The 104,361-nt window shown below is 48.8% G+C and carries 63 protein-coding genes (1 of these 63 cut by a window edge); 16 read left to right on the top strand and 47 right to left on the bottom strand.

Annotated features, from left to right (window positions below; translation table 11 throughout):
* Positions 1–177: 177 nt before the first annotated feature.
* From AB4124_RS22185 to AB4124_RS22175, 3 genes are read right to left on the bottom strand one after another with little or no spacing between them, the layout of a single operon-like run.
* Complete coding sequence (locus tag AB4124_RS22185) at positions 178–861, bottom strand: hypothetical protein (RefSeq protein WP_441974177.1); 684 nt, start codon at positions 859–861, stop codon at positions 178–180.
* A complete protein-coding gene (locus tag AB4124_RS22180; protein WP_076321908.1) occupies positions 858–1,748 on the bottom strand; it encodes an ABC transporter ATP-binding protein in 891 nt (296 codons plus the stop codon). Before AB4124_RS22180 ends, AB4124_RS22185 begins: the two co-directional genes overlap by 4 nt.
* Positions 1,748–2,116, bottom strand: a complete 369-nt coding sequence (locus AB4124_RS22175; protein WP_009591066.1) for a GntR family transcriptional regulator — start codon at positions 2,114–2,116, stop codon at positions 1,748–1,750. Before AB4124_RS22175 ends, AB4124_RS22180 begins: the two co-directional genes overlap by 1 nt.
* 234 nt (positions 2,117–2,350) lie before the next feature.
* Here AB4124_RS22175 and AB4124_RS22170 point away from each other — a divergent pair, with 234 nt between their 5' ends.
* The 3 genes from AB4124_RS22170 to AB4124_RS22160 all read left to right on the top strand — a co-directional run bounded on the left by AB4124_RS22170 (position 2,351) and on the right by AB4124_RS22160 (position 6,267).
* Positions 2,351–3,484 carry a phosphodiester glycosidase family protein gene (locus tag AB4124_RS22170; RefSeq protein WP_441974176.1) on the top strand — a complete coding sequence of 378 codons (1,134 nt, stop codon included), beginning with the start codon at positions 2,351–2,353 and terminating at the stop codon, positions 3,482–3,484.
* Between the two features lie 190 nt (positions 3,485–3,674).
* Complete coding sequence (locus AB4124_RS22165; RefSeq protein WP_441974175.1) at positions 3,675–5,846, top strand: restriction endonuclease fold toxin; 2,172 nt, start codon at positions 3,675–3,677, stop codon at positions 5,844–5,846.
* Positions 5,847–5,865: 19 nt separating this feature from the next.
* A complete protein-coding gene (locus AB4124_RS22160; protein WP_441974174.1) occupies positions 5,866–6,267 on the top strand; it encodes an immunity 7 family protein in 402 nt (133 codons plus the stop codon).
* Positions 6,268–6,423: 156 nt separating this feature from the next.
* Here the strand turns inward: AB4124_RS22160 and AB4124_RS22155 are convergent, their stop codons facing one another.
* The 4 genes from AB4124_RS22155 to pxpB all read right to left on the bottom strand — a co-directional run bounded on the left by AB4124_RS22155 (position 6,424) and on the right by pxpB (position 9,610).
* Positions 6,424–7,062, bottom strand: coding sequence for a pyroglutamyl-peptidase I (locus AB4124_RS22155; RefSeq protein WP_339265786.1), 639 nt, complete (start codon positions 7,060–7,062; stop codon positions 6,424–6,426).
* Positions 7,063–7,127: 65 nt separating this feature from the next.
* Positions 7,128–7,886, bottom strand: a complete 759-nt coding sequence (locus tag AB4124_RS22150; RefSeq protein WP_441974173.1) for a LamB/YcsF family protein — start codon at positions 7,884–7,886, stop codon at positions 7,128–7,130.
* Between the two features lie 6 nt (positions 7,887–7,892).
* Positions 7,893–8,894 (bottom strand): biotin-dependent carboxyltransferase family protein, encoded by a 1,002-nt coding sequence (locus tag AB4124_RS22145; RefSeq protein ID WP_441974172.1) that lies wholly within the window; start codon positions 8,892–8,894, stop codon positions 7,893–7,895.
* Positions 8,891–9,610 carry a 5-oxoprolinase subunit PxpB gene (gene pxpB / locus AB4124_RS22140; protein WP_441974171.1) on the bottom strand — a complete coding sequence of 240 codons (720 nt, stop codon included), beginning with the start codon at positions 9,608–9,610 and terminating at the stop codon, positions 8,891–8,893. Before pxpB ends, AB4124_RS22145 begins: the two co-directional genes overlap by 4 nt.
* A 234-nt stretch (positions 9,611–9,844) precedes the next feature.
* Here pxpB and AB4124_RS22135 point away from each other — a divergent pair, with 234 nt between their 5' ends.
* Positions 9,845–10,021 carry a hypothetical protein gene (locus AB4124_RS22135; protein ID WP_213644387.1) on the top strand — a complete coding sequence of 59 codons (177 nt, stop codon included), beginning with the start codon at positions 9,845–9,847 and terminating at the stop codon, positions 10,019–10,021.
* A gap of 83 nt (positions 10,022–10,104) precedes the next feature.
* Here AB4124_RS22135 and AB4124_RS22130 read toward each other — a convergent pair whose 3' ends face one another.
* The 7 genes from AB4124_RS22130 to yqeK form a co-directional block, all read right to left on the bottom strand.
* On the bottom strand, positions 10,105–11,316 hold the full coding sequence (locus AB4124_RS22130) for a VWA domain-containing protein (RefSeq protein ID WP_441974170.1): 1,212 nt from the start codon (positions 11,314–11,316) through the stop codon (positions 10,105–10,107).
* 3 nt (positions 11,317–11,319) lie between these two features.
* Positions 11,320–13,692, bottom strand: coding sequence for a DUF5682 family protein (locus AB4124_RS22125; protein WP_441974169.1), 2,373 nt, complete (start codon positions 13,690–13,692; stop codon positions 11,320–11,322).
* Positions 13,671–14,774 (bottom strand): ATP-binding protein, encoded by a 1,104-nt coding sequence (locus AB4124_RS22120; RefSeq protein ID WP_339290548.1) that lies wholly within the window; start codon positions 14,772–14,774, stop codon positions 13,671–13,673. The genes AB4124_RS22125 and AB4124_RS22120 overlap by 22 nt, the downstream gene beginning before the upstream one ends.
* A 15-nt stretch (positions 14,775–14,789) precedes the next feature.
* Positions 14,790–16,652, bottom strand: a complete 1,863-nt coding sequence (locus tag AB4124_RS22115) for a HEAT repeat domain-containing protein (RefSeq protein WP_441974168.1) — start codon at positions 16,650–16,652, stop codon at positions 14,790–14,792.
* A 26-nt stretch (positions 16,653–16,678) separates the two neighbouring features.
* Entirely contained in the window at positions 16,679–18,109 is a 1,431-nt protein-coding gene (locus tag AB4124_RS22110) for an SWIM zinc finger family protein (protein ID WP_441974167.1), read from the bottom strand.
* A gap of 350 nt (positions 18,110–18,459) precedes the next feature.
* A complete protein-coding gene (locus AB4124_RS22105; protein WP_441974166.1) occupies positions 18,460–19,191 on the bottom strand; it encodes a metallophosphoesterase family protein in 732 nt (243 codons plus the stop codon).
* Positions 19,192–19,213: 22 nt separating this feature from the next.
* Positions 19,214–19,849 (bottom strand): bis(5'-nucleosyl)-tetraphosphatase (symmetrical) YqeK, encoded by a 636-nt coding sequence (yqeK, locus tag AB4124_RS22100; RefSeq protein WP_430205612.1) that lies wholly within the window; start codon positions 19,847–19,849, stop codon positions 19,214–19,216.
* A 438-nt stretch (positions 19,850–20,287) separates the two neighbouring features.
* On the opposite strand from yqeK, the gene AB4124_RS22095 reads away from it, so the two are divergent.
* From AB4124_RS22095 to AB4124_RS22085, 3 genes are all read left to right on the top strand, one after another.
* Entirely contained in the window at positions 20,288–21,544 is a 1,257-nt protein-coding gene (locus tag AB4124_RS22095; RefSeq protein ID WP_441974165.1) for an ABC transporter substrate-binding protein, read from the top strand.
* 81 nt (positions 21,545–21,625) lie between these two features.
* A complete protein-coding gene (locus tag AB4124_RS22090; protein ID WP_441974164.1) occupies positions 21,626–22,585 on the top strand; it encodes a carbohydrate ABC transporter permease in 960 nt (319 codons plus the stop codon).
* A gap of 16 nt (positions 22,586–22,601) precedes the next feature.
* On the top strand, positions 22,602–23,423 hold the full coding sequence (locus AB4124_RS22085) for a carbohydrate ABC transporter permease (protein ID WP_076321923.1): 822 nt from the start codon (positions 22,602–22,604) through the stop codon (positions 23,421–23,423).
* 228 nt (positions 23,424–23,651) lie between these two features.
* On the opposite strand, the gene AB4124_RS22080 is transcribed toward AB4124_RS22085, so the two are convergent.
* On the bottom strand, positions 23,652–25,232 hold the full coding sequence (locus tag AB4124_RS22080; RefSeq protein ID WP_441974163.1) for an MDR family MFS transporter: 1,581 nt from the start codon (positions 25,230–25,232) through the stop codon (positions 23,652–23,654).
* Between the two features lie 166 nt (positions 25,233–25,398).
* Between AB4124_RS22080 and AB4124_RS22075 the strand changes: the two genes are divergently transcribed.
* The gene (locus tag AB4124_RS22075; protein WP_430104753.1) at positions 25,399–26,628 is read left to right on the top strand and encodes an aminopeptidase; all 1,230 of its coding nucleotides are present in this window, start codon (positions 25,399–25,401) and stop codon (positions 26,626–26,628) included.
* A 107-nt stretch (positions 26,629–26,735) separates the two neighbouring features.
* Here AB4124_RS22075 and AB4124_RS22070 read toward each other — a convergent pair whose 3' ends face one another.
* The 10 genes from AB4124_RS22070 to fabD all read right to left on the bottom strand — a co-directional run bounded on the left by AB4124_RS22070 (position 26,736) and on the right by fabD (position 78,577).
* On the bottom strand, positions 26,736–31,958 hold the full coding sequence (locus AB4124_RS22070; protein ID WP_441974162.1) for an S-layer homology domain-containing protein: 5,223 nt from the start codon (positions 31,956–31,958) through the stop codon (positions 26,736–26,738).
* Positions 31,959–32,770: 812 nt separating this feature from the next.
* Entirely contained in the window at positions 32,771–33,334 is a 564-nt protein-coding gene (locus tag AB4124_RS22065) for a DUF1697 domain-containing protein (RefSeq protein ID WP_430104757.1), read from the bottom strand.
* Positions 33,331–34,728 (bottom strand): protoporphyrinogen oxidase, encoded by a 1,398-nt coding sequence (locus tag AB4124_RS22060; protein WP_441974161.1) that lies wholly within the window; start codon positions 34,726–34,728, stop codon positions 33,331–33,333. Before AB4124_RS22060 ends, AB4124_RS22065 begins: the two co-directional genes overlap by 4 nt.
* Positions 34,729–35,266: 538 nt before the next feature.
* On the bottom strand, positions 35,267–36,010 hold the full coding sequence (locus tag AB4124_RS22055; RefSeq protein WP_379404241.1) for a GTP pyrophosphokinase: 744 nt from the start codon (positions 36,008–36,010) through the stop codon (positions 35,267–35,269).
* A 348-nt stretch (positions 36,011–36,358) separates the two neighbouring features.
* Entirely contained in the window at positions 36,359–37,339 is a 981-nt protein-coding gene (locus tag AB4124_RS22050; protein ID WP_076321929.1) for an acyltransferase domain-containing protein, read from the bottom strand.
* Between the two features lie 17 nt (positions 37,340–37,356).
* Entirely contained in the window at positions 37,357–38,034 is a 678-nt protein-coding gene (locus AB4124_RS22045) for an MBL fold metallo-hydrolase (protein WP_372238791.1), read from the bottom strand.
* 72 nt (positions 38,035–38,106) lie between these two features.
* Entirely contained in the window at positions 38,107–56,115 is an 18,009-nt protein-coding gene (locus AB4124_RS22040; protein ID WP_441974160.1) for an SDR family NAD(P)-dependent oxidoreductase, read from the bottom strand.
* Positions 56,112–66,446, bottom strand: coding sequence for an SDR family NAD(P)-dependent oxidoreductase (locus AB4124_RS22035; RefSeq protein WP_441974205.1), 10,335 nt, complete (start codon positions 66,444–66,446; stop codon positions 56,112–56,114). Before AB4124_RS22035 ends, AB4124_RS22040 begins: the two co-directional genes overlap by 4 nt.
* A 15-nt stretch (positions 66,447–66,461) precedes the next feature.
* The gene (locus AB4124_RS22030) at positions 66,462–76,175 is read right to left on the bottom strand and encodes an SDR family NAD(P)-dependent oxidoreductase (protein WP_441974159.1); all 9,714 of its coding nucleotides are present in this window, start codon (positions 76,173–76,175) and stop codon (positions 66,462–66,464) included.
* A 20-nt stretch (positions 76,176–76,195) separates the two neighbouring features.
* Positions 76,196–78,577 carry an ACP S-malonyltransferase gene (gene fabD / locus AB4124_RS22025; RefSeq protein ID WP_441974158.1) on the bottom strand — a complete coding sequence of 794 codons (2,382 nt, stop codon included), beginning with the start codon at positions 78,575–78,577 and terminating at the stop codon, positions 76,196–76,198.
* Positions 78,578–79,043: 466 nt separating this feature from the next.
* Between fabD and loaP the strand changes: the two genes are divergently transcribed.
* Positions 79,044–79,619, top strand: a complete 576-nt coding sequence (loaP, locus tag AB4124_RS22020; protein ID WP_076321935.1) for an antiterminator LoaP — start codon at positions 79,044–79,046, stop codon at positions 79,617–79,619.
* 77 nt (positions 79,620–79,696) lie between these two features.
* On the opposite strand, the gene AB4124_RS22015 is transcribed toward loaP, so the two are convergent.
* From AB4124_RS22015 to AB4124_RS21985, 7 genes are all read right to left on the bottom strand, one after another.
* Positions 79,697–80,599, bottom strand: a complete 903-nt coding sequence (locus AB4124_RS22015) for an EamA family transporter (protein WP_430205382.1) — start codon at positions 80,597–80,599, stop codon at positions 79,697–79,699.
* 169 nt (positions 80,600–80,768) lie between these two features.
* A complete protein-coding gene (locus tag AB4124_RS22010) occupies positions 80,769–82,517 on the bottom strand; it encodes an RNA polymerase sigma factor (protein WP_441974157.1) in 1,749 nt (582 codons plus the stop codon).
* A 171-nt stretch (positions 82,518–82,688) separates the two neighbouring features.
* Entirely contained in the window at positions 82,689–84,059 is a 1,371-nt protein-coding gene (locus AB4124_RS22005) for an LLM class flavin-dependent oxidoreductase (RefSeq protein ID WP_441974156.1), read from the bottom strand.
* A gap of 54 nt (positions 84,060–84,113) precedes the next feature.
* Positions 84,114–84,926 (bottom strand): ABC transporter permease, encoded by an 813-nt coding sequence (locus tag AB4124_RS22000; RefSeq protein WP_441974155.1) that lies wholly within the window; start codon positions 84,924–84,926, stop codon positions 84,114–84,116.
* Positions 84,923–85,783 (bottom strand): ABC transporter permease, encoded by an 861-nt coding sequence (locus AB4124_RS21995; protein WP_441974154.1) that lies wholly within the window; start codon positions 85,781–85,783, stop codon positions 84,923–84,925. Before AB4124_RS21995 ends, AB4124_RS22000 begins: the two co-directional genes overlap by 4 nt.
* 37 nt (positions 85,784–85,820) lie before the next feature.
* The gene (locus AB4124_RS21990; protein ID WP_430205391.1) at positions 85,821–86,840 is read right to left on the bottom strand and encodes an aliphatic sulfonate ABC transporter substrate-binding protein; all 1,020 of its coding nucleotides are present in this window, start codon (positions 86,838–86,840) and stop codon (positions 85,821–85,823) included.
* 69 nt (positions 86,841–86,909) lie between these two features.
* Positions 86,910–87,686 (bottom strand): ABC transporter ATP-binding protein, encoded by a 777-nt coding sequence (locus tag AB4124_RS21985; protein ID WP_339290581.1) that lies wholly within the window; start codon positions 87,684–87,686, stop codon positions 86,910–86,912.
* A 494-nt stretch (positions 87,687–88,180) separates the two neighbouring features.
* On the opposite strand from AB4124_RS21985, the gene AB4124_RS21980 reads away from it, so the two are divergent.
* Positions 88,181–88,753, top strand: coding sequence for a thymidine kinase (locus AB4124_RS21980; RefSeq protein WP_441974153.1), 573 nt, complete (start codon positions 88,181–88,183; stop codon positions 88,751–88,753).
* Positions 88,754–88,803: 50 nt separating this feature from the next.
* Positions 88,804–89,016, top strand: coding sequence for a hypothetical protein (locus AB4124_RS21975; protein ID WP_071220380.1), 213 nt, complete (start codon positions 88,804–88,806; stop codon positions 89,014–89,016).
* 196 nt (positions 89,017–89,212) lie between these two features.
* Here AB4124_RS21975 and AB4124_RS21970 read toward each other — a convergent pair whose 3' ends face one another.
* Complete coding sequence (locus tag AB4124_RS21970; protein WP_076321941.1) at positions 89,213–90,079, bottom strand: YitT family protein; 867 nt, start codon at positions 90,077–90,079, stop codon at positions 89,213–89,215.
* Positions 90,080–90,187: 108 nt separating this feature from the next.
* Positions 90,188–90,796, bottom strand: a complete 609-nt coding sequence (locus AB4124_RS21965) for a TetR/AcrR family transcriptional regulator (protein WP_441974152.1) — start codon at positions 90,794–90,796, stop codon at positions 90,188–90,190.
* 116 nt (positions 90,797–90,912) lie between these two features.
* Here AB4124_RS21965 and AB4124_RS21960 point away from each other — a divergent pair, with 116 nt between their 5' ends.
* Both AB4124_RS21960 and AB4124_RS21955 read left to right on the top strand, forming a co-directional pair.
* On the top strand, positions 90,913–91,179 hold the full coding sequence (locus AB4124_RS21960) for a hypothetical protein (protein WP_441974151.1): 267 nt from the start codon (positions 90,913–90,915) through the stop codon (positions 91,177–91,179).
* Positions 91,180–91,367: 188 nt separating this feature from the next.
* Positions 91,368–92,021, top strand: a complete 654-nt coding sequence (locus AB4124_RS21955; RefSeq protein WP_441974150.1) for a TVP38/TMEM64 family protein — start codon at positions 91,368–91,370, stop codon at positions 92,019–92,021.
* A gap of 87 nt (positions 92,022–92,108) precedes the next feature.
* On the opposite strand, the gene AB4124_RS21950 is transcribed toward AB4124_RS21955, so the two are convergent.
* From AB4124_RS21950 to AB4124_RS21920, 7 genes are all read right to left on the bottom strand, one after another.
* Positions 92,109–92,990, bottom strand: a complete 882-nt coding sequence (locus tag AB4124_RS21950) for a GNAT family N-acetyltransferase (protein ID WP_441974149.1) — start codon at positions 92,988–92,990, stop codon at positions 92,109–92,111.
* Positions 92,991–93,191: 201 nt separating this feature from the next.
* Positions 93,192–93,587 (bottom strand): monovalent cation/H(+) antiporter subunit G, encoded by a 396-nt coding sequence (gene mnhG, locus AB4124_RS21945; RefSeq protein ID WP_379404261.1) that lies wholly within the window; start codon positions 93,585–93,587, stop codon positions 93,192–93,194.
* Positions 93,571–93,864: a Na(+)/H(+) antiporter subunit F1 gene (locus AB4124_RS21940; RefSeq protein WP_076321947.1), complete on the bottom strand. Its 294-nt coding sequence runs from the start codon at positions 93,862–93,864 to the stop codon at positions 93,571–93,573. Before AB4124_RS21940 ends, mnhG begins: the two co-directional genes overlap by 17 nt.
* Positions 93,861–94,340, bottom strand: a complete 480-nt coding sequence (locus AB4124_RS21935) for a Na+/H+ antiporter subunit E (RefSeq protein ID WP_076321948.1) — start codon at positions 94,338–94,340, stop codon at positions 93,861–93,863. Before AB4124_RS21935 ends, AB4124_RS21940 begins: the two co-directional genes overlap by 4 nt.
* Positions 94,341–94,345: 5 nt before the next feature.
* Positions 94,346–95,827 (bottom strand): Na+/H+ antiporter subunit D, encoded by a 1,482-nt coding sequence (locus AB4124_RS21930; RefSeq protein ID WP_379404837.1) that lies wholly within the window; start codon positions 95,825–95,827, stop codon positions 94,346–94,348.
* Entirely contained in the window at positions 95,820–96,158 is a 339-nt protein-coding gene (locus AB4124_RS21925; protein WP_071220369.1) for a Na(+)/H(+) antiporter subunit C, read from the bottom strand. Before AB4124_RS21925 ends, AB4124_RS21930 begins: the two co-directional genes overlap by 8 nt.
* 2 nt (positions 96,159–96,160) lie before the next feature.
* Positions 96,161–99,019 (bottom strand): Na+/H+ antiporter subunit A, encoded by a 2,859-nt coding sequence (locus tag AB4124_RS21920; RefSeq protein ID WP_441974148.1) that lies wholly within the window; start codon positions 99,017–99,019, stop codon positions 96,161–96,163.
* A gap of 242 nt (positions 99,020–99,261) precedes the next feature.
* Here AB4124_RS21920 and AB4124_RS21915 point away from each other — a divergent pair, with 242 nt between their 5' ends.
* Entirely contained in the window at positions 99,262–99,471 is a 210-nt protein-coding gene (locus AB4124_RS21915) for a hypothetical protein (protein WP_441974147.1), read from the top strand.
* 18 nt (positions 99,472–99,489) lie between these two features.
* Here the strand turns inward: AB4124_RS21915 and AB4124_RS21910 are convergent, their stop codons facing one another.
* The 3 genes from AB4124_RS21910 to AB4124_RS21900 all read right to left on the bottom strand — a co-directional run bounded on the left by AB4124_RS21910 (position 99,490) and on the right by AB4124_RS21900 (position 100,745).
* Positions 99,490–100,116 (bottom strand): DedA family protein, encoded by a 627-nt coding sequence (locus tag AB4124_RS21910; protein WP_441974146.1) that lies wholly within the window; start codon positions 100,114–100,116, stop codon positions 99,490–99,492.
* 121 nt (positions 100,117–100,237) lie between these two features.
* Positions 100,238–100,513 (bottom strand): hypothetical protein, encoded by a 276-nt coding sequence (locus AB4124_RS21905; RefSeq protein ID WP_430131303.1) that lies wholly within the window; start codon positions 100,511–100,513, stop codon positions 100,238–100,240.
* 28 nt (positions 100,514–100,541) lie between these two features.
* Positions 100,542–100,745 carry a hypothetical protein gene (locus AB4124_RS21900; protein ID WP_098746414.1) on the bottom strand — a complete coding sequence of 68 codons (204 nt, stop codon included), beginning with the start codon at positions 100,743–100,745 and terminating at the stop codon, positions 100,542–100,544.
* Positions 100,746–100,968: 223 nt separating this feature from the next.
* On the opposite strand from AB4124_RS21900, the gene AB4124_RS21895 reads away from it, so the two are divergent.
* Positions 100,969–101,778 carry a hypothetical protein gene (locus tag AB4124_RS21895; protein WP_441974145.1) on the top strand — a complete coding sequence of 270 codons (810 nt, stop codon included), beginning with the start codon at positions 100,969–100,971 and terminating at the stop codon, positions 101,776–101,778.
* 46 nt (positions 101,779–101,824) lie between these two features.
* Positions 101,825–102,025 (top strand): hypothetical protein, encoded by a 201-nt coding sequence (locus AB4124_RS21890; RefSeq protein WP_441974144.1) that lies wholly within the window; start codon positions 101,825–101,827, stop codon positions 102,023–102,025.
* Positions 102,026–102,121: 96 nt separating this feature from the next.
* On the opposite strand, the gene AB4124_RS21885 is transcribed toward AB4124_RS21890, so the two are convergent.
* The 3 genes from AB4124_RS21885 to AB4124_RS21875 form a co-directional block, all read right to left on the bottom strand.
* A complete protein-coding gene (locus tag AB4124_RS21885; RefSeq protein ID WP_441974143.1) occupies positions 102,122–102,967 on the bottom strand; it encodes a M23 family metallopeptidase in 846 nt (281 codons plus the stop codon).
* Positions 102,968–103,214: 247 nt separating this feature from the next.
* Positions 103,215–103,694 carry a hypothetical protein gene (locus AB4124_RS21880; RefSeq protein ID WP_441974142.1) on the bottom strand — a complete coding sequence of 160 codons (480 nt, stop codon included), beginning with the start codon at positions 103,692–103,694 and terminating at the stop codon, positions 103,215–103,217.
* A gap of 220 nt (positions 103,695–103,914) precedes the next feature.
* On the bottom strand, positions 103,915–104,361 hold the 3' portion of the coding sequence (locus tag AB4124_RS21875; RefSeq protein WP_441974141.1) for a hypothetical protein. Its footprint extends 570 nt past the window's final position; the window shows 447 of its 1,017 coding nt (coding positions 571–1,017); its start codon lies beyond the right edge, outside the window; it ends in the stop codon at positions 103,915–103,917.

The raw sequence follows: 104,361 nt of genomic DNA, 5'->3' as shown, positions 1-104,361 counted from the left end.
CAGCCGTACAGAATATGAAGAAGATGGCGATCCACCTGGATCGCCTGGAAAACAGGGGGTAATCCCCTATTTTCCCTTTTGATGTGACCACTTGATATGTAAGAAACCCTGTACTTTGAAAAAAGTACAGGGTTTCTCGACAATCTGAGACGTCCGAGTAATCGGACGTCTTTTGCCTTACACCGAGCTTTTACGAATCGAGCGGTAGCTGACGAGTGCGAGGATAACCGAGATGGGAATGAGCCACAGGGACAATTCAAAGGCAGTATGTTTGATAACCCAGTCAATCACTTGCCCCCACCAGCCGTATTGGGTAACCAGAACGCTGGCCCCCGACAATATAATGAAATAGGCCGCAAACATGACAAAAGTCTTAATGCCGCGATGACGAAGATAGAACACGCCGATTCCTATCCCGATAAAGGCAAATGTAAGAAGCAATATGAAATAAATGATGAATTGTTCAAATAACGTGCCGTCATTCAAATACGGCAGTTTGAAGAACGATATCCGGTCTCCCCAAGAACTCGTAAAGCGTTCAATTTCGGCTAATGCCAATAATATAATCGACGTTATGACGCTGTACGCTACCACCATCAGAACAGAGCCCAGATAGAAGTCCGTTCTTCGAATGCTGAATCCGAGGGAAAAGGGAAACAGCTGCAGCACCGATACAAGAGCCGCGATAAACACATAGATAAAGATTGTTGCCAATCCCCCGGCATAGAACGCTTCACCATTAACCAACACGCTGATAATGTAGTTGATCAGAAAGCTGAATGCCGTGATGGCCCAGGGCAAATAAAACCAGGATAGTTTCTGTCTCGAATAAATATGGATTACGCCAGGAATTCCGTTCATGGTTGGATCCCCACCTTTTCGCGCTTAGTTAAATATACGATCAATTGTTGAAGGGAAACGGGGGTTGTTTCTAAGCCCAATTCCTCCGCCTCTTTATGCAACTTCGTTGTCGCGCTGCCCATCACCGTGACGGATAACATGGAAGCGAACGACTCCCGATGTATCACTTCCAGCCCTTGGATAAACGATTCAACCGTTCCGGAGGGACCGACGATCTTAAACGCACGTCCCCGCAAGTCATCCGTAGCATCGTCAAGTAAAATTCGGCCGGAATCAATGACGATAATATGCTCCAGCAATCTGCTAACCTCATCAATCAAATGCGTGGACAGAATAATCGTGCGCGGATGATTGGTGTAATCCTCGATCAGATGATCATAGAACAGCTCTCTGGCCACGGCGTCGAGTCCGAGGTAAGGCTCATCAAAGATCGTGATCGGTGCTCGGCTGGCGAGTCCGACAATGATGCCTACCGATGAGAGCATGCCGCGGGACAATCTCTTTACGAGTCGTTTCATAGGCAGCCGGAATACCTCGATCAGTTTGTTTGCATATGCCGCATCCCAATTCGGATAAACGTTAGCGGCAATTCCCATAACGTCCTTGACCGTAAAGATATCCGGATATTTCTGGCCTTCCTTAATGAAGCATACCTGCCGGATCACCTTCTGATTTTCGTATGGATGCTCTCCGAATACGCGAATCTCCCCTTGGCTTGGGAACAGCTGCGCCGTTATCATCTGCATGATGGTCGTTTTGCCCGCGCCGTTCCTGCCAAGCAATCCATAGATCTTATTCGCCTCAATGGTAAAGCTCACATTATCGACAGCCGTCGCATCCTTGTATGCCTTGCTCAAATTCTTGACTTCGATCACGGTTTGGCTCATCAGTCTTGCTCCCCTCTGCGGATCATTTCCGATAATTGATCTTTGGTAATCCCAAGTTTGGCCGCTTCCTTAACCATGGCGACCACGTACTGTTCATAAAACTCCGTCTTGCGCTTCTCCATCAGCAGTTCACGAGCTCCAGAAGCTACAAACATGCCAATCCCCCGTTTCTTGTACAAAATCCCTTGATCCACCAGCAGATTTACGCCTTTGGCAGCCGTTGCCGGATTGATCTGGTAAAAGGCTGCAAACTGATTCGTTGATGGAACCTGTGTCTCCTCAGGCAGCCGGGCTTCGATGATGTCGTCTTCAATTTTGTCGGCAATTTGCATGAATATCGGTCTGCTGTCATCAATCTGAAATGCCATTTACCTCACCAACTTTCATTTATAACCTTCATTGCATCATTGGTTAGTTACTCATGTAATTAACCATATAAGAGATGGGGTTCATTGTCAATGGGTTATCGGAATTTATTTACAAAAACAAGACAGGAATTGGACTTTTGTCCTAAATAAATAGTCCTTATCTTCCGATAAAGTATAGGCACAAATCCTGCGTTGCCCAATACAGATAAAGAGAAGAGGAGCTTGAGAGGAAACATGAAAAGAATTATTGCAATCGTTGTACTAGCCATGCTGACGGTAATAACGCCGCTGTATGCCGCATCCGCACCCAAGAATTTGGCTTATGTGGATAAGAACAGCCAATCCTATATTTCGATTGGGGTACTCAAGACCTATGACGGCGTAAAGGTGGCGTATACAGCCGCTGAAAAAAAACTCACTATTACTCGCGAAGATACAGCTCTCACGCTATACCTGGGCAGCCTCAATGCCTATGTAAATGGCAAGAAGGTTCAGGCTAAAGCAGCCCCGTTCTCCGAGAACGGCTCCACCTATGTACCGCTGCAATTTGTCAGCCAGCATCTGGGCTTGCAGCTATCCTGGAGCCATAATAGATCTACCCTGAACATCACGGATGGGAATGTAGCAAACACGCTCCCTGTTCTATCGGGAACATTAATATCCAGCCAAACCAAGCCCGTTACGACGGTTAGGAAAACCTTCAAGGTGGGCTCCCGTTCCTTCAGTGCACAGGTGGTTACCGTTTCACTTCTCCATCCGAAGGTGGAACTGGACGTCGTTCTGGCAGGCAATAAAGCAGGGAAGGTCGAGGATTTGCGCAGTATAGCCAAGCGTAGTAACGCCGTAGTGGCTATAAACGGTACGTTCTTTGATGCCTACACTTCCGGCGCATACAAAGCGCCTTACGGCTATTTGGTCAGCAAAGGCAATATTTTGCACAAGGCCTCGGGGGATAATCGGACGATCTTCACCTATGACAGCAACAATCTGGCCACCATGATTCCTGGACTTGATTTCAGATCCATATATGATGCCGGACATTTGGAAGGGGCACTTCAAGGTGGCCCGCGTCTACTGACTGACGGCAAGGTAACCCTGGATGTCAAGAAGGAAGGCTTCAAAGATCCAAAGATTCTAACAGGCGGCGGCGCACGAAGCGCGCTCGGTATCACGAAGGATCATAAGCTGATTTTGTTAACGACAGGCGGGGCAACCATTCCACAGCTTGCTGAAATTATGAAACAAGCTGGGGCCTACCAAGCGATGAATCTGGATGGTGGTGCCTCCAGCGGCTTGTATTATAATGGATCTTACTTAACGGCCCCTGGGCGTCAGGTCAGTAATGCCATCGTCGTAAAATATAAATAGTTACCTCCTCTCCCCTGGTTATCCGGATATTCTGCCGGCTAATCAGGGGGTTTCTTTTTAGGCAGCACTACCTCTGCTTGGAGCCGCATATGCTGATCAAGAAAATGTTTCACGAAGAGGACCCATTGTGTAAATATATAGCAAACTGTCTTTTGTGAACGTTCTAAGCTAATGGTTCATTCAGCGGGGGGTGGATTCCATTACATCGTCTATTGCGGTCATTCGGACGAGAATTAGAGACACGGTGGAGGGGATATATCGGGTTTGGAGGGAATGGATTGGGAGATACCCTTTCATTGCCAAAGTGTATCACTTATTTTCCTGGCTTTCCCTGCTGGTGCTCGTTTTAAGTCTGATTCTGATTGAAGAATCGCGGACCATGCTTGTTCAATATTTGTGGTCTTTCTACGTACTGCTGCAATTTTGGCTGCTTAGCCGAAGCAAAACCGTTACCTGGAAGCAGGTCAGCTTGTTTGTTTTCTCAGGGATTCTTTTGGTCATTCCCTTGACCAATGGGACCATGCAGGGACTTCATTTGATTTTTGGAGGACGTACTAACGACACATGGTCATTCGCCGTCATGACCCCAGTCGTTGAGGAAGTCTACAAGCTATTGCCGCTGGGACTGTATTTATTTTTTTCAAGAAGAGCTACTTCGTTAAGTCTGAGCGATTATGTTGTATTAGGGGCTGCTCCCGGCATTGGCTTTCAATTTATGGAGGAGCTGTCGAGGCGCTTAGTCCAAAGCAATTACGGGGTGTCTTTTCTAGGCGGCAAAACGCTCCATTGGGAGTTCTTCGATTTATTTCCGGGCTACTTCGAGGAAAGTTTTATTCCGACCATGATGAATGTTACGCATCCTGTACATAGTGCTATGATCGCACTCGGAATTGGCATCGCTTTCCGGTACGCCAAACGCCTCTCACGCTGGGCCTATGCATTTCCGGCTTTCCTTCTGCTATGGGCTATCCTGAATCATGCAGCCTGGAATGGACAGAACCGGCTGCCGGAGTGGGTGCTGACTATTCATGAATGGACCGGTGAGGGCTACCGAACCGAAGGCTTCTTCCTGGTCCTGCTGGTTGCAGGGTTGTTCATCGACTATTTCGATCTGCATCGAATCCGTGACCGTCTTCCCGTTCTGAAGGGTGAGGCCCTCATCAACCCATTAACGGAGTGTTGGCAGATGACGCGGGCTCTCTTTACGGATAGGAAACGCCTCGGTTACTTGATTGGATTCTACCGAGAACGACGCGAGCTCGGATACTCGATATTGTATGGCAATCTCGAAGCAGCAGGCCAAAGGGATCAGGTCCAGGAAAATGTAAGAAAGTATACTGCCGTTCTGGGAGCCATCGGCATTCTCATGCTTGCTGCCGGGATTCTGTCCAGTATCGGCGCTTCGATGACAGCTGGCGACTCCTCTTGTTTCGCGTGCTTGTTCGACTCACTCCAGAACTGGTGGGACCGGCTTAGCGGCTGGGAACAAGCGGGTATGATATTGGGAGCCTTTGCCCTTTCCCTGCTGTTTGTGAGCTTCTGGCCCGCTCTTGGTATTGCCATGACCGGTGCAGGCATTGCCGGTGGCGGACACGAAATTGCCGGATACATCCGCGACCCGAAGAAACTGCTATCCCCACAAAATGCGGCCGCTGCCGTGATAGCCGTTATCCTCAGCCGGATTCCGATAGGTAAAGGGGTATCTTGGCTGTCCAATAAGCTGGGTCCCCGTGCAAGAAGGTGGCTGGATACGCTTTCCGAGAAAGTCGGTTTGAAAACGCGCGATGAGCCGGATACTCCCTCTGGCCGATCTCGCGATGATCGAAAGCCTGACGGTACCAATGAACAACCGGAAGAGAATCCGCGGAAGCCAGATGATGACCATGAGAATAAACCTGATGAAGATAAGCCGAATCCAGATAAGCCTGACACCGAAAAGCCGGATGAAGATAAACCTAAAGACAAACCCGATGAAGATAAACCTGACGAAGCTGAAGGAACACCGCAAGAGGTGCCGAGATATTCCGGAGAGCTGCAGAAGGTTAACAAGCCGGATGCTGCCGCGGATGCGCTTGCGGAGCGACTTGGCGGAGAATCGAGAATGAAGTTTGATTCCGACCCGATCGGGCGGGAATTCGACGCGGTTAGCGATGAATATATTGCTCAGACCAAGCCAGCCCTGCAGCAGGTTAACAAAAAAGTCCGTGATCAAATGAAAGCGACCTTTGAAGCAGCGGAGCAAACCGGAAGGAAGGTCTATTATCATTTTGAAGGGGAGCCTGTCCAATCGGTTATTGACAAATTACATGAATACAGCCAAAGATATGGAATAGAAGTCCACATTGATACCGATCCATTATAACGACAAGGAGTGAGCATTCATGTATGAATTTCACGGCTGGGCTACTATCCAGGAAAATCCTGCGGAAGCGGATGCCGGGCAGCTCGACATGATTATTCAGAAAATACAGCTTAAGATGACCGAATTTGCATGGGGCAGCGGCTTGCTATCCTTAAATGCGGCTAACGGCTTCTATTACCTTCATGTCGGAGGTTTTACGAACCGCAAGGGAGCCGAAGCTGCCGAGATCGTGGCGCTGTACCAATTGATTGGCGAAATCGCTCCCGGTTCATACGGTCTCCTGTATACCAGAGATGATGAGAATCTGGAGGGTTATGATAACGAGTTCCGGGTTCAGGTGCTGGCACGCGGACAATTACGGGAACAACACGATCCGTTTCTCTCCCCTTGCGTCCCGGTAATCGAAGATGCAGTCGATTAATGACATGATGTATAGAGTTAGAAAATAAAAAAAGATCCCGTTACTCGCTATGTCATGATGTTCTCATGGATGGCGGGTTACGGGATTTATTGTTTGTTAATCATGTATTCGATCATGTATCTACAACTCATTGCGTAAGGGCTGAGCGACCGTGACTTAAGCTCGTCCGTTCAATTCATCCATCGTGGCCTGTACGATGATGCGCAGGCCTTTCAACATCGTTTCATGGGATAAAGTCGGCAAGGACGGCTTCTCCACGGCCATCTCTATCGAAGCCGGAAAATGCACAAATCCGCCAATGGCAGATTTTTGCTTAAGGCGAATATCGTTCAAAATCGCATACATCGTATTATTGCAGATATACGTTCCGGCTGTATTGGATACCGTAGCTGGAATTCCCGCTTCCTTCAACCGGTTGACCATCAAACGGATGGGAAGGGTTGAAAACAGTCCGTCCGGTCCGTCAGCGTCTATGGGCTCGTCTTGAGGTCTTACACCCCGATTATCCGAAATCGTCGATTCCGGCGGTATATCCTTGATATTAATGGCGATCCGCTCCGGTGTAATGGCGGTCCGTCCACCCGCTACGCCGCAGGCAATGACCGCATCGGGCTCGTATGCCTTCATCTGTTGCAGCAGTATTTCCGCACACTCATCGTAATGTACGGGAAGCAGCAGCGTTCTGATCTCTGCACCGGGGAAGGATTCGTGCTTGATCTCCTCAACCAGTCTCTCCGTTGGATTGATAGAGCTTCCGCCAAATGGTTCAAAGCCTGAAATTAATATTTTTAGCATATATCATATCTCCTGTACTCGTTTATGTAAGCTGCCGGGTCACGAAAATAGCATCCTAACTTTTATTATAGCAGCGCTTGAACGCTTACGCCTTCTGCTTCAAGCCGTGAACGCAAGGTGCTGGCGAATAACGATGCATTCGCGCCATCTCCATGAATGCAGACGGTATCTGCCGTAATGGGAATCACCTTGCCGCTCAGAGAAACTACCACTCTGTCTTTCACCATCCGTACGACTTGCGTAACCGCAGCTTCGGGATCCGTTATCATGGCATCCGGCAGATGTCTCGGCGTGAGGGTGCCGTCATCCTGGTAGGTACGATCCGCAAACACTTCGCTTGCTGTGCGAAGCCCTGCCCTTTCCCCCGCCGCGATTAACTCGCTGCCCGCCAACCCATACAGAATGAGTGTCGGATCGATATGCTTGATCGCCGATGCAATCGCATCCGCAAGGGGTCTGGAGATTGCTGCCATATTATACAGGGCACCGTGAGGTTTTACATGCTGCAGCCCAGACCCTTCCTGTATCGCAAAAGCCATCAGGGCTCCAATCTGATAGGTTACCATGTCATAAGCTTCGGCAGGCGTTATCTCCATTCTTCTTCTTCCGAAGCCAGCCAGATCGGGCAAGCCAGGGTGCGCACCGATTGCGGCACCGCTCTCAATCGCTTGACGGACCGTTGCCCTCATGACCGCCGGATCACCTGCATGAAATCCGCAAGCAATGTTTGCCGAAGTTATACAGCGAAGAAGCTCCGTATCATGGCCTAACTTGTAAGCACCGTAGCTCTCTCCCATATCGCAGTTCAGGTCCACTCGAACCATGCTGACTCACCACTCCTTTAATTTAAACTTGATCATGGCCTCCAACATTCGAAACTCTCGAACGTGAGCCGTATAAAGCTGTTCTGCTTCTGCCAACGAAATACCCGCAAAACGAATTGCTGCCCCAGGAGACAGCTGAGCGATCAGCGAAATATCAACGGTCGCCACTTGCGCAATTTTGGGATAACCTCCAAGCGTCTGCCGATCCGCCATTAGAATGATGGGCCGGCCATCTGCGGGTACCTGTACCGTTCCAAGGGCTACCGGCTCGGATATATATTCCTTTGCGTAACTCAATTGAAGCTGCGGACCGGACAACCTGTAACCCATACGGTCCGATTGCGGAGTTACGGTGAACTGTTCTTCGAACAGCGCCTGCTTGCTGATGGCGTCAAAGTCATCATATTGACGCCCTTTCAGCACGCGTATCACCGCCTCCTGCCCTGAACCAGGATACCCTTCAGCAGAGACGGCCCAATTCACGGTGAGGAAACCGCCGTAATCATCAAGGTAGCGTTCAGACATGACCAGAGGAAGCTGAGAAGGATGAGCAAATAGTGTATCTCCTTTCTTCAACGGCCTCCCTTCATATCCTCCGATTCCGGCCCTTAAATACGTACTCCTGCTGCTCATTACCTGGCAGACATCAAATCCGCCCGATACAGCCATATAAGCGCGGCAACCCGTTACCGGCTGTTGAAAGCTCAGAACACGGCCCGCTTTGATCAGCACGGGACGCCACATTGGAACTTTCACACCTTCAATCGAGGGTGATAGATCCCCGCCTGTAATGGCAACCCACCGATCGCTATGAAATTCAACCGCGAATCCTGACCATGTAATTTCCAGAACGGCCTGTTCATTCTCATTGCCAACTAGTCGATTGGCGATCCGATAAGCGGAATTATCCATTGCTCCTGCCGTGATAATCCCGTATCTGCCGTAACCCCGTCTTCCCGCATCCTGAAGAGTAACAAGAAGTCCCGACTTTAGTACGGTTATACTCATTGGCCCACTTCCCTTAACCGTTCAAATTCCTCAACTTGAATAGGCCGAAACCGGATATATTGCCCGCTCTTCAACAGCGTTGGCGGCTCGGCTTCGGGACGAAATAAAACGAGCGGCGTCCGGCCGATAATCTGCCACCCGCCCGGCGTTTCGATCGGATAAATGCCGGTTTGCGTGCCGGCGATTCCTACGGATCCAGCCGGGATTTGCAGCCGGGGAGTCTGTTTCCTCGGTGTCGCAATCTGCTCCGGGATACCTCCGACATAGGGGAAGCCGGGCGCGAATCCGATCGCATAGATTAAGTAATCCTGCCCGGAATGAATACGAATGACATCCCTGGGAGATAGGTGGTTCTGCTGAGCCACTTCGTCCAGATCCGGCCCATAGTCGCCCCCATAACAAACCGGAATGTCAACAACCTCATATTTCGTGATGGTCTTCTCGCAAGCTTCCGCCTCCATCCGCTGCTCCAGCATCGAACAGACGTAAGCAAACACGGTATCGAACCTCTCTGGCTTGCCGATCTTATCATAATCATAGTAAACCGCTACGCTCGTATACGAAGGGATGCATTCGATCCAGCCTGGAAAAGGGTTCTGTTCCATTCGCCTCGTCATAGCTGTGACCTGGCGATGCACCTTCTCGCTCACGATGTCTTCGAATTGAACGAGAACAGCCGAATCCCCTAAAGGGAAGAACGAATAAGACTTGCTCATAGTACATTCTCCGTTCCATATGTACTGCGGATTATCGTCAAACATTGAACGATTATTCCTATGATAGCAGAGAAACAGGCATCCGTTGAATATGAAGTTAAATATTTGACGATAGAATCAGGAACAGCTGACTCTGACGGATCTGGCCAAGCGTCAATGCTGTCTTTCTGTATAATTTTAGGGAATGGTTGGCAAAATACAGAAGACGTACTTTGATAAGGAGGTGCCGCCAACATGAGCCAACAAAACCATAACAGTAACGAACCGACAAAAGCAGAAGTTCAAACCACGAAATTGAACAAAATGCCGATTCCAGGTGAATTTGACACCGAAATCTCCGCAGAAGAAGCAGCCGAGGTATTTAAACAGCAGCAGCCAAACGCTGGTCATAGCTCCGAGAATCAACAATAATACAAGTAGAAGACCTCACGGAAGATCCGTTGTTTACAGGATCGTCTGTGAGGTCTTTTTCGCGCTCCGTTTATATTTCCGATTCATATCCCCTTGGTGCCTAACCTCTTCGCTAATTCCGCCAGATCATGCCCTTTAAGGGCGCCTTCCACCAGCTGCGGTAGAAGTGCAGGGGTGCACGCAAAGCAAGGTGTCCCGTCTCTGGACAGTAATTTGGCTACCTGCTCATCATAGAACGGCTTTCCCTCGTCGGATAATGCGAGGAGACACATCGTCTTGACTCCCGCTTCCCGCAGTTCACGCATTCGCCGGATCAGTCCGGCTTGATTGCCGCCTTCATACAGATCCGAAATGATGATAAACAGAGTCTTTTTCGGCTCTTCAATAAACTGCTCGCAGTAAGCGACCGATTTATGAATATCCGTGCCGCCGCCGAGCTGGATACCGAATAACATATCCACCGGATCATTGGCACACTGCTCCGTCAGGTCAACGACCTCCGTATCAAATACGACCACACGGGTGTCGAGCGAGGGTATGCTTGCAAATATGGATCCGATAACGGAAGCCCAGATGACGGATTCCGCCATGGAACCGCTCTGGTCGATATCCACGATAACGGTCCATTCTTTGCTCCGTCTTGCCCTGTCAAAATAATAAAAACGCTCCGGCACGATCTGCTTGCGGTCCGCATCATAATTTTTCAGATTTCGCTGTATCGTCCTCTTCCAGTCAATACCGCTGAGCGAAGGAAGCGGTGTATGCTGTCTGCGGTTCAAGGCACCTGTCACAGCCCGGCGAATATCTTCCTGCAGACGCTGGACAAGCTCATCCACAACCGCCTTCACCAGCAGGCGCGCCGTATCCTTGGTTTTCTCGGGAATCTTGCCTTTCAGGGACAGCAGAGTGCCAACCAGCTGTATATCCGGCTTGACGGTAGCCAGAACCTCCGGTTCAAACAGCAGCTGCTTCCAGCCCTTTCGTTCCATGGCATCATTCTGGATAATGGACACCACGTCTTCGGGAAAAAAGGAGCGGACATCCCCCAGCCACTGCGCAAGCCGGGGAGCCGACTTTCCTTGCCCGGCTGCCCGCTGCCCCGCGGACACACTTCCAGCTTCCGCCCCGCCGTCCGTATTATCATAAATCGCGGCCAGCGCACGGTCCATAATCATTTCTTCCTCCGACAGCTGTATGCTTTCCCCGGCGCTATAGCCCGCTAGCTGAGGTTCAGCCGACTGGCCCAGAATGAGCCGCCAACGCGATATTTGGTTTGGTTCCGGTATGCAGCTCATATCCTAAAAGTCCTCAAAGTCAAAATCATTCAAATCGTCAATCATCTTCGCTTCTTCCTCCTTCAGGTCACCGGTCAAAATCTCGGCGGCCTGCTCTGCATTCACACCCCATAGCTCGCCAAGCAGCTCGGCAATCATCGTCTTCTCCTTCGCCGAAAAGCTGCTGAACGCCCGGCGCAGAAAAACAAGCGCACGAGTGAATTCATCATCCTCCAGGGACTGGATATATTCATTCAGCTGCTCCCACAGACTTAACCGGGAGAGAAGGGCATACCGGTTCCGCATCGATAAGCCTTCAAACCATCCTGCTCCCAAATCGGCCGGAATGCCGGGGGATAATCTGCGCGAAACTTCTTCGGCACACTGCCCGGCGGAAATTGCATTCCGCTCCATCAAAACCGCACACGCATATCCTGACAACCGGGCGTTCAAGTCATCTCTTTCGGACAAATGCCCGAGCTCTTGCAGCCAAAGTTCCTCATCCACCTGCTCCGCATGCTCCATGGCGACACTGTTCAGCTCATTCATGGCGGTTATCATCGGGCCTGATACCTCGTCGCTGCACTGGCTGCCATCGAGCAAAAACAAGCAAGCGCGCATAAAGAGCTGCTGCAGCAGCGGTACTAGCGGCTCCGTATCCATCCGCCTGATCCCGCCGAAACGGATCAGCACGGATAACTCCCGGGAAGCTGCCGCAATCTGAACGACATCGCGGCTGTCCACAGCAAGCTTTTGCAGGGTCTGCCGACCCGCTTCCATCTGATGAATCATCCCGCATTCATAGGCGATCCGGATCAGCGTAGAGGCTTCGGCAATCGAGCTGCAGCCCGCCAGCTTTTGCTGGAGCATATAAGCGGCAGCCACCTCTACCGTCTCCCCCAGCAGCGTCGATTCAACGACCTGAATTTCAACCTCCGGTGCCCATTGCACAACCCAGTGCTCGGCCCACGCACCTTGCTCCTGCCCGCTGGGCCTGGCTTTAACAAAATCAATTCCCAAGAGCTTCAAGCGATGAAACAAAAAGGACCGGTTCAAATCGAGATACGCGGACTCTTTCGAGGTTACTCTCCGGTTCTCGCGCAAATCCAAGATTAAATCGTTGGCAACAACCGATTTATACTTCTCCAGCTTCAGCCTCTTCAGCTGACGGTTCAGGTCGTCCTGGATCGGGGTCTGGCTGACGCCTTCCGCCAGTTCGCCGATCGCCGTGCCGATCTCCACACGTGCAAGCTCCTCTGCCACGACGGCAAGTTCGCCGCGCCCAAGCAGCGTCTGGGCCGCATCCCGCAAATCCCGCAGTGTCGGGAGACCGCCCCCGTGGAGCGCTGCCAGCGACTCCGCCAGCCGGACGGCTTCGATCACCTCCGCCGTGGAGCGGTGGGTACCGTTCTTTCTCATCGAGCCCGCCACCATGGATAAATAATGATGCGGCAATTCCGCTAAAGAGCCCTCCTTCATTCGTTCCCACATCATCTCAAAATAATGGGGAGCGATATTTCCGGCACCATAACCGGAAATGGACGACAGCTTATAATAGGAATATGGCATTAGCGTCAGCTTGGTTATCCGGGAAGGAAGCTGATTCAATTCCTCGTCGCTCATCGGACTGGACAAATCGCTAAGGGCCGAGGCATGGTAAGCCCCGCACACGACTACAATGCGCTCGGGGTTATGCCCCGCCGCAATCGCTTCAACAATCTGACGGCGCATATACGACTCCCGGACGGCATTGTAGGCGTATTCCACAGTATCCTCACGCCGCTCTTTTTCCTCCGACAGTTCTCTCATCTGCATGGAAAAAGCCGATATGGATTTCCGGTAAGATCCTTCGCTCAAATTATGTTCGTAACTCCGCTCCCAGTACATATCGTAATCGTATTCGCCGGCAAGCTCGGCAATCCGCTCATATACGGATTTTTCGTCCGGCCGGCTCTCGTCCATCGGCTCAGCTGGTCCCGAGCCGGATCCATGATCCTCGCCTCCAAGCTCTTCCCCGTCCGCTTCACCCTCCGAGCTGCGGCGCAGCTCCTGCATGCAAACGGCTGTGGATGAGGGCAGATCGATGAATGCCGCATAAGCTCCGCGCTTCTGCGCCCACCTCATGGCCTGATATTCCGGGGAGTATACCGCAAAAGGCCACAAAATCGTTCGTACGGGCAGTTCTTCGGTAAACGCCAATATGGCTATCGGCGGCTTCGTTGTTGCCTGGGTCAGATGACGTATTTCCCCGCTTGCATCCGCGGGCCCTTCGATGAGCACCGCCGTAGGGTTGATCTCATCCAGAAAATCCAGTACATGCTTCGCACCGGCGGGCGACAAATGCCGAACTCCAAAAACATGTATGCCGGCAGCATTCACTGGTTGATCTCCTTGCATGCGTTATATAAGCCCCGCCACTCGGTCCCGCGTTTCTTCATGATATTATCAAGATATTCCTTCCATACGAGCCGGTCTTTATCATCATCCTTAACAATCGCCCCTTGAAGTCCCGCTGCCAAATCCTCGTCCGTCAACTCACCGCTGCCAAAACTCGCAGCCAGCGCCATGCTGTTTGTCAGGAGCGAAATCGCTTCGGCCGTCGAGATCACCCCGGCCGGGGACTTCACCTTTTCCTTTTTATCCAGCGTCATGCCGCTGCGCAGCTCACGAAAGATCGTCACAACCTTGAGCAGTGCTTCATCTGCGGGAGCAGCAGCCTGCAGATCATAAGAGGAGGCAATCTCCGACACCCGTTTCTTTACGATTTCGATTTCGGTATTCAGATCCGCTGGAGCGGGAAGAACGATAATATTGAAACGGCGCTTGAGCGCCGTTGACATCTCATTGACCCCGCGGTCTCTGGTATTTGCAGTGGCGATAATAGAGAAGCCTTTCCGGGCATTCATTTCTTTACCGAGCTCAGGCACCGATATCGTCTTTTCGGACAAAATGGAGATCAGCGCATCCTGTACCTCCGAAGCGCAGCGGGAAATCTCTTCAAAACGGGCTATCCCTCCCGATTCCATCGCCCGCATGATCGGACTCTGCACCAACGCTTCGGGAGTCGGGCCTTGTGCAAGCAGCATGGCATAGTTCCACGAATACCGGACATGCTCTTCACTCGTTCCTGCCGTTCCCTGAACGACCAGCCCGGAATTCCCGTAGATCGCTGCCGCCAGATTTTCGGACAGCCAGGATTTGGCCGTACCTGGTTCCCCGATCAATAATAGAGCACGGTCGGTTACCAAGGTAGCGACCGCCATCTCGATCAGCCGCTTGTTCCCGATATATTTAGGCGTGATCTCCGTTTTGCCTGCCTTGCCGCCGACGATAAATTTGAGTACGGATTGCGGCGACATCTGCCATCCGGCAGGAATGTTCCCGGAATCCTCCTTACGCAGCGCTTCCAGCTCGTGACGGAACAGTATTTCCGCGGGCTGCCGCATGATATCTTGTAATTGCTCTTGGCCTGCTGCCATGGGCGTTTCACTCCTTTAAATGTCTTGTTCCTTCATCATCCGAAGGATGTAACGAAGCTGATCCTCGGCGTTGTCCCGATAGTTGCCCAGCGCCGCATGAACGCGGTCATAATACCCTGCAGGCAATCGGCAAAGCTGCTTGAAAATAAATGGTTCAATCATGTAACAGTCGTGATTGCGCTTATCTTCCAGTGCGGCCACGATAGCTTCAAATAACGCTTCATCCTTCATGCCGGAACGAACAAGCCCCATGATGATCAAATTGGCAAAACGGTTGCGGAATTCCGGAGAATTCTTCAGCTTCGCCTGTAAATAAGACTCTGCTTTGTGATGTCCCCGGCGGGCGAACGCACTTACCAGCGCAAGCTCATCCTGCTCGATAAACAACTCCAGCCATCTGTCATCCCAGCTTGCTTGCAGCTGCTCCTGCGGGAGCATTTCCACATAATACGTGTAGCTCTCCTTCCCCGTAAACGGCATGACTTCCTCATATGGTTTATACTGCCGATGGATAACCATATCCGACAGGGTGTCCAAAAGCCTTTTTCGTTCTTTGGTCGCGTTGCCAAGCGACGAGGAGGCGAAGCCTTGCATCAGAACGTCCTTGTATTGTTCATATACGCGGTCCGGCGGCAGCACGCGCGCGGCTTTTTGGAATACCTCGCGGACATATGAGCTGCTATGTCTGTATTGCTCCAAATCGTTCTCCGCGTTTTGGCGAAGCAGTTCCCTGGCTTCCTCGGAATCCACGCGATTCATGTAAATGACCGCTTCATTTATAAGGTATGTCCAGCCCAAAGACTTGATATATAAGGAATATTGCTGAAGCACGTTCCGGTATAGCTCTTCGAGCGCCGGACTTTGTTTGTCGTGCAGTGCCCACAAGCAGCGCTTCACCTTGCTCCAGCTCTCCTCCAGCTTTTGCTTGTCATCCGGAAATTCGGAAACCGCTTGAAGCTCGGCGGACATATCTCGTACAAGCCAATCCGTCAACAAGACGGAACGGCATTTGCCCAGGGCAGGGTTAACCAGCTCTTTGTCTTTTCCTTGAGCGGCTTCATACAATCGCTCCACAGCCTGATCCGAACCGTTCTCGGCCAGTGCGCCATAAGCCGCTTCTCGGATGACTTTCTTCTTGCTCTTGCTCCATTCCATCAGATCAGCTTCATACTCTTCGTAGCGGGCAAGCAATTTAATCGCCATGCACCGCACCTCATCGCTACCGATCTCGGCCGCTTGTCGGATCAGCTCCGCCATTTCCTTGCCGTCGGTTTTAGCCATCACCTTCAGCTTCCGCGACTCCGACCTTCCGCCTGCGGGATCAAAGCTTTCCAGCAGAAATGGAATGATTTCCGGGCCATACGACGGCAATATCTCATTGGCCGCAAGCTCTCCAATCTCCACATAAGGGTCATTCAAGGCTTCAATCGCAAGGTATACCAGCCGGAAATCCCGGAACAAGCCCTCCTTCCATGCTTCTTCTATGATCTCGTAACGACCGCCGCCCGTTGTGGTCAGCGCTGTCTGTACAGCGGAAAGCTTGCGGAAGGATAAATGGGATGACAGTGAAACCGGATGATGCTCTACCGGGTGGAGCTCTCCTTCAGGGGCTGTCGTTCCTTGCGTATGCAGTACGGAGCTCAACAGCTGGTTCAAATCCTGAAGCAGCTGTGCCGACGGAGTCTCCTTCCCGGATTCCGGTTCGATTAAAGCGCTGATTCCTTCACCCAATCTCTTGAACACGGTAGCGCGCTCTCCAAGCTGCTGAAACTGCGGCACCAGCCGCTTGAGGCGAAAGTCGCCGGCTGCGAGTTCGCTGCCGGCAATATATAAACGCCTAACCTCCTGGTTAAGCTCCTGCAATAATGCCGTACTCATGGTCGTTCCTCCTTCGTTAACCCTGCTCAGTACAACAGCCGGATGATTTCGGTATTCGTAATAATGGTCAGCGGCTGCGCCAAAAGACGGCCCGTCGTCAGGCTGTGCTCAAACATAACCAGCATGGAGACGCCGCTCAGCTTCTCCTCCGGCAGATACCGCAGCATTGGTACCGTCGATTGTAAGAATACGTCGCCAAGTGCAATCGATTGTCCGGCTTCATCCGTGATGGCATATTGGCCTTCGTCATTCCGGCTGATCCGGGAAACATGAAGCAGTATCACGGGCTGACTGTCAGCGAGCGGATTTTTCAGCTGGTTCTTTACTTTTTTAACGGCTTCAGCATAAGAACACGCTGCATATTCGTGAATCCAAACCAAATCCTCCCCGGTCACCGGAGTTGAAGCCATCTCTTCAAAGCGGACCCGTCGGTTCATGTCCCCCGGATAACGGTAAAGCACTGGGATTCGGGCTTTTTCGAAAAAGCTGTCTTCCTCACGCATCAGCTTGGCGGCCTTATAGGGACGGTACTGAATCGTTCGGTGAATTTCGCCGCTGTCCTTTTGAATCCAGTACCCGATATCCACATGCTCCAGCCGTGCATCGTCGGCATAACTCAGAAAGGAAAGCTGTATCAACTCCGCCTGTTCGCTTACGAGTCCGAAACTTTGCAGCTCCGTCAGCTGCCAGGCATGCCCCAGCCATTCCTCAATCGTCGACTCATGGTCCAGCGCCATATCCGGATCCTCAAGCTTTGAAGCCAGGTATTGTCTGCCTTTTTTAATGATTGCATTCATAACGGCAAGCTGCTCAACCGCATATGTATAAGCTTTCTCCTGGTCTTTGTCCGACAACACCAGCGCCAGGCGGCGAAGTTCCGACTGAGCACCCGATAAATAATAGTTGCCCATCTGCTTTACATGTTCCTGGATCAGCTTTTGTTCCTTTTTATCCAATGTTCCTAATCCGTTCCGGATCAACGAGTGGATCAGCTTCTCCAATACGTCCAGACCTTCCAGCTGCGCATTGATTTTCTTTTTTAATGCCGATTTGTTGACCTTCTTCGGTTTGGGTGCTGCCCCTTCGGCAGATTCTTTGAGCTTGCGCTCTTCCCGCTTCTCCGCTTTCTCCCGCTTGGCGGCCAAATCCTCCGGTACCTCGGCGGATGAAAACGACGCTCCGCCCGCATACGCATAAAGCAGTCCAAGCACATGCTTGCACGGAAACTGCCGGCTCGGGCAAGTACACCGCATAACCGGCTTCTCCGGTACCGCAAAATCGGCAGACGGCTGGTAGTCGGAACTTCCGCTGCCTGCACACGTGCCAAAAAGTACGGCATGATCCTCCGAATGATGGAGCTGCAGAAACCGCCCTTTTTTGACAAGCCCCTGTCCATTCTTTATGGCTGCACTATTCGGTGCCTGCGAATCGATCCATGACTCTGTAATCTCAACCAAACTCATACCCTCCTAAATCAAGTCGCTGCTGGTCATGCACAGCAAAATTATCCATTACTCTTAATCATATCGAATCTGCGGCTGACTCCCTACCCTTCTTAAGACCTATTTAAGAACATTCATTCCTATTTAATCGATCACCTTCATCCTTTAATAGATAATAATGTAAAATGAATTTATGCGATGGGTGCCATAAGAAAAACGTCTATCGACGTACTTTCTCAGTAGACAGACCGTATTTAGCGGAAGTTTTTCTTGCGAGATAAGGATGCTAAATCTTGGAAGTTTATACTTTCTTATCTCTTAAAAAAGAGCCGGCATAACCGGCTCTTCAGAAATCGATATTATCCTTAGTCTTTCCTTACTTGATACCGCCCCGTTCTAACCTCGAGAATATATTCCTCAGGGGAAGGCATGCCGGATTCCAAGGCATCCTGTACGGCTTGATCAATAGGGTATGGCACGCGAATAAATTGAATATTGAAAGGAGCCGGATCTTCGCTGTCATAGATTCCGTCCAAAATGACATAGGAGGCTTCAGGCATTTCGAGGGGATTGCCAACGCTGCCAGTATTAAACAGCGTTCTCCCGTTTAGATGCTGGTGATATGCGTTATGAATATCCGCGTAACCGGCGACGTCCGCGATTCTCGGGTCACCGCACAGCGTGGAACTGTGAAACAAGGTTTCCAGCTTCTCCTGGTCATCCCATGGTTGTATTCGTTCGTACACGCTGCGGGGCGATGCATGAAACAACCGGATCCATTTACCGCTCATCATGAACTCAAGGATATACGGAAGTTCGGCAAGATATTGAAGCCTCTCGCTTCCAAGTCGATGCTGATGCCATTGGAGGACCGGATCATCGGTTTCCTTACCTATAAAGTCGTCCCAATTCCCCTTGATGACTTGCTGGCAATGGGTTCTGACCAGATCAACCGCGATATCTCCGTGCGGGCCTTTCCCAATCAAATCACCCAGGCAATAGATGGTTTCGATTCCGCGTTGTTTGATATCCTTCAGAACGGCCTCCAAGGCAGGAATGTTTCCATGTATGTCGGAGATTAATGCAATTTGCGTCAATGAACCCGCCTCCAAACTTCGTTTATTTCGGATTGCCGAGGTTATGGTTTAGTGAATCCCGTAATTCATCATATGCGTCTCGAAGCCAAGGATGGACTACCTTCAGCAATTCACGCCGATTCCATAAGTATTGAATATATTCAAATGCGGCATGATCCAGCGAGGTTTGCAACTGCTCCGTAATCTCCTCTAAATACGGGGGGATTCCCGTTTGATCCCATTCCATCTTATCCGCGACGAACAGTACCTTATCTAACAATGTAGCCTTGGATCTTAACGTCGTATGGCAACCAACAGCGTTCAAGATTTCAGGTTCTGTAATTTTGAACAAATCCTCGGCCATATATGCCGATATTTTCTGATGGATGATCATGGGGAATTGCTCTTCTTCAGGAAATACTTCCACCCCGATCTCGCGGGCTACTTGAATGCGGACATGATTCGGAAAAACGGCGCTAATATCATGCAGATACCCGGCATATTCAGCAGCGGTCGGATCGGCGCCATAGAGAACAGCAATTCTGCGGGCTTCCTCCCCCACTTTCAGAACATGCTCTGCTGTCTTTGGACATTGGTGTTTCTGCAGAAAGGAGGCCACGTCATTCCTAAGATTCCCGGTGAGCTCGTGTTCCCCAAGCTCACGGTAGGAGCTGATGATCAAGCGACGGTTATGCGGGTCATTCACTCTTTTCACCTCACCTAACTTCCTTGAATTTACCAATCTAGCACTTCATTTTCCATACAATATTAACTTATACTGAGAATAGTTTGAAGCTATTATACAAGAAAGTCAAAGAAAGGAGGTCATCCGATTCTAAAACTCATCGACCGAACCCATTCGGGCAGGTGATGCGGGATATTAACGACGAGCATGACATAACGAACCTACGTAAGGAGGAAGCAATGATATATTAGAAAGTCTTGATCGATCCGTGATATTGCCCCCGGGTTGTCCATTTATTATTCCTTTTTATGGAATGTTTCGATTTTTAGTCTAATGTTTATAAACGTAATCATATATTTATACTCACGCAAGCTTGGTAACTGAATAAGATTTAAGCATCACCGACTTCACCACGTTAGGAGGCTGACGATAGTGAATACACGCAGGATGGTTAGCTTGGGGTTACTGATTCTTGTTATGATCATCAGCGGGTGCGCTGGAAATGTTTCCACAGAAAAAACGAAAACGCTTACACTTTGGTACTGGAACCGAAGCCTGGACGATGAGTTGATTAAGTCCGTAGAAAAGGAGTTTCCGGGGATCCGGATCGATGCGCAAAAAATCGGTGGCGACTTCAAATCGAAGCTAAAAACAACGCTGGCGGCTGGTTCCGGAGGACCGGACATCGTCGCTTTTAACGACTGGGTGGCAGAGCTGTTTACGAGTTCGGATCGTTTCTACGATCTGTATGAGCTGGGCGCCAAGGAGATTGAGCCGGAGTTCCTGGATTGGAAATGGAAGCTTGGCGTTACCCCGGAAGGCGCCATGATTGCCCTTCCGATCGATACGGGGCCAACCGCCCTATACTACAGGGCAGATTTGTTCGGGGAAGCCGGGCTACCGACCGAACCAGAAGATGTCCACGCGCAGCTCGGCACCTGGGATCAATATTTCGAAGCTGGGCAGAAGCTGCAGGAGCATTTTAATCAAAAAGTAAAAATGCTCGACAACATCACTAACATTTACACACAAATGAATGCTCAGTCTGAACGCATATATTTTGCCGAGGACAATACGTTTATCGGCGAAACACCTGAATCCTCCATGAAGACGGCCTGGGATACGGCGGTGAAGGCTTCACAGATGAAGCTAAGCGCCAACACTAATACTTCCTCCTCAGAATGGAATGCCGCCATGAACAATGGACGGGTCGCTTCCTTTGTCGGTGCGGTGTGGATGAAGGAAATATTGATGCAGGCGGCGCCGGATACCAGCGGTAAATGGAGAGTAGCACGCGCCCCTGGCGGGGACGGCAACAATGGCGGCTCCTTCCTCGCCATCATGAAGACGAGTAAATATCCGCAGGAAGCATTTGAAGTAATGAAATATATTCAGAATCCGGAAAATCAGGTTCAATCCTTCAAGAAGATCAACCTTTTCCCTTCCGCCAAAGACGCGCTGGATGCCCCCGTGATGAAGGAGCCCGAGGAATTTTTCGGGAATCAGGCAACTGGCGAGGTGTTCTCGGACTCTGCGCGTAACGTCAAACCTGCTTATTTCGGTGGTAAATTCGCTAATGTAAACGGCATTGTCAATAGAGAGCTGTCATCCGTTGCACTCCAAGGCAAAAATCCTGATAAAGCCTGGGAAGACGCGCTGGCCAGAGTCAAAAAAGAACTGCTGCGCTAAACGCGGATCCGGTTCTTACCTGTATGTTTCTCGATTGCTAAAAGTACTTAAATACCAACCGCTCGAGGAGGTTACAGTACGATGGATAATCCAATGCTGAATCATACGCCCGTGGAACAGAAGCCTGTTCCTAAGCATCCGAAATCACAAGACCGACTGTCAGCACAGATATGGAAACACCGCAAAGAATATTTGGCGATTTCCCCTTTTTACATTCTATTTGCCATATTCGGGCTCTTTCCGATTGCCTTCTCGATGTTCCTGTCCTTTCAGAAATGGGACGGCATCGGCGAGATGACCTACAACGGGCTGGGCAACTACCAATTCATGCTCACCGATCCGGAATTCTGGAGAGCCGTCGGCAACACGCTGCTCATCTGGATCTACTCCACGATACCGATGCTGTTCATTGCGCTGGTCGTTGCCTTCCTGCTTAATGCATCGTTTGTCCGGTTCCGCACCTTCTTCCGGATCGGTTATTTCCTGCCGAACGTTACCTCACTCGTGGCGGTTGCCATCGTATTCGGCACCGTATTCTCGAACAATTACGGCCTTCTCAACTATATTCTGTCCTTGCTCGGCCTGAACTCTATCGAGTGGTTGAATAAGACACGGGGCATACAGCTCGCCATTTCGGTCATGGTCATATGGAGATGGGCAGGGTATAACGCCATTATCTATCTTGCCGGGCTGCAGAGCATTCCGACCGTCCTGTACGAAGCAGCCAAGATCGACGGAGCCTCCGGCATTCAATCCTTTTTCAAAATCACCATTCCAAATCTAAGACCCATCATTCTCTTCACGGTCATCACCTCGACCATCGGCGGCATGCAGATCTTCACCGAACCGCAGGTGCTTGTCGGCAATGATGGCGGCGTCAGCGGCGGCGGTATGACCATCGTCCTCTACCTGTACCGTGAAGCCTTCGTGAATAACTATTTCGGATATGGCGCTGCCGTCGGCTGGGGAATGTTCCTGCTCATTGCCCTCTTCTCCATCGTAAACTGGAAAATGGTGCAGGGCAGTCCGTCCAATGACTGAAATGGGGGTGAATCGTATGTTCAAATGGAAATCCTTATTCCTTCACATCGGGTTAATCGCCGGACTGCTGCTGTCGATTTTCCCCTTCTACTGGCTGCTTGTCATGGCAACGCGAACCACTTCGGACATTTACAGCTTCCCCCCGAAACTATGGTTCGGTCCTCACTTGCTTGATAACGTGTCGAGAGTGCTGAGCAGCATTGATTTCTTCGGCGCCTTCTGGAATACCCTGTTTGTTGCTTCCGCTTGTACGCTGTTAGTCTTATTCTTTGATTCCCTGGCCGGATTCACGTTCGCTAAATTCCAATTCCCAGGCAAAAAATGGCTGTTTGTGCTGCTGCTTGCCACCATGATGGCGCCTGCCCAGTTGTCCCTGGTACCTTCGTTTGTCATTATGGCAGAGTTCGGATGGGTAGGAACTTATAAAGCGTTGATCATTCCCGGAATGGTAAACGCCTTCGGAATCTTCTGGATCAGACAATATGCACAGGAGTCGGTACCCTCAGAGCTGCTAGATGCAGGCAAAATCGACGGCTGCGGATTCTTCCGCCTCTACTGGAATATATCGCTGCCGATTCTGCGTCCCGCCTTATCATTCCTGGCCGCCTTCACGTTCATCGGCGTATGGAATGACTACCTGTGGCCGCTTATTATTCTAAATGATGAGAACAAATTCACTTTGCAGGTTGCGCTCTCCTCATTGAACGGAATATACACGACCGACTATTCGATGGTCATTGCCGGTACGCTGCTAGCCGTCATTCCACTGATCGTTATGTTCCTGTTCATCAGCAAGCAATTCATTTCCGATATTGCAGCAGGTGCCATTAAGAGTTAACGGTAAGAGGGGTGTCCCAAAAGGTCTTGGATCTGACGGGATGCCCTCTTATTCAGTTAAGGGCAACCGGCCGAAAAGCAAGAAATTGCGGTGCAAAGAATAACATCCTGAGCACCGCCATTACTTCATAGGACATGGTTTTCAACCTGACGAACCATCAGTCCAATGAGCAAATCCGTTTATGAGACAAATCATTTTGATCCGGGTCATATCGCCATACCGTAACCGCTACGGCACCATCACCAGCTTTTCATTATCCGGAGTTTCTCCCTCCTCTTCTGAACCAACCACCGCCTCTCTCTTTAACTCCGCTGTTTCATCCAACTTTTTGCGCCCCATTAACGTTGCTGCCGCAAGCGCTAATGCTGCAGGAACGATAGCCCAGGCAAATGTAATGGCAATGGAGGAAGCGAGGTTGTCGGAGATCGGTTTGAGCAGCTCTGACGGAATCAGCGACCTTGCCTCCGGCGCCAATAAGATGTGGGGATCCTTCAGATCGAATCCTTCAGGAAGTCCGCCGTTGTTCACTCCTCCCGATGACAGGGATCCGGTGAAGGATCGGCTCTGTATCAACCCGAACACGGTTATTCCAATGGTCATTCCAAGCGATCGCGTGAAGTTAAAGGTCGAACTCGCCATCCCGCGCTGTTTATAGGATAAGCCATGCATGACGGCTGTACTCAGCACGGAGAACGATCCGCCGATGCCAAGCCCGATCAGTACCATGTATAGGGTTACGATGAACCTGCTGGATTCCGCAGTTAGCGTCGAAGCGAGCACCATCCCTCCCGTGAACAGGACAAGCGTCGGGATCATGATGTTGCGATACGATATTTTACTCATCAGAAAACCGCTGATTGTAGCCGTGATGACCGAACCCACCATCATTGGCAACAGGACGAGCCCCGAGTTCGTTGCGCTTCCACCGAGTACCCCTTGAATGAAAATCGGAATATAAACGGAAGCCACGATGAACGATCCTCCGCTGAATAAACCGCACAGCACACTGGACGTATAGAGTTTATTCTTGAATAAACGAAAGGAAATAATCGGTTCCTGCGCCCTTCTCTCAGCAAGCACGAAGAGAACCAGCATGACAAACGCCATAGCAAACAACGCCAGGATAATCCAGGAGTTCCACGCCAACTGCTTGCCGCCAAGCTCTAAAGCAAACATGAAACAGATGACGCCCGTCAGGAGTGTAGCGGCTCCCATCCAATCAATCGGCTGCTTGGAACGTTCATGTGATTCCTTATAAAACAGCGTGACCATCATGAAAGCCACGATGCCGATTGGCAAATTAACATAGAATATCCACTGCCATGTAATATGATCCGTAATATACGCACCTGCAAGCGGTCCGAATATGCTGGATAATCCGAACACGGCTCCGAATAACCCGGTGAGCTTACCCCGCTTTTCGAGGGGAACCGTATCGAACATAATAGCGAATGCAATCGGGATCAGCGCACCGCCGCCGATGCCTTGCACGGCACGATATAGCGCCAGTTCTGTAATGGAGTTCGCCGTACCGCACAGTACGGAACCCAGCATAAATACAATCATCCCGAATACAAAGAACTTTTTGCGACCGTACATGTCGGACAACTTGCCAAAGATCGGCATTCCCGCAAGCTCAGCGACCATATAAGCGGAAGTCACCCATACGAAATGATCAAGTCCTCCGAGCTCCCCGACGATATTCCCCATTGCGGTCGCTACGATTGTATTGTCCATGGAGGCCATTAAGATGCTGAGCAGCAGGCCTGTGAGCACGATGGGCAATTTGTTGGTCGATTGTGTCTTCACGTTCTCATACACTCCTTCTAAGTAGGTTTCTTTCTTTACTGTCGTTATTGTAATTCAGAAAATATGACAGCTGACTGTCACACTTTTGTCCTGATTCCACTTTTTTTCGAACACAGAGGAAACATGTTAAAATAGAGTGTACATCTGAAATGGAGGAAATCTACATATGGATAATTTCGAGAAAAATCTGGAGAAATACGCGGAGCTGGTCGTTAAGGTAGGCGTAAACGTTCAACCGGGCCAAGTACTGATTGTCAATGCTCCAATCGAAACCGTAGAGTTGACACGCCACATCGTGGCCAAAGCATACGATGCAGGCGCCAAATATGTGCAAGTCGACTGGGATGATGAGAGAATCACCCGCATTCGCTACGAGAAAGCACCCGCTGACTCTTTCGGTTATTATCCGCAGTGGCAGGCCGACGCCATGCAGCAGCTTGCAGAAGGTGGAGGAGCCATTCTGCGCATTAAGGTTCCGGATCCGGAGCTGTTCCGAGGCATTGATTCAGCCAAAGTATCTACAGCCGTGAAAGCCGCTGCCGTAGCTAACGAAAAATACCAAGTTTATGTGCGCAACAATAAAATCAGCTGGTCGCTCATTAAGGCACCTACCCGTGCCTGGGCCGATAAGGTATTCGCGGATCTTCCCGAAGAGGATCGTATTCAAGCCATGTGGGATGCGGTATTCCAGATGAATCGAGTGGATAGCGAAGATCCGGTTGCCGCTTGGCGGGATCATATTGCTCAGTTGAAACTGCGCCAGAATCACATGAATGCCAAACGCTATAAGAGTTTCCACTATCGTGCGCCGGGAACGGATCTGCGCGTGGACATGCCGGAAGGCTATCTCTGGCTTGGCGGCGGTGACGAGAATGAAGCCGGCGTATATTTCGTGGCAAACATGCCAACCGAAGAAATCTACACAATGCCGCACCGTACAGGCGTAAACGGGACCGTAACCAGTACGCTTCCGCTTAATCTGAACGGCCGCTTGGTAGAAGGCATAAAGCTCACGTTCAAGGACGGCAAAGTTGTCGAATATGAAGCCGAATCCGGGCGGGAGCACCTCACAACACTGCTGGAAACGGACGAAGGCGCGTCCTATCTAGGAGAAATGGCACTCGTACCGCATGATTCGCCAATCTCCCAGCTGAACCGCGTCTTCTATAACACCGGTATCGATGAGAATGCATCGTGCCACTTTGCACTGGGAAGCGCCTATCCTGTCAATATCGAGGGTGGTACCAAGATGAGCAAGGAAGAACTCATCGCTCGCGGAGCCAATGTTAGTCTGACGCATGTTGATTTCATGATCGGTTCGGCTGAACTGGACATTGACGGTGTGCTGGCTGACGGCACGATTGAACCTGTATTTCGCGGTGGACGGTGGGTTTAATTCATTGCTCCATACCCTTAACATGAATCTCCATTAGCCTTCAACCTAAAAAGAGGCTGACACTAAAGCTCCAGCTCTAGTGTCAGCCTCTTATTTGTTCTCATTTCTTACTGCTTCTCCACGTTCTCAAGCATACGAAGAATCATCATGACGGCTTCCGCCCGGGTCGCGGAGTCCCGTGGAGCAAACCGGTTACCCGAGCGGCCATTTACGATGCCAGCCGCAGTGGCGGCAGCGATTTCCTTCTCTGCCCAAGCTGGAATGGCTTGCTGATCACGGAATTCCGTTTCTGCTTCTGGTAAGGCAAGGCCCAGGTAACGTGCCATCATGACCGCCATTTCAGAACGGTTGACGGATTGATTCGGTCTGAATGAGCCGTCTTCATATCCCTTCACAATACCTTCGGATACGGCCCATTGAATCGCTTCAAGTGCCCAGGATCCGATCTGGGAACTGTCTTTGAAATCCAGCTTCCCAGCATCCCTTTGTCCATCGAGTGCTTTGGCCATCATGACCATAAATTCGGCGCGTGTTACTTGTCGGTTCGGTTTAAAGGTATGATCCGGATAACCCCCAACGATACCGAGCTGAACCGCTTCCTCTATCGCCGACGAAGCCCAATGTCCTGCGATGTCTGTTAACATCACCGGCATTGGCTCCGGCTTCGGTCCTTCGGTCCCCGGCTTCGCCTTACGGTGAATGGTTAAATGGTAGGTTCGGGTCGTCCCGTTCTCCGCCCGAATCACCAGCTTCAACAGGTTATCCCCTTCCTTCAGCTCGATAACCTGATCCTTTTTCAGGGGTTCTTCTCCCAGAAGGACTGTTGCCTTGCTATGCGCCGCATGAACACGGAGCTGCACAGATTCGGCTTCCGTCTCAAGTCGGTACTCGGTTCTGTTCTCATTGAATGCAGGGGTAAGTTCAGCTGCTTTGTCGCCGATGATCACTTCAAGTTCTTTTAATCGGTTGTCTCCAGATAATACGTATCCTCCAGAAGACCCCGATCCTGATTCTGATCCCGATGATGGAGGATTCTCCGTTGAAGGTACAACCGATGCGTTATAGGTACGGATCGCAGCTTGCAGAGCAATGATTGCATCCTGTACGGTCTTGGCAGTTGCATGATCCTGTTGCGCTATGGCGCTGGCTCTTTCAATGGCAGCACGGAGTGCAGACCTTGCTGCGACCGGATACTGTCCCGGCGATGTGCCTTCCCGTGTTTCGTCGAGCCTTCGCTGTGCCGATGCGATTAATCCGATTAACTCGCTCTTGTCTACTGCTGCTGCCGGCGTTGTGACTGTGTTATGAAGTCCGGCGCTCTCTCCCGCAGCGTTATAGGCTTTTACAGTAAAATGATATCGGGTGTCCGGCTCCAAACCGGAAGCGGTATGTGAATACACATCATTGGTCACGGCAATAACCGGTTCACTCCGCCCTTTCAGATATACACGATATCCATCCACGCCATGATCTGCGGTCGCCTCCGGCCAGCTCATGGATACGCCGTTTGAAGTAATGTCCGAAAATTCAAGCTCCCCGGCTGTCCATACAGGTGCACCCGGAATTTCTACGGCTTGAGTGATGACCGTTAAGGCCTCACTAGGAGCGGATTCCGTGCCTTGCTTGTCCACGGCGGTTACTTTGAATTCATACAGCGTGTCCGGGGTTAGCCCTGTCGCTTCATATACGCTATCCGTGACCGTTGCCACGCGGTCCCCGTCCTGATACACATTAAAGTTCACGACTTGTTGGTCTGGACTGTTTACGGGATCCCAACCGATTTGAACTGTTGACGATGTCACATTCAGTGCTTTCAGGTTGGTCGGAGCGTTGAGATTCCCGCCATCTGTCGTGAATGTCCACACATCCGAAAGGGTTTTCCCCCCGAATTTGTCTTGTGCGACGACATACCACGAATAGGTTCCATCGGATTGCAGTCCTCTCCACGGTTGAGTAACCTCAGTGCCGCTAGCCACGTTCTGCGGTGTACCGATAGTCTCTCCTCTCAGATGATTTACTTGGATCGAATCGGTTGCTACGCGCTTTAATTTCGGTTCAAGATCCAGATTCATCTTGAACTCATCCGAGCCATTTGTATAATAATTGTACTTATCCAGATAAGGAGAGTACGTATTTACGTAAATCTGATTGCTATCCTTATCAAAATGCAGCAACCTCAAGTAACCACTGCCGCCATCAGCATGTCCTTGGTAGTCTGCCAGCATCTGATACACGGTTCTGTCCGCAATACCGTCACCATTATCATCCAATTCATTCTTAAGCAGACTGGCTCCCGTGTAATGGCCGCTCAGAACGGCAACCACATTCGGATTCGGAACGACAACTTCCTTGTACAATTTGTTACCTATACCGGAACGAGTTCCGTTCGCGAGCATATAATCATGGAAATTCAGGAATGCGGTACGGTCCGGATACGCTGCGAGAACCTCGTTCATCCACTTGATGTCTTCGTCTTCAACGCCCCATCCCATATACATCATGATGAAGTCGTTGCCTTCAACGGAGACAAGGTCATAATGCCCGCGATTGTCCTTGTAGGAACCTCCGTAATATGGCTGATTCTTGTAACGCTCCTCCCCGAAATATTGACTGTAGGTCGTGTAATCCCAATCATAACTTCCCACATCATGATTTCCGGCGAGCACGCCATGCGGCAGATTTGCATCCTCCAGCATCTTCATGTAATCATCGGCACGTTTCCATTGATACTCAGCTGTCGGATCATTCACGATATCACCGGTATGGAACAGATATTTGATGTTCATATCATCGATGGAATCGACAATCCAGTCGAATTGCTTCTGCTGAATATGCGGGTACAGCTCCGTTAAGAACTGGGTATCCGATACCCATACAAAAGTGTAATCATAATCCCCACGGGATGGAATTTCGTCCTGTACGATGACATCCACTTTGCTGTTCTGAACGTAGTCTGCTGCCATCAGTTCGCCTCGCAGCGTAAAATCATCTTCAGACTGGGCAATATGTTTGGTAATTTCCGTCCACTTGTTCTGGTTGTGGTTCCACGCATACATCGTGACCTTACGGCCGGGCACCGTGTGTCCTTCCCAAGTCACTTCAACGCTGTCACCCGGCTCCACGGCATGCTCCAGCTCTACCTCAAACCGGATATAAGGGAACTGGGACGTGGAATCCACCGTGACATATTGATCGTTGGACTCTGCTACCAGCTTCAATTCCTCTGCAGTTAGCGCAGTTTCGCCCACCGGGAACCTGTCCTTAGGTGGCTCTTCATCCGAGGCGTTCTTGGATAATTTTACTCGATCGCCACTTAATACATGATACGGATACGCCTGATGGAAGGAGACCTCAAGCTCGTCATCCGATGGATCGCTGACTTGAACCTTCAGTTCCGGCGACAACCCGGTTCCGCTCTCCATATCTGCTGGTGAGACCAATACAGGTGCATTCGGATGCTCCGGTGCCGTGTTAAACGTTACCGTACGTTCCGAAATGTTGCCGATCTTGTCCACTGCCCGGATTTCCAGCTTATGATCACCTGGATCAAGCTCGGATGATGAAGTATCGTATGGCACCTGGATGGTTCGACCATCCAGCAGGACCTTCACCTGTTCCACGCCGGATACGCTATCTTCTGCAGTCACATCGATCGGAATGCTTCCCTTATAGCTCTTCCCCTCTTCAACGGTCACGCTAATTACCGGTCCATTGTTATCTACCTGAATAATGGCAGATGCTTCAGACTTCCCCTTTACATTCAATTCAACCTTGTGCTGCCCGTCTGTAACCGTCGTAGTATCCCATGCGTAAGACAGGGCCTTTACTTTATCGGCTGGAATATCGAATTGAAATGCAACAAAAGGCAGAAACCGTCCATCGTCACCAAGGTCATGGATAAGCGCAGGATCGCTAAATTGCGGATCCCGGATTTCTGTCCCATCTCCTAACAACAGCCGTACATTGCGGGCATTAAAGTCATCCATATTTCCGGTCGGCTTGTCATCCTCGAAATAGGTTTTCTCATTATCACCGGCCCGAAGGGTAATTTCGTTTGTGCCGCTTATCAACCATTGCGGTTCGATGGGGACAACGATGGTTTGATAGCCGTCAATGTTCGCCTCGGTCTTGAACAGAACATTCTTGCCGATGGTTACCGTGTTGATCCCATCGTCAATACCATCGCCTTCAAAAACAAAATAAGCGGAATGCTCCATAACGGGTGTACCTTGAACCGACTGCCCGTCGATATGAAGCTCAAGATCTGCAGGTTCTACCCCACCTGCTGCACCCCGAATATAGGTTATCCCGGTGACGGTCTGTTGATCGTCAACATTCAGGCTGGCGCTGGCACCATTCCCCGTGAGATCGACTTCGTATTTGGGACTCGCTACTTCCTTAAAGGTGTTGGACACCGTGAAAAAATACTCCAGCTTGGTGTGTCCCAGCAGCTCCAAGTAAGAAATCGTATGACCAAGGCCTTGCTTTCCTTCCTGAAGCTGTACGACTTTGTAATCGTTCTGTCCATCGACACGATAAGATAACGCGAGCGAAGTAACCATACGATCATCGTGCGCTTCTGCGAGAATCTCCAGATTTTCGCCCGGCGTCACATTCGTCGTTGTCGTCCGGTTGGTGACCGTTGGTTCCTTGGTCACATCAATATGTACCGGCTCCGCAGGTACCTCGGAATGCTGCAGCGAACCCGGCGTAGCCTTATGCTCCAGCTGGGAAATCCGCTGCATCTTCAGGCTGCCATCCTCCGGGTACTTATAGAAGATCCCCTGATCTGCGGCGTTATGAACATCTCCGTCATTGTAAAATGCGGATACGATCGGACGGCCGGTGTTCGTCACAACCACGAGCTCCCGCATGCGTGAATTGGACATGCCGCCTGAGAATATTTTGACGACATCGGTGTTTTCAATCAGGTTGGTGCCGTAATTTTTATTAAAATCAGCAATCGTTGATTTGCTGTTCTGTGCGTTAATAATCCAGAACACCAGCGTGCCTCTGGATGGAATCATCACCTCATCGGGTACATGAGCCCAGAGGGTATCACTCTCCAAGTAACGGTAACGAATTTTGTAATGGCTGAAATCGATGTCTTGGTCGGTATTGTTATATACTTCAATAAATTCATAACCATCGGCGGTTCCTACATTCGTAGAATCAGGGACAAGCTCGGTGATCAGCAGTTCAGGCACATTGTTCAGTGCGTTGGATGACTGGGCTGAAGCCTGTCCTGGGAAACCGGCAAACGAGGCCGACAACACGATACAGAGAATCAAGAAACAGGATATACATCGATTCAGGACGATCTTAGACAATGGAAAACCTCCTAGAAATGATTTTTTGAACAATCAATTCAGTTTCCCAATTCTCCAGGTCTCCATGGGATCTCCAAATTTTAATTAAAGCGCTTTCAATATTAAATCCCTCACGATTTAGATTTAGGCTATCCCCTATAAGAGATCCATTTAGCACCTCACCTCCTAAGATCAATAATTGCATATTCCCTTTGATTTTTAAACCGATTTATGTAAAATCTGATAAATGATTCACAAGTCCCGGGATCAGTTAATCATCTAATAAAATAGGATAATTTGTTAACAGATATTCATTACTATATATTAAGTAGTTACCCCTATCTCAAGGTCCACAAGCGGGGGCAGCATAGCGTATAAAACCCATTACTTCCAGACTATTCACGTCTTATCCGGTTCATCTTTGGGCAAGCATCCGTCAGGATCCTCTTTCATGGAATGCAGCTTCAGCTTATTCAGATACTATCAATTACTCCGGTCTCCCGCACAAAAAAAGACCCCGCGAATAATTTCGCAGGATCCTTATCAGTGGGAAGCGATTTAAAATTCATTATGCAGCCATTTTCCAATTGCTAGGGTGCCTTACCTGAAAAGAATCGAAGAAACTTCGCTCTCCTTCTCCTTTTGCGAGTGTTCATGGTGAATCAACTGCCTTTCGGAATGACATCATGTTCTTCCGTCCGTCGATTGACAATACCACTTCCCACTTGTTCTATATTTACCCGCTCCTCAGGAAGTGAAACACTTTAGCCCGAACTTCCTCTCGAATTTTGAGATTAGCCTATGTACCCCTTCATTTGTATAAATGATGGCGACTACTCACTCTTCATCGACTGGGACAGTTGTACCAGCTTGTTCATGGTTTTCCAATTCCGCATCGTCATCGGTACGCCGAGCTTCGTCAACTGAACCGCCAGCTTGGAATTCCGAACGCTTTCCTTAAACAGTAAGTAAACCTCTTCACCAATAACCTCGAAGGTTTCCTTTTCGTTTACATAAAGCCTTAATTTCTCCACATCTTCAGCAGCAGGCGCTTCCGGCAGCATGGCAACATAAAGGCTCTCAAACTCCGACGCTTCCTCCGCTTGACGTATCGTTTCTTCCGAAAATGGACAGTTCCGAACAATCCCCTCGATTTCCTCAGAGGTTCTAAGGATCACCGATATCGAGAAGCCGAACGTTTCAAGTATGCCTTGTTCCATTTGGACGCGCAGCGTTTCCTTGGATTCCGCGGATTCGAAGAGCACGTTTCCGCTCTGGATGTAGGTCTGCACGCGAGTTAGTCCCATGTGTTCAAGCATCTTCCTTAGATCGGCCATTTTGATCTTGTTATGGCCGCCGACATTGATCCCTCTGAGCAACGCGATATAAATTGTCATCCAAGCATCCTTTCCACGATCAGACCTGCCGTCTTCTCCCCGTTCGCAATGCAATCCGGTATACCCACTCCATAATAGGAGCATCCCGCAAGCATAACGTTAGGGTACAGGTCACCCATTTTATACTCTAATGACTCCACGATTTGCCGGTGCTTCAAATGATAATTCGGCATATTATCATGCCATTTGGTGACTTCACAAGAAATAGGCTCTGCCTTAATGCCGAGGCTTTGGCTGATATCCTCCATCCCGACCCGCTTCAATTCTTCATCGGATAATCGGATGAGCTCCTCGTAATGCGGATTGGAGCTCTTGTAGAACAATCGCATTAATAACCGCTTGTTCTCGGAAGTATGCTCCCATTTCCGGCTCGTCCAGGTACAAGCATCACACTTTAACTGGGTTCCCTTAGCCGTAATGAATCCCGTTCCATCGTAGGGAAGTTCTTCGTCTTGAATATCATAGGCAAGATACACGCTGATAAGCGATTTGGTATACAGCTGGTCAAAGTCCTCGTTAAGCAGCGGATCTTGCAGCAGCTCCTTCGCGGCGGATCCCATTGTGCTTAATACAACAAAATCAGCTTCAAGCTTTTCGCCATTTGCCAATGTTATCCCGTAACCGCTAGCCATTTTCTCCAGCTTCTCTGCGGAAACGCCCTTGTATATCTTCGCGCCTGCTTGTATCACGGTCCGTTCCAGTGCATCAATCAATACGGAGACTCCGTCTTGGAAGGAAACAAACTTCTTATTACCTGAGCCCAGGAACTTCTGTTTATGCTCGGCTAGACCACCCATGATACTACCGTGTGCATTTTTGTATTCTAGTAAATAAGGAAACGTGGACGCAATCGTGAGATCATGAAGCTCTCCGGAATATACGCCCGATATGACCGGAGCGATCTGATTCTGAACGATTTCCTTACCAAGGAAGGCTTCAAGGAACTCGCCCAAAGAATCATCCTTGGTAAACGTTTCATTCGGCGTGTAGTAGTCCTTGAGCGCCTTCACCTTCCCCTCGGCAGACACGAGCTCGCTTTCCGCCAAGGATTTCAAGCTAAGCGGTATGCCGAATACGCTCTCATCCGGGATTCTTTTTAAACCTGCAGTCGTATATATGAACGAAGTCCCCGTGGCATTATACACAACCTGGTCTGTTAACTGAAGCTCCTCCAGAAGTGGTGCCACATTCGTTTTCCGGGATACGATCGAATCCGCTCCGGTTTCCATAATAAATTCACCGTTCTGAACGGTTCGGATTTTGCCTCCCAGCGTTTCACTTGCCTCGATAAGCACCAATTCCATATCTTGTTGATGGCGATTTAACTCTTTTTGCAAATAGTATAAGGTCGAAAGTCCGGTAATGCCGCCGCCGATGACTACGGTAGTTGTCACTGTACATACACCTCTATTATGTAGGTTCATAACATCTTCATCATGTTTGTTACCATTGTATCCAGTTTCTAAGTATATCATAGAGTCCGTTCTTTCGATGGCCGCCAATCCCTCAATATTGTGAACAGAATCGTTCACACAGTCATCGGCTTTCCACTAGGAAAAGGAACACAATTTGTACATCATGCATCCTATTCCCTTTGTGCACGTGCAGATTCAGGGGCATGCAAGGATGGTTGTCGACAGCAAAAAAAACTCCGCGAGATCACTCGCAGAGTTTTTTCGTGGGAAGCGGTTATTTCTATTCTAACGCAATCGTTCCATTGCTTAAGGTGTACTTTGGAATAATTCAGGTAGTATCGTCCTTATTCCTCGTTATGCTGTACATGGGTATCAAATCCTTTCGGTAATTCCGACTTAACGTCTTATTATCCGTCTGGTGTTGATGTGTTTCCACTTCCCACTTAGGATATATATACCCGGTGTACGGTTGATGAAACAGGTGAAGCTTTTCTTTTTTTTGCCCTTGCCAGAACTTTTAATTATCCTCGGTCAACACTTCAAGCAATCCGGCCGGAAGCTCATACTTGCGGTTGTTGATCTGAATGCTCTTCAGCTCCTCCAGCAGCGAATCATTGCTTTCCGAATCCTTAATGGCCTGTACTTCGTGGTGCAATTGCTCCATCTGACGGTCCAGCGCGTTAGCCGTATCCGCCGCCTTCTTAAGCTCTTCCAGCAGATGCTGGGGAACCGACTTATTATATTTGTAGAAAATTTTATGCTCCAGACTCGCCCAGAAATCCATGGCAATGGTCCGAATTTGGACTTCAACGCATACCTTCTCCACCCGGTCGGAGAAAAAAACAGGCACTTCGACTAACAGATGCAGGCTTTGGTATCCGTTTGGCTTCGGATTCTTGATATAATCTTTGACGTTCAGGACCGTTAAGTCGCTCTGCTTCTGCAGCATGTCGCTGATTTTGTAAATGTCGGTAATGAAGGAGCAGGTGATTCTTAGACCCGCGATGTCTTTAATGTTGTCTTCGATGGAACTGAGAGATATGTTTCCGCCTTTTCGGAGCAGCTTCTTCATGATGCTCTCCGGCGATTTCAGGCGGGACTTCGTATGTTCGATCGGACTATAATCATGAAGAGCCTGGAACTCCTCTTTTAATATTTCCATTTTGGTTTCGATCTCATCTAAGGCGAATTTGTATTTCATCATAAATCGGGTAATTTCGTTCCGAATGATTTTGAGCTGTTCGATTTGCATAGAATTCATGGGATACTTCCTTTCGATTGTGTGATTCAGAGCCGTGATGACTCGAGTAGTAAATAAAAACAAAACACGCTGCTAACATTCTAGAAGTTCTGCTCCCTCTTTAAATAGTAGTTGATTTTGAGGTGCGACTGCAACTTTAGTGCAATGACGTCAAAAAGACGCTGCAACCAGGGGGTTACAACGTCTTTTATCATATGCCAGCATCGTAGCGCTTGATATCGTTGTATAAACCATATCTTGCAAGGCATTTATGCTCGTATTTTATTATCCTATAAATTTATGAACGTGGTATTATTTCTCGGGCAATCGCAAAATACTCATGGTTTCGACATTAATTCTTAGTATGACTTAAGTGGTTACTCGTTCCATTTTTATTTTGGATATGACTTGTTCCAATCTATGGATATCCTTATGAAAAGGACTTAGAACGGTATATATATTTTGAACTTCATGTGAGCCAAACATTTGATGATTATGCTTAATGAAGGTGGCAAGTGTTCCTCCAGGGCCTAAATCTACAAAAATCTTATCTTTCAGGGGCATCAAAGATTTCAATGCATTGCGGAATTGGATCGGTTCCCTCACCACGTTCCATAAGTATTCGGGTTCGAAAGCAGCCACCCTCTGCCCGCTAAAAGATGAGATTACGGTCGTATGGGGAGACTTTAAAGCTAAAGAGCTTACATGGCGCTCATAATACGGGCCTGCCGGGTCGATCCACTTGGAATGGAAACCATGACGAATGGGTAATCGCTGAGCCATGATATTACAATCTTTTAAATAAGACTCCACTTCGGAAAGAGCCGCGGCTCCTCCCGAGATGACAAAATGCGTATCAAAATTAACCGATGCAATCTCACAGTTCTGATAAAGTATCGGTTCGCTGCGGTATAGAGATACCTGATCAAGAATAGCGATCATGCCCCCGGATTCGCAATGATTCTGAACGATTTCAGCTTGAGCGATCACATGCTCCAATGCTGAAGTGTAATCCATGGAACCTGCGACCGTGCAGGAAGCAAATTCCCCCAAGCTTGTGCCTAACACATAATCAGGGAAGATCCGATATTCCATAAATACCTGAGCTAAGGCATACTCGATCATGAATATTGCGGGATGTGTGAATGGTAATGAATCAAATGGCTGGCTGATCGGATAATCATTCTCGTAAAGCTCGCGGGTTACCGATTTCCCGGAGATTTGATAATAATATTGATCCAGCTTCTGAATCCAATGACGGAATACCGGCTGATCCCGATATAACTCCTTGCCCATTTGGTAATATTGCGATCCTTGCCCCGAAAACAAAAATACGATCGATTTCCCCACTTTTTTCCACTCCCATTTTATCGAAAATTAAATATCCCTTCTTGATTTGGCCTCATTCTGAAATTGACAAAATGCTTGAGCGAATCCAATTGAAAATAGATGTTCTGATCGTACAACATACTTATCGTTTGACCAGGAGGGGTACCATAGGAATGACCAGGAAATACCCGCAGTTCCGGAGCCGCAAAAGATTTGATTTTTTGAATGCTATCAAACATCGCCTCAGCGGATCCCCCCTTGAAATTGCATCCCCCGCAGCCTTCAATAAAGAGTGTATCCCCCGTAAAAATACAGTCTTCAAGCAAAAAACACATACTTCCCGAAGTATGCCCGGGCGTCCACAAGCACGTCACGTTTGTCTCCCCGAACATGACGACCTCATTATCGGATAAACTTGTCAAATTTCGGCAATTAAAACCATAGTCTTCAATTTCCACGCTCGACATGAATACATCACATTCATAAATTTCGGTTAACACCGACGCCAAATTTACGTGATCGTAGTGGGAGTGGGTCAGCATAATCCCTTTCACATCTGCGTTTAAATAGTTTAGCCTGCCTATTATGGTATCGAGTTCCCATGAAGGATCAATGATGATGGCAGAGCGGCTGCTTTTATCAAAAACAATATAGCTATAATTAATAAAGGGATGCGAAACCGTTCGCAGTACAAACACTTCGTAATGAACCATGATTCCTCCCCTTTCGCATCGGGCATAAAAAACTCCCGGCTAAGCGCCGTTTACTGCAGCTTAACCGGGATTCGTTCATGCCTTGACTCCGTGTAATTCTTTCGTCTTCTCTTTAAACATGTGGAGAAACTCTTTGGTCATGCCATGTTCAGAATATAACTCTTCGCAAAACGCAAAAATCGTTTCATAAGATTTGGCTTCTGATAACAGCACCATATGATTGGAAGGATCTATATCCATCACATGCAGTTTAGGAAATTGACGTTCCCATTCCTCCCAGTAGGTTGCATGGTCTAGAGCTGAAGAATCTTCCGTTGTAGAGAAATAGGGTTCCAGCTCTCCAAAGATCAGTCCACCCTTATTGCGGAAATAGTAGCAGGTTACGGCTTCGGGGTCGGATAGTGGCCTCACCGAAAACCGATCAAATTGGTATGCATGTTGTATCTTGATATTCGCTTCAATCATCGACATGATTTGATCCTCCGTCTTGGTGAGTCCGCGGGTGTTTCCAAGCTTAATTAACTGTTCAAACAATTCCTCTTCCTGAACATTCAGATCCAATTCATTCCGATGGATGAGCGTCTGCATAAATTTATCCGGTTCCTGAAAATTCTTTGAAGCAAGGGCCAAATTAACGGCTTGCAATACGGCCGTCTTTCTGGAAACGGCTCCTTGCTGAAACTCTTTTCCATATGGTGAATCCAGCATCACCACTGAATTCACCGAATGTCCAAGCTCCTGCAATTGACGTGTCACTTCATACGCCAGTACTCCGCCTAAGGAGTAACCTCCCAGATCATAAGGCCCGTTAGGCTGAACGGATTGAATAATATGGGCATAGTACGCAGCCATCGCCCCAACCCCTTTTAACGGGGATCGATCAGTTAACCAACCTCTTGCCTGGATGCCGTAAAATGGCCGCTCGCTCTTTTGCGCGAGCTTTTGATACATTTCCACGCCACCCAAGCCGCCATGGAACCAAAATACGGGCGATCCCTGCGAGCCATTGTTAAGAAGGATTAGCTCGGGAAACTGCGGCCAACTCCCAGGCACTTCGGACATGCCTTGTCGGCTGAAGATGCTTGATCCATCCTCTTTCATTAGCGATTCGATCATTGTAATGATGTGCAGAAGCGTCCTGCATTCCTGAAGTTTAACGAGATCCACCGCCGGAGCCAGCTGATTCTGCAATTGCTGCAAGAGCTGCATCAATAGAATGGAGTCAAGCCCATATTGATCCAAAGGCAGGTCTGGACTCAACTCATGGGGGGCCAATCCCAGTATTTTCGATACGATATCGATAACACGGCTGCTTACATTAGGGTCCGTCTCAGCCATTATCGATGTGGTTGCAGTGAAACGATGGGTTGAAGCTGCACGTTTAAGCTGTCCCGGATGGATCTCTTGTGCTCCATCGCCATCAAGATCGGGCCAACACCTTCTCCTCTCAAACGGATAGACAGGCAGTGACATTCTACGAACCTCTTTTGCATCGTGAAGTGTTTCCCATGGAAATATGCCGCCTCTTGTCCATTGGAGAGCGATATCCGTCAGATTGTTATCCACAAATAATGTTAGGACAGCATCCGAATCCATTTTGGACTTGGAATTGACTGTCTCTCCTGTAAAAATGACAGGATGCGAATCTTTCGCCATCGGGACGACTTGCGATGTTTTCAGGAATTGCCTGAAACCACTAATCAGCTCCTCGCGGCTGCTTGCAACGAAAGCCAGCCGGGATTCCATCTGTTCTCTGCCTATCTGCAAGGTGTATGCGAAATCCGATAAAAAGAATTCCGGCGCACGTTCTGCATATTCAAGCATGCGCCGAGCATATTCTACTAGTCGCTCTGTACTTTTTGCCGAGAGAGCTACGATCTGAGGTTTCCTCGAAGGTTCCTGATGCTTACCGGCAGCCACCGGAATATACTCTTCCAGGATGACATGAGCGTTCACACCGCCGATGCCATAGCTGTTTATCGCCGCACGTCGCGGTAGCACCTTTCCATGCGTATCGGTTAACGGCTCCCATTCATGATGCTCTGCAGAAATTCGAAGCGGACTTCCTTCCAGCGAAATATGCTGACTTGGACTCGTAAATCGTTTCACTCCAGGGATAAGTTTGTGTCTTATCGCCTGAATGGACTTGATCAACGAAGCCATGCCTGAAGCAACTTCCCCATGACCCAGCGAAGGCTTCAGCGTGCTGATATAACAAGCACTCTCTCCCCATGAATCAGATGAAGATGGATCGTTTGACGCTATCTCCTGATAACCCGTCTTCAATGCATTGACTTCGATGCCGTCGGCGATAGGCGATGCGATACCATGAGCTTCAATATAGGATATCGTCCGGGGGCTAACTCCCGTGCCTTTAAATGCTTGGGCCATGGCTGCCTTCATCCCAGCAGCATTGGGTGAGGTCAATGACATTCCTTTGCCCCCATGGGACACGCCGGTCCCTTTGATTACAGCATAAATTAAATTATTGTCCTCAATCGCTTTCGACAGCGGCTTGATGATGATTGCACCAACACCCTCGCTCCGAACAAATCCGTCCGCGTTGGACTGAAAGGATTTAGCTCTTCCATCCGGGCTTAGATATCCCATAGCATCAAAGCCTATGAAGCCTATAGGAGAAATCAGCAGGTTTACAGCGCCTACAATCGCTTGCTCGCATTCTTGGTTATATATGGATCGGATCGCTCGATGTAACGCCACCAATGTAGAAGAGCAAGCCGTTTCATAGTATTCACTGGGTCCTTGCAAGTTTAATGCATATGAAATGCGGTTCGGAATCAGGGATGGGACCACGCCCGTCATCGCTTGGGGATTCCCTTGTGAAATCGAAGTGACGTTCATATAATCGCCTGGGCCTGCAGCTACGAAAACGCCTGTAGGATGTTGCGAGAGCTTGCTCGGCGAAATGCCGGCATCTTCAACCGCCTTCCAAACCTGAGTCAGCAGGAGACGCTGTTGGGGATCCATCATTTCGGCTTCTCTCGGAGAAATACCGAAAAATAACGGATCAAACTCTTCCACGCCTTGAATAAAGCCTCCCCATTTCAGACTGGTTTGCTCTTCGTCTTCAGAAGGATCGTCCAAGCATTCTCTCCAATCCCAGCGTTCTTTCGGTATTTCCGTTATACAGTCCTTGCCCTCCACGATATTCTTCCAAAATTCATCCACATCCTTTGCCATCGGAAACAGGCCACTGATGCCCACAATCGCAATTGGCTCAGATTCAGAATCGCTGGCCTCCGGGTCCGGAGACGGCGACTCAGACCGAACTGCTATCCTTCCCGGTCGAGAACGTGATTTTCTCAAGAGAATCTCTTCTTCTTCGGGCCCACTTGTCTTCGGTACGGTTAGATCCTCCTGGACGGTTAATGAAGCCTTTTCATCAAAGGCAGTCCGATGTTCCGATAACAAGTATTCGGCAAAGCTATCCAGCGTCGTATATTCAAAGAACACGGTAGGCGTCAATTCAAGATGGTATTCCTCATTCAGAAGATTGGCAAATTGCGTAAGCGAGATCGAATCAAACCCATACTCACTTAACTCCGATTGCATATCGATATGTTCCAGCTTGACCTTTAGCAGCTTGGATACAGTCTGGACCAAGGCTGTCTCTACTCTTGCCGGCAAGTTGGTATCATCTGACTTAACGGGTGCTGACATGTTCTCATGCTGAACGGATGCGGCTGCCGGCAGCATTCTAGGCTTCACTCGGGACATGATGCCTGTCATTACTACCACCTGGTTCCTTCCCGAGGCCAACCCCTGATACAGCGCTTGGATACCTGTCGAAGTCTGCATTGGGACAGTACCGAGGCTCTTCATCATGATTTTTTCGACTTCCTCGTCAACACGCATCCCGCCTTCTTTCCAGAGCGGCCAACTGATGGATAACATGCGTCCATGCCTTTGCCTGGAAGCCGTAAGCGCATTTCTATACTCAGCATAAGTATCCATGAAAGCGTTAGCGGCCGAATAATCCGCCTGTCCCGGATTCCCCGTTGCCCCGGCCACAGAAGAAAACGCAATGAACAAATCCAGTTGAATGTCTTTGCTGGCTTCGTCCAGATATACGAGTCCCCTTACTTTGGGTGCCATCACGTTTTCCAGCTCTTCGACATCTTTTCTAAGAATTAGATTGTCCCGGATAACGCCCGCCCCATGAATGATGCCGTTCATGCTTCCGTATTCCTCATGAATGCTCTGAATCAAGGAGGTAACCTGCTGCTTATCTGTCACGTCGACTTGTCGATAATCAACCTTGGCTCCAAGAACCCGCAGTTCATCCAGTTCGGCATGCGTACCCTCATGCAGTGATGAGCGTCCGGTAAGAATCAATACGGCCTCTTTCGCTTTATGGAGAATCTCTTTGGCAAAAATGATACCAAGACCTCCTGCACCACCTGTGATCAGGTAAATGCCTCGGTCTCTCCAGGGAGCAGCCGCCTTCATAACGTCAGCTTGGAGTTCATCCCATCCGGCAACCCAACGTTTGCCGTCCCGATACCGAATACGTTGATCCATTGGATGGTGACTGTTCTCCATGAATACGTCCGTTATATTAGTATCAACGGATTCTATTTCGATATATTGACATACAAGCTTGGAGTTTTCCGACTGTGCAGCCTTCATCAAGCCGGAGATCCCCGATAACAATAGCTGATCGTGTTGTGAGAGTGACAACACCTGGATAAGGATTTTATCTTTGGGCTTGTCTCTCAGAATCGCTTGAATTTCCTCAAAGATTCGGGCCGAATACGTTATAAACCGCTCTTCTATTCGTTCCTGATATGATTCCAGCGTAATGCAACGGGCCTGGCTCAACTGATGGTTTAAACTCTGCATGCCCGAACCGATCTCACACAGGAACACCAAGTGTTTGGCATACTCCGGGGCACTGCCAATCCGAGCAACTGGCTGGTCCCGCCAGATCGGTTCCAGCATGAGGGTACCAGGCGTTTCCGAAACCGTCGATGATTTCACCTCTCCGTCAAGCACCCTGGTTGAAAACCCCCTCATTTTTACATAAACCTTACCCTGAGCATCACATAGGTCGATATCCAGTTTCTGCACTTTACTCTCTGGTTTATTTCCGTCACTGTACCGGATTCGTGCCCACATCTCGGAAGGACAGCTGCGGAAAACCTCCAGCTCATGCAGGGCAAACGGAAGCCCCGGCTTCAACGAAGCGCTCGACGCTGAATCAGAGCTCATCATCATGGATATGGTGGCCTGCAGAGCAGAATCCATTAGGCTGGGATGCATCGTAAAAGGAGAAGCTGCATCTGTCACTCCGGATGGAAGAGACAGCTTCGCTAACGCCTGGCCGCTGCCCAGATAGACTTTTTTTATGCCTTGATGTGCTGGACCGTATTGTATACCCATTGCGCTATAGGTTTCATAGATCTTGCTTGATGAAATGATGTCCAGGTTGCATTCAGCCAGAAGCGATTCAATATCCAACGAAGCATGATCATTCATGCTGCATACTTCCGCACTTCCCTGACTGTGCAGCACCGGTTCTCCTCCCGCTTCCTGCACACTGTATACTTCATAGGCAATTTCACCATTGTCCTCATGATATAGATCCAAATGGACTTGAACCGGTTGATCTTCCGCCACAATGGGCCGAGCCCATACGACATTTTTAAGGCGAATTCCTGTGCGACCTTTCTCCAGCGTCTCTCCGGCAATTTGTTCTACGGCCGATCGCGCCATTTCAAGATAAGCCACTCCAGGCAGAACTCGCTGTCCCTTCACAACATGATCCTTTAGGAAAAACTCACTCCCCGTAAAGACCGAACTGAAACGCAGCCCCGAAAGATCTGAGGTATTCCGGTGAAGTAAAGGATGAACAACAGATACGGCCGGAACTCCAACAGGTTTTGTTGCATCAGTATCCTTCTCGGTCTCAGGGATCCAGTAAGGTTCACCAGCAAACGGATAAGTTGGCAAGCCAATGCGACACGGCTTAACGTCTCCATAGATTTGGTTCCAGTCGACGCCCAGTCCTCTTACCCAAAGGTTGAGAAGTTTGGCGTATTTTCCGCGTTGGATCCATTTGTTAACGGCTTCCTGAAACTCTTCATCCGCTTCGAAGACTGACATCGTCTCCTTATTGCGTTTGACCTGTCCCCGGAACATATCCTTGATATGACCACGGCCCTCAATGAATCCTTCCAGCTTCATCTTAAGATCGTCCATGGACCCTACGATCCATGCCAATCGTTCTTCCATTGCTTCACGCCCCACTTGAAGCGTATAGGCAATATCAGGAAGCGCAGCGTCCGAGAACTGTTCTTCCGTGAGAGCATACAATAACTGCCTGGCCTGTTCCCGGAGCCTGTCTTCGTTTTTAGCCGATAAGAGAATCAACGCAGGACTTTGCGAACTGACGGCAATGCGGGCCCGTTGATCGTTCACCTGGACATACTCTTCAACTATGATGTGTGCGTTAGCTCCCCCTGCACCGAAGGACGAAATACCGGAACGGCGAGGAACTTCCTGTCCATGAATCGTTGGACGTTTCCAATGAGCGGTATCACGCTGCACAACAAATGGCGTACGATCAAAGTCAATATTAGGGTTTAATCCATGCCCGTGCATGACATTTTTCACTAAGGTTTGATGCTTCAATTGAAGCAGCACTTTGGTAAGCTGCGCAATACCAGCCGCTGCCTCTGCATGTCCAATGTTGGATTTGACAGAAGAAATGGAGCAATATCCTGTATCTTCGGTATATTTGCCGAATACATCCGTCAAACCTTTAATCTCAATCGGATCCCCGAGCGACGTTCCGGTGCCGTGAGCTTCAATGGAACTGATGCTTCTTGGATCAATCCCGCTTTGGATAAGCGCCTTTTCAATCGCCTGAGACTGGGACACTGGACTTGGTACCGTATAACCGTTCGTCCTGCCCGCATGGCTGACCGCGGTCCCTTTTATGACCCCATAAATGGAGTCCTGATCCTTGATTGCCTCCTGCAAAGGCTTCAAAAAGAGGGCGCCTACCGCCTCAGACGGCACATAACCTGTTCCCCCTTCGCCAAAAGCGCGGCATCTGCCGTCGGAAGCGCTGAATTGTCCCTGGCACAACGTAATATACTTGCTAGGATGAAGCGAAAGATTTACACCGCCGGCGATTGCCATCCGGGACTGCCCATTTCGGATGCTTTCACAAGCCAAGTGAACTGCATATAGGGATGAAGAACAGGCTGTGTCCACCGTTAAACTTGGACCTGTAAAATCCATGATATAAGACACCCGGTTTGCGATCGAGAACATCTGGCTTGTCGCCAGGTACATCTCTTTATTGGCTTGCCCGGCATCATCGGCCATAAACAACTGATAGTTGTTAAAAGTAGCACCGACAAAGACTCCGATTTGATTTCCATACCCATCCCGCTTCAGCGATTCCCGGGTATATCCCGCATTCTCCATACATCCCCAGGCAACCTCAAGAAACAGGCGTTCCTGCGGATCCATGTATATAGCGTCTCTCGGTGAGATATTAAAAAACAATGGATCGAAATATTCAATACGATCCAAAAAGCCTCCCCACTTGCTATAGCTTAAGCCCTTCGCTACCGCTTTGGTCCGGTCCGGTTCATAGAAGCCGTCTAAAGACCAGCGGCTCGCCGGAATTTCTTCTATGGAGTCCTTTCCCGCGTACAGGTTATTCCAAAACTGCTGAAGCGTATCTGCTTTCGGATAGCGGCCAGCTAACCCGATAATGGCAATATCGGTCGAGGCGTTTGGCTGCCGATCCGTTAATAAGATAGAGCGGCTTGAAGGTATCGCTGCTGGATTAGAGGCTTGAGGAGGCTGTTTTGGGGCCGGTCCCGCCTGCTCAGCCTGCCTCAAGCTCTTCCGAGACGCCCCATTCACGGCCATATCCACATGCTTGGAAACCGCTTCATGAAATTCCTGTGCCAAATAAGCGGCTAATGCTTGGATGCTGTTGTACGTATAAAAAAGAGTCGCGTCTAACTGTCCGATCCATAGCTCAATTTTTTTATTTAACGCATGAATCATCAGGGAATCCAGTCCCAATTCTTCAAAGGAAGCTGCATCCTCTAATTTTTCATGGGGAATCCCGGTTACCTCCATCAAGAGGGTTCTTAGTTGTACGGAAACTGACGACACCAGCGCATCTGAATCCATTTCGGCTGAATGATGTGGAATCTCAACATCAGCTTCGATCTCCATTTCATATGTGCGGCCAACTAACGGACTCACCTCGACTTCTACTGAAGGATGAGGTTCAGGTTCTGTGTCATTGCCCCTCCTGATTGTTTGTTCATCAATTTCCGCTTCAGCAGTATCCACCCAATAGCTGTCTCGTTCAAATGGATACGTCGGCAGCTTGACCTTGTAAGGTCGAACATGACCAAAAAGTTGACCCCACTCGATTTCATATCCCTGGCAGTAAAAGTCCGCCAGGGCATATAGCGTCTCTTGAAATTGGCTTTTGCAAAGATGCTGGGTACGGCTCTTCGCAAGAAGTTCCTGTATATACAGTTGCATCACTTTTTGTCCGGTAAAATCGCGGGGAACCCTGCCTTCGAAAAGATTCGGCACTTTCTCGCGGTTCCCAGCCTGTTTCATTACATACACAGCATCGCTTAAATCCTGTATGACAACGGCACAGCGATAACTGAAATGAACGCGGCCATTCAGCAGCGTATAGCTGATATGCTGAAGGTCCTCTTCACCCCACTTCTCATTAACGAGTGCATGAAGCATATCCCGGATTTTTTCCTCGAGCGCTTCTTTCGTTTTGGCTGAAAGTGCAAGCACATAGTACGGCGGTCGCTCCGTGGACACAGCAACTTTTTTCCTCGAATAACTCTCGACAACCATGTGTGCGTTAGTTCCGCTCATTCCGAAAGCGCTAACGGCTCCTTTTAGGGATGCTCCGTTAGCTTGACTCCAAGCCTTCGCTTTCTTGTTCACATAGAACGGGCTGTCCGCCCATTGGATATAATCGTTCCCTTGCTCAAAATTAAGACTTGGCGGAATCATTTCATGACGCAGGGACATCACGAGATTAATCAGGCTAACCAGTCCGGAAGCCGCAAAAGTATGGCCGAAATTCGTCTTGGAAGAGGTAAGCGCGCAGTACCCCTGTTTCTCGGTATGCGCTTTAAACGCTTCATTCAAGGCATTAATTTCTACTGGGTCGCCCAATTTTGTCCCGGTGCCATGGGTTACAATGTACTCTATTTCTGCTGGATTGATCTGATATTGATGGTAAACTTCTTTCAACAGATTGGTTTGGGCAATTCCGCTGGGAGCTGTGATCCCATTGGTTCTCCCATCATAATTAACTCCGCTTCCGCGAATCACCGCATGTATAGAGTCCCCATCCGCTTCGGCTTGTGACAAGCGTTTGAATACCAAAGCGGTAACAGCTTCACCGGGAACCGTTCCGTTAGCCCGTTGGTCAAATGCATAACACTTGCCGTCTGCAGATAATATCCCAGCCTGACTAATGCCAGCGTATGCATTGGGTGTAAGCAGCAGATTGACTCCTGCCACGATGGCCGCGTCGCACTCTCCATTACGTAGGCTCATACACGCTTGATGAGCTGCAACCAGTCCCGATGAACATGCTGTATTAATAGCCATATTCGGCCCGGTCAAGTTCAAAAAATACGATAATCTCGCTGCAAGAATAGCATTATGGTTAGAGGTTATACTCCCTTTGTCTTTCACAAGCAGATGATAGTCGCCGTCTTCGACTCCAACAAACATCCCGATCTTGCATCCGCCGAGCTTGTCCTCCCCATACCCGGCATCTTCCAACGCCCTCCAGGATTCCTGAAGCAAAAGCCGCTGTCTCGGATCCATCGTTTTCGCCTCATTAGGCGAAATCTCAAAAAACATCGGATCAAAATCACGGACGCCCGGAATGGTTCCGCACCATTTGCAATGGATTTGCGCAGATTCCTGCTCGCCATCCCCGTAGTATCGCCGCCAATCGAATCGCTCAGCAGGAACTTCCGACACGGCACTTTTGCCTTCCGCCAGGATCGTCCACATCTCATCGATGTTTCGGGCTTCCGGGAACCGTCCGCTCATGCCAATGATCGCAATAGGCTCTTGGAGGTTTGATGATGATGAAGCTATTCGTTCCTGCACCCTCGCTCTCTTGAATGCTTTTGGCTCAGATGAAGTTGTGTCCGGGAAGTTTGGCGATTCCGTATCTACGGTCTGACTTTCTCGATAAAATTCTGTCGTCATTTCGTTATGCTCTTTCAAAAAATAATCGATTAACTTTCCGATCGTGGATTGTCCGAAGAACAACGAAGGTGTGATATCCAAGCCATAATGCTCGGTCAGCACATTTGCAAATTGTGCAAGATTGATGGAATCAAAGCCGAATTCCGCCAAATTTTCGTCTAAATCCAGCTTATCGCGAGGAATTTTAAGCAACTGGCTTACGATTTCCTTCATATCCCATTCCAGGCACTGCGCAAGACTCAAACCCTTCATTTCATTCCGCCATCCCTTGCCTGGAGCAGCATTCGCATTTGCGGTATTTGGTGTTTGTCTATTTGCTTCAAATGAATTCTCGTTGTTGGCTAGCCCCAGGAATCGATGCACCCTACTCCGCTGACCAACCAGCACTAGATGCTGCGAAAGACTGTGGGAAAGAATACGCTCAAATACTTGTAAGCCCTCTTCGGTCTCCAGCAAGCGCTGACCGCTGGATTTCAAATACATCTCGGTGTTATTCTGATCCTGAAAGCCCATGCCGCCTTCCTTCCAAAGCGGCCAATTGATCACGATGGAGCGACCGACTCGGTTCTGTTCGTTCCAGTATCGCGCATATGCCATCTGATACCGGTTTCCAATGGCGTAGTCGCATGAACCAAAATCGCCGATCACAGCCGAGGTGGATGAGAAATAACAGATAAATTCCAACTGCTGCTCATCCTGAAGTATTTCATCCAGTGCGAGTGTTCCTTCCACTTTAGGAGCGAGCACTGCATGGAAATCTTCCAACTCTTTTTCAAGTATATTTTGACTGCTTGACATACCGGCCGCCTGAATAACCCCATGAATAGGTCCGAAACGAGCCTTTGCAGCGACCAAACCTTCACGCATATGTTCTGCATCACAAATATCGGATTGGACATATAGAACTTGACTGCCCAGTTCCTCCAGCTTCTTGATGCCGGCCCGTATTTCATCATTCATTGGGGATCTGCCTGTAAGGATTAAATTCGCAGCATATCGGCTTGCGAGATGTCTGGCAAAGAGAAGCCCCAAGCCGCCGCATCCGCCGGTAATCAGATAGGTTCTCCCTCGCTTCAACATGATGGAATCATGCTCCAGCATGGTGGGCTTGACTCGGCAAATATACCGTTTTCCGTCCTGATACAGAACACTTGCTGATTGGTTGGCTCGAAGTTCCGTCCACAGCTTCCCAATCGGGACTATCAGAGACTCCGTTCGCTCCCAGGCATGCAAGTCAATGGAAACGACACTTACGCTAACATTTGGCAGTACGAGACCTAAAGATCGCTCAAAGCCAATCCATGATTCCATATAACATCGCTCAATCGGATTCTCGAATTGGCCGGCAAGCAACAACTGCTTCGGTTTTAATTTTGCGGCAGCGATAGCCTGAACCATATGCACGATGCTGGAATAATCTTTGATGTATGCAGCATCTTCAATAGGCCATAAATACAGCACGGCATCGATTTCTTTGAAATCCTCGCGGATACTCGACAGCGCCTGTACATATGAATCCCTATTCGTCGCCGGAATACTGTAATCGTGCCTGGATTTCTTGTCAAAGACGGTACTTCGCCAAACAAAAATAACCTGCGTGTCTCCACCCAAGGCTGTGGCTTTGTCCGTAACAATCTGTTTGCTCTCCTCTTCTGTTAGGAAACAAACCAGCGTCTTTAAATCGGCGTTATGGATATCCTCTAAAGCCTCTTCTTCCCAGACCTCTTCAAATGTCATCAATTCGTAAGCTTCTTGCGGCGCCGCACCTTCTGTTATTCGAAGCTGATCTTGTCCCACAGAAGGCCCATGATGTGCATCTCTTCGGGGCCTGTTTATGATTCGGAAGCGCCCGGGTTTCGTATTTGGAACGCCAGCGGTCGCGTCTTGGACAGATGCCCAATAATGCTCTCTGGCGAATGGATAAGTCGGAAGCTCTGTCAGCTGGGCCAGTGCACCGTCATATAAACCATCGCCACTGATCTCATACCCTTGGCAGTACAGATCAGCTAATGCACAGAGTGCTTCCCGGTATTTATCCGGATTTTCCTTTAGAGATTGGGCAGATCTCAGTAGATCGTTGACGTACTGCTGAATCAAAGCTTGGCCTTCAAAATCACGTGGCACTTTTCCAGCAAAGCGATTGGGCAGCCGTAAGGTATCCCCGTTTGCCGATAATATATATTCAGCGTCCTGTTTATCCCCAGCAACAACTGCCATACGATGGTTAAAATGCTGACGTCCTTCCAACAAGGTATAACTTATTTTGCTCAACGATTCCTGTGATGCATCCGCTTTTCCTAGCATGACAACCATATCTTGAATCTTCTCTTCCATTGCTTCCTTCGTTTTGGCAGAGAACGTAAGCAAATGATAAGGGGGAATGCCTGTTGGCTCTTCTACGGAAGCTGTAACGTAGCTCTCCAAAACCATATGAACGTTCGTTCCGCTCATTCCGAACGCACTTACGGCACCCAGACGTTTTTTATTTCCGCTGGCTGGCCAGGGTTTATTCGTTGTATTGACATAAAAAGGACTTTCCGTCCATCGAATATAATCATTCTCCTGCTCAAAATTCAGGCTTGCAGGAATCGTTTCATGACGGAAAGCTTGTATCAGATTGATCATATTGACTAACCCAGAAGCGGCAAAGGTATGCCCAAAATTCGTTTTATTGGAAGTAATTGCACAGTATCCTTGTTTATCCGTATAGGCTTTGAATGCATCTTGAAGGGCGTTTACCTCTACCGGATCCCCCAGCCTCGTTCCGGTCCCGTGTGTTACGACATATTCAACATCACCCGGGTTAACACGAGACTGTTTATAAACGGCTTTCACAAGCTCGGTTTGCGCAACTCCGCTCGGAGCCGTGATTCCGTTTGTTTTGCCGTCATAGTTAATACTGCTGCCGCGGATCACCGCCAAGATCGAATCCCCATCGGCTTCTGCCCTGGATAAACGCTTGAGCACAACCACGGTGACCGCTTCTCCAGGAACAAGCCCGTTCGCCCGTTTATCAAATGCAAAGCATGTACCATCCCTGGAGAGCATCCCGGCCTGACTCATTCCAACATACGGGTCTGGAGTAAGCATCAGATTGACACCGGCAGCAATGGCCGTATCACACTCATCATTGCGAAGGCTAAGACAAGCTTGGTGTGCTGCGGCCAGCCCAGAAGAACATGCCGTATCCACCGTGAGTACCGGACCATTCAAATTCAGAAAATAGGACAGCCTTGCCGCTAGAATAGCATTATGGTTGGAGGTAATCCCTGCCTCTCCTCTAACTAGCTGCTGGTAATCCCCTTGCTCAGCACCCACAAACATGCCAATTTTCCCAGCTCTGATTTTTTTGTCTCCGTAGCCAGCATGCTCCAACGCCTTCCAAGCTTCCTGCAGCAATAAACGCTGCCGCGGGTCCATCGATTCCGCCTCCTTGGGTGAAATCTCGAAGAATAACGGATCGAATTCGCTAACGCCCGGGATACAACCGCACCATTTACCGTCTGTCTTGTGAGGACCCTTGCCAGAGGTACTGTAATAATGGCGCCAATCAAATCGGTCAGTGGGAATTTCTCTCACTGCGTTCCTTCCCTCGGTCAGAATCGTCCACATTTCTTCAACATTTCTCGCTTCCGGAAATCGTCCGCTCATGCCGATAACGGCGATGGGCTCATGGGCATCATCAGATACGTTGCTGCTTAGCTTCACCTTTGACTGCGCGATTGGGCGTGCTTTGGGAGCGATCTTTGCTGGCCTGTGCTCGTCAGCCTCATAGTAGAACTCGGCAAGTGCTTCTTGATGCTCCTTCATCAAATACTCCATTATTTTACTTATCGTGGAATGACCGAAGAATACCGAAGGTGTTAGTTCCACCCCATAATGCTTAGACAGCCTGGTCGCCAAATGGGTTAAACTTATGGAGTCAAAGCCAAAATCAGCAAGATTGATTTCGCTGTCCAGCCTACCCTTCTGAATTTGGAGCAATATACCGATCTGCTCCTTTAAATCCCATTCAATGCACTGCTTCGTGCTCATGCCTCTCATTTCTCTTCGCCGGCCTTTACCTGACACAGCACTTCGATGACTTGCCGCGTGGTTTGTTTCCTTGGAGCTTCCATCCATCTCCATCCTTGCAGACTCATTCACATCCGCAGAATCCACGAGCGACTTCCGGGTTGATGAAACAACGCCTTCTTTAATCAGCTGTTTCTCTGCAATATAATATCGTTCCCTCGCAAAGGGATAGACGGGCAGACTTCGACGGCGTGGTTTAACGCCATTCCTATACAGGATATTCCAATCCACGCACAGGCCCTGAACCCATATCATGGCGATGCTATGAAAATTCCGCTCCAGTACCAGCTTCTCCATCGCTGAATCCGCTTCTTCTATACTCTGTTGCTCTTTACCCGGATTCATCTGTCCCCTGTAGAGTCCATCAATATCGTTGTGTCCCGTCACATAACGTGTTAGCTTAGCTCGAAGATCTTGAATCGATTCCGCAACGACTGCAATCCGTTCTTCCATGCCTTCTCGCCCAACCTGAAGAGTGTAAGCCATATCAAAGAGCTGACTATCCGATAAAATCTCCTCATCCATCATCTCCAAAAGCTGTTTCACTCTCTCGTTAAGGCATGGTTGGTTTTTGGCTGACAACGGAATAACCACAGGAAGACCATCTTGAGAAGACGGAGCCGGGCGATACGTCTCCTCAGGCGTATATTCTTCCAAGATGACATGGGCATTGGAACCGCCTGCTCCAAAGGACGAGACACCCGCCATCCTAGGAAACTCTATAAGCTCTCCATCCATATGAATCACCGGTTTTTGCCATTCCTGAAGCGACTGTTGGACGACAAAAGGCGTGTTGGAAAAGTTAATGTTCGGATTCAGTTCTTTGGCATGCAGACTGGGTACCAGCATCTTATGCTTCATTTGCAAGACGATTTTGGTTAGACCGGCCATCCCGGCTGCCGCTTCCAAATGGCCGATATTGGATTTGGCTGAACCGATGGAGCAAAACCCCGTATCCCTTGTATCTTTGGAGAATGCTTGGGTAAGCCCCGTTATTTCAATGGGGTCGCCGAGATCGGTTCCTGTTCCGTGCGCTTCGATATAACTGACCGCTCTTGCATTTATTCCTGCTTTATCCAGTGCAGCACGGACGAGATCTCCCTGTGCTACAGGATTGGGTACAGTATAGCCGTTGGTTTTACCGCCATGATTCGTACTGGTGCTTCTAATCACGGCATGAATATGATCTTCATCTGCAATTGCACGTGACAGAGGTTTCAGAAGAACGATCCCCACGCCTTCGCCAGGAACGAATCCGTTTGCGCCTTGGCCAAAACTTTTGCATCTGCCATCCTTCGAGAGCATTTGTTGAACGCTAAGCCAATGATAATTGGAAGGGTGCAAGTATAGATTCACGCCGCCCGCGATCGCCATTTCACATTCTCCCAGATGAAGATGCTCACAGGCTTCATGAATCGCGGTCAGAGAGGAAGAGCACATCGTATCAATCGGCATGCTCGGTCCTTGTAAATTCAGATAGTACGAAACTCTGTTGGCGACTGAGCTAAAGGAGGTGTATGGGTTAACATGTTCCCCCTGCTCCCATAAACCGGGGCCGTACAGATCGTAACCCGTCTTCGTGATCCCGGCAAAAACGCCTACCCGGCGATGATGCCTGATCGCCAGATGCTCCCGCGTATATCCCGCGTCTTCTAACGCTTCCCAACAGGACTCGATGAACAAGCGCTCTTGAGGGTCCATCATCATGGCTTCACGGGGAGAAATATTGAAAAACAAAGGGTCAAAATCCGCAAATCCCTCTAAAAAGCCTCCCCATTTACTATAGCTCTTGCCTTGCGCCACCGCTTCCTGTGGATCCGGATCGAAGAAGTCTTCCATCGGCCATCGGTCACCAGGTATTTCATTAATACAATCTCTGCCTGCCTTAAGATTCTCCCAATATTCGTTGAGATTGCGGGCAGAAGGATAGCGTCCGCTTATACCGATAATAGCAATGGGTTCTCGCGATTTAAGCTCAGGTTTATGGATTGGAGAGCGGGTAGAACGGTTCTTCTCTTTACGGAATGAAACGAGAACAGGAAAAGGTTCACCGGAACGCGAATCCACCGATGGTCTTGCAGATCCCTCCTCACTCTGCTCTCCCAGCCCTGTCCACCACACACATCGTTCCGCGTGTTCGGCAATCAGAAAATCAAGGACTTCACCTAATGTCTGGTACTCGTAGAACAATGTTTTGGAAAGCTCCCCGAAGATCCCTGCCATTTTTGCATTCAATTGGTTGATCATGATCGAGTCGATTCCATAACTCTCAAGGGGTTCATTCGCATGTAATTGGGTAACCTCGAGTCGTGTCACTTCTCCAAAGAGGACTTTGAGTTGACGGCCCGTTCTGTCTCTTAACAAGCCCTCATCGACTTGGTGACGCTTCATTGGTTCAGAAGCTGCTGATTTAGGAGTGGGACCGGGTAGCAGCCTCTCTCTGATCTGATCTACTTGACCTGACACGATGAGGACTCGATCATGACCGGAAGCCAGTGCTTGATGCATAGCCTGTATACCGGTTTTCGTGTCCAGAGCCGTCATTCCCCAGCTTTGCATCATCGATTTCTCCGTTATTTCATCAACTTCCATTCCGCCATCCTTCCAGTATGGCCAGTTGATGGACAACGATTGGCCTTGACGCAGTCCGGATGCTACGAGACCGTTTCTATACGTCGCATAGGCATCCATAAATGCGTTCGCAGCAGCATAATCCGCTTGTCCCGGATTGCCGAAACAGCCCGCGATCGACGAGAAGAAAATAAAGAAATCCAGCGGCAAATCCTTGGTGGCCGAATCTAGATATGTCGTCCCTGACACTTTGGGATTCAGCACTTGCTCCAATTCATCCCCGGTCTTTTTAAGTATGAAATTGTCACAAACGACACCTGCACCATGGATGATCCCATGCAGGCTTCCGAATTCCTCCAGGATGTCATGAATCAGGGGTTCTACCTGATCCTTAAGAGACACATCCGTTTGTTTATATTCGATTCTGGCTCCTGTTGCTCTCATCTCATGCAGTCTGGCTTCTTTATCCATAGAAAGTACAGAACGACCGGTAAGAATCAATACTGGAGCGTTAACTCGCCGGATAATATCTTCCGCAAACAGGAGTCCGAGTCCACCTGCGCCTCCGGTAATCAGATAAACCCCGTTGTCTTTCCATGGAATGCTCGCCTCCACCGGCGGAACAATAACTTCATTCCACCCTGCCTCCCACCTTTTTCCTTGATCAAAGCGTATGATATCTACTGCCAACCCCTTGCTGCGGTTAAGCATTTGCACGAGTATTGATGCCTCTACATCCGGTTCTATTTCTATCAGTTGACCGCTTAATCGCGGGTTTTCCATATGGGCTGTTCGTAGGAGGCCGTAAAGTCCGGTGAACAGCTTCTGCTCACCCTGAACCGGCACCACAAGTTGAATAAGCACCTCGCCGGTCACTTTCTGTTCCATTATCGTTTTTACGAGGTCAAGAAACTGCTGTGCATAAGATTGGAAGCGTTGATTGATCTCCAGGTAAGAAGGTGACTGAAGCATCAGGCACTCGATGCCTGTCAGCCCGCTCTGTAGACTTTCGAAGGTTGAATGATCCATCTCACAAAATATGGCTAGATGCCGGACATAACTCGACGGATTCCGACCATTCATGGTCTCTGATTCTTTATAGATCGGTGTAAACAACTGGACCCCTGAAGCAGAAACTGATCCTTTTGAACTTGAAAGAGCATCCTGATTTCTCATATTTGTAATCCTCCTCCAACCTTTGCGTGTTTTACGGTATGCTGTCCGTTGCTCTCCAATCGCGCTGTAAGTCCTCTCATGGTTGCGTATAACGCTCCGTGATGATCGCAGAAGTCAATATCCACTTTGATATTTGTCCCTTGAACGCCATACGCACTGTTTCGTACGTGAACCCATGACAATGGGGTTGGCTTACCGATCATGTGAACCTCCTGCAAGGATAGCGGTTGTGCAGAACTCACGATTCCGCTACCCATTTGCTCATACCAATCTGGCAAGAGGCCTAACGTCGCTTGCATAGCTGCCTCGGTTACACTTGGATGCAGTATGAAATGATGGGATGAGGCCCGGAAAGCAGAATGCATTGAAAGCTTCGCGAGCAGCTGGTGGTGTCCGATAAACATTTCCTCTACCACTTGCTGTTGAGGACTATGAATTATTCCTGCTTCCACATATACCTTGTACCACTCAAACTTCGAGAAATATTTCACATTGCATTGTGCCTGTACAAGACTCATATCAGCCCGCAATGCCTTGCTTTGAAGGGCAGTTGTCGACACCCGTCCCTGATTGTGTATAACCGGATCTATGCTATTCTTGTCCGCTGTACTGTAGATTTCATATGAAAGGTCTCCCGCATCCGGGAAGATATCAATATGGAGCTGCAAGTCTTCTTGCACAAATTCAACCGGTTGGGACCAAACCACATCCTTGATCTGAATCTCTTCATGGGGGTCAAGGAAAACTCCCCCCGATAACTCCGCTGCTTTCCTGGCCATCTCCACATATATCATCCCCGAGAGTGTGTTCCTTCCTGAGACATCAGTTGAAGCCAGTAAAGGTTCGCCTCTGTTAAAAGTCGAGCTGTAGCGGACTCCCGAAAGATCCGATGTGTTCTGATGAAGCAGAGGGTGCAGCATGGCCTGCCCTTGTGGGGCTGATTCAATAGAAGAGCTGCCTTTGCCTTTTACTTCCGGTACCCAATAGCGTTCAGTCGCAAAGGGATAGGTTGGCAGAGATATGATGGTATAGCGTTCATTCGAGAATAACGCTTCATAATCAAGCCCATATCCTTGAATATATAACTCAGCAATCGTTGTTAGCCGCTCCACATATTCGGTGGGTTCGACCGAATGGCATTCCTGGATGCAATGGTTTCCGTATCGCTTTAAGGAAGGCTGTTCCCGGCGATCATTTTCATTCAGTTCCGACACATAAACCTGTGGTACCTTGCTTCTGGCCAGCCATTTACCAAGGAATGTCATTAACTCATCCAAGCTCCGAACTACGCAGGCTAAGCGGTTGTTAAAATGCTTTCTTCCTACCAACAAGGTATAGCTAAGGTTTCCGCAGTCTGCTTGTCTGTCATCTTGGCAGAAATTCAGCAGTTGATTCGCCTGCTTGCGCAGCTGCTCAGGCGTTCGTGCAGATAACACAATCAGATATCCCGGTTTGTCGGTATGACTCCCTGTTGGTTCCGGTGCCTCTTCTATAACAATATGGGCGTTTGTTCCGCTGAATCCGAAGGAGCTCACGGCTGCTCGTCTTTTACCACTCCTTCCTTTCTCCCAATCCCTGAGGCTCGTATTTACATAAAAGGGGCTGTCCTTAAACTGAATATTCGAATTCCCCGTTTCAAAATTTAGCGTAGGCGGAATTTGCCTATGCTTCAAAGACAGCAAAACCTTAATGATTCCCGCGACGCCAGCCGCATGGGCCGCATGCCCGATGTTGGTCTTGATCGAGCCGATCGCGCAGTACTCTTTGTTGTCGGTATAATTTCTAAAAGCCTTCGTTAGTGCCTGATACTCAATCGGGTCTCCCAGCTTCGTGCCCGTTCCATGAGCTTCTACAACCTGTATGTCGCCGGGATCAATTTGGAAGGCATCATATACGTTTCGTTCCAGGCGTTCCTGAGAGACGGCGCTTGGCGCCGTTATGCCGTTCGTCGTTCCGTCCTGGTTCATTCCCGATCCGCGAATGACTCCATAAATATGATCTCCGTCATGTATCGCTTCCTGAAGACGCTTCAGTACTAGAACGCCCGCCCCTTCACCAGGGATAAATCCGTCAGCACGCTCGTCAAAAGTATAGCTGTGGCCCGTTGTCGAAAGCATCCCCGCTTTGTTGGTGCTCAAGTAGTACCATGGCGTAGACTGGATAAACACGCCTCCAGCCAATGCCATTTCCGTCTCGCCTGACCATAACCCCTGACATGCCATATGGACGGCGACTAATGAGCTGGAACAGGCCGTATCAATGGCGATGGCCGGTCCCTTGAGATCAAGATAATACGCAATCCGTGCCGGAATGACCGACCCGGCTATGCCCCAGAATGCTTGCGCCGGCGCATCATCTCCGAAGAGCTGTTGGTAATCGCCCGCACCTCCAAGGCAGCCGACATAAACGCCGCAATGGCGTCCCTGAATCCTGGATCCGGCATAACCTGAGTCCTCCAGTGCCTTCCAGCATTCCTCCATAAATATCCTTTGCTGAGGATCCATATAGCTGGCTTCCAGACCATTAATATTAAAAAAGAATGGGTCAAACTGATCTATATTCTCTACAAAACCTCCGCGATCGCAATACTGGGCCTCTTTCGGATAATGTGCCGAGAGATCCCAACGCGGAGACTCTCCAATAAGTTCTGCTCCGTTGGACAAGTGCGTCCATAGTTCGTTCACGTTAGCTGATTTAGCATACTTTCCGCTCATTCCGATAATGGCAATCGGTTCTTTATTCATGGGTGTCATAGGAGCGACCTCATGCTTAACGAGATCAGGTGCTTGCTTGCCTGATAAAGAAGCCTTGTCGATAAACCGGCTGGAATAAGATGGCGATGCTGCTTCAACTAGTTCAGGTATATCCAGCCGATTGTCATCAGAGACGACTGGTTTGTTTAAATTCTGCCCAAGCAGGCCAGCGACTGCATCCCTGTGATCCGATAAAATATAAGCTGTAAGCTGCTTAACTGAACTGTAATCAAACAGGCTCGTGGTATCGAGTTCGATGCGTAAGGCTTGATTAAGGACTTGTACCAGATGAACCCCGATAATGGAATCCAGACCATAGTCGGCGAAGGACTCCTCCAATTCGATTTCGTTCCTATTTACTTTTAATGCCTCGGAAAGCTTCTCAATGATGCTCTCCTTCACATGATCTTCCAGCATCTGTTCGGTCATGACCGTGCTGGCCTGTTTAGCGGCAACGATCTTAACTCGAGGCTGCTCTTCCACTGTAGCAATCGTTTCTAACCTGTCCCTCGTATCAAATGGTTTGGCATTAAACGTGCGTTTGACCTCCGCATCGGCTCTGTCTGAATGGGGCACTTGTTTCACTCGGAACACCCCGTTACTACTTGCCGCAATGATCTGCTGTCCCCATTCATGAGACTCTTTTGCCGGAAAAAAAATCGCTTCGTAGCCTTCGGACTCCAACACGTCCTTCCAGGTTTCGGGATACAGACCCGGACTACCAGGAATGCGTAAAGGTGCATCTTCATAAAGCCACCAACCTTCCAGGAGTCCAAAGGTTAAGTGCGTAAATAATCGGTTATCGCTCAGCTCATTGATTAGAATCAAACCGTTCTTTTTCAGGACGGATTTGGTATTGCCTAAAGTTTGGCGGATATTTCGGGTCGCGTGAAGCACATTTGTTGCAATAGCTATATCGAATTCACCCAAAGGGGTGTCCGAGCCGGCAACGGGCGCATCAACATTCAATATTTTATAAGTCAAAAAGGGATTGTGCGGACCGTACTCCTTCTCAGCAAATAATAAAAACGCTTTGGAAATATCGGTGTAGCAATACTCCTCGATATAATCATTGTAAGGCTTTAATTTTTGGAAAAGCCTGCTGCTCGTTCCTCCCGTGCCGGCACCAATTTCAATGATCCGGATTTTAACGGCAGGAGATTCGTTGATCCGTTCCTCCATATAGGCCAATAAGGTATCGGCAAGAACTTCATTGAAATGATCGGCGACGGGATTGTTTTTATAGATGCCCTCCACTAGGTTCATGGAGGAATTCGGAAACATAATATCGGTGGCCAGGCGTTTACCTGTCAGAATTTCAGGCAATGCAAGCATGACCTCTTCAGCTAGTGTCATCCATGCCTTTAAACTCGGATCTTCCAGCCATTCGACTTTTTTCAGTTCCCATTCCTTCCATAACAAGGCCTTATCAACGGATAACGGATCCGTTACTTTGTACATTTCACCATCCTGATAGAGGTAATGATGCTGCACAAGGACGCGCAAGCTTTCCTCAAACCACTTTTGGTACATTGGGATTATTCCAATATGGGCATTGCTCTCGGCTGACTTCGTATCCTTTTCCAATAATCCCATTGAGGATATCTCACTTAGCAGCATTCTTGATAGAAGGCTGATCATTTCCTTATTTAAACTTTGGGCCTCATTCATGTTCTGGAGCCGATCTGCTGTTCCCGAATTATAGTCCCTAATTTTGTTGATCACTGACGGTATGCTATCCGATCGGATATCGATGCGCTCTTTAGGATTCATGCCTTCCACGATAAGAGGTTTGGTCGTTGTAATCATCGCCATTTGATGAATCGGATTGGAAACCAATCGTTCCAAAGCTTTCATGCCAGCCTCAGGCTCAATGAGCCCCATCCCGATCCGGGACAGCTGCTGTACATCCTCTGAAGCAGAAGCGTCATCGCTGCTCCAATATCCCCAATTCATCACCTTCACCTTGCACGGCCATTCATGGGAAAGCCGATGTGCGAACGCATCCTTGAACGAACAGCCCGACGCGTAGTGGCTCTGTTTTGGATTTTTAATGAAAGCGATCAAGGAAGAGAAGAACATAACAAAATCCAATGGTTCCTTACGGAATACCTGGGCCATCCGTACGGTCACGTCAATCTTGGCCGATAGTCCTGATCTGAATTGATCCTCTTCCATGTCCAGGAGACTTCGATTCGACAGCACCATCGCCGAATGCACAACGCCGTTAATTCTTGAATATGTCTGCTTTATTTTTTCATAAGCTGCTCTGAGTTCTTCATAATCGGTTGCATCTGCTGAGATATAGACGGGTCTGGGTCCAAAACGAGCAATTCTATCCAAATCCGCCCGTATATGTTCATCCATCTGTCTGCGGCCGATCCACACCACATGGGCTCCATAAGCACGAACCATATACTCGCTCCATGCCTTGCCGATACCGCCAGCCCCTCCAATTACGACATATACGCCACCCTGCCTAAAGCTTGATTCCGCCGTTGCAGGATTATTCAATGGTATGAGCTGCTGTCGGTACCACTGCTGTTTCCGGTACACCCAAGGGTGTCCGCGCCGATCAGCAGGGAGAGTGAATATATCGGATACAGGCCACGGACTGCCGGCCTCCAAATCGATAATTCGGATATTCCAGCTCGGATATTCTTTTGCCATTGAACCTACCAGACCGTGAATGCCGGCATGCGAAGGATCGACCTTGCGAGATTCGTTAACCCTCTGCGTGTCAAATGTGATCACTGTCCATCCCAAGGCGCGGGCAGAATAACCCAATCCAATGAACGCCTTAATCAAGCGGAACAATGGGATAACGCCATGCTCCTGTCGTTCAATCAGTTTTTCATCTTCCAGGGAAGTTGACGGACCTGCAGGAGCAACCCACACGATATGATCAACTATGCCGAAAGCTTCTAGTTTTGCAGCAATTTCTGATATCGTATCTGCTGGATTCAAATCAAAAAAATGCACCCGCGGGTACATCTGTTGAATCATGCTCCTATTCTCTTCCCCACCAACATATATCACGTGATCGGAATCATGCGCCTGCCATGTGCCATTCTCTGCCGGAACGGCCTCCCATGCTGGCACAAGATGTATATTTCCGACAGGCGTTTGTACCATTGCCTCCTGTGGAGCCGCATTAGACCGACTGCTGGCCTCAAGCTCCCCTTCCAGCACCCTTGTTGAGAATCCTTTGATACGAACACAAATATTGCCCTGATCATCACATATATCGATATCCAGCTTTGGAGTTAAACCTGTCTTTGCAGCCTTATCGTTGTTTCGTATCCATGCCCACATATTCGGCGTGCACTCCCCCCGAATATCCAGTTCCTGGAGGGCAAAAGGCATCACCGGGTTCACCGAAACCGGGGGCATGCCGCCAGAATTCATAGAATAAGCGATCGTCGCCTGTAAAGCTGAGTCCATTAGGCTTGGGTGGAGAACATACTCCTTCAAGGTATTAGAAACGGATGACGGCAAGGATAACTTAGCCAATATTTGTCCCGCTCCTACATACGCTTTCTCTATTCCCCTGTGGGCTGGGCCATACTCCATCCCCGTCTCATGAAAGACCTCGTAGAATTGGGAGGATAAGAAGCACTGTTCGCCGCAATGCTTCTTCAAATCTTCAATATTCAAGACATCCTTCGTTCCAGCTGGTAGCAGCTCCGCACTGCCTTTGCTGTGTACAACAGGCTCTGCCCTTGTGCTCTCCTGAACTTGACTATATATTTCGTAAACGATCCCTCCATGCTCAGCAGGAAGCAGTCGGATATTCACTTCAGCATATTCCTCCCCCACGGAGACAGGCCGAATCCAAACCACATTTTTCAGACGGATTTCCGTATGATGCTCCGCTCGGCTGCCAAGGGATTCCATGACTGCCATACGCGCCATCTCCAGATAGGCAACACCCGGTAATATCTTCTGCTTCCCCACGACATGATCGGATAAGAAAAATTCATTTCCCCTAAAAGTGCTGCTAAATCGCTGCTCGGTAAAGTCGGACGTGTTTTTGTGCAGCAAAGGGTGTATCCCTGCTTCAGCAGTCGCAGCAACGATTGGTTTTCCGGCAGCTGGTACCCAATAACGCTCCCGTGCAAACGGGTAGGTCGGTAAACTGATCCGGGAAGGCCTGGTGCTCTCGCCGTATAATAAATTCCAATCTAACTCCATGCCCGAAGCCCACCCTTCAGCCAATTCATTCCAATTCCCCTCATCGATCCATTGGCTGACGGACTGCTTATTCCTATCACCTGCAGAGGAGGATGCAGCTGTATCCTTCATTAACTTGGCCTTGCCTCTAAAGCCGTGTTTAAGTTCTTTATTCTCCAGAAAAGCTTGAAGCCCCTGAATCAATTCGAGGATATCCTGAGCGACAAACACCACTCGTTCTTCCATGGCTTCGCGTCCGACTTGCAGTGTATAAGCCACATCTTCGATGGAGATTATCGAGCGGTTCTGTCCCCGCTTGTCCTGATCATCGGATCCGCCATCATGATCAGTTCCAACGTTAGGAGCCCCCATCACTTCTGGGTGCTCATTCAGAAGATGAGCGGTTACGGAAGCAATCGTGCTTCTCTGCCCCCATTCCTGATCATCGATCTCAACGAGGAATTCATCCTGAATTTTTCCCTTTAATAATCGAATATGAACAGGCTCGACTCCATATTCACTCCACGGAACATCTAGTTCAATGAGTTCTTCATGAACATGCATGATATCAGCTAATAATTCCTTCAGTTTACCTTGTAGACCGACTGTAAATCCCGGCTCTTTATCCTGCTGTACCGGCTCGCTCTCAGGCAATCCTAACAGATAATCGAGCATCTCTTTTGCGTAGGTTTTGAGCCTTTCTTCATTTTTAGCCGAAACAGGAACAATCACAGGTCGCTCTTGTCCATGGTTCGCCTGCGTTGTATCGCTTACTTTCGCACCTATGTATTCTTCTAGAATCATATGGGCATTTGAACCAGTGGCTCCAAAAGAACTTAACGCAGCTCTCCGCGGATAGCTAATCTTGCGCATGCCGTCCATGGTCACAGGTTGTTTCCATTCCTCCTTGGTGTGCTGCACATAGAATGGAGATTGTTCAAAATCAATATAGGGATTCAATTGCTCGGAATGCAGGGAAGGAACCAGTGTTTTGTGATAGATTTGGAGAGCTGCCTTCTGGAGGCCGATAACTCCCGCGGCCGACTCCGCATGGCCTATATTGGACTTTACTGAACCAATCGAGCAATACTGCCGCTCTCGGGTATACAACTCGAAGGCTTTCATTAACCCTTCGATCTCAATAGGATCCCCCAGCGAGGTGCCTGTACCGTGAGCTTCGACATAACCGATCATTCGCGGGTTTATGCCTGATTGTTCGAGACAATCGGCGATCACTTCCCCCTGAGCCACTGGGCCAGGCACCATAATGCCGCTCACAGTCCCTACATGGTTGATCGCGCTGCCTTTTATAACCGCATAGATTCGGTCATTGTCTTGGACTGCTTTATTTAATGGTTTTAAGAGGACCGCCGCAACGCCTTCGGCTGAAACGTAGCCGTCGCCTCCTTCGCCGAAGGTATGGCAATAACCATCACTTGAATGCATACCCCACAGCCCGTATGTCATATACTTCGACGGGTGCAGAGATAAATTCACCCCACCGGCCAATGCAACTTCGCTTTCTCCACGTTTCAAACTCTCCATCGCCAGATGAACGGCGGTGAGGGAAGATGAACATAGCGTATCCACGGTCATGCTGGGGCCATGGAAATTGCAAAAATATGAAACCCGATTGGCAATAGGGCCTGTATTCAGCGAAAGTGGAAATGCTTCCCCTTGGGAAGCAGCCTCTGCGCCCACCAGGGAATAATCCTTATGCATCACACCCGCGAAGACGCCTACCTTCCGCCTATTATTTTCACCTCGGGGCGGGACTAATGATTTAGGGGTATATCCAGCATCCTCAATGGCTTCCCAGCAAGTTTCCAGGAACAACCTTTCCTGGGGATCCATCGTTTCTGCTTCACGAGGGGATATTCTAAAAAATTTCGGATCAAAACAATCCGGATCGTCTATGAATCCTCCCCATTTGGACATCGCTTTCCCGCCAGCTGATTTAATACCATCCATCTTTTTCCATTCCCAGCGGGATTTTGGAATTTCGCTTATGCAGTCCTTTCCCTCCTGCAAATTCCTCCAAAATTCGTGAAGGTTCCTAGCTTGGGGATATCGGCCGGACATACCGATAATGGCGACGTCTCCTTCCGTTGCCGGATTATTAGAAAGATTGGAACCGGAAGGCGAGCGCTTAAATGAACTCTGAAATTCCGGATCTGAAGCGGTATCAGGTACGGATATTACCGATGCAGCCTCGGATTGCTTAAATTTTGAAGCATAGTTTTCTTCGAGATAAGAAGCAAGCTCGGCAATTGTTGTGTACTCAAACAACAAAGTCGGCGATAACGAGATATTAATGCTGGTCTCAATCGCCCTCACAATCTCTAACAATCCGGGGGAATCCAGTCCCATCTCATAGTATCCGGATTCAGGATGGATATCTTCCACCTTACAGTTAAGTGTGTCCGCCATGAGTTGCCGCAGGAACTGTTCGATCGAAATAACGGGTGCCGTTTCGTCGGCACCCGTTATTTGAACCTGCTTATTGGAGCTGACCCGAGGCGGCTTGCGCCGCTCCGTGATCTGAGATGATGAAAGGGACCCTTTCCGCTCCGGATGGATCAACCCGGCATCGCGAACCAGTTTCGTAGATAAGTTTTTCAGTTCCCCGACTTTTTTTCCATCCCCGTTAAAAAACTCCATCGTCCAAAACATCAGCTCATTCTTATGAAGAACAGACGACCTCTGCACCCTTGTAATACACCGTTCCTGGAGCGGTTCCGAAGCATTAAAAACGGCATAACTCAGAGGCAAGAACAAGCGCTGTTCCTCTTGGGCAGAAGGAGCATATATTCTTCCGCCCCCTACGCCACTGCCGTCGATCAGAGCAGGATGAAATAAGAACTCTTGCGAGCTGGCCATCGCCTCCCGACTAATAGAAAGATCCAGAATTGCTGCTGTATCCATCTCATAAATCTGGCCTTCCGCCTTCATAAATCCGGTATGCACCAAATCCTGGCTTCGGTACTCTTCATAAATGTCATGGATAGGGAGCGCACGGTTTGCTGCCCCCTTCACGAAGCCTAAATCCAGCGTTTCCGAGTATGACACCTGATCTCTTGCATGCATCTCGGCTGTGGCATAAAGTGTTTGCTCTGGTTCTTCCATACCGTTACGACGATTCTGTCCCTCCAACCGAATCCTCCATCTACCAGGAGAAGCCTCATCACATTGAATGCCGAGTCTTACAGTAACATCCCGTCCGACTATGAGCGGTTTATATATACTTAAATGACGAAGCTCAAGTTTGTCGAATGCATAGTGATGTTTCTTATAAACCTGGTAGATAAGATCAATATAGGCCAGTCCAGGCAATAATTGTTGCCCGTATACCTTATGATTGCTAATAATCGGGTTCTTGGCGGACAGGTTAAACTGTTCGTACATCACGTTTGCTCCCTCCTAGTCGAAATTTTCCCAAAAAATGCCCTGCGGAACGTTTGCTGCTGTTTTTCTGCCGCTTGATAAGGTTTTGGAATGAGATTGAGTCTCCCATAACTGCCGCCTATTTAATTCCGGAACCGATAAAGGCAGCCTTCTAACACGTTGAAGAGGCACCCCTGCGCCATCCTCCAGGATCACATGAGCGTTGGTTCCTCCGTCCGCAAAACAGTTAATTGCCGCCACTCTGGATGTATGCGCCCACTCGGTTTTTTCTCTACTAAAATAGAACGGAGATGATTCCATATCATAGTGAACCATCGCTTCTCCGCCTGATAAAAAAGGAACGAATTGCCCGTTATGCAGCATCAACACCACTTTAATAAAACTGGCAATGCCTTCTGCACAAAGTGGATGTCCGATATTAGGTTTCATCGATCCCAGCCCCAGTGGAACCGTGCTCGATTCCCGATAAATCGACTGAATCGCTTTAAGCTCCAGCAAATCGGTCACCGTGGTACCCGAACCATTCGTTTCAATATAACTGATCTCCTCGGGATGCCTTCCACTCTTGCGCAAGGCAGTCTGTAATACATCCCTTTGCGCTTGAATATTCGGAGTTGACGGTCCTGCCGTTCGCCCGTCGTTATTAACCGCCAAGCCCTTAATGACTGCATAGATCCGATCGCCATCGGCAATAGCTTGCTCCACCGTTTTTAACAGAACCATACCTGCGCCTTCTCCCAGCACGATACCTTCAGCCCGTTTGTCAAACATATGGAAGTCCTGTACCGGACTTAAGATCCCGCGTTGTTCAAAAATTTTGTGTGCACGGTCAGTGGTTAGCAGACTCGCGCCTCCGACAATCGCCGAATCGATATCGCCTGCTCGCAGAGCTTGTACCGCCATGTTCATCGCTACCAGCGCCGAAGAGCATGCTGTATCCACTACAACGCTTGGACCACGAAGGTCAAGGAAATGTGAAATATTGGCAGACAAATAGTTCTGCCCAATCGCCACAATAGGATTACGCGCTTGGTATAAGTAGGATTCCTCCGGTTGATGCTGCGTTCGGGCTCCAATATAGACTCCCATCGGCTTGCCCTTTAATTCTTGCCACGAATATCCAGCATGACATATCAGCTTCAGACTTTCTTCCAGCACCAACAGTGCCTGCGGATCCATGACTCTGGCATCTTCTTGCGGGATCAGGAAAAAGGACGGATCAAAGCTTGAAATTTCCTCAAGCATTCCAGCGTAATATGAGGTGGAGTGCCCCCACCGTTCATACGGAACCTGCCGAATGGCCGATATCCCTTCGGACAAAATCCTCCAATAGTCCTCAAGTGAACCGGCACCAGGGAATCGGCATGACAATCCTACCACCGCTATACCCGTGGCAGGTTTGCCTTGAAGTCCTTTTCTTGACGCTCCGCTTTCTAACGAAGCCATCGGCGCCTGAGATGACGATGGCTTCACATCAGATATAAATTCACCCATATCCATAGTCTCCAGCATTTGCGATACCGCAGTAGAATGAGCATTGACCATCCAACCGGCCAATGATTCTATGGTTGGATATTCGAATAGCAGGGTAGGCTCCAAATCTAACCCGGCCAGCTGATTGATTCGGCGAAGCAATTGAGCAATCATGATTGAATCTACTCCATAATCTTGGAAAGCTGTATCGGGCTCCAATTTCGAAACAGGAATTTTCAATTCTTCGGCCAGCAGCTCCGTAAGCCATGCTTGCGTCTGATTCAACAAGCTGGGACTCCTGTTCGAATTGGATTCCGGCTTTTGCCCGCTTTGCCTCATCCTGCCTTGCAGGCTCCCCTTCTCGGCAATCTGCATAAGCATGCCGGGATCCCATAATTCAGGATTGACCACAGCCGGCAACACCACTGATTGTATTCTGTTTGAAAGAATCTGATCCAACAGCTGTAAGCCCTCTTCATTGGTTATGCTTAGCAAACCCGTCTGCTCATAAGCCCTGCTTCTCACTTCGCCCATTCCCGCCTCCTTCCAACTCGGCCATTGGATGCTGGTAATGGGCACTGTATGTTTCGCTTTCTCCGCAAAATAATCCATATAGGCATTCGCCATTCCATAATCACTCTGTCCGGAAGCTAAAGCAGGAATCGTGGACGAAACCGAAGAGAAGAGCAGAAAGAACGATAAAGATTCATTTCGGAAGCACTCGCAGAGTACACGAAGGCCTGACACTTTCGGTTCGAAGACCTGCTCGATTCCTTCAACGGATTTTCTAATAAACGCTGGATTATGGGTGTCAATCCGCCCCGCACAATGAATAACGCCTCCGATGGGCCCCATTGTCCTTTTGACCGACTCCATGCTCTGCCGAACAGCTTGCTCATCCGATAATGAGACCGACAAGATTTTCACGTCTGCTTGAAGTTCTTCCAACGCCTGAATCGCCTGAATTTTTTGTGCTACCGGCGTTTTTTGTCCCTTAAAGAGACTCCATTCTTCACGTGAAGGCAAAACCTCCCGACCGGTCAGGACCAGCTTCTTAACGCCATATTTCTGTACAAAATGCCTGGCGCATAGGTAACCGATCCCCCTTGTTCCTCCTGTAATCCAAAGCACATGGCCCTCGGGGAAAGCGAACGTTTCTTGACCTGGATGTATCTCCTGCAATTCTTCCAGCGTAGCTCGATATCGCTTACCGCTCCGGTAACAGATTTCCGTGTCCCGACTCTCGGCAGTATATTCGTTAACGATCTGTTCAGCAATGAAATGAACATCCGGCTCAGCATCCACATCTACATGACGCGAGTTCAGGCGGCTATATTCACTCTGCAGCATTCTGTACAGTCCGGCTCGTTCAGCACCTGACAAGTTAACTTCAGCATTCCAGAAAGACTCCAGGCATTTCGTTACCCCAAGAAGTGTCAGGCCGTCTGCGTCAGCATGCTCGATCCATTTCTGGAGCCAGGGAATCCATCCGGTCAGCCCCGTTGTATTCAAGCCGCAACCCACAACGTCGATACAGCCGCCATATTGCTTCCAATCCTGTTCAGTCTGATGAAATTCGCGTACCATATCCTGAATATCAATGATCCGGCATTTCTCGAAATACCTGGATACATGAATAGCTAATTCCATCGTTTCCTGCGTAGTCAATATCGCAATGGTTTGCGTTGCGGACTTGTTTCGGTCAACTGAATCATCTACGGCAGCAAGTTCCCACCTTTTATTCAAATAGCTCACTTTTCGCTCAACAGGACTTATTTGCCGATTAGGGACGACCAGTTCTCGCTTTGACTCCGGATTGCTCAATGTCTGAACGTTACTCGGTCCGGGAACCCAGTAGCGGTCTTCGGAAAACGGATAGGTGGGCAAGCTGATTCGGCGTGGCTTCATATCCCCGTAAAGCCGGTTCCACTCCACATCCAGTCCTTTAACCCAGAGACTCGCGAGCTTGTCATATTTTCTACGCTGAATCCATTTAGCAATGGCTTCCTGCAGTTCTTCGTCTCTTGTAAATACAGATAACGCTTCTTTGTTCCGTCTTACCTGACCATAATAGATACCGTCCACATGATCGCGGCCTTCGATATATTCCCCCAGTTTATCGGTCAGCTCTTTCATCGTAGATACAATCACAGCCAATCGTTCCTCCATGGCTTCCCGTCCTACTTGTAGAGTGTAAGCCATGTCAATAAGGCTGGAGTCTTCATGCGGTTGGTCGCTAATATCCGCGAGAAGACGCTGCGCCTGTAACCTCAGCTGTTCTTCGCTTTTGCCTGATAGCACAATGATGACCGGATTGAGACCTTCCATGATGATTGGTGAAGACTCCTCGACTCCGGGGATATACTCCTCAATGACGAGGTGGGCATTGGACCCTCCCGCACCAAAGGACGATATTCCTGCAATTCTTGGGTACTCCTTCATTACTCCATTCAACTCGAGGACAGGTCTTTTCCACTCTGCAAGCTCTTGCTGCACAACAAATGGAGTCTGGCTAAAGTCGATGTTGGGGTTCAAAACCCGCGAATGCAATGAAGGCACCAGCTGCTTGTATTTAAGCTGAAGCAGAACTTTGGTCAAGCCTGCGATTCCAGCCGCACTCTCACAATGTCCAATATTCGATTTTGCAGAACCGAGCGCACAAAACTGCTTATCCCCCGTGTATTCCTGAAAAATGTTGTGTAATCCTGTTATTTCAATCGGATCCCCAAGCGAGGTTCCCGTTCCGTGCGCCTCCATATAACTGATCGTGCGCGGCTCAATCCCCGCCTTCTTGAAAGCTCGTCCAATTACGCTGGATTGGGCTTTGGGATTCGGAACCGTGTATCCGTTGGTTTTCCCCCCGTGATTAATAGCAGTAGCCTTAATAATTCCATAAATCTGGTCCCGATCCGCAATGGCTTTGGACAGCGGTTTAAGAAGAACCGCCCCCACTCCCTCACCAGGCACGTATCCTTCTCCTCCCTCGCCAAAGCTCTCACATCTTCCTCTGCCGGAGATAAACTTCCCCTGTGACAGATACAGATATTTATTGGGATGAATCGAAACATTCACCCCGCCCGCGATCGATACCTTGCATTCTCCGCTCAGCAAGCTTTGACAAGCCAGATGAATGGCCGTCAAGGATGAAGAACACATCGTATCTATGGTCATGCTTGGGCCATGGAAGTTGAAGAAGTAAGACACGCGATTGGCAATGGATGCCGGCAGTCCGGGAAGCGCAAGAGGATTCCCCTTTGCTTGCTCCTGGGCACCGTAGAGCTGATACTCCTGATACATGGCACCGACATAGACGCCCACGCTACCTTCCAAGCCATAATCGCTGTATAAGCCCAGGGCTTCCCGGGTATATCCCGCATCTTCAAGGGTTTCATAAACACATTGCAGAAACAGGCGTTCTTGCGGATCCATCATCTCCGCTTCCCGAGGGGATATATTAAAAAACAAGGGATCAAATCGATCGACCCCTGTGATAAATCCTCCCCATTTACTGTTGGCTGTTCCTGGTTTGTTGCGATCCTCGTCATAATACAGATTGTAATCCCAGCGATCGTTCGGTATTTCCGTAATGCAATCCTTGCCATTCTTCAACACCTCCCAGAACTGCCGAACATTCTCGGCACCAGGATAACGCCCGGACATCCCGATAATGGCAATATCCATCGCCTTGGTTGCATGTTCATCCTGTTGCTTAATAGTTGGCTGCACAAACCGTGAACGTCTAAGACTTGCAGGATGAGGTACATCCGGCCATTTCGTTGGAACAGAAGGTGCAGTGTGCTGAATTAGAGGTTCTGCAGACAGGCCCTCTCCCAGCACGCTCACCAACTTATCACGGTATGATTTGATGAAATACCCGGTCAATTCCCGGATATTCTGGTATTCGAAAAACAACGTTTTGGACAGCGAGCCAAACGTCTTCTCCAATTCGTTCGTCAATTGGGTGGTCATGATGGAATCAATGCCGTAATGCTCCATGGGGGCATCCGTTTCAATTCGCTGTACGGGCAGCTTCAGGACGGTTGAAATCTGCTTTTTCACGAAACGAATTGCTCTTTCCGTAAAATCGTCCTCGCTCATATCCGGGAGGGATTCATTATCTTCATGTCCTACCGCTTGAATCGGCTCGATTTGCTTAGGTTCCACAGTCTGTTTTTCTGTGAGTTGTGTATAAAAATGCTCCAAATCACCTGCCATGACCAGAACCTGGTCTTTACGGGAAGCCCATGCTTGATAGAAAGCAAGAACTGCCGAGCCTGTATCGATAGCCGCCATGCCTAACTGCTGCATCATCATCTGTTCGGTCTTCTCATCGACGTGCATCCCGCCGTCTTTCCATAAAGGCCAATTCATGGACAAGGTGTGACCGCTTCGCTCCTTCGAACGCACAAGCTCGTTTCGGTACGTGACATAAGCATCCATAAAGGCATTGGCCGAGCAATAGTCAGCCTGCCCGGGGTTGCCCACGACTCCGAATACCGATGAAAAAACAACAAATAGATCAAGCTTCAAATCCTTGCTCGCCTGATCCAAATTTACGATACCTTTCACTTTCGGTGCCAATACGGCCTGCAGGTCTTCTACAGTTTTATTAAGAATAAGACTGTCTTTAATCACTCCGGCACTATGTATGATTCCATTGAGACCACCAAACTCAGTTGTAACACGCTGGATTAAGTCATCTGCTTCCTTGCTATTGGTCACATCGGCCCGCCTGTATTCCACTCGTGCCCCGCGTATTCTTATTGCCTCCAGTTGAGTCGCCATTTCGTTGCTGAGCGCAGAACGGCCGGTTAGAATCAACGTCGAACCCTTCGTGCGTTTGGCAATCTCATTGGCAAAGATGAAACCGAGACCGCCCATCCCACCCGTGATCAAGTACGTCCCTGTGTCTTTCCACGGATTGCTATCTTCTGCCTGCAAAGCTTCAAACGCATTCCAGCCTTTGACCAATCGCTTCCCTGCCTCATACCGAATATGGAAATCCCGGGTGTGAAGATTGTTTTTCAGCTTGGATACAAGCTCCTCTGGTGTTTCTTCCGAATCAACCTCAATCATCTGGACCCCAAGGTTGGGATTCTCCAGTCTGGCCGTCTTAAGAAGCCCCGCCAAACCGGACATTAGCTGTTGGTGTCCTTGCCTGGAGAATACGACTTGAATAAACGCTTTCGTCCTCGTTCCGACTTTAAGAATGCTTTGAAGTTCATATAACAACTTTACCGAGTAGTCTTGAAACCGCTCCTTCATCCCGTTCCGGTTGGATTGCAAGGACAGAATGCGAGCCCCTTCAACATCGGTTTCCATGCGCTTCTTCATCGCATCGTCCATTTCGCATAGCACGATACAATAGTCTTGATCGTTCGTGTAAGTCATATCCCTGGAAATAACCTGTTCTTTCCAAATGGGGTGCATCATGAGCGTGTCCGAATCGGTCCGTGATTGGAATAAGGTCTCCTCTTCACTTTGTTCTCTCCAGGATAATTCCCTCATCCTCACGCATAAGGTTCCTTGTTCATCATAAAGGTAAATATCAACTTTCTTCGACTGTCCTCCAGTGGCATCTTGATCACTGTATTGAACATGTGCCCACATGACTGAAGCGCATCTCTGTAAGACATCGAGTTGTTCAAGTGCAAACGGGAGAAAAAGCCGTGATGAGCCTTTGCCGTCGGAAGTGCCTTGCTTCTCCGAACCAAGCATCAGAATCATTGCGGCTTGTAAAGCCGAATCCAACAGGCTGGGATGCAGAATATATCGAGCTGCTGTACTCTCGATCAAAGAAGGTAACAACAGCTTGACCAGTACACGGCCGCCTCCGTTGTATACCTCTTCCATCCCTCGGTGGGCTGGACCATAATGGATTCCCGAGCGGTGAAAAGTCTCATAAAAATCCTTGACCGTATCGTTTGCTCTCGTTAATTGCCCTTTCAATCGATCGATACTCACGCTGGTCGTTTCGCCATCCAAATCTATGTTTATCCGAGCATTGCCCTGACTGTGTATAATAGATTCCCCGCGACCCTTTTCTGTTTGGCTGTAAACTTCGTAGGTAACGTCACCGTTTTCACCTGGAAAAAGCGTAATATGAACTTGAACCGGATGTTTCCCAACGATGACCGGCTTGGCCCAAACCACATGTCGAAGCCGAATCGGCGAATTAGCACGAGTTGATAAACCAGATGCCTTTTCAACCGCTTCCCGTGCCATTTCAAGGTACGCGACGCCAGGTAGAACATGGCGCCCTTTCACAATGTGGTCCTTCAAGAAAAACTCTTCTCCCGTAAAGATAGAACTGTAGCGCTGTTCTGAAAAATCGGATGTATTCTGATGCAGCAGCGGATGAACATAGGAGGATTCAGTCCTCGCTACTGCTGCTGTAGCGGCATGATCCGAGGCGCCTTCCACTGGGATCCAATACCGCTCCCGCGCAAAAGGATAGGTAGGCAAATGCACATGCTGTATCTTTCCCTTCGGAAATAAATCCTTCCAATCCACCTCGTGCCCTTTTACGTATAATTCTGCTAATGCCTTCAATTTGCTGCGGTATTCCTGTACATCGCTCCTCTTGAGGGACAACAGTTCTGTTACCAACACCTTACCCAGATGTTCAAGCAGCGGTTCTTGTTTCTTACCGATTAACGGAATTTGATCTTTACAGTATCCATCCGGTTTACTATTCTCGAGCACCTGCTTTAATTTCTCCCGCAGTTCCTGCACATCCTTAACCACATAGGCGGACCTAATTCCGAAATGCTCCCGCTGGAGCAAAAGAGTTGCGCTTACATCCGTCAGGCTGATTCCAGATCCGTTCCTATCGATCCACCGTGCTAGATCCAGCTCCCTCTGCCGCAAAGATTCTTCCGTTTTAGCAGATAAACAGATGAGATAGTGGGGGAGCTTCTTGGCGTTTTTTTTCTTCACCGCGGGTGCTTCTTCGAGGACGATATGCGAATTCGTTCCTCCGAACCCGAAAGAACTAATGCCTGCGCGTCTCGGAAAGCTTTGTCCATCCGCTCCCTCCAGAAGTTTCCACTCCTGCAGCTTGTCTACCATGTAGAATGGGCTTCCTTTAATTGAAATACGATGATTCAATGTTTTGAAATTTTGCAGTCCAGGCAGCTGTTTATGCTTCATGGACATCAGAACCTTGATCAGTCCGGCAATTCCGGCGGCAGATTCCAAATGCCCGATATTTGTTTTCACCGAACCCAGGCCGCAATAATTCTTGGAAAGTATTTGATCCTGATTCGATCGTAATTGAAAAGCTTTGAGCAGTCCTTGAAACTCCATCGGATCTCCCTTTGGAGTTCCCGTTCCATGAGCTTCAATATAACTTATGCTTTCCACGGGGATGTCCGCTTTCTTATGGGCCTCAGCTATGACATCTGCCTGGGCTTCAGGGTTGGGATATGTAAGTGTATGGGTTCTGCCATTATGGTTTACGGCAGTTCCCTTTAATACGCCATAGATGGAGTTCCCATCTTCAAGGGCTTGCTCTAAGGGTTTTAGCAACACGACTCCGGCCCCTTCACTGCGCACATACCCATCTGCACTGTCGTCGAACGTTTTGCATGAGCCGGTCGGGGACAGCATCCCAGCTTTGGAAAAGGAGATATGACGCGAGGGGGTAAGAATAAGGCTGATCCCTCCAGCCAGAGCCATATTGCTCTCTCCGAGAAGTATGGACTGGGCCGCCGAATGAATGGCGTTAAAGGAACTTGAGCATGCTGTGTCTATCGGAAAACTCGGTCCTTTAAAGTTAAAGAAATGGGAGATTCGGTTCGCTATGACGGCAGATGCCGTTCCTATGGAATGATAGGTTTCGATAATCTGGTTCGTCTGCTCCTGCAGTCCTTTATAATCAAAATTAAAAACTCCCATGTAAACGCCGATTTTGTCCCCTGATATCTCGGAAGGAAGGATCCCGGCGTCTTCCAAACAGGACCATGATAATTCCAGCATGATCCGCTGCTGGGGATCGGTCGCTTCTACTTCCCTTGCCGAAAGTCCAAAAAAGCCCGGATCAAAAGCGTCTGCATCTTGTATAAAGCCGCCCCACTTGCTGTTGCTCTTGTTGTCAGCCTGCGGATCGCCCCAATACTCCTTCCAATCCCAGCGCTCCTTGGGGATTTCCTGAATGCTTGAACGACCTTCTTTCAGATTGTCCCAGAATTCTTCATAATTCTGTGCTCCCGGAAACCGGCAAGCTATACCAATAATCGCGATTTCATTGTTCATTTATATGGTACACCTCACTTTTAATAAACCTCTTGAGCGCTTCGAATGTCCTGAAATTCTGCCATACCAGGTTCCTCCGAAGACATGCGAAAGCTGTTAAATCTCCGGTTCAACAATGCAGCCGTTTCCGTCATCAGTTTCTCGGCAATCTCATCTACATGCCGGTTCCGCCAATCCTCGAGCTTCGTTCCCTTTACCCATTGATTGAATGCGCCTAAGGCTGGCCCGCAATGAATTTGATAATCTACTTTATTCTCCTGATCCCCTTGCAGAGCCAATCTCGTGCTGTAACTGAAATACCACCTGAAGATCAAAGCCATTTTATATTTTGGATTCCGTTCTGCCTTCTCGACGACTTGAGGGTAGCGCGTTCGGACCGTTTCGTACACACTCTCAAAGCTGCGCTTGAAATATTTTTCTTGGATTTGCGCCTTTGTCTTGTCGTCAATTTCATCAATGGAATTGTACTGGCGGTACAAATCGTACAGTTTATTGGATCGTGCCGGGAAGAAAAGTCCTTTCTTCAGCACCTGCACCCGAGCCCCCATCTCAAACATATCCCCGGCAGGCGCGTATTCCGTATCCTGCACATTCATTTGCTGGAGCAAGTCCTTTACTTCGTCGCTAGTTCCAGCCTCGACAGTGCATTGGTTAATTGAACCTGTCACAATGAAATCCGCACCTAATGTAAATGCCGCCGATATTGCATCCGGGGTGCCAATCCCCCCTGCAGCACCTATCCGAATTCTTGTAGGGTATGAATACCTTTGATTGATCTCATCCCGTAATTTAATCATGGCCGGCATTAATGCATAAGCCACTGCACCGTCCGTATGACCACCGGAATCTGCCTCGGCACAAATATCATCGGCAACAGGGACTTCCCTGAGCATAAGAGCTTCTTCCGGCGTAATCTTGTTTTCTCCCCGCAGTTTTGCAACGATTCGCTCGGGTGCTGGACTAAGAAACGCTTCGGCGACTTCCGGCCGCGATACCTTGGCAATCAATTTATTTATCGAAATCACCCTTCCATCGGCATCGCGGGTTAATCCTTTTGCTCGGAATTTGACCAGAGCTGGAGTGATATTCATGAAAGCAGCCGCTTCCATAACCTTCACGCCGCTCTGAAGGAAAACGTCCACCGTTTGCTCTTCGATTTCAGGCTCAGTAGGATTGTGCACCAAGTTCATGCCGTAAGCCTGACCTTCAGAAAGCTCTTGCTGTATGTATTGAATCGCCTCCACAATTTGGGGTAATTTTAAACCTCCAGCTCCGAAAAAACCCATCATTCCGGCCTTTCCCATTCTTACAACCATTTCTTTGGAAGCAATTCCCCGGTACATAGCGCCAGTCATATAGGCGTATTTAAGATTGTAATCCCTCCTGAAAGCTGCGCTCCCCAGCGAACTTGGTTTAATTTCGGATGATTGAAGTTGTTCGACAGCTATCGTTTCAGATTTATGGGACATCTCGAGATGGCACTCGTTCAGCTCCTCATGCAGGTTTTCAATTACGGCTTCATCAACGAATGCAGGTTCATCGACAATTAGAGGTTCTGCCTCGTTCTTGATTCTCCCTATTAAATCGGTTAATACCCTTCCCGGACCGATCTCCTCAAAATGGATAACACCAAGCCCCATCAAGTATCGAATACTTTCCGTCCATCTAACGGAGCTAGTCATTTGTTGAACCAGATTTCGTTTGATACAGGATGACTGATATCGCCTGGCATACACATTGGAGATCACCGGAATACGCAATTCATGGAACGTGAAGTTCTGGAGAAAAGCTTCATATTCTCTGCCTGCCTCTTCCATATGACGAGAATGAAAGGCACCGCTCGTTCGCAGGGGGATAAACATCATGACATCCTTAAGTGATTCAAAGACCTGTTTGGCGAGATCCATGTCTTCCCTCGCTCCTGAGATTACGATCTGATGAGGGCTGTTCAGATTGGCAATATCGATGGTTTCAAGCTTATGTTCCCGCAGCACCTCTGCTATTTGTTCCTCGGTTAGCCCGATGACGGCGGCCATGCCGCCCCCCGCAGCCCGGCTCATTAACTGCCCTCGCTTTTGCACAAGCCTTAGACCTGTAGCAAAATCAAAGGCTCCGGCGGCCAGCAGGGCGTTATATTCCCCCAGACTGTGTCCGGCAACAAAATCTTCCCTTCTTCCCGAATGCATCTTGCTGAAATAGCTTAAAGCATTTACGGTATATAATGCCGGTTGGGTATATTGTGTCTTATTCAGATTAAAATCAGGATCTTCCAAGCATAATTGTTTGATCGAATATCCTAGAATATCATCCGCTTGTGCAGTCAATTCTTTAAACTCGTCGAAAAGCTCCTCGCCCATTCCTTTTTTTTGGGCACCTTGGCCTGGGAATACATAGGCTAACATATGCTTGTACCATCCTCCCAAATCGATAATTATTGGTGCTTTTAACCCCCGCTTATTCCCTGTTTGATGGTTTCAACTCATAATTTAAAGCACGCCTTATGTGCCTTATACCAGCTGTCGTTGCTCAGTCACAAGCCATCTAGTTTGAGCTGTTTGAAATTGAACATAAAAATGCCTACGAGGTCCCCCAGCTAACTGGAGGCTTCGTAAGCATTCACACGAAAATACGCGTATCATTATGACCCTTAAATGTGCTTAACGCGCCGAAACGTCGATTAAGTCAGTTTAAGTTGTTGTTAAATTAAGTCATTCATTACCAATATATTATTATATAAATATTTTTTTGTAAACTATTACTCTTATAAGATTAGTTGATTATTTTTTGTTCGAATTCCGAGTTTCGACATTAATTTCATGAATTGTTTGGTATTATTTTCTTCATCAAAAGGAAGTGAGGGAGCAATATATGTCATGGTATGCTTTATTTGTTAAAACCGGATATGAGTCATCAATTAAAAAATGGCTTGATGCCAGATTCGATGATAGCTTGCTAACCAGCGTGATTCCTAGAAGGAAAGTACCGGAGAAGAAAGACCGCCAGGAATACCATGCGATAAAAACACTTTTCCCCGGCTACGTGTTTGTTGAGACAAAAATGAATTTTTCCATATATTATACATTAAAAGAGAATCCCTTCATTTACAACTCGCTAAACTATCTCAATAACAAGGATAAAGGGCTCCTCCCACCGGATGCGCAGCAATTCCGCCTTTCATCTCAAAAACCGGACGAGTCTTATTTTTTCAAAGAGATCCCCACAGATGAAATGCTGATCGTTCTCAAACTAATCAGTGAAAGTGAAGTTATCGAATATTCCCAAGTCACGTTCCAAGAGTCCAATGTCATCGTTAAATCGGGTCCGTTAAAAGGAATGGAAAGTCTTATTAAAAAAGTCGATAAGCATAAAAAGCGCGCTAAAGTGCTCATGAACATCATGGGAAGAGAACAGCTGGTCGATTTTGGAATTGAGATCATTAGATAATTGATACATGGACCTGTTCCCCACACAAAAAAAGGAGCTGCAAGCAGCCCCTCAGCGTTATTATCTTCTTCTGAATCTCATCTTTGTACCGCTGGCACCCTGCCCCGCTTCTGCGCCGCCATCTGCGGATACGCAATGCCCAGCAGGATCACGATAACCCCGATCCATTGCAGAGCAGTCACCTGCTCGCTCAGCACCAGCACCGAAGCGATAACAGCAACGGGCAGCTCTCCAGCCCCAAGGATGGTTGCCAGTCCTGTGCTGATTTTGGGTGCGCCCAGTGCGAATAGCAGTACGGGCAAAACAACACCGAATACGCCTAGGATTAAGCCGAACAGCCATAACCCGTTGTCAAACAGGGATATCTCCGTGTACACTTTCGGCGTGAACAGGATCGTCAGCAGAATCAGACCACCCGTTGAGGTATAGAAGCTCCGGGTAATCGGTGACATTTGTGTCTCGACCCGGCCGCTGAAGAAGACAAATAAAGCCATCATCAAGGCCGCAGTCAGCCCCAATAAAGTCCCTTTCCAATTCAATTGAAGCTCGCCTGCACCCAAAATCCCCCCAGCCATAATCGTTCCTACAAACAGGATGATAACGGAGATGACGGTGGATTTATCCGGCCATTGCCGTTTCACAATGGCTTCAATAATGACGCCGATCCAGGTGAATTGAAATAGAAGAACGACGGCAATCGATGCCGGAATGCTCTGAAGGGCAAGGTAATACGTGACGCCTGTAAGACATGTACATAACCCAACCCCGGCTAGCCTTAGGAATTGCTTGCCCGTAACCTTTTGACGTCCAAAAAACAGCATTAGCATCAGCAGAATGAGCCAACCTGTCCCGAATTGGCTGATCATAACCTCCTGAAATAGGAACCCTTCCTGGTATGCAAGCTTTACCACCGTTGACAGAATACCAAAACAGCAAGCTCCCAAAAATACGTAGAATGAATTTTTTAATACATGTAACAATTCCAACTCTCCCTCCACAACAAAAAAACCCCGCTTTTCACTGTTTTGGAGACCAGAAAACAGTAAAAAGTGGGGTTGACTCTGTTAGATATTGAATTATGGTCTTATCTTAAGACAAAACCTCAACATTGTAAATACCAAATGGGGTAAGTTTGTATCCAACCACCATTTATGATGACAACTTTGCAAAGATCTCTCTCAATTTAGCAACAGCTTCGATCTCCAGAGCTTTAATATCCTCTACCAGTGATATCGCCTTCGTTGCTTGCTCCCCCGAATTAGGTTCTCCACCTACCGGGAATGGGAACATCTGATGCAGGACACTGAACTTCTCACACATTCCTGTATATAACACGCTGGCTTCTTTAAACTGCTGCGTGAGCTCCGATCCTTCCTTATTCGCATCCGGCCAAGCTGCAATCAGTTCCTTGAAGAACTCAGCAGCGTAATACCGGGCATCTCTTAATACCTCGATGTTGTAAGCATGACCGTTCGGTTCTATCTTCCGCCCCTGCAGCGATTTAACCCAAGCATCATATGCCGCAATCCCCTTCACTGCCGTCGGCACCACGCTTTCTTTCCCCTCATATTGCTCGATGGCGGTTTCAAGCGCAAGTCGAAGCTGCTGCTGAAGCGTTAAATCAACGGAGCCCTCAATAGCCAGAACAAATAGATCTTCCATCACGCTTCTGCCGAGATTTTCGTAGGGCAGCGTATCCACTCTGCCGCATACTTCCCCATAGAGAGTTCTCGTTTCATCGTCGTAACCATACAGTGTACCAAATTCCGGAAAGAATATATCCCAAGCCAGCACAGGGTATCCCCGGTCTAGTGAAGCATGAATTAGATCAAGGGCCCTTGGCAGCTCCTGATGAATGCTGCGCTTGCTCATGGCACTCTTCTCCAAAGCGGTTGGATCCAGCAGATTGGCATTGGTGCCGACGCCGTCCGACATGCCATCTACAAACTTGGAATGGAACCCGATATTATGAAGGCCCCGAGATAATACTTCACCAAAAAAGTACGACGTTGGACCTGCAATGTGAACTTCATCCGGGATGATGTTGATCCGGAATGCATGACCTGTAAGCCCCATGACCATCGACAGGGATAACTTCCGATCTGTAAATTGAAGCATTTTATACGTGGCATCCGCAGCGGTTGTCCAAGTTTTGATTTCTTTCAACGATCCTTCATAAGGCAGAATCTTCTTTTTCATAATTCCCAAGTCCCTTCTCGTCTTAATATAAGAGTCAACGGTGACGCGGATTTTTTCTTGGATCACTTTCTTCCGTGATCTCGAAATAATCTGATACACATTGGCCGAAGAGAGCTGAAACAAGTTGGCAATTTCTTGCGGAGACAGCTGATCGAAAAAATGGGATTCGAAAATAAGCCGTTCGCGTGGCTTGAGACATTGAATGATGTCCGTTAAAAAGCGCAGCGTCTCTTGCTGGACGATCCGTTCCTCCGGAACGTGGAATCCAGCGGCAGCTTCGGTTGCAGAATGATGGAGCCTGCCCAGAATGCTGTCCAGATTGTTCCACTGATCTGAACTCCCGGCACCATCAGCTCTTCCCCTGCCTTCAAGCTCGGTGAATGTCTGCTCTTTCATCGCAGGGCTTCCCTTAAGGCGGGTATAGGCCTGATTCCGGACGATTCGCTGCACCCACGGTAAGAACCGCCGGGCATCGACCAGTTTCCCCAGATGCATGAACGCACGGATAAGTGCATCCTGTACAACGTCCTCTGCCAGGTAGGACTCCCGGGTTATAGCTCTGGCATAGCCATAAACCTTGGACCGATGACGCCGAACAAGCTCCCCGAATGCTTCCCGCTCCCCTGCCTGCGCATATTTCACCAACTCCTGATCCTCCATCTCATCCCACTGGACCCTGCTGTCTGCTGTCGTTTCCAATTGCTCAAACCCTCTTTCGTATCGTTGACTACTTATATGACCAGAGAAGTTCGTTTTTTCTGACAAAGTAATTGAGAAATATTATCTGACTTTTATAATACATAAAAAACGTTCCAAGATGACCCCTAAACCTCGGTCACTCGAAACGTTTTTTTAACAACATGGCTAAGCTTAGATTACATCCGCGGCTGCTTGGTGAACTTCCCGGCGAAAATGCCCGGGTTCAGGACGTGTTAGGCCCAGGTGCTCCCGCAGCGTCGTTCCGCTGTATTCGGTACGGAACAAGCCCCGTTCTTGCAGCACCGGTATAACCGTATTCACGAAATCGTCCAGATCACCGGGTAGAACCGGCGGCATGATATTAAACCCGTCGCAGGCATAATCTTCGAACCAATCCTGCATCATGTCGGCTAATTGCTTAGGCGTCCCAACAAACTGCATATGTCCCCTTGAGGTCAGTATCTTTCTGCCTAACTCCAGGATTGACAGATTTCCTTGGTAAGCCATATCCATGTATAACTGGACCCGGCTCTTCATGCCGTTGGAAGCTGCCACAGGGTCCGGGATGTTTCTTGGCAGCGGCTGGTCCAGCGGATAACCGCTCAGGTCGTAATTCAGGAACCCGGATAGAACGGTGATTGCCGACGCTGGCGGAATCAATTCCAGCAGCTCCTGCGCCTTGCGCCGTGCCTCCTCCTCTGTAGACCCGATGACAGGCGAAAGGCCCGGCATGATTTTCAGGCTTCCGCTTCCTCTCCCATAATGAGACAGCTTCGAATGGACGCTTGCATAAAACTCCTGCGCTGCCTTCTTGGACTGCTGTGCCGTGAAGATAACCTCACCATATTGCGCGGCAAAGTCCTGTCCCGGACCGGAAGAACCTGCCTGTATCAGTACGGGATACCCTTGCGGCGGTCTTGGTACGTTCAATGGGCCTCTCGTGGAATACCATTGTCCGCTATAATCCACAGGCCGTACCTTCGCTCCATCCGCAAATCTACCAGACTCCCGGTCAAGCACAAGCGCATCGTCTTCCCAGCTGTCCCATAAACGGGTAACCACTTCAACAAACTCACGTGCCATTTCATAACGCAGACCATGCTCCGGATGCTTCGCCCTCCCATAATTGTAGGCTTCGATATCCAGCTGGGACGTCACGATATTCCAGCCCGCTCTTCCTCCGCTGATCCAATCGAGAGAAGCAAACTTCCTTGCCACGTTGTAGGGCTCATTGTACGTTGTGGAGACCGTGGCGGTTAGTCCAAGCTTGTCCGTAACGGTGGAGAGAGCGGATAAGAGCGTCAACGGGTCCAGCATACCGGAGGCGGAATTTTCGACCTGGGTCACATACAGCAAATCGGCAAAAAACATCATGTCGAACTTCCCCCGCTCCGCTGTGGCCGCAAGCTGCTTATACAGCTCAATTCCAAACATACCCTCCACATCGGATGTTGGATGACGCCACCCGGCATGATGATGTCCGGCATAGTAGATAAACGCACCCAGATGCATCTGGTGATCTCTGCGGTTGGTTGTTCCCATCTTCGTTATCACTCCTTTTAATATATTGTCGACCTAACCTCTTAGAAGCCCTTCTTAGAAGCCCTTATAGGTCTCTCTCCAGCTCAGCAGCCTGGATTCCAGCAGACGCACCACGGAATCGGACAGCTTGCCCATGATCGCGAAAATAATAATGCCTACAAACACGATATCCGTCTGCGAATAGGCTCTGGCTTCTTGAATCATATAGCCAATGCCCGCGCTGGTCCCCATCATCTCCGCGACGACCAGAACAAGCCAGGAGACGCCGAGCGACAGGCGGATGCCAAGCAAAATGTTCGGCAAGGCAGCCGGTACGATCAATCGGATCAGCAGCTGCGGCTTGGAATATTGAAAGATCCTTGACACTTCATACAGCTTAGCATCCACGTTTCGAATGCCAAGGAAGGTGTTCACATACATCGGGAAGAAAGCCCCCAGGGAAATCATCAGAATCTTTGAAAATTCTCCGATGCCAAACCAGAGAATAAACAGTGGAATCAACGATAAGAGCGGCACAGTGCGCAGCATTTGCAATGAGGGATCCAGCGTTCGCTCCGCCATTTTGCCCAGACCCGTGGAGACCCCCAAGGCTAGACCAGTCAAACCACCCAGTAAAAAGCCCGAGAGCGCTCGAAGGATGCTGATCCGAAAATGCTCCCACAGCTCACCGCTGGCCCCCAAATTCGCGAATTGCTTGGCAATCGTTAGCGGCGTAGGCAGCAGGGTTGCTGAAATCCATCCGAAACCACCCGCTGCCTGCCATAAAGCCACAATCGCGATAGGCACAAGCCAGGCATGAAGCGGCCTTGGTATGACCTTCAACCAATCCTTCTCCGTAAGTTCACGGGTGGCAATTGGACTTTTCATGACTTGTCATCCCCCTTGTAACTGTTCTGCCAACGCAGCAGTCTGCCTTCGAGCCATTTAACCAGCGTATCCGAGAGCTTTCCGACGAGTGCAAAGACCATAATTCCGACAAAGACAACGGTGGTCCACGAGAAGGATCGAGCGTCATTGATGATATATCCGATGCCGGAGCTTGCACCCATCAGCTCAGCCACAACCAGACCAAGCCATGCAACGCCGATCGAGAGGCGGATGCCGAGGAAAATATGGGGCAGCGCGGCGGGAACGACCAGCTTGCGAATCTGGTCCCAGCGGCTGAACTGTAGAACACGTGCTACGTCAAACAGCCTGTTGTCTACGGATCGGATGCCGAGAAACGTGTTCACGTAAAGTGGAAAGAACGAGCCTTTGGCGATAAGAAGTATTTTCGAGGTTTCCCCAAAACCGAACCAAAGGATGAACAATGGGGCGATTGCCAGATGGGGAAGCGTCCGCAGCATTTGCAAGGACGGATCGACAAGCCGCTCGGCTTTGTACGAAAATCCTACCCATATGCCCGCGGCCAAACCCAGGCTGCCGCCAAGCAGGAATCCGAGCAGTGCTCGCCAGGATGATATGCCAAGATGCCTGATCAGCTCGCCTGTGCTTGTTAGATGAACGAACTCATTCCAGATGCTGAGCGGAGTCGGAAGCAAAATCGGGTTGAGCCAGCCCAGAGCTCCCGCGGTCTGCCATGCGATGATAATAAAGAGTGGAACAAGCCAGCCGATCAGTGCGTTTGTAAGCTTTAGCCGGAACCTGCGGTCTAGCCGCTTTTGACGGCGAATGGACTCGGCGGGCACAACCATGGCCCCTTTGCTGATCCCTTCTTGGAGCATATACGATTACCCCCTTTCCGATTCAGATGATATGCTCTTATTTAGACGCAGCCTCAATGTACTGATTATCAAACACATCTTTAACCTGGATTTTTTTGCGGATCGTTTTTTGCTCAAATTGGAAATCGGCCGTTTTCTGCTGTTCGGCAATAATGGCATCCGTCACCGGAATGTTGATCGACCTTGATCGGTCAAAGGTGCCTTGAATGACTTCTTGTGGAATGCCGCGCTCATCGGCATACCGCTTTAGGGCCTCAGCCTCGTTCTCTTTCTCCCAAGCGAGCGTTTTGTCCAGCACTGTAAGATAGAGCGTGACCAAATCCGGATATTGATCGGCGAAATCCTTCCGCACGATATTGAACGATGGCGACAGAACGCCAAGCTGCTCGCCGTCCGCCAGCACTTTGCCTTTGCCTGTCAGCGTGTTCAAGGTGATATACGGGTCCCAGGTTGCCCATGCATCGACGCTGCCCGATTCGAATGCGGGTTGGGCTTCGTCGGGCTGAAGCTGGATGATTTCAATATCGGACACTTTGACTCCTTGATCCGCCAAACCCCGGTACAGGAAGTTAAAGGCGTTGCTCCCTTTGGTCACCGCTACCTTCTTGCCCTTCAAATCACTCAAGGTCTGCGCGGAACTGCCCGGCGGCACGATGATAGCTACATTCTTCTGGCCGTGCAGACTCTGGGAAATGACCTTAAACTGGATATCTGCCGCCTGGGCAGCGATAATCGGCATATTGCCGAGCCCCGCGAAATCCAGGCGCTTCGAAGCCATCGCTTCGGTCATCGGAGGGCCGCTCTGAAACTCCGACCACTCTACCTTGACGCCCAACTTGCCAAACTCCTCCTCGAACCACTTCTCTTCGCGGGCCTTGCCAAACAAACCGCCGCTGCCCTGTACCCCGAGTCTTACGGTCAAATCTTTGTATTTGCCGTCCGCTCCTTTCCTTACAGCGCTGACCTTGGGCTGGCTGTTTGCGCCCGCGCAGCCGGATGCCAAGACAGACATGATGAGGAATACCATAATGACTACACTCTTTTTCTTCAGTTTCATGATCAAAGTCTCCCCCCTGTTTTCTATCGTTCATCTATCCTGTTAGAAGTTCAGCATCATCCTGCGTGTTTAAATGCCCGCACCGATATCAAACTCCGGTTCTTCCACTTTCTCAAACTCGCGCAGCACTTTGGTCCGCAGTTCCTGAAAGGAGGATCCGGTCCGTTTGCGAGGGAACGGCAGATCAATCGGCAGAATGGAACGGATGTGGCCCGGTCTCGGGTTCATAATGACAACACGCTCGCCAAGAAACACAGCTTCATCCAGATCGTGGGTAACAAAGAGCATGGTCGTTCGGTTATTTTGCCATATATCGAGCAGCACCTCTTGCATATGGGAACGTGTAAATGCATCCAACGCGCCAAACGGCTCATCCAGCAGCAGCACGTCTGGATTCCGCAGCAGCGCCCGGGCGATTGCCACCCGCTGAGCCATCCCCCCGGACAGCTCCCTCGGATATGCTTTCTCGAAGCCTTTGAGCCGTACCAGCTCGATGAACTCATCCACCTTCTTGCGGATGTCCTTCTGCTTCAGCGACAAATTGCCTGCGATATTCTTCTCCACGGTCAGCCACGGAAACAAGCGCGGCTCTTGAAAGATGAACCCTTTCTCGATGCTTGGACCGGATATCGGTTTGTCATTCAACAAGACACTCCCTTCGTACGCTGTGTCCAGACCGGCAACGATTTTGAGCAGGGTGCTCTTACCGCATCCGCTCGGTCCGATTAACGTAATGAACTCTCCCTTTCGAACCCGCAAATCAATGTCTTTCAGCGCGGTAACATTCCCCGTCGGGGCTTGAAAAATTTTATTTACCTGTTGAATAATCAAGGTATCCGCTGACATTCGTTTCACCATCCCATACTATAATCATTCTTACCTATTTACTTGGTTTAAAAAGCGAACAAAAAGGTCTATCGAGCTACTTTCCCAGAAGACAGACCCCATATAGGGGAAATTCTTTCTTACAAGATAAGGATGATTAAACCCCTGAAGTTTATGCTTTCTTATCTCATAAAAAAAGGAGATATAGCGCTTGTCTAAGTACGTCCAACCATCATCGTACTTGTTCATATGCGCGATATCTCCAGTTATCCGGTCGATTATCTCGGTATTCATTTGGTATGCCGTTATATTACAACCGCTGGTAAAGGTTGTCAAACCTTTTTTTTCATTCCACGCCCAAGTCATATATGTCAGAATATAGTCCTTACAGGCAATGGACAAAAGCTGCCTAATAATGCGACAATATAATCTGCATGTCATATCTTATATTGTAAGAATTTTGCACAACTAAACGCGAAGAAGCAACATTGCACTTATAGGAAGGGAACGAAAGCATGGCTCAATTATTTTTCAAGTACGGCTCCATGAACAGTGGTAAATCCATCGAAATTTTGAAAGTCGCCCATAACTACGAAGAACAGAACAAACCGGTACTCCTCTTTACGTCCGCTATCGATGACCGGGATGCCGTTGGATATGTATCCTCACGAATCGGCCTGCGCCGCGAAGCGATACCTGTAACCGATACGACCGACATCTATGGGATTGTGAAGGATCATCAGCCTAAGCCATACTGCGTTCTGGTTGACGAATGCCAGTTCCTGTCCAAGGACAGCATTCTGCAGCTCGTTCGGATCGTAGATGAGCTTAACGTGCCTGTCATGGGCTTTGGATTGAAGAATGATTTCCGGAACGAGCTGTTTGAAGGCAGCCGCTGGATGCTGATTTACGCCGATAAAATCGAGGAAATGAAAACGATCTGCTGGTTCTGTGAGCGCAAAGCGATCATGAACCTTCGCGTCATTGACGGTAAGCCCGTGTATGCCGGTGAGCAGATCCTGATTGGTGGGAATGATACCTACTTCCCTGTTTGTCGCAAATGTCATACCAATCCCCCTTTATCATAGGACGTTTTCACAAGCAATCCACCATTCAAACGTAAGGAGTAGGATGACCCATGCCGATAGTCAGACCACTATTAACCGACCAGGACTTTCAGGAAGTGATGGAGCAGCAGATCCGTATACGCATCTTCAAGGATAATCATCTGATTGATTCCGGCAGTCTCGTCATCCGCTTCACTGACGAAACCGTCATTACACAATCCAGCGTCAGCTCGCTCGGCTATCATAAGCGGGATGAATGCGAATTTTTTGAAGTACGGAAATGAGAAATGATAGATGGATTGCCTGAGTGATTCATGATAGACCTCTTCTACGATCTATCAGGGCCTCAGGCAATCCTTCTTTATCTCAGGGAGAGAGCCGCATATAGCGGCCACAAAAAACAGCGGCCTTCTGCAGAACGATCTGCAAAAAACCGCTGTTCGTTAATCAACCTATTACACTAAGAGCGTTGCTTGTACCCTAGTGAATATCAGACTTCGCCATGCTCCCACCCAGCACATCCGCGACATTTTGAATCGAAATAAATGCGTTCTTATCAATTTCCTGCACGACCGTCTTCAGCTTCGCAATCTCCAGCCGGGTGATGACGCAATAAATCATCTGCGTATCCTCTTTGGAATACCCGCCCTTGGCATAGATCATGGTCGTGCTGCGGCCCAGACGCTGCATGATGGCATTTGAAATTTCTTCGTATTCATTGGATATAATCGTAACGGATTTGGACTCGTCCAAGCCCTCTACCACTATATCCATCACTTTTGCCGCTATGTAGTATGAGAAGATCGAATACATGGCCGAATCTGCACCAAATACAAACCCTGCCGTAATAAAAATAAACACGTTGATAATCATGATGATTTGTCCGACCGGCATCCGCAGCTTTTTGGACAGCAGGATAGCAACGATCTCCGTACCGTCGAGCGCTCCGCCATAACGGATGACAAGACCTACCCCCAGCCCAAGAACCAAACCACCGAACAGCACCGCTAAAATTTTCTCGTTCGTAAACGGGTCTACATGATGCAGAAAGGTTGTCGCCACTGACAATACCACAATCCCGTATAATGTGGAAAATGCGAACGTTTTACCGATCTGCTTGTAACCGATGAACAGAAACGGTAAGTTGATAATAAATAGGAACACACCCAGATTGATGGGCGTAATCGATGATAATACGATGGAAATACCGGTAATACCACCGTCGATAATTTCGTTGGGCACCAGGAATATTTCAAGCGCCACAGCCATCAGAATTGCACCGATGGTGATAAAGATGAAACGTTTCAGAATTTCGCCGACTGTCAGATTTTTGTGTTTTTTGACCATGCCATTCTCCTTTTGTATCTTTTTTCACACGAAGTGCCTGTCGAAGAACCATTGTATTAAAAAAAGGAATGACATGTCAATGTTGACACGCAAAGTGACATGGGTCTTTTAGGCCATTGCCTTCTCATCCAGACATAAAGAACGCAGATGCTGATCGATAATCCTCTCGATCTTTTCTGTGGCGAGCTGCTGCGGCCTCATGATATGGTGTATCGCTAACCCATCCACCAATGCGTATATTCGTTCCTTCTCATATTCAAGATCCAACTCCGGTTTAGCCAGCTTATGGGCAACCAGCGTATCCACCACATAATGGCACGCCTTGGTTAAACCATCGTACATATGATCAGTCATTATTCTTAACTCGGGATAGACTAGCGCTTTGGCAACAAACGACATCCACACCTCCATTTCCATCGTCCTATCCTCATCCATCGGCAGAAATTGCATCAACACTTGCTTTACATCCTCAAACACGGGTCCGTTTAAGGATAGTGAAGAAAAACGTTCTTCAATCCGTTCGATAATAAGCTTCATACAGAAAGTCAACAGCTCAGCCTGGCTGGTAAAATAGTGCCTCAGCGAACCTACGGATAATCCCGCCTCTTCCGCGATATTGCGCACCGTCGCTTTCTCGAGTCCACCCCTCTGAATCACCCGCAGGGCAGCCTCAGCGACCCATTGTCTTTGTTTATCATGATCTACGATTTTCGGCATAATCCCATTATACACTTTCGGTTTTTTTTAAAACAACGTACAACATTTCAGTTTCCTAGGTTTGCTTCTACAATGCCTACCCTCGTAAAAATAGGTTCTCTCTATGCAATCTATGGATGAATATTGGCTTTCACCTGGCCTGGCTGGAGATGATCCGGTATGTCGTGGTGCCTTCGAATTACGCATTCATCGAGATTGAATACCTTTCTATATGGGGCAATTATATGGTCACGATCGGTTCGGTCATCATCGGAATTATCCTCTTGGTCGTGTGGTCACTGCGGAGCAAGAATCGAATCGATTGGAATGGGGTCGAGCCGGATCTTCCTCCGAATTCATATCCGGAAACCAAGAAAGCTACGCTGCCCACCCATTCTGGGTAACAACCGTTAACGGTTAAAGCTCAAACTCACCGCTGCTTACGGGGAGTTTGAGCTTTATTTGTGTTCATCCATCCGGTCCAATACCTGCAATTTATAATATTGGTTTCCGTTATGCTATAATATATTCCATCCGAGATCGACCAGAAAATACATAATTTTACCCTAGGCAGGGAGAGGACTTACTCATCATGTTGGAATGGCTTCAGAATTTATGGACCCATATAAAGGAAATTGACATGGATCAAGTACAGGGATGGCTTGAGCAGTATTCTCAGCTAGGTCCCATTCCGGGTATTTTGCTTCCATTTATAGAGGCGTTTCTGCCCATACTGCCCCTTATCGTCCTTGTAATGGGGAACTCCGCAGCCTACGGTCTATGGTGGGGATTCTTACTGTCCTGGATCGGCGTTTCCCTTGGATCCATTACCGTGTTTTGGATCGTTCGCAAGCTGGGCGGCAAGCTGGGATTGCTTATTCAAAAAAGAATGCCGGGATCCCAGCGTTTTTTCCATTGGATCGAAGAAAAAGGCTTTACGCCGATCTTTATCCTGTACTGCTTCCCCTTCACGCCTTCCTCGCTGATCAATATTGCATCCGGCATCAGTACGGTATCGGCAACGACATTTACGATAGCCGTTATGGCGGGGAAATCCGTAATGATCTTCATGGTCGCTTTTATCGGACATGACTGGCAAGCGTTTATAACACAGCCCTGGCGTATTCTAATCGCAGTCGTTATTCTATGGCTTCTGTGGTTAACCGGCAAAAAGATGGAAAAACGTTACCATCATGAAGATCAGCCGGGAAGTATCGTGATAAGCAACAAAAAGACAAAGCGTTAAATCCATAACAAGACCCGCCCATCCATTGCAACCGGGACTGGCGGGTCTTGTTATAGTAGACATGCTTAGATGCGGGACAAACCCATCTTACTCCAATACGTAAGCCGCCAGTTTATGTACCGCGTCGAACCCCGCACGTTGATACAGCTGGATCGCGCCTTCATTTCTCTGGTCTACGCATAACGAGATGTCCTCCAGCTGTACGATATGGAACAGATAATGAAGTGCTTGGTCAAGAAGTGCCCGGCCATAACCCTTCCCCCGGAAATTTTCGGATACTGCGATGTATTCAATGCTGCCTTCCTTGAATTCGGGTTCACCTTCCACATAAACATAGCCGACGAGCTCTCCTTGTTCCGTAAGCATAAAGAGTTGATGATCATCATCCAGCTGCTGCATAATATCCTGAGCGCTGAGGTAGGTATTAGGGAAATTCGTACCATGCAGCTTCGCAAATTCATCCGCATACTCGGGTGTGAAATCCTGGAGTCCCGAAAGGCCATCCGTTAATAGGGCGGATTTTCGGAGTCGTAGAACATGATGCTCTCCTGACTTTCTCCCCCCTTTGTCTTCCATAAAGCGTACAGCGGATTGATGATCCACGTTATAAAAACCGTAATAACGATTCACGCAGCCTTCCAGCTTCGAAGTCCCTGCATCCCATAGCTGCTCCGCCAATCGATTCCATTGCTCACCTTCCGCGTCGATAAAAGGTCCCCATAATTCAGCGGACCGTTCTTCTTCATCTACATCGAACCCCAATGCCCCCACAATCTGATCTTGATCATATATGACGGTGAATTTTTGACTGCTCAGTTCGCCATTCTCCGTGAATTCCGCCTGAAGCGTGCTGTAAATCTCGCCTTCCTGTTCACCGCAATATCCGACATGATGATGACGAATCCCATTTAATCTTGCAAGAAAGGAAGATAACTCTCTAAGTTTCATATCAGCTTGCTCTAAAATCATCTGTAAATGTGCTCCTTGTTCATATTCTGCTGGAAGTGTTACAGCTAACGTTCATTGCCAAGCATTTCGAATATGTTTTGGTCAATTCTACCATATGGTGATGCCCACTGACCAAGTTTTAACAAAAAAATGGGCCTCCCAAGTTCATGGAAAGCCCATCTTGTCATTCGTCAAAATGTCAGTGTGAGACTCCCTGTTCGGTCATCCCTTCTCGGAGCGTTCCCTTTCCTGGGAAGCGCGCATCCGTTCACGTTCGCGCTTGAGTTCAGGCTTGAGGTCATCGTGGACGCTGTTCTCCCACATGGACACGCCTGACCGATACGCCGCCCTCCCATTCAAGTGACCCGCTACCGGCCCCGTAATAAATACGAATACAATTCCCAGCAGCAGTTTTGCACTGACATGCTCCAGGTAGAAGGTGAAATACAGAAATGCACCTGCAAGAATCAAGAGGACACCTAGTGTAGCACTTTTCGTTGCTGCATGAGACCTCATATAAACATCCGGCAGACGAATAAGGCCAAATGCACTCAAGGCACCAAGTAAAGCTCCGAGCAGCACCATCAGCGCGATCAGAAACTCACCGATCTGACTCATCGTTTGTGCGTTCAATGACATCACCCCTCTCGATATATCTGGCAAGCGCAGTTGTTCCGATAAACGTTAGTATCCCGATCAGCAGAATGATATCGAAATAGACAGTTGTCCGGAATAGCATGCACAGAACAGCGATCATGGACAACAGTATAATTCCAATCGTATCCAGCGACATGATCCGGTCGTTCATGGAAGGTCCCTTGATTAATCGGTACAAGCAGCCCAGTATAGCCAGCGACAAAATCACCAGAGAGGCAATCAGGATGCTATGAATCATGTGCGGGTCACCTCCTTGATCGCGCGTTCGAAAGTATCGCGGATCTGATTCGACAGCTCTTCGACATCTTCAATATCCATCGCATGAATATATAGCGTCTGACCATCGCGAGACACTTCCAGGGTAAGCGTTCCTGGCGTCAAGCAGATCAGGCACGATAACACCGTAATCTCCCAGTCGGATTTCAGCTCGGTTGAGTAGGCGAAGATGCCTGGACGAACATTCAGCTTCGGTCTTAGGATCTGTCCAATTACCGTGATGCTCGATTTTAACAGCTCCCTTAGGAACAAGAGCAGCAGCAGCATGATGGACCACAGCTTGCGCAAATAGAAATCGTTCGGCCAGAAGCGTCGCAACAGATAAATCAGCAAGATTCCGATCAGATAGCCGATGATCAATTGCTGGGGGGACCAATTATTGTTCAGGAACATCCAGACAACGGCAATGATGATATTTAACAGAATTTGATGGCCCATATCCACTACTCCTTTAATACAGCATTAATATATAGTGATGGATCGGATAATACGGCGCCTGCTTGAGAGGTGTAGGAGTATATCCACTCCGAACCCACCCCAAGGACAATCACCATAACCGTTAGCCCAATAGCTGCCGCATAAGCTGTCTTGTGAATTCTGACCGGTTTTGATTCTTGGAGTCGAGGTGATTCGCCCCAGAATGCCCCCATAAACACTTTGATCAAGGAATACAATACCGCCAAACTTGATGCCAATGCCAGTCCCGTAAGCACATAATGGCCTCCGCTCAATCCGCCGCGAACGATGAGGACTTTGCCGAGAAAGCCGCTAAGGGGCGGGATGCCGACCAGAGCCAGTGCAACGATAAAGAACATCCACCCCACCAAAGGATGGCGCTTCATCAGCCCGCCCATATCGCTCAGCTTGTTCGCGCCTGCACTGGCGATGATGATACCGCCCAGAATAAAGAGCAGCGCCTTTGCTATCATGTCATGCATCAAGTAGAATACGGCTCCGTTCAAGGAGTCAGAAGATGCCGTCGCTATGCCGAAGGCGATAAAGCCAACACTAATAATAATGTTATAGTTCAGGATTCGTCCAAGATCCTTATACGCAACCGCGCCCAAACTGCCCAGAATCATCGTTGCCGCAGCCATCCAGCCGATGACGGCGTGGATGCCGCCGGTATCGTGATAGAAGATCAACGTAAAGGTACGAATAATCGCATATAACCCAACCTTCGTGAGCAGCGCGCCGAACAAAGCCGTAACTGCCGCCGGAGGTGCGCTGTAGGAACCGGGCAGCCAGAAGAACAGGAACAAACCCGCCTTCAAGGCAAATACAATCAGGAACAGAAGGCCGATGACCGACAAGATTCCATCCTGCTGAACTTCGGCCACTCGCAGAGACAGATGCGCCATATTCAGCGTTCCGACTGTGCCATATAAATAAGCGACAGCTGCAACAAACAAGGTGGATGAAATAATATTAATCAGCATGTACTTTAAGGTTTCCCTCAGCTGGCGCTTGGTGCCGCCCAGCACGATCAAGGCGTAGGAAGCGATCAGCATAACCTCAAAACAGACAAACAGGTTAAACAAATCCCCTGTTAGGAACGATCCGATCACGCCAGCCAGCAAAAATTGAAAAAAAGCATAGAAGTAATGCTTCTCTCTCTCTTCCCCGATGCTCCGGAAAGAATAGAACAGACAGGCAGCCGCGACAATCAACGTCGTAAGCACCAGCAGTGCCGCAAGCATGTCGGCTACAAATACGATTCCATACGGCGGCTGCCATCCACCCATGTGAAGCGTCTGGATGCCCTCATTGTTTACCTGACTTACAATGAACAACGCCACAAGCAGGTTTACTGTGATACTAACCGCACTTATCCAACGCTGAACACGAACATATTTGGAGCAGAAAATAAGAATAACAGCTGTAACCAGCGGAATAAGGAGAGGAAGGACAATTACATTATTCATCATCCATCCCCCTTAGCTCCTCCATGTTGTCCGTACCCAAGCGTTGATATGCTTTATACGCCAGTACGAAGAAGAACGATGTGACGCCAAAGCTGATGACAATGGATGTCAGAATCAACGCTTGCGGAACAGGGTCAACATAGGATGAAGCCTTCTCGCCAAGCAGCGGAGCAGCACCGGTCTTCAGCCGCGACATGGTGAGCAGCAGCAGATGAACGCCATGGGTCAACAGTGAAGTACCAAGAATAATCCGCAGCAAGCTTTTGGATAAAATCTGGTATATCCCAACCGCAAAAATAATCCCGATGGCAAGCGACATATAAAGTTCCATGGTCAGTTATCCCTCCCAATCGAATTGATGATGGTCATCGTCACGCCAACGACGGCTAAATAGACGCCGAGGTCGAAGAGAACCGCAGTAGCCAGCTCGGTTTCCCCGAGCAACGGCAGGTTGAAATAACCGAATGAATGACTTAAGAACGGTGCGTCAAAAGCAAATGAGCCGATCCCTGTAAGGAGTGCAATCGCAAGTCCAGTAGCCGTAACCTTTCGAAATTCGAAAGGTACGATCTTCCTGGTCATGTCCATGCCGAAAGCCATCGACAACAGAACCAGTGCGGCTGAAGTCATCAGCCCCCCGATAAATCCTCCGCCCGGCTCATGGTGTCCCGAGTTGAACAGGAACCATGAGAAGGTTACGACGATAAAGATAACCACCTTGGACATGGTGCGCAGGATGACATCATTGCTGTTAGGCAGGTATGCCCCTTCATAACGATCCCGTTCACCCAAAATGCCTTCACCCAAATCGATTTTAATCAAGGCATAAATCCCTAGGGATGCTATGCCGAGAACTGTAATTTCAAGCAAGGTATCAAATCCACGGAAGTCCACCAGAATGACGTTGACGATATTTTTACCGCCGGCCAAATGGTAGCTCTCTTTAATGAAGTAATCCGCAATGGAGTCAAAGGTTCTGCCACTGCTCGCAGCCAATGCGATCAAGGTCACGACAGCACCGACGCCTACCGAAATGAGCAAATTTCTCCACTTCAGGCTCATCGGTACCTTCTCCCGCTTCAGCTTCGGAAGATGATAGAAACAGAGCAGGAACAGCATGACGGAAACCGTCTCGACGACCATCTGGGTCAGCGCCAAATCCGGAGCCCGGAACAGAACGAAGAACAAGGTCACCATATAGCCGGCAGCACCCGTCAATATTATTGCCATCAGTCGTGTCCGTACGAACGGGAGCACAATGACCGGGATAACCAGACCAAGGATGGCAACGGCCTCATAGAAGGACATCGGTGCGTAGTCCGTCATATCAAATCCAATATGATCGACTAACAGAAGCCCCCCGCCAAGAATGGCTATGAAAAATACAAAGATATAGATCACATAGTGACGGAGTGAACCTGTCATATAAGTGGAGGTCAGCGATTTGCCGCCTCTTTCGAGGACTCGCAATCCCCCGTCATACAGATTGTTCAATGTGAATCGCTTGAAAAGCGTTGTATTCAAGATACGCGCTCTGCCGTGAAGCTTATACAGAACGGTACCGAGAACAATGATTCCGATGGTCATGAAAATTTCCGTTGTCCACCCATGCCACATCTCGATATGCACGTGGAAACGATCCTCTGCCACGAGCAGCCCCGGATGAATGGCGGCCATCGCCGGTTCAATGAGTGCATGAGACAGCAGGTTCGGAAACAGACCGAACACGATGGCCAGCGATGCCAGAATAACCGGGGGAATCAGCATCCCGAGCGGTGCTTCATGCGGCTTCTTCTCCAGTTTTTCAGGCTGGAAGCGTCCGGTGAAGGTTTTGAAGACCAGGATCATGCTGTACAGGAACGTAAACACGCTGGCGATCCAGGCAACGACCGGTATCAGCACACCCCAGGTCTCGGCATTCCAGAAATTCATGTGAGGCGCTTGAAGGACCGCCGTAAAGAACATTTCTTTACTCAGGAATCCGTTAAACGGAGGCAGACCGGCCATGGAAAATGCACCAATGACGGCCACGGTGAACGTGATTGGCATGAGCGACATCAGACCTCCGAGTTTCCGCAGATCGCGGGTGCCCGTCTCATGATCGACGATACCGACAACCATAAACAAAGCGCCCTTAAATATCGCATGGTTCATCAAATGAAAGATGGCGGCTGTCGTTGCTTTCGTATAGAGCAGCGTGTCCACGCCGCCTCCATAATAAGCTGCGGCAGAGCCCAGACCGAGCAAGCTCATGATCAGCCCCAATTGGCTGATGGTGGAGAATGCCAGCAGTGCTTTTAGGTCCGTCTGCTTGATCGCACGGATCGAAGCGTATATCAGCGTGGTCAAGCCCGTAATCGCTATGATCCAGAACCAGGAAGCTTGCCCGGCAAACACCGGGCTAAAACGGGCCACCAGATAGATTCCGGCCTTGACCATCGTAGCGGAGTGCAGATAAGCACTAACTGGAGTCGGTGCTTCCATCGCATCCGGCAGCCAGATATGGAACGGGAACTGCGCGGATTTGGTGAATGCTCCCAGCAGGATCAGAATCATGGCCGGAATAAACAGCGCGTCTCCCGTAATGCTACCCACATTCGCTACAATCTCCCGCACGCTAAAGGTGCCTGTCATGATAAAAAGGAGAATAAACCCTGCAAACATGGCAAGTCCGCCGAACACGGTAATCAGCATGGATTTTAAAGCTCCGTATCTGGAGCGGTCGCGATGATGCCAGAATGCAATCAGCAGGAATGACGAGATACTTGTCAGTTCCCAGAAGCCGTACAGCACCATCAGGTTATCGGAGAGCACAACACCAAGCATGGCGCCCATGAACAGAAGCAGATAGATGTAAAATCTATGAACGGCTTCCTTGTTCTTGTCCATGTAGAAGATGGAGTAAAGTACAACGAGTGAACCAATACCAGATATTAATAGTGCAAAAATTAAACTTAATCCATCCAAATAAACGGTAAAGTTTATTCCCACGCTTGGAACCCATTCCAGAACAGCTTGAAGCTGTTCACCTCCCTGAATGGTTGGGATAAGTCCCCAGAAATAGGCGAACAGGACAACCGGTACCGGCAAAATCACCCATCCGGTGTGAACACGGCCGATGAGCTTGTAAGTCAACATAACCACAAGCGCTACGATAAAAGGTGCCATAACGGCGATGTGCAGCAAAGACAAAGTCTACTCCTCCTATAGTCCGATTTTTCCTTCATTAGTAGTATTTCCCCATTATTTAGGCATAAGTCCAAAAAAACACAAAAAGAGCCCGCTGTTGGCAGGCTCCTCCAGGTAAAACCATATGGTATTTTTTCGAATCACACTGAAAAACAGTATATCTTGAGATCAAAACTTTGTCAAAGGGTATGTTGGAATGAAAAAGGGACAATCAGGAAATCACTGTATATAAAGGAGTGGTTCCCATGTTGATCAAAAAAGCGGTTGTTTGCGCTTTCATCTTTCTCGCTATTTTAGCAGCCGCCATCGTAACAAATACTCGTACACATCCCAGTTATCAGCAGGAAAACACGTCAACCAGGGTTTATCAAACTCAAGAACCCCCATGGTTCTTACCCCGAGAATACGTAAAAATCATTCGAACATCACCCGAGCTCCTGCCGGATGAGCCCTAATTCACAGACATGCGGCATTTATCCGTGAAACTGAATTTCATTATTCTCCTTGTTTCGTTTATTTCTTCGAATCACCCACGAAATGATCAGAATGATGGCCAGCACCACGACGATTCCTGCTGCATAATAACCGTACCGGTTAATCAAGGCTCCAATATGATCGACGACCTGATCTCCGACAAACATGCCTAAAGAGAAATAACCGATGGTCCAAACAAAGGACGCGGAATACGAATACATCGCAAATCTGCGATACGGCATCCCTTTCATTCCTACCGCATAGGGCGTCACGTTGCGCAAGATGGGCAAAAAAGCGCTAATGCATATGGCGTAATTGCCGTATTGGCGGGTCAACCGTTCGGATACATCAAGAAACTGGCGGATTTTCGACTTTTCCTGGGCGTGGTTTAACAGCTTGCTCGCGGTAAAGCGACTAAGCATGTAACCTACCGTCGATCCCGAGCATACACCAAGAAACGTCATGATAAAAGACGGGAACGGCGTTAAAATCTCGGATGCCGCTAACGCTCCGCCTGTCATTGCCACGACTTCATTAGGCACAGGAAGACCGACCAATCCAAGGCACAATACGAGGAATAATGCATAGTGCCCGATCTGTTCAATAAAATCTAATAGCGTATCCACCCCTGTCCCCCTAATCCGTCCCTAGAATAGTATCAGCTTATATGACAACGTAGTTTTCGCAAACGTGCTGCAGGCGAGGATATGAACTGGACCTGAGACCAGTTTTATTATGGATCTGCCATTAGAGATTTTTAAATGCCGATATGAAAGAATCCGGATCATCCTTCACCGTGTACGAATACACTCCTTGCTGGGTGTGCAAGTATAAGAAACCGCCGCCGTCTCCCATCGGCCGATACGACAGGTCAAAGACCTGCTTGATGGGGAACTCCCGGTATTTCGTTACGATGCGATCCTCGTACAGGAACATCTCCCGCCCCTGCTCTTCCGTTCGTTGTTCGATACCATCCACCACTCGGTTGATTTTGTAGTACGGCTGTACGGCTACCCAATTCACAAGCTCCCTCCTTGCTGTCTTTACATTTTTATTTGGAAGATTGCACTTCCCCCTTCTTCTTTCTTCGGCTCCTGATTCGTTCCAGCAGCTCCAGTGCCCCGATAAATAGTACGAATACAACGAAGAGCGCAATCGCCCGGCCAGGCTCGATCAGACCGGTAATAGACGCAACGATGCCGGTAATGCCTACAATAATAATACCTATTACGGATAGTTTCCAACCTGTTAACATATGTATGCTCCTAAAGTAAACGTAATTGCCACCCATCAAGATCACAGCTGCATGATCAAAAAACGTTAGACACACACGGAATGTATCATAAAGAAGTCCTTATATTCAAGTTATAATCAATTTTCAATTTCAATTGCCAACCCTCGTGACATTTGCAATAATTTACTCAGGAGAGAATGAATAAGCCTACCTCCAAACACAAAAAAGACAGGAGGAACACGGTATGAATTCAACAACCTGGGTACTGATTATTCTATTCGTTGCGGTGGATGTATGGATTATTTCTTTTTTCGTGAAACGCTCGTTGCGCAAACACAGCAGCCAGTCACTCCCTAATGGCAATAAGCTTCTACGCGGGAAAATACCTGAACTGCCGCCGATCGTTAAGGCAGGAAGCCCGGCGAGTGAGCTTGTCGGCAAATTGGAGGCTGCGCTGCCCTACACCTATCAGAGCATGCTGAAGCAACGGGTAATGAGTGAGCATCTGAATCTGTCCGAACAGGAGTATGAATGGAGATGGCAGGAGCTTAAACGGTTCTTCATTATGTGCGCCGTGCTGGATCGTGTCCCAATGTTCAGCAAAGACGTGGATGAAGTATGGCATGAAATGTTGATGTATACATACGAGTACCAACAATTCTCGGAACGCTTTCTTGGCAAAATGCTTCACCACGCTCCAAATACCGGAAGCGAGCATATGCCTATTCCGAATGAACGCGCGTGGTTTGATACGGTATATGTACAATTATTCGGTTGGCATGAATACAGCGCCAAGCTATGGGGAGCTTTCTTTCGCGTCCCGCTGCCGCGCGAAGAGCTGGAGATCTACACTTCTCGCCATTTCACCGTGAATCATGGCCAGAAGCGCTTTAATGCCTGGACCTACGAGAAGATGCCTGCAGCGCGTACGGCCATCGATGCAATCATTCTGGATCTGCAAGATCGGGTTCGAACTGCCCAGGAGGAGCCGGCGCGTCATGAGAAGCTGGTCAATTTCCGGAATAGCGATGTGCTCCTGGCTGCGGCCGTCTAATTTGCCTGGAACGCACCGGAACAATTTGGTGACCACATGATCCCTGATGAACGCGAGCTTTATAAACACAGCAGCAGCTCCTCCTGCACCTACGCTTCTTCATGCGGGTCTGGCGGATCGGATTCGGGCGATGCGTCATCAGGCGATGGATCGGGCTCCTCTTGCAGCAGCGGTTCATCCTGCAGCAGCGGGTCCTCTTGCGGGAGTGGCTGTGGCGGCGGCTGCAGCAGCTAAGTTGCAAACTTAACATGAACATGAGCGCCTGCTTATTAATACATGAACAAAAAGCAGGAACCTGAGATTCAGGCCCCTGCTTTGTTTTATCTTGCGTTCAATCCACGCCCTATACAACTTGGCCTCGTCTTACCTTGATACCGCCAAGCCAGTTGATGTTAAGAGACTTCGTATTGACCCCAAACAAATCCGGATGATCCGACACTTGAAAATGCAAATGAGCTTCGGTTGAATTGCCGGAATTACCGCATCGACCTATCAGATCGCCTGCTTCGACCTCAGCGCCTTCCTTCACGCATACCGACCCCTTCTTTAAATGTGCATATAGACTATATTCTGAAGTTCCATGATCGATGATGACATAGTTACCGACGGGTTCAGTTTCGTTTGTTATACCCACTGGCTCATTGTCCATGATGTTATTCTCGGTACCCAGCACCTTCCCACGGGCACCAGCAAGAATCTCTTCCCCAAACGCAAAGTAACTCTCATTCTTGTCGGGATCTCCTTTATAAGACATCGCGTTCTCAGTCTTTATGACGTCTATGGCGTACCGCTGGCTTTCCTCTACGTAATGGTAATTATCCACAACATTCTCGCCGCCCCAGAACACATACCATTTTCCGTTAAAAGGAAGTCGGAAAACTGAGTCTGTTTGCTTGGCATCCGATTCAGGAAATCTCTCAATAGGCGATAACATAAGCCCTCCAATCGTCCCCTTTTCATCGATCATCGCTTGAATGCCTTTTTGCCCGCTATCATCCAGCCAGTTTATCATTCGGATCCTGTTGAGCGTGTCGTCCATCGTGATATGGAACGCGTTTACGCCTGCTGTGTATTCCTCTGCCATCGCTTCAAATTGTTCGACCGTTACGAGTAAACGTAAATCCTCTCCAAACAGCTCGTACAGCTTGCGGTATTCCCCATTTAACAAGAATCTCGAAACTTCTACCATATTCAAACCTCCTCATGTATGGCAACCCAATATTATCCATAGTATATCTTACGAAATTAACCTGCATCGAAACAAAAACTTAACATTGGTTAAACTTTCAGCTCCCTTAGGTGCATAGGGTCCATGACGAATACGCCGGGATAACAAAACAAACGATCATTGCATACATCTCTAACCAAAACAAAGAAGCGCCTGGACCCATTCATCGATGGTTCAGGCGCTTCTATTCATGATATAAATTGGCATATTAATTGTTAGACGAGAGAACCAAACCGGAACGGGTTTGCGGTCCAACCTTACGCATGGAAACCTGGTTCCGCTCGGCCCAACGCGTAAGACTCCGAATCCCTTCACAATTCTTCTCTTCAAATTTAAAGCAGCAATACATCGGATTCATGTTCTTGTCCTTGAGGTTGATTTGGAATGCGGTTTTATGGCATCCGGAAACCTTGATCTCACGAATCTGGTCGGCATGAATTTCTACGCCATTGATGGTAATCGTATCCGAATTCTCCTGAATATTCACTTCCCGTTTCACCAATCGGGCATACCCTTCAATCGCTAGTGCCGCAACAACAACGACGTTCACCGCCATCTGCATATAGAATAGGACAGGATAAGAATATTCGGTCAAAGTAGCTACTTGAAACAGAATAATGCTAATAACAAAGGAAAACAAAATAACGTCTTTCATTCTCGTAGAGTAATGGATTGCGTATTTCATCATAATCAGCTCCGTTCATTCTGTAAGGGTTTTCATTCAACTCTTACCCTATTATAACACCATTGTACATAATTTTGACACATATCATTCACATTTTTGTCAAAAAAATTATTTGCGTCGTTCCATATCCTATGCTTATCCGTTAGGTTACGTGTCGTTCATGGTCTAAGCGAACAGAAAAAGGAGCTATCCATCATATTGGATAACTCCTTGTTGCATAATCTTACTTAGTTAAAGTGGCATTGCCTTCCTTACGCCGAAACCATTTCATTAGAACGGATACAGTATCTATAAGGGTAATAATCACAATGACGTAAATAAGGCCATCCCTGGATCGATCCCAAATTGATTTAACAATGTCATATGCTTCATCTCCCGGTGTTATGAGACCCGCTTGAACGAGCTGATCCATGAATGTCGGATTCCAGATCGTTATATCTGAGAACAGGATCACCGCAACGATAACAGAAGCGACGTTAAATATGACATGCATGACGGCAAGCTGCGGCGTCCACTTTCTTGTGATTAATTTCATGGCTTCATTGAATATGCTGAAGGCGGTTAGAAGCCAGATCAGCGGCAAATACTTGGCAAAGGCAGCCTGCTCAAACACCGGAATGGCGATCGAGTTTTCATTGAATCGATGAACACCGATCAGGTTAATGGAAAA

The organism is Paenibacillus sp. 2KB_20 (assembly GCF_052115765.1).
Lineage (GTDB): Bacteria > Bacillota > Bacilli > Paenibacillales > Paenibacillaceae > Paenibacillus_AQ.
This window is presented reverse-complemented; position numbering and strand designations above follow the sequence as displayed.

Excerpts from the sequence above, each read along its gene's own strand:
- AB4124_RS21995 (WP_441974154.1), bottom strand. The coding sequence starts at position 85,783 with ATGCTCCAAGAAGGGATCAGCAAAGGGGCCATGGTTGTGCCCGCCGAG.
- AB4124_RS22085 (WP_076321923.1), top strand. The coding sequence starts at position 22,602 with ATGTTCAAATGGAAATCCTTATTCCTTCACATCGGGTTAATCGCCGGA.
- AB4124_RS21955 (WP_441974150.1), top strand. The coding sequence starts at position 91,368 with ATGTTGGAATGGCTTCAGAATTTATGGACCCATATAAAGGAAATTGAC.
- AB4124_RS22120 (WP_339290548.1), bottom strand. The coding sequence starts at position 14,774 with ATGGCAGCAGGCCAAGAGCAATTACAAGATATCATGCGGCAGCCCGCG.
- AB4124_RS21990 (WP_430205391.1), bottom strand. The coding sequence starts at position 86,840 with ATGAAACTGAAGAAAAAGAGTGTAGTCATTATGGTATTCCTCATCATG.
- fabD (WP_441974158.1), bottom strand. The coding sequence starts at position 78,577 with ATGTTAGCCTATGTATTCCCAGGCCAAGGTGCCCAAAAAAAAGGAATG.
- pxpB (WP_441974171.1), bottom strand. The coding sequence starts at position 9,610 with ATGAGCAAGTCTTATTCGTTCTTCCCTTTAGGGGATTCGGCTGTTCTC.
- AB4124_RS21965 (WP_441974152.1), bottom strand. The coding sequence starts at position 90,796 with ATGCCGAAAATCGTAGATCATGATAAACAAAGACAATGGGTCGCTGAG.
- AB4124_RS22035 (WP_441974205.1), bottom strand. The coding sequence starts at position 66,446 with ATGTACGAACAGTTTAACCTGTCCGCCAAGAACCCGATTATTAGCAAT.
- AB4124_RS22130 (WP_441974170.1), bottom strand. The coding sequence starts at position 11,316 with ATGAGCTGCATACCGGAACCAAACCAAATATCGCGTTGGCGGCTCATT.
- AB4124_RS22005 (WP_441974156.1), bottom strand. The coding sequence starts at position 84,059 with ATGGGAACAACCAACCGCAGAGATCACCAGATGCATCTGGGTGCGTTT.
- AB4124_RS22065 (WP_430104757.1), bottom strand. The coding sequence starts at position 33,334 with ATGACAATTTATATCGCGTTGCTCAGAGGGATCAATGTCGGCGGCCAT.
- AB4124_RS21895 (WP_441974145.1), top strand. The coding sequence starts at position 100,969 with ATGAATTCAACAACCTGGGTACTGATTATTCTATTCGTTGCGGTGGAT.
- AB4124_RS21880 (WP_441974142.1), bottom strand. The coding sequence starts at position 103,694 with ATGATGAAATACGCAATCCATTACTCTACGAGAATGAAAGACGTTATT.
- AB4124_RS22055 (WP_379404241.1), bottom strand. The coding sequence starts at position 36,010 with ATGAATTCTATGCAAATCGAACAGCTCAAAATCATTCGGAACGAAATT.
- AB4124_RS21930 (WP_379404837.1), bottom strand. The coding sequence starts at position 95,827 with ATGAATAATGTAATTGTCCTTCCTCTCCTTATTCCGCTGGTTACAGCT.
- loaP (WP_076321935.1), top strand. The coding sequence starts at position 79,044 with ATGTCATGGTATGCTTTATTTGTTAAAACCGGATATGAGTCATCAATT.
- AB4124_RS21970 (WP_076321941.1), bottom strand. The coding sequence starts at position 90,079 with ATGGTCAAAAAACACAAAAATCTGACAGTCGGCGAAATTCTGAAACGT.
- AB4124_RS21915 (WP_441974147.1), top strand. The coding sequence starts at position 99,262 with ATGTTGATCAAAAAAGCGGTTGTTTGCGCTTTCATCTTTCTCGCTATT.
- AB4124_RS22160 (WP_441974174.1), top strand. The coding sequence starts at position 5,866 with ATGTATGAATTTCACGGCTGGGCTACTATCCAGGAAAATCCTGCGGAA.
- AB4124_RS22030 (WP_441974159.1), bottom strand. The coding sequence starts at position 76,175 with ATGAACAATGAAATCGCGATTATTGGTATAGCTTGCCGGTTTCCGGGA.
- AB4124_RS21940 (WP_076321947.1), bottom strand. The coding sequence starts at position 93,864 with ATGATTCATAGCATCCTGATTGCCTCTCTGGTGATTTTGTCGCTGGCT.
- AB4124_RS21900 (WP_098746414.1), bottom strand. The coding sequence starts at position 100,745 with ATGTTAACAGGTTGGAAACTATCCGTAATAGGTATTATTATTGTAGGC.
- AB4124_RS22040 (WP_441974160.1), bottom strand. The coding sequence starts at position 56,115 with ATGAGAAATCAGGATGCTCTTTCAAGTTCAAAAGGATCAGTTTCTGCT.
- AB4124_RS22185 (WP_441974177.1), bottom strand. The coding sequence starts at position 861 with ATGAACGGAATTCCTGGCGTAATCCATATTTATTCGAGACAGAAACTA.
- AB4124_RS21950 (WP_441974149.1), bottom strand. The coding sequence starts at position 92,990 with ATGATTTTAGAGCAAGCTGATATGAAACTTAGAGAGTTATCTTCCTTT.
- AB4124_RS21925 (WP_071220369.1), bottom strand. The coding sequence starts at position 96,158 with ATGGAACTTTATATGTCGCTTGCCATCGGGATTATTTTTGCGGTTGGG.
- AB4124_RS22075 (WP_430104753.1), top strand. The coding sequence starts at position 25,399 with ATGGATAATTTCGAGAAAAATCTGGAGAAATACGCGGAGCTGGTCGTT.
- AB4124_RS22150 (WP_441974173.1), bottom strand. The coding sequence starts at position 7,886 with ATGGTTCGAGTGGACCTGAACTGCGATATGGGAGAGAGCTACGGTGCT.
- AB4124_RS22115 (WP_441974168.1), bottom strand. The coding sequence starts at position 16,652 with ATGAGTACGGCATTATTGCAGGAGCTTAACCAGGAGGTTAGGCGTTTA.
- AB4124_RS21960 (WP_441974151.1), top strand. The coding sequence starts at position 90,913 with ATGAATATTGGCTTTCACCTGGCCTGGCTGGAGATGATCCGGTATGTC.
- AB4124_RS22090 (WP_441974164.1), top strand. The coding sequence starts at position 21,626 with ATGGATAATCCAATGCTGAATCATACGCCCGTGGAACAGAAGCCTGTT.
- AB4124_RS22180 (WP_076321908.1), bottom strand. The coding sequence starts at position 1,748 with ATGAGCCAAACCGTGATCGAAGTCAAGAATTTGAGCAAGGCATACAAG.
- AB4124_RS22125 (WP_441974169.1), bottom strand. The coding sequence starts at position 13,692 with ATGCAAGGAGATCAACCAGTGAATGCTGCCGGCATACATGTTTTTGGA.
- AB4124_RS22175 (WP_009591066.1), bottom strand. The coding sequence starts at position 2,116 with ATGGCATTTCAGATTGATGACAGCAGACCGATATTCATGCAAATTGCC.
- AB4124_RS21935 (WP_076321948.1), bottom strand. The coding sequence starts at position 94,340 with ATGGGCCATCAAATTCTGTTAAATATCATCATTGCCGTTGTCTGGATG.
- AB4124_RS21885 (WP_441974143.1), bottom strand. The coding sequence starts at position 102,967 with ATGGTAGAAGTTTCGAGATTCTTGTTAAATGGGGAATACCGCAAGCTG.
- AB4124_RS22170 (WP_441974176.1), top strand. The coding sequence starts at position 2,351 with ATGAAAAGAATTATTGCAATCGTTGTACTAGCCATGCTGACGGTAATA.
- AB4124_RS22155 (WP_339265786.1), bottom strand. The coding sequence starts at position 7,062 with ATGCTAAAAATATTAATTTCAGGCTTTGAACCATTTGGCGGAAGCTCT.
- AB4124_RS21890 (WP_441974144.1), top strand. The coding sequence starts at position 101,825 with ATGAACGCGAGCTTTATAAACACAGCAGCAGCTCCTCCTGCACCTACG.
- AB4124_RS21975 (WP_071220380.1), top strand. The coding sequence starts at position 88,804 with ATGCCGATAGTCAGACCACTATTAACCGACCAGGACTTTCAGGAAGTG.
- AB4124_RS21980 (WP_441974153.1), top strand. The coding sequence starts at position 88,181 with ATGGCTCAATTATTTTTCAAGTACGGCTCCATGAACAGTGGTAAATCC.
- AB4124_RS22135 (WP_213644387.1), top strand. The coding sequence starts at position 9,845 with ATGAGCCAACAAAACCATAACAGTAACGAACCGACAAAAGCAGAAGTT.
- AB4124_RS22145 (WP_441974172.1), bottom strand. The coding sequence starts at position 8,894 with ATGAGTATAACCGTACTAAAGTCGGGACTTCTTGTTACTCTTCAGGAT.
- AB4124_RS22000 (WP_441974155.1), bottom strand. The coding sequence starts at position 84,926 with ATGAAAAGTCCAATTGCCACCCGTGAACTTACGGAGAAGGATTGGTTG.
- AB4124_RS21985 (WP_339290581.1), bottom strand. The coding sequence starts at position 87,686 with ATGTCAGCGGATACCTTGATTATTCAACAGGTAAATAAAATTTTTCAA.
- mnhG (WP_379404261.1), bottom strand. The coding sequence starts at position 93,587 with ATGAGTCAGATCGGTGAGTTTCTGATCGCGCTGATGGTGCTGCTCGGA.